Here is a 115343-nt window from a genome sequence, read left to right as displayed (position 1 = left end):
GGATAAGCGAACAACACTTCAATCACAACGACTCCGCCAATCAGGCTGCCAAGACTGACGCCAAATACCGTAATCACAGGCGGCAGACTGTGCCGAAACGCGTGAAGCATGAAGATCCGGCCTTCGGATACCCCTCTTGCCCGGGCAGAGCGGACGAACTCCTGACTTAGTGAATCTAGCAGGCTGGAACGCAAAAGACGCACATAAACGCTGGAGATGGCAAGTCCCAGTGTCAGAGATGGCAGAATAAGCGATGTGAATCCATCTCGACCCATGGTCGGCAGATTGCCAAAGCGTACGCCGAACATGTCAATCAGGATCAGACCCAGCCAGAAACTCGGCACCGCCGCACCCACAATGGAGAGCATCCGACTGCCCCGGTCAATCCAACTGCCACGATGGAGCGCCGACAGCGAGCCGAGCGGGATCGCTATGACGAGCATGACCAGTAGAGCGCCTATCGTCAGTTCAGCCGTAGCTGGCAGCGCACGCATCAGGGTCTGCATGACGGGCTGGCCTGTCGAATACGATACACCGAAATCGAGCCGAACAAAATCGAGCAACCAGTTGCCGAACTGGACAGGAAGCGAATCGTTGAAGCCCATCTCCTCACGTACAGCTTCGACCTGCTCCTGACTGACAGACAGTTCGTCCACGTTCAGGATCGTCAGCACCGGATCACCCGGAGCCAGACGAATGAACAGGAAACTCACAAACATGATGAACAACAGAAAAATAAATACCTCAAGGAACTTGCGAAGCAAAATGCGAAACATTACATCACATCCAGCTTATTGGTAATCATGTAATACTCACTGCGAGTGGTAACCCAGTTCTTGATCTTCTTGCCGTTATAGGCAACGATCGTACCCGGATGCAGCACGAATGAATTCAGCACGTTGTCATGCACGTAGTTGGCTGCCTTCTCGGCAAGCTCTGCGCGCTTTTCCGGTGCAACTGTGAGATTCAATTCGTCGATGATCTTGGTCAGTTCCGGATCTTCCGATCCGCTGAAGTTAAGAGCACCCTTGGGATGGTACGTTGCATTCAGGTAGTAACCGGCATCCCCACGAGGAGCGGTCAGATTACTGTACGTTGCAATATCCCAGTCGCGGTTGGATGCCATATAATCTTCCGGTGTGTCGATCTGGCGAATCTGCACGTCAATCCCGATCTTCTTCGCATCAGATTGGAACACTTGGGCAATCAGCGGCAAATCGGCACGAGACGAATACGTCAGCAGCGTCAGCTGCAACGGTTTACCGTCCTTGGTCATCACGCCGTTTTGCAGTGTATATCCCGCTTCCTGAAGATAATTCACTGCGGCGTCAGGCCCGGATTGCGTAGCCGTCTCTGCATAGGTTGGCGCGAATGGCAGCGATGGCAGGAACGGTCCGATGGCTGCTTCGCCGTAGCCGAGCAGGATCGTGTCCACGATGCCCTGACGATCAATCAGCGCGTCTAGCGCACGACGGACATTAAGGTCCTTCATACTCTCCCGCTGCATGTTCATCGTTAACTGATGCACGCGGAACGTCGATGTAGACTCAACCGTCATGCCGTCTATCGCTTTGAGCGATTCGAGGCTCTCGACTTCTGGGCGGTATACGATATCTACCTGTCCAGATTTGAGCGCTAGTGTGCGTGCATTGGCATCTTCATTGAATGAGAACGTGATGGAATCCAGAGGCGATGCTCCGTCCCAGTATTCATCATATCGATCCAATTCCAGCTTGCTGCCTGGGGTAAAAGAAGTCAGCTTGAACGGGCCCGTACCAATGGGCTTGTTCACAACGTCCGACTCACTCACGTCGATAATCGCCGTGTTGGGATTCACCAGCTCTGAAGCGAACTCCGGGAACGGCTGAGTTGTGGTGATCTCCAGCTTGTCGCCCTCGGCTTCAATCGTATCGATCTTCAGTGCGTTCTGGATCGCTACATTCTCTTCCAGTGCACGTTCAAGGGATGCCTTAACGGATTCACCCGTCATTGGCTTGCCGTTCTGGAAGGTCACATCATCTCGCAGATCGATCGTCCAGTGCTGTCCGTCCTCACTCTCCCAGCTCTCAGCGAGCCATGGAGCCACCGTCAGATTCTCCTCATCGAGACGCACCAAAGTCTCTGTAATGCCCGCACGCAGCGGCACGTAGCTGGAATCCACATGTGGATCTAGTGAACTGGTGGAGAAGTTATATAGGAAGTGAACATTTTTATTATCGGTGGATGGCTGCGCAGCGGGACTGGACTCAGATGATCCGCAGGCGCTCAACAGTCCAGCGCTCAAGGCCAAGGAGACCAGCGCTAGCAGTGGCGTCTTTTTATTCAAGGTAATGCCCCTCTCTCTTAATCGTAATCATTATGATCTAAACAATGAGTACTATCATATCGTAATGATTACGTTTTGACAAGAGTTATGTTGGTGGTGAAACGAGAAAAAATCCGACTCTCGGATGAGAGCGGATTCTTCATGTTTTTGGTTACATATGAGGGCTTTATTAGTGGGCCTTTCATTTGCATTCCGGGATTGTTTACAGGTGATACCATGCAAGATTTTCTCGAAGAGTTACAACCCAGTTTCGTAGTCTTCCAGCAGATGTGACCAGTAACCTTCGACATTCTCCATTGCTATCGGATCAATCTTCTCAAAATAACCACGAAGTCCTCCGGCATACTCATCTGAGGTATATGTACCTTCCAGTCTCATTTTAGTTGCCAGTTCACTTCTAATTAGATGAAACAAAAAGAAGGTTCCCAAATTCTTGTTGAGCATATATACGTTGGACTTATCCAATGAAGACGTTGCGAAAAACATATCGCTCCCTTGTTTTAGATAGAGACCATACGAGTCACGCATACCATAACTTGCGAAGTGACCAATCTGAATATATTCCTCTCCTTCAATAACTTTCACTTGGAAAGCATCAGATTCATAAAAGGAAAAATCATCATATTGTTCTGGAACTCCTATGTCGATTAAAAATAGAGCATTCTCTTCACTTATGCCCCAATCTTTTAGATTAGTAAAGTCATAATTAATTATTTCCGTGTCATAGTAGTCCTTTATATCAACGATATAAAAATTCATGCTCTCACTCCTCTAACCTTTTTAATGCTTGAGCTAGAGCTATACGACTTATCTAAGAAATCACTGGTGCGACCAGGCCTCCAGTCCCTCATCACTTATATCAATTGGTGCCTGTTTAGACATGTATTCGGCATTTGCTAGAGGAAAAGCATAACCACCTGTAATAATCTCACCATGCTTTCTTCTAATGGTTCCTCCTCTTTCAATTAAAAGAATCAAAGGTTCATACAAATCATGAAACTCCGAAGCAATTTCATTACCGGAATCAACTAATAACAGCCATTCCAAATATGCTTCACACGTCCCTTTTAAGAAACCATTTTTCAATCCCTTTAATTTAGGACATTTTTCAGTTATATCCAGATCAACGTCATATCCGAACGCACGAGAAGCGTTGAAGAAGGGATACGATGTTTTCAAATGGTATGTAGTGGTCAATAGTGCTGCTCTTCTAATATACTCCTGTAATAATGCCATGTTTGAGGGCTCATCTGTTCCACCGGAAGTACTCCAATTGATGCTGTTTATCCTTTCTATACCTTTATATAATTGATTCATTAATACCTCCCCCTATAGAGACAACTACTCAATTCTAATAAATTCCCACATCAAGCTATCACCCTCAGAACATATACAGAATTGTACTTTCACTAATAAATGCGCTAGGCAATATATCTAGTAAATTTTCAATTCTACCCGTCATATAATCTAACTCACTCCCGTTTAAATGTTCCTTTGCCCACTCACTTAATCGTTTTAACTCAACCACAGCAGCTTCTAATTGGTGAAAATATATTTTAGATCCATCCCGAATCAGGATTATTCCTAATTCATGTATTGCTACCTCCCAGTACTCATCATAAAATTCCTGAGTAGCAATATTCTCACTGAGTGTCAGCTCACTATTCCGGTCTTCCATATCACCGTTATATCTGTATAGACCTACGGACATTATTCCCCTCCTGATCGATTATTAACCTATTAGAGCTACGTACGAGGTAACGACTAAATAACGCAGTCCTCTAGCAACTGCGTTATCACATGAAAAATGGCTTCTTAAATCAACCCTGCCATATCCTTCTCAATAAAGTTTCCATCCAGTAAATCATAAGGCCAGTCATAGATATCAGGGTTCTCTCTACAATGCGAATTAATGACAAGTTGACCATCAAACCGCAGAAAGATCACACCAGTTTCACTATCTGTCAATGCAATATCCTCATCTAATTTGTCCTTTAGAGTATTAATCGCTTGGAATATGATTTGTAATCCCTCTTCGGGTGAGCGTGAGAAAACGGAAATATTGGTACAATAATTAATATTTATATTCAACTCTTCTCTCGTAAAACTCACTAACTCATCATCGTCTTGTGCGATAACTGAGAAGTTAGGATTGGCAATCCTGTAATAATCGTCCCTCGATTTCATATAAGTCTCCTGAGAAAAATCTTTTAGAGAACTCAATAATAAATCTGCTAATTGCTTCGTGTCTTCTTTATAAAATAGGAACAATGCTAAATCCATACTATTCCCTCCGGGAACCATATAAAAAATGTAGACGGAATCTAGGTTACAATTTTCAAATCATTTTCGGATCTTTATAGCACCAATCAGAGTCATAAGGCATTGAATATATCTTTTGTATGTCTTCCCAAGTGTAGACCCAATCGTAATCAGACACCCAAAAATAGTCGGATCTATTAAAAATCAGATATTCATAAACGAAACGAAGAATGACCTCTTCTGCTCCAAACACTTCTTCTATTGTACCCACTCGAATGAGTTCGTGATTAGGATCCAAATCAAGATCTTCATAGTCACTGAATATTACACTCTTATTTTCCTTTGCCTTCACATACATAATGAATTGATGATTATTCTCATCGCTATTGTAGGAATGAGCCAGTATGTTCAACGTTGTAGAAGAGAATTTTCCATTTTCAAGGTTTTTATGATTATCAAAAATAATCCGGTTGTCGGAGTTAAACGCTGCAATCATAGTGTCAGACAAAAACTTTTCTGGCGTATACTTTTCACGCTCCGTTAAGAAAAATGCAGTGGTTCCCATTAGTTATCCTCTTCTTTATTAGTTTAAGGACTCTAGAACTGCTATGAACGGAGGATGTCCCGTTTCTTGGTTTTGTAACAAACTTGGTTTACGAAATCTTAAACTCGTCTGCAGTTCAATTACAGGTGCTTCAGCCCTGACCTCTTTAAGCAAAACTTTTATCCAAAGGGGGCACAAGGGTACTCTACAACCCAACATCCTTATAACAGAATCAATATCGAACTCGCGTCCATCTAAATTATTCGAATTCAACATTCCCCGGTAAAGATATTCGTCTGTAGAATTTAAAGATTTACCCCGCTCCTCAATCGGAGTAATTATGAATTTACTGTTTTCACCCAGTACTTCGTTATGATAGGTGGATAATTCATCTACAGTTTTTAATAAGTATTCCTTAAAAGAATCTAAGTCCATATATTTGATCAACATGATCACTCCTTTAATTTCTTTATTATTACTGGTTTGGAGTCTACAACATAACCATCTTTGTCTGTTTCAAACTTATAAAGTTCAAGCCAAGAGCTCTTCACCTTTACACCTGCGTTCTTTAGCAAGTCAGCGTACATACTTGATTCTTCCGGAGAAGGACGGTAGTGCCCTGACTGATTAGTAATCTTTCTTACTTCTCCTTGACCATTAATCTTTAATTGCCCAGCAGCAAGGACTTCTTCCCGTCCTCCTAATGTATGATGTCGCTTCCCAATGATTAATTCTCCATTTTTATTGATAACGAAATCAACTTCAGTTCTACCATCAATTCCTTTTATTCTTCCACTTTCTAAATGATATGTGAGCACTTTGCCGTCATGTGGAAAGTCTTCATTTGGGAATTTATTACTAATAGTTGAACTAGAATTCACTTTTCCATGTGTAGCCCCTAAATTTTGTTCAGCCTTCTTTATATTATTTTGAATCTTAGATGTCAAACCAGATGACGACGTTTTAAATGGTCCTGAACGTCCCGGCATACTCCCACGAACCATCTGAATTGCCATGAAAATCTGACTAAACTTCAGAGACGCAACCATCATCTGAGCATATTTATCTGATACAGGCTCGCCCGTCGTAGGATGAATCCCCATCTCAAATGCCTTGATCTGTAACGCAAAAATATCTTCACCAGGCGGTTCAACGTTCACAGCTTGCATGCGATTAAAGTCCAGATTTCCCTGATCCCTCTGATAAGCCTGAAGAGAAGCCTGATCCGCAACACCATTCTCGTTGACAGGCATCCAGACCAATTTACCGAACATATTGATTTGCGCCATCCGATATCCCTTATCACCCGAACTTGAATCACCTGATGATTTGGTCATCATAGCTGCGGCACCGACAGCTCCAATTGCACCACCCAGACTTCCCTTCTGAGCATCTGCATCCTGGAAACGCGTGGCGATATCCTTCAATTCCTTGGATGTATTCACCATACTCTCCAGCGCTTTATCCAGTATAGGTCGTGACTGCTCGAACTCATAGTAAAATCGCTCCTGCGTCGCGCCCATCCACATCATCTGAACGAACATGATCTGTCTCATCAGATCACTTCGTATACTCTCCAACTGTTGTCTGGCCTGATCCACCTGATTCGATACGTGATGTAGTTGTTCAGGGGTAACTTTGATTGTACTCATAATGTTTCTCCGCTCACTCGAAATAGGATTATCCTATGTTAGCAGAAGTCTAATATGTAAACTATCCGGCTAACATCCTGATTTCACCATGGTAAAAACACAAGCTGTGCTCCTCATCGGTGCTATGGTCCTATATGCATATACCCACTTCAAGGCATATCCTACCAGTTTCAGTAAATACCTTTCCTACTTCATTTCCTCCAACATCACCCGATAACGTCCGATCTGTTCCCCTGCCGCCTCTTCCCGCAATGATTCCAACAATGTTGTGCACCTTATAACATACCGATCCAACCCAAGCTTGTCCGCTAACCTGATCGCCTGCAAAATGAACTCCACGGCCTCCTGTGGTCTTTCCCTTCCACTGTTCGTACAAAGCCCGCTGATAACAGTAATGATACATATAATCGTTGTTTGAAGAAGCCATTTCTGTGCCATCGCCCTGTATCTGATCCTCAAACATATGTAAAACCCAATCAATCTGCCATCTATGCCGCACTGCTGCTTCCGTAATGACTTTCAGACCCACCAACCATTCCTCCGGATGTTCAAGCAAAAAGTTCACAAACTCCTCCAGCAGTTCCATCTGCCCGGCTTCAATTTCAAGAGCATACCGATTCACCTGTGCCTTATGCCTGAACTCCTGCACCACCTGCATGCCTACCTCATCCAGATCCTCCGTTGATCCCAGTTCTGCATATTGATCGAGACATGCCCGCGCCTGATCTACCTGTCCCATCTTCTGGTGAGCCATACCCCGCATTAAGTGACTTAGCCCGTAATAATAGACCAAGGGCCGCTCGATGTGTATATGTGGTGCAGGCACTCCCTTTGACTGATACTCCTGCCTCTCTTCATGGATGGACTGCACGCATTGATACAGCATGTCCGCCCTCTCCATCACCTTGTTCCAATTTTCAAAAGCCACAGCCATGTCCAACATTTCAACAATGATGTCCGGTTTGAGTGATCTTAGGATAGATTTCCGCAAAGATATCCTCCTTAATTATCCATTTTTTTATAATTGTATAGATAAATCAAAAGAAGATCAATATAAATTGTACTTATAAGTACTTTTATTCAAGATAACACTTTGTACATATTAGTCTGTAAGGATACTATAACCTCTTCTAACCTTAAGTGGAGGTGATCAAATGAGTTTACCAGAGGACGTAGGAAATCGAATACGTGAGTTAAGGAAGGCAAAAGGCTGGACTCAGGAACAACTAGCTGAAGCAGCAGGTCTTCATTACAGCTATATTGGTGGAGTTGAACGGGGAGATCGTAACATTTCTTTGGAGACTCTTGAGAAAATAATGAATGGATTGCAGGTCACTGCTGAAGAAATCTTTAAATTCAAAGAAGACTCTGAGTACAAAAGAGCCTTGGATGAACATATAACTTTAATAAGCGGCAAAAATATAGATACAATCGTATCATTGACCAAAATTAGCAAAGAAGTTTTAAATGCTATCGAAAAATCACATAAGAATTCCGATTAAATATAGTTGTATCAACATCATTCTTTAATACCCAAAAAGAGTGGAGTACACCTCCACTCTTCTCTTATTCTCAGTTTCAAACAACTCCCCGCTCAAACACCCCAAATTCCACCCGGTTCCGCCCATTCTGCTTCGCCTGATACAGCGCCTTATCCACCGCAGCGAATAGCTGCGTCAAATACCCTTCTGGATTGTCCGGTACATGCTCCATTTCAAAGTCTTCAAAGGACAGAATCCCAATACTAATCGTAATGGATACCTGCATAATCTCGTGATCCACCATAATGCGGTTGGACTCCACTGCTGTTCTCACGCGCTCCGCGATCTGGTTCGCTAAATCATGCTCCGTGTGCGGAAGGTAGACCATGAACTCCTCCCCGCCATAACGCGTCAGAATATCGGTACTGCGTATGGATTGTTTGACCGCCTCTGCCGTGTGGACGAGCACTTCATCGCCGATGATATGTCCGTAGCGATCATTGATCGCTTTGAAGTAGTCGATATCGAGCAGCAGGAGTGAAAATGGTGTTTTATATTGAATATTGGTAATAACCTCATGATTCAGGTGTTGAGTCAGATAACGGCGGTTATAACAGTTGGTTAAACTGTCTGTCAGCGCGAGTTCCTCCAGTTTGCGATTGGCCTCGGATAACTCCTGACGTATCAAGTCTAGCGCCTGATTGCGCTCCTGAAGTGTTACGTTCTGGCGATTCATCTCTTTCACATAGAAGCGCTCCTGCGAGACATCCTGGAACGTAAGAATATGACCAATCGGCACAAGGGCCGAATCCACAATCGGAGACGATTGCAGGATATAGTGCCGAATGTTGTTGTCCCGCTCCACGATCACTTCAATATGAGAGAGGGTATTTTCTTTTTTCTTATAATGATTCACGAACTCTTGACAGCTGCCCACAACTTGAACAGACTCCAGAAATACCTCCATATCAAAAGAATCCCCCACATGTAGATCCATAAAGGATCGTGAGGCTTTGTTCGCTTCAACAATGACTTCATTCTCATCCAGTACGAGGATGCCATATGGAATCGTATTGATTACGTCCTCATGCGCGATGGAGACCAGATCAAACACATTGTATCTTTTGATTACATAGACGAAGAACAGGTCTGACAGAAAGATCCCCAGCGAAGTCATGCCAGGAATGATTGGCAACCAGCGGGCTAGAACCACATTCAGAATCGCATCAATGGTTGCAAAGACAGCCAAGACCAAGATGCCCCATAGGGTGATCCGTACCTGTTTTTTGATCATAGCAGACGTCTGCGATGAATACACCGCCCGGAACAGAACGACGAGGGAAGCCAAGAAATAGCTCACCAGAATAACCATCACAACCCAGAACCAAGGGCCGTAAGCCCGCTCGATGTACCCGCCCTCCAGGGGAATGACGAACTCGTTCCATGGATTTGCGACTACACCTATAGCCCCGATCACCGCAGGGACAAATAGCAGGAAGGTTCCTTTTGCACTCAACCGCTCCGCGTAACCGGTAATAAAGATCGTCAGTAGAAGCCACCCGCTCCCAAGCAGAGAGACCGCAACGAAAGACAACATGACATAGAACAACTGCAGACCAGAATCATCCGTGAGTGTACTGGCAAATTGACAGAAAGGCCAGAGCATCATTAACCCGTGAAACAAAAAGTACACCTTATGTAAGTTCGTAATTCTAACCGTAGCAAACACATATACACCTACACCGAACAATAGGACGAATAAAAAGAGATCATACCATACTAATGGGTTCACGAATCTTCTCCTTCTTAGATGCTACAATGACAACGTGATTGCTCATAATTCTATGGGATACCTATATAAAACTTCAATAAACACCTATACAATACCGCTACGTCAAACATTGGTTAATTTAACCATATCTTATCACACCACCATAAGGGTGAGTAGCCCATACACTGGAAGTCTGACCAACCTCTGATCGAAATCCTGATCTATTTTGCGTTTTTGTGAAGGAATCTGACTGTTCCACCAAAAAAACCGCCCATATCCAACGGAGCGGCCAGCCAGCAATTGGTTTGATTCAAATAACCCATATCATTCGCGGAGTTTATCTCTCCGGCAGTAGTACTTAACCTTCTGATCGGGGACATCTACTCTTCCCGTACTTTGGCTATGATTTGCTCATGACCAAGTCAACGTTCGCCTTCAACGACCTGCTTCTCAGCGATCAACAGCTCCAATTGTTGCTTATAACGTGTCTCGTTTCTGAGATATGCTTCATGACTCATCCCGACCAGATCAGATTCATATTTAGGGGAATAAAATGGTTCATTGTCCGAGAATAGGTCTGGATTCTCCTTCAGCAACTCCGTGATTACCTCTGACGTCTTAGCCGCATCGCACACTCTAACAACGGCATCACCGAGCTGTCCTTTACGCATTGCACCTTCGCGAACCAATACCTCGTCTACTTTCCAGAAATGCTCCGACCACGGCAACCCACTATGTCTGCGGGACGGTACTGAAATCTGGCTTCCATCCGGTAAAACCGAATAAAGCATCTCATGCTCGTCCGTCATTCTGCCTGGAATGTCCACCCACTCTTCGACGCCATGGATAAATGTGTTCCGCTTCAAGTCAACGCCCACTAACAAGATCGTCGCTTTCCGATCCAGCAGTTTCCCCCATGCTGAACCTCTCGCACACGGTGTATCGAAGAGATGATCGTCCTTCGTAAATGCCTCTGCATCCCTCCCCAGTGCCGCTACCGAGTGCGTAGGATGCCACGAACGAACCACGCCCGGACGTTTACGGAAAAGCTCAGGCAGAATCCCTACGCAGCATACAGAATTTTCCACGTGGAACATTGGGTTATCCGCATTGATGGTAGACCACGTATGAGTGGGAAGCACCAACAATCCGTCTTTCATATAATCGCTGCAGGCATCCAGCACCGTATCTGCTCCACCTTCAACCTCGCCCAAACTCTTCATTGAAGAGTGCATAAGCAACGTACCTTGGCGATCCAAACCGAGCTGCTCTAGTTGCTGCATCAAGCTTTCTTTTGTGTACATATCCTTTCCTTACCTCCTACATTTCTTATCTCTTTTCGATGGAAAAGCAAATTCTTGCTCAGCTTCACATCATGCTTCTCAGCATAACAAACAAAGGGCCGAGGGTTAACCCCCGGCCACAGAGAAAGATTTGTATAAGTTCAGGTAGTAGCTGCCAATCTACTTTTACTTAATAATAACGTACTCCAGATTCACCAGCTTCGCATATGTCACGATCTGATCTGTCGTCAGGTTCAAGGATACAACCGTATGGTGACCGCCACCATTTTCGATCCATGCTCTAACGCCATCCTGGAAGTTCGGCTTCACGCTCCACAATACACGTGCTACCGGCAGGTTAGGTGCTGGAACGGTAGGCTCGAATGCAGATACTTCATTGATCAGCAATTTGTAATGTGTACCGAAGTCTGCCATGGAAACCACGACACCTTCGCCTGCCTTGCCATCGAATACAAGACGCGCCGGATCTTCACGATCGCCAATGCCTAGTGGGGACACGATGATTCTTGGTTTCGTGCTAGCCAGTGTAGGGTCTACTTCAAGCATGTGCGATTGCAGGATTGCTTCTTGTCCAGCAGCCATCTCGTAGGTGTAATCTTCCATGAAGCCCGTGTTCTCGTTATGGGCCATGATTTTCAGCAAACGATCCAGTGCAGCTGTTTTCCAGTCACCCTCACCGGCAAATCCGTACCCTTGCGCCATCAGGCGTTGCACAGCCAGACCTGGAAGTTGTTTCATGCCATGCAGATCTTCGAAGTTTGTCGTGAAGGCACTATACCCACCTTCGTCCAGGAAACGTTTGATCGCAATCTCATAACTCGCTTGCACACGTACACTAGCTTCCCAAGCTTCCTTGCTGTTTGTGCCATAATCGAATTCATAGAGGTCTTTATACTGAGCAATCAGATCATCGATTTCCTGCTCCGTTACGGCGTTCACGTATTGCACGAGGTCGCCAATGCCGAAGTAATCAACCGTCCATCCGAATTGGATCTGTGCTTCCACTTTATCGCCTTCGGTCACGCCAACGTTGCGCATGTTATCTCCGAAGCGAGCGACTTTGAGGTTGAAGCCTTCGTTAAAGGCAACCGCTACGTCCATCCAGTCTGCAACCTGCTGTTGCACTTCCGGGCGCTCCCAGTAGCCAACAACGATTTTGTTTTGTTTTTTCAAACGAGCATTAATGAAGCCATATTCGCGGTCACCATGTGCCGCTTGGTTCAGGTTCATGAAGTCCATATCGATGGTTGCCCACGGAATGCTTTCGTTGAATTGAGTTGCCAAGTGCAGCAAAGGTTTTTGCAGCAATTTTGTACCACGAATCCACATTTTCGCCGGGGAGAAGGTATGCATCCATGTGATGACACCCGCTACTTCGTCGCGGTAGTTAACTTCCTTCATGATGCTCGTGATTTTATCTGCGGTTACCGCCAGATCCTGCAATACAAGCGGGTACGGCAGTACGCCGCTGGCATTAAGGGCATCCGTAATTTTCTGTGCGTTGGCTTTTACTTCGCCCAGCGCTTCTTCACCGTACAAGTGCTGTGAACCGACGACAAACCAGAACTCTTTTGCTGCTGTTGCTGACATATAATCATCCTCATTTCATTATTTTATAGTTGAACAATATGGGTTTACACCAGAACACTGCGAAGCCAGAATAATCTTCCGATCACTGTTATCCCCAGATTTTTTTGATTCCCTTTTCTAAAGGGAAAATCCGGGGATAAAGGTGAACGCTCCGCTTCTCCAGCTTTCTTCTGTCTTCTCCGTTATCGTGTAAAAGTTTTATACAACTTCGTTGGCAGTAGTAGCACAAGACCTATTCGATTGGATTGTGTCATCCGATCGATACATAACCAAATTACTTCTGTCCGTAATACGCGTCTTTTCCGTGTTTACGCAGATAGTGTTTATCCAGGATGCCTTGTGGCAGTTCCTTCGCGAAGTTATTCAATTGCCGCGCGTACAGATTCATTTTGCATACTTCCTCCAGCACGACACTGTTCACCACTGCTGACTTGGCATCTTTCCCCCATGTAAATGGTGCGTGACCATGAAGCAGTACTGCCGGAACCGCCATCACATCAATTCCACGCTGTTCGAACGTTTCAATAATGACACGTCCTGTCTCCGCTTCGTATCCGCGATCCACCTCGTCCTGGTTCAGGAAACGCGCGCAAGGCACCGCCCCATAGAACGTGTCCGCATGAGTGGTTCCCATTACAGGAACATCAAGCCCGGCTTGCGCCCAGATCGTCGCCCATGTGGAGTGTGTGTGCACGATGCCGCCAATCTCCGAGTAATGCTTATATAGTACGGCATGTGTTGCGGTGTCCGAGGAAGGTCTCATCTCACCCTCCACCACGTTACCGTCCAGATCAACCACAACCATGTCGCTTGCTTTCATCACATCGTAGCTAACGCCACTTGGTTTAATTACGAACAGACCACTTTCCCGATCAATTGCACTGACGTTACCCCATGTGAATTTCACAAGTCCGTGCTTGGGCAGTTCCAGATTCGCCTGGAATACCTCTTCTTTCAGTTGTTCTAACATGTTATTCCCTCCCGTTCTCTAATAGTGCGTGTTCAAAAAGTCGGTTTTCAGTACCGAGAAGATGGGATGAAGCTAGAAATGGAGTAGCGGAGCGTAGATAGAGCTACGTGAGCAACCGCAATGTTTCCAAAGGAAACATACTTCGTAAGCACCTACTTATTTCGGCTGAATTCCATATTCGACGTTGATGATGCCACTAGGCATCCTTCGTAATCAAAAGCGGTCTTTTTGAACAACCTCTAACAGATGATTTACAGCTGCATGCTCAATCGCAAGTCCACTCCGGTAGCGTTCGATAAATGCTTCAAACCCCTTCACATCCGATGCATCTGGCGCCACCTCGACTCCCTCAACATCGTTAAAGACTTTCTGCTCCAGGAACACATCCAGGCTCTCCTCTTGATCCTTGTTGATCATGTACGAAGCCAGAAGCGCCATGCCCCATGCGCCGCCTTCACCAGCGGTAGACATGACCGACACCGGTACATTCATCGCAGCAGCTACAATCCGTTGTCCGACGACAGGGGTCTTGAACAGACCACCGTGTGCCAAAATACTATCAATGGCTACATTCTCTTCCTCCGTCAGGATGTCCATCCCCAGCTTGAGTGCACCGAAGGCACTGAACAGATGTGTCCGCATGAAGTTTGCCAGATTGAAGTTGCTTTCCGGGGAGCGGACGAACAATGGACGGCCTTTCTCAAGTCCTGTAATGTTCTCGCCTGAGTAGTAACCGTAGCTGAGCAAGCCACCACCATCTGGGTCTGCCTCCAAAGCTTTGTTAAACAACACGCTGAACAACTTGCCGTTATCCACTTCATATCCCATCGCTTGAGAAAACTCACGGAACAGTCCCACCCATGCGTTGATATCACTGGAACAGTTGTTGGCATGCACCATCCCTACTGGGCTACCATCCGGTGTGGTGACCATATCGATCTCCGGATACACTTTGGATAGTTCCTTCTCCAGTACGATCATGGCAAATACCGAGGTGCCGACCGAGATGTTCCCCGTACGTTTTCTCACGCTATTCGTTGCTACCATACCCGTTCCGGCATCGCCCTCTGGCGGGCAGAGCGGAATGCCTGCTTGCAGATCTTGCGAAGGGTCGAGCAACTTGGCTCCCGCTTCTGTCAATGCACCTGCGTTCTCACCAGCGAGATATACTTTGGGAAGAAGACCCTCAACCTTCCACGGATAACCTTTGCTTGCGATCCGTTCATCGAACTGTTGGATCATGGATGGGTGGTAATTATGTGTAGACTCGTCAATTGGGAAAATGCCTGACGCATCGCCGATGCCAATCGCCTTATTGCCCGTCAGCAACCAGTGGATGTATCCAGCCAGAGTTGTCAGATGATTGATCTGAGGTACGTGTACCTCTTCGTTTAAGATAGCTTGGTACAAGTGGGCAATGCTCCAGCGTTCAGGAATATTAAATTGCAGAAGTTCCGTTAGCTCCCTTGCAGCTGCTCCCGTCGTCGCGTTACGCCAGGTGCGGAAAGGTACCAGTAGTTCCCCCGCGCTATCCAATGCCACATATCCGTGCATCATGGCCGAGAATCCGATCGAACCCACCGTTCGCAGCTTAATTCCGTATTTCTGTTCCACATCTTGCTTCATCTCACGATAAGCCGTTTGCAGACCTGTGATGATATCCTCCTGGTTGTACGTCCAAAATCCATCTTTCAGGAGGTTCTCCCATTCATAACTGCCTGATGCGATGGTCTCAAAACGCTCGTCAATCAACACCGCCTTAATCCGCGTTGATCCAAATTCAATTCCGAGCGAAGTAGCGCCATTAGTAATGGCTTCTTTCAAGTCCAATTGACTCATAATCACGTGTATCCCCTCTCCGATTGTGATTCCACATCCCTAAGGATGCATATATAAGGTGAAGCTTCTACTTATGCAGTAACTAATCATGAATTTTGTATAAAAGGTGGTTCGAAAATTCTGTGTTTTCAAAGAATGCGCTTTCCTTTTCTGACAGCCTTAGTATATTTTTTGTACGTACATTTGTCAATCATATATAATAGTTATACTTACAAAGGACACAAATAGTGCTCTATTGGGCTATCCAAAGGTCTCGTGCGGCTATAAAATGGATATGCTGTAAGGTACACCTCTCTGCAAAAAGGCCGGATATGTACGGTTTATTTCGAAAAACATGCTGTTTTATATGCATTCAAACTGAATCATGCTAAAATATGTACGTACAACTATTTGAACAACAAGGTTGATATAGATGAGTAACGATGAAAGAAGTGGACTACGTGAAGCCAAAATACCAGGTCATCATTGACGATATAAAGAGTCATATCCTCTCGGGGGCATATAGCATAGGCGAACAGATTCCAACCGAGTTGGCATTACAGGAAAGCTACAATGTAAGTCGCCAAACGGTGCGGAAAGCCATTTTGGAGTTATCAAACGAAGGATTTTTACGAAGCGAAAAGGGTTCAGGAACTTACGTTAGCAATCAGTATCGATCACGATCAGGCGGCAATACGTCAAAAAAAACCATTGGCGTGATTACAACATACATCTCGGATTACATCTTTCCTTCCATTATCCGCGGTATTGAGAGTCGTCTGAATGAGGACAACTACTCGTTACTGCTCGCCAGCACCAATAATGATGTGGCACAGGAGAAAAAAGCACTCGAAATGATGCTCTCCTACGGTGTGGATGGCCTGATCGTCGAACCGACCAAAAGTAATCTGTATAATCCCAATATTGCATACTACCTGTCATTCAAGGAGCAGGATGTACCGTTTACGATGATTAATGCCTTTTATGAGGAGCTGGAGGTTCCTTTCTTCTGCCTAGATGACGTGCAATCCAGTTATCTTGCCACACGTGAATTGATCGCCAAAGGCCATACCCAGATCGGCATTATTGCCAAAATGGATGATCTGCAGGGCAAGTACCGGATGAAAGGGTACATCAAGGCACTTGGTGAAGCCAAGTTACGGTTCCATCCTGATCAAGTGCTTTCCTTTGATACCGCATCGAAACCGGATTTATCCTCTAATGTAGCAACGTATCTGGATGAAAACAGGGATTCGCTCACCGCAATCGTCTGTTACAACGATGAAGTAGGACTTGAAGTCGTGCACGCCTGTAGGCAACTGGGTATCTCGATCCCGGATGAGTTATCCATCATTGGACAGGACAATTCATACATCGCCAAGAACGCCAACATCCGGCTTACCACGCTGACTCATCCCCAAGAACAAATGGGCCGTGATGCTGCCGATTGGGTAATCAAGAATCTGCAAGGCAAAAAGGATCTGCCAACGAAAACCTACTATCAGCCGGTGCTGGTTGAGGGAGAGACGGTGAAGGAGATCGAAGTGGAATAATATTGGTGCGGGAACGGTAAAGCGAGAAAGTTGTTACCGAGCGTTTCTGTCCAACATACTTAAAGAAGGCCGTCAGAATCATCTGCGGCCTTCTTTGTTCTTGTCCATTATCATGAAGGATTATCTTTTTCCGATATTATAAGCTGCTTTAGCAGAGACAGACACCACTTACTGCGCCTGATTCGCCTCTTCGCTTACCAAACTTACAACGACGCCTTTCTTCTCCAAGTTCTTTACTACCTGCTCAGCACGATCATTCAACGGATTGTTCGCCAAATATACCTCTTTCAGATGCGGGATGGTTTCGAGCACTGCAATATCCTCAATGAGGTTATCTTCTACATATAGATACTCCAAGGTCGGATGTTTTTTTAAAGGTGTCAGATCCTGAATTTTATTATCATTCATAATGAGCCATTCCAACTTTAATTTCCGAAGAGGACTTAGATCAGTCACCTGATTACCGCTGGCGAGCAGACTTCTCAGCTTACGAATATTCTTTAATGGAGCCAAGCTTTTGATTTTATTATCGTCCATAACCAGATTTTGCAGATTGGTCAGACCTGATAATGGCGAGATATCTGTAATCTGATTGCCCTCAACCGCTAAGAACGTCAATTTCTTTAACTTGTTGAGTGGTTTAATATTTTTTATATTTTGGCCAGGCAAGAATAAATCCGTCATATTAACGGCGTGTTCAAGACCTTGCAAGTTAGAAATCTTACTTTTCGTTTCCATAGCATATATGGATTTTAGTTTTTTTAAATCGCCAGCCTTTATTTCCTTCTTAGCCGATAGCTTCAACTCTGCTCGAATAACTTTGGCCAGGACCGGGTCCTTAATAAGCGACGACGCAGCCAATACACTCGTTGTTGGTAATAGAACAAAAACCATACATAAAATGATCAACTTCTTGATGAATGGATTACGCATATTGAATCTCCCTACATTATTTAATACTAGAAATATACCATGATCTGGAATGAAATAAATGAATAACATCTCTAGCTCTATTTAATATCCCCGCTCTCTCTCATCCTCTATTAAGAGGAGTCCATTTTAGCTAGAAAGCGAATCATCACGGAAGTTCCCTGACCTTTGGCGCTGTGATATTCGATCGTTCCCTGATACTTTTCCACGATATTGTAACAGATCATTAATCCAAGTCCTGTCCCATTGGTTTTCAACGAATAAAACGGAGTCCCCAGTGACTTCACCTCTTCCTCCGTCATTCCGCTTCCCTGATCCGTTATCCGTATCTCCACCCACTGCTTCACTCGCTTCGCTGTTACCTGGACGGTTTTACCCACATCCGAAGCTTCCAGCGCATTTTTGATCAGATTGATCAGTAACTGCTTGAACTCAATCGTATTAATAAGAATCAGACAATCCTCATCCACCTGCATATCCATATGTTTGTCCGATAACATCGCATAGGAGCTGAGCAGACCCGTCACACCTTCAAGAACCTCCTTAACATCCACCTTCTCTGGTTTCAGTTCTCTATTCGGTTTGGCTAGGGTCAGAAATTGAGAGGTCACCTGCTCGACGGTATTCAGTTCATCAATCATTAAAGCAAACTTATTCCTTACCGGCTGCTCAAAAGAGGTATCTTCTCGATACAACTGCAAGAAACCTCGCACAACTGTCACTGGATTGCGAATCTCATGGGCAACAGCAGCTGTTAGATGGGCGATCATTTTTAAACGTTCCGATTGCTGCAATTGTTCAAAATACAGTTGCTGCTTCCTCATGCGAGAGAAGGTTAGATGAAAAATAAGAAAAAGAATGACCTGACTTCCCATAATATTAATAAAATTGCCTACTACATCCGTATGTAAGTATGCGTACTCGTTCCCTTGGTTATATAGGAGATTGGAGCTGAACATTATGAGTATCAAGATGCCATTTAATATCAACGATAAATAGAATAGTTTCAGATCGTAGAACAGGATTGCGAGGGCTGGAAGGAGACAAATGAGAATATAAGTTGTCCAGGACTGGGGATATAAAATAGCAAGCGTGTAAAAGTATGCAAACCCCATCAGAATGATGCTCAATCTGAAGGTAAACGTCTCTACCTTGGGATACATCAATAAACACACGGCAAGAATGATTACGCATAGACAGTGCAAAATATAGCCTGCCGTAATCCCGTTCAATTCTGTCGTGGACAGGATTAATCCCGATAACATCAGAGCAATAATCGCTAGCATTGAAATATAATACGTTTTCCGATTCACCTGACTGTGCAATTCTTTCATGGATTCACCACTTTTAGATGGATTTAGACATAGGCATAATTTTCCTAATTTCTACAGTACCATTGTATCTTATTTGACGACCTGCATACTATGGCTCTGAGTAAAATATGAATGCATCCAAGTACAGCCTTACTTTAATTAATATCCCAGTCAAAAGAATACACCAAAAAGCCATACGGATCATGTCCGTACAGCTTCGGCAGTTCCTTCCTGGTCCACATCCCTGATTACGGTCTTATCCTGACCATATATCCAGAAAAGGATTTCATCTCATATGATCTCAAGTCAACGTAAGAACGATCTGATCCCCGGAACGGGTGATTTTGTAGATACCTTCCTGTATGTCGATGCCATAGTGCTTTTTCAACAAATACTTGGCGTTGAGATCCGTCTCGACGACCACCAGATAATCGTAGCCGCTCAGAAGGTTGTCCATATTGTCCTCATAGAACAACACGATCCCGTCCACATGTGGAGCATACAAGAAATACTTTCCTACATATTGCATGTAATAGTTCGTGACCTGCTGGTTCCTGTCTGAGGCGTAGAAGAGATATCTATTATTATCCTCCTGCCCACCTGGGTACCACCGATCACCGGTAACCGCATGAATCTTGTAAGGGAGCGTTGTATCGTAGGTTTTGGCAATCGAGACGATCCCGTTGTATTCCGATAAAAGGATGGTCGCCGCAACCGCCATACAGCCGATAATTCCTTTTTGATAATGACCTTTCGTCTTGACCGTCTTAAAAGCTTGATAATCTGGCACTTCACCGATCCGGTAGTGGAATGAACGCTCCAGATCAATCGTAGCGCACAACACCAATCCACCGGCGGGGATAGAAGTGGACAAGGGTGAAAAAGTGTATTTGTCCGATGGTTAAGAGGGAACTGGTAGCTTGATGTCGTTTTTAAACACGAAAAAGAACCACCCTTTACCGTACAAAGGTGGTTCGAGAATGATAGACCTACACTCCCTATCATTGTAATGATCTAATTAAGTCGATATGGAATATCGTATATGGTCGCAGCTCGCGATACGGTTGCTTCTATTCTGTCGCCTCCGCCAACCATGCTCGCATACCTATTTGCCATGAATCACAAGTCCATATTTATTGAAAATCCATGATTGGTTCAAGTCGTGCATTGCTTCATGGCTTATACGCACAGTGGGCTTCTGTTCCTTCATCGCATCGGCATCATGGGCTGAGAAGCGAAAGGGTTTTGTCATTTTTTTGATAGAGTCCCTAATTTCATCGAAAAACGCATAGGTCAACGGCATATGATCCCGGATATCCTCATATATATAGTATTTTCCTTTTTCGTCTTCCAAATTAACCTGAACGCCTTTCGGAAATGAGAGCATGATGCACGGCAGTTCATCCTCTGCCCATTGTCCGTGATATGGGAAAGAAACACCTTCATTTCTCACAAAAAATCCTGAACTTTCTTGATTGAATGCAACAGAAATGGAATATATAAAGAAGGGATGAACATCATTTCTCTGTTCTCCTGTCACATAATACTGATAGAACGTCTGATACGCCTCATACACTTGACTATAATCATGCTCTGTCTTGGCGGCATTGGTATGACGGAATTGCACCTGTCTCTGCTCGAAAATCTGTAATAGACCTTTCAACTCTTCAGGAGTTATGAAAAACTTCAGTTTATAGAATCCGCTGCTCTTTAATTTGTCCATTTCCTTTCCCCCACCGCCCTCTAAATGTATCTTATTTCCATTATAGTGATCACCTATCCTGAGTCTACCTCCTTTACACCTGAATTTTGCGAATGAAAGCACAAATTAGCCGTACGGATTATTATCCGTACGGCTAATTTTGACTTACTCTAGTAGTTCATACTCGGTATCGTTAAGGTTTAACTACAGAGAGAAGAGACTCATTTCCCTCAGAGATCACTGTTACATCTGTAGCAAACGTTACATCACGTACATGTAGCGTTTCTCCAAGTTCCATCGCACTAATATCAAATTCAATCGACGTTGGCAAGTGTCTCGGCAAGGCCTCCACTTCAATAGAAGCTAATTGAACTTGCACGACTCCGCCCTGTTTTGTGCCGATCGGTGTGCCGTTGAACTTGACGGGAATTTTAGTGCGCATGATCTCATTCGTTTGCACCTGTTGAAAATCCACATGAAGCAAATCCCGTGTAACTGGATCACGTTGGAGGTCTTCCAACAATACGGTCAATGCTCCTTTCTCTTTAAACTGCAATTCAATAAAACCAGATGCTCCTTGCTTCAACCATTTTTGAAATTCTATTGTTGGAATATGAATCATCTGATTGTCCGTATTTCTGCCAAAGACAACGCCTGGCAAACGCCCGGATTTACGTAGATCCCTAAGTCGAGAAGAATTTAATGGAATGCGGTTCTCCGCTTGAAAACTGGTAGTCATGCTATGTTCGCTCCTCTTTATTAAATGATATTTTCACATTTTTTATACTCATCCAATCATCCCCTGTTGGGGCTAAAGAGAGAAACATAGCATCACCACCTCCATAAAGGATCCAATTGAATTTAAAATACATTTAATGTAAGCTCCCATAATATACATGAAGGCATTCTACTCCGAAGAGTAGAATGCCTATGGGATGCCTCCACCCTATCATAGAAACACCCTTTTGTCGATCAACCTGAAGTAAATGACAGAACATCGTCTACCTCTTCTAGACGCCATATGGAAAAAGGAAAAAGGGCTCTTCCTTTACCAGGAAGAACCCCTTTTAATATAAGGTTTAAATAAGTTCTACATTATGACGCTTTTGCTGCAACTGTTTTTTCAATCAATACTTTGGCATCGTTAGTAGTAAGGCCTTGTTTTGGTTGAAGTGATTTTTGATCTGTTCCACCAAGAATACCTTTATTAATCAGTTTTGCCATAGGCTTCATTGCATAGGCAGACACGGATTTACCATCTTCGAAACTAGCAATAATCGTGGCTGTCTCTTTATCGGTAGCTTGACCTTTTACCAATTTAGCAAGAATTGTAGCAGCTTCCTCGCGTGTGATATCCCGATCAGGATAGAAGTTTCCACCATAGCCCTGGATGAATCCAGCATGCGTAGCTTCAGCAATCGCATCTGCATAGGTCGCATCAGCCGCTACATCCTTGAATGCAGGTGCTGTAGTTACTTCATTTAATTTCAACATATCCACCAGCGCACTTACAAATTCAGCACGAGAAATGACTTCTGTAGTCGCAGGTGTTTCTGTTGGCTCAGTAGATGCAGCCACGTTAGTGATACGTCCTTCATTCTTAGCTTCAATGTTACCGCCTTTAAATGTTTCGACAATGTAATCGTAGAATACATCCAGATCGATCGGACCTGCCAAGGATGATTTAGCATCCAGCAGCACTTTATAGTTGTCTCCGCCTGCAGCCATGAAGTTGTTAACTACAGCCGTATATGTTTTTGCAGGATCAATGGCTGTGCCGTCTTCCAGACTAAGACCCGTAATGCGCTCTGCAACAGGCTTGTTGAAATCTGCAGCATATTTCAAACCAGAGATTTGTAGTGTCTTGGTGTTTGGTGTACCGTCAGCATTGGTACCCCATTGCTGCTGCAACAAGGTTTTAACCTGTTCGCCAGTCAGCTCCAGTTTCACTAATGTATTACCGAATGGTTGGATTTTTGCAAGATCAGCAAAGGTTACATCGCCTTTTGGTAAATCCGCACGAATACCACCTGGATTCATAAATGCAAAGTCAGCAGCGCTTGCTTTATCCCCAAAGTCTGCTTGACGCATTGCATCTGCAATCAGGTTGCCTAGAGGCGCTTCATTATTGTAGGCATCTGTACGCAATACAGAACCATCCGTTGTACCCACTGGCTTCGTCAGTTCAGGATGCGTGTCCAATGATTTTTTGATAATTGCCAATGTTTCAGGGTCTTCTTTTACACCCTCTTGGAAAGTCGTTGTAACCGTAGCTGATTTTTCAGTTACATCCCCCGTTGCAGGATCAATTACCAGCTTGATATCTTCAAAAGCCGTACCATAAGAATACGCTTGAACGATCAGCTTTCCGTTCACTTCACCGTTAGCCAAGGCATGATTATCACCTGCAACGATCACGTCAACAGGGGAATCTGCTGGTAAAGCTTTTGCTAGATCAGCTGCTTCTCCAGTCGTTACGCCTTCTTTGGTGGTTGCTGGATCATGTGCCAACACGATGATTGTTTCTACACCTTGATCTTGCAATTCTTTTGCATATTTATTAACGGCTTCAACTTCTTCTTCTGGACTTAAGAAACGCACACCAGCTGTACCCGATGGGGATACTTTGGCAGGTGTTGATTTGGTCACTAGTCCGATGAATCCAATTTTGACTCCGCCTACTTCTTTGATGACATAGGGTTTAATCAGTGTTTTTCCGGTAGCGGTTTCAATGACGTTTGCATTAACGTAATCAAATTTTGCACCAGCATGTGTTACCTTACCTTCTTTTGGATCAAGGCCACCAAAGATCTGTGCCTTCAAAGCAGCAACACCTTGGTCAAATTCATGATTCCCCAGGGACCCTACATCAAATCCCATCATATTCATCCATTCCATGGTAGGCTCGTCGCGATCCATAGATGAGACCGGAGCAGATGCACCAACAGAATCTCCATTATGGAAGAGTAGGGAGTGTTCATATTTCGATTGAGCTTCTTTCAGGTAGGTTGCTAGAATTGGAGCTGATCCTGCCTTTTTATCACCAACGATCGATGTGGTATCTAACTGACCGTGAAAATCATTGATTCCAATCAAGTGTACTTCTACATCATTGCCTGCGGCAGAGACTGAACCTGCTGCCCCCAGTAGTTGTGTGAGTAATAGTGCAGTAGTAGCGATACGAATTGTGCTTTTGCCCAGAACTTTTTTCCAAGACATGAATTACAAAACCCCTCTCCAATTATCGATCCTGAGATATTTTACCATAGTTCAATTCAGAAAAGTCATAGAAAATATCAAATGGTTGTAAAAATATTTGGGAGATTGATAGAGAAGAGGTATGTTTACTACTGACTAAACTTAAAGACACCTCGCAGGGTGCCTTTATTACCTTCATATAACGGCTCATAAACTAGCTCAACACGTTCAACAACAAAAGTATCTTTCATCCAAGTTTACTTTCAACTCTATAGAGATTGAGATATTGCTCAGTTAACTACGATTCCTTTATGCTCTAACATGTTCATTAATAGAACGACGGCCTCTGCTCTGGTGGTTGGTGATTTAGGTATGAAATTGTTGTTTCCCATTCCTTCGACAAGGCCAAGTTCCTTCAACGCTGCCACAGAGGTTTTTGCCCATACAGGAATAGATTTTTCATCTAAAAAAAATGTTGTAGCATTGCCTGTTGTAGGTACCTTGAGCGCTTTCGCAACCATCATGGCCATCTCGACACGTGTGATATTGGCATTCGGCCGGAACGTGTCGTCTGGATAACCGCTAAGAATGCCCTCTTGCACTGCTTGCGAGACTGCCAATTTGGCCCATGATCCGATTTCAGTTTTATCTGAGAATACCAGATCTGCTCCTGCTTTTTGTGAATTCAACGCGCTCATCAGCATGACTGAGAACTCGGCACGTGTGACGTTCTTACCCGGATTGAACGTTCCATCCGGATAACCGGTAATTATCCCCTTGCTTAAAGCTTGTTGAATTCTTGCTTCAGCCCAATGTCCCGAGATATCGCTAAAGCCCGATTCCTTCGTCGGTTCAACTGGACTATTCAAGATGGGCTTTCCACTAGTTTGATCAACAACAAGGACAGCATACTTCGTGAAATGATTGACCTCGACTGTGATTTGATTTCCTTGAATAATACCTCCATCTACTTTCTCCCATATCTTGTTCGCTTCATCAAAATAAAAAACAGCTGCCGAATGATGACGCTCAAGACCTGTTGAATCAAATGTAAATGTCAGTTTTACCGGTATGAGGAAGTTCTCCGTAAAATTCTTCAGAAGTTCAAATACCGGGCTGGCCAAAATTTCTTTATGTGTTAGCAAAGGTTCCGTATTGGAAACTTTATCAATGGATAATGTCAGCTCGCGAGATGATGCCCCTGCTGGAATTGAGATTTCAATCTCTTTGCCCAGGCTAACCAACCCTGACTTACCAATCGGAACGGTTATTTTACCCGTTGTTGATTTAACTGTATTGTCTATCGGGGCGAGTGGTGCAGAAGGACTGCTCGGACTTGTTGTTTGTACCGGCTGTACAGTAAAAACAGAGTACGGATTCGACTCCGTTATTCCCTCTCCTGCGTTACCCGCACCATTGGACACTCCCGTATTCTGAAGAGTGATGACATTGACCGATTTGCTAACATTCGCTTGCGGGGTTAACGTTGCTGTCCATGTCACTCCCCCATCGGTTGAACGAACAGTAGTCAGTGTACCGCTTGCAATCGTTAGATCTGCGTTATCAAAACCTGACACTGCCTCAGAGAATGTGATTGTTACCAAGGATGTTTTGCCAAGAGTAAGCGTTCCATCAGCTACAACAATCGTTGCCGTTGGTCGGGAGGTATAGACCGCGTAATTATTCGAAGCAGTAGTTCCCGTGCCTCCGTTGCCTGCAATATCGCTAATACCCGAATTATCAAGCGTGATGACATTGGTTCCACCATCAATTCCTACAGTTGGTATCAATGTCGCAGTCCATGTAATCCCCTCATCAGATGTATGCAGAGCACTCAGTGTGCCGTTTGCAACGGTCAGGTCCTCATTGGTAAAACCAGTAATTGCTTCCGAAAACGTAAAGGTGACCTCTGATGTCTTGCCGGCAGTCAGGATCATATCGGCGACGTTAATGGTTGCTGTCGGTCTGACCGTATCAATGGCGAAGTTATTGGAATCCGTTGTACCTATACCTGTTATGCCGCCTTGATTCACTACACCCGTATTATGGAGTGTAATCTTGTTCGTTCCCGCAGTGATGCCGGCTGTAGGGGTCAATTTTGCTGTATACGTAATATTATCGTTCGTAGCCAGATTGGTAATGGTTCCATTCGTCATCTCAAGGTCTGCAAGCGTAAAACCGGTCACTGCTTCAGAGAAGGTGAAGGTCACATCAGACGTCTTGCCAATATTCAACGTTGTATTGGCTACGACAATCGTTGCCGTTGGCTGGGCGGTATAGATCTCATAGTTATTCGAAGGCGTTTTCCCCGTGCCCGTATTGCCCGCAAGATCACTAATGCCCGTATTATCAAGCGTGATAATATTGGTTGCATCGGTGATACCAAAAGCTGGCGTTAGTGTCGCGGTCCATGTTATACCTCCATTGGAGGAACTAAGGCCACTCACCGTACCATTCTCAACTATTAGGTCGTCAACGCTAAAGCCGGTCACTGCTTCGGAAAATGTGATGGTGATCAGTGATGTCTCCCCAGCGGTAAGGACCGTATCGGCTACGACAATGGTTGCTGTCGGTCTTAATGTATCAATAGTATAATTACTCGAAGTGGACGTGCCCACACCTACAATACCGCCTAGATTCATCACACCTTCGTTGTTCAGGGTTATGACGTTGGTTGCATCTGTAATATCTGGTTTAGGTGTGAGAGTTGCGGTCCACGTATAACCTCCATCCGAAGAGACCGGTGCAGTCAGTGTGCCGCTTTCCGGAACAGTTAAGTCTCCATTGTCCAACCCTTGTACCGGTTCCGAGAACGTAAAGAATACCTTTGCGGTGGTGCCAATTCCCAGCAGCGCATATTCCATCGAAATTGTTGATGTTGGAGCCGCAGCATACACCTTATCTGATGCTTTGAGACACAACAGTCCTGTCAATAGGGATACCACGAGAACAATAATTCCAATCTTCTTCCTTAAATACATATGCTCCTCCTCTTAGCGCTCTCTGGACTATTCAATAAAATCAATTCCCTCTTAAATACTTCAAATTTAATCTAATCAATCATTCGACATATCCCTCCGAATTCCTATACCCACAAATAAAAATAAATCATTTCCCAAGCAGAAACTACGAACCGTAAGTCGAGATCGAAACTAGTAGCATTATTCATTGATGTCTCCCTCTATTGAACAGATAGATTTTCATAGAAAATAATGTATTTTATCTTTTTAGTTGCTATAATGGAATAAAAAGTAATATATCTGAGCAATCACCTGCATAGTCCACTGAATAACAAGTTTCCACCGAGTTTTCAACCTCTCCACTCTAAGTAACACATCCATTTACATATAGTGCATTGAAGCAACTAATTTTGTCTATTAAAGGAGGTGAACCGGAGAGCATTGTATATCTGATTTCCCTTTAATTATCATTGGGGGATGTGTTGATTGCTCTTTCACCACTCCTGACCGAACACTGCGTCGCCATATGGAATTATCTGTGAGTGTTTATTGTATTAGGTATGAAGCCTCAACCATTCTAAGGAATATAGGAGTGTGTCCAATGAATCATTTATTTTTCCCCAAATCTTTTCGAGTTTTTTTGGCTTGCTTGTTGATTCTTGCATTTGCCGTACCAGCGACCGCTTCTGCTGGCTATCTTGGAGATAAGCTCACGATCGGCCAAAGTATGGCTAAGGGAGACTATCTCACTTCGCAAGATGGCAGATTTTCAGCCATATGGCAGAATGACGGGAATTTTGTCATCTATCAGAATGGTTCTTCTCTTTGGAGTAGCGGTACCAGTAACAGTGGGGCTCTTTCGTTCAAGTTTGAACCACAATACGGGAAACCCGTCATGTATAAATATGGAATGAAATATCAAGATGTGTACCAATATGGCTATCGCTATGGTTTCAACCCGGCTACAGGTAAATTCGAATATTACACCGGTTGGGGATGGGATAAAGTTTTGATGATTGATACTTCTGTACAGGTAGCTGCTTGGTCTCCCAATACCACCTCATGGATTCCAGGTCATCACGGGAGCAGCTTACCAGCTAACACAACGGGTGACACACTAGTCATGCAAAGTGATGGCAATTTAGTTCTGTATAACACAACGCTGACCAATAGCAATTATCCGAACAGTTGGATTCCTGTCTGGGCTTCGAATACGGGCGGCCGCTAAAAGAGAAAGAACTGAAACGGAATGAACTAAAGTACGATGGAGAGCTGCGTGATACGCGGCTCTTTTTTTGTTTTCCGAGGAAGTTGATGTTTTAATAACTTCCGATGAGTTAAGCTTATCCTTATATATTGAAAAATAAATGTGATAGACTACTAAAAAGGAGAATTGCCGATCATACTAATTAAACGCTACATAACTGAATGCAGGCAGATCTTACGATAAACGTAGGTTAGAAAGGAAACGCCATGAACATTTCCTTGAAGAAAATCATGAAATCACCCGTATTTCCCGGTGGAATCATAACCATTCTGATATTTTCTCTGGATTACTTTCAATTCGAACTTGTTGAAAAATTTCTACTGTTTGCAGCTTTCGTCATAGTGCCTCTTGTGATTTTACTTTTGAACCATGACGCAAAAAATAAACATCAACGAATGATTTATGCTGCTATGAAATGGCTTCAATTTCCCGTTGCGCTTCTTACTCTAGCTTCAATAATGAGTAGTACGATATGGGGGTTAGAAAGTACGACAATCCCAGGGATTCTGTCCCTTGGGTGGCTACTGTTCACACTGTTGCTTGGCATCTATGGCTTGGCAACTATTGTGATCTCTAAAGGAAAAGCAGCGGAAATAGCGATTGGTGCAGGGCTGTTTTATTTTTTTATCGGGGGCATTTGGTTTACCTTATATCAATATCAATTAGACCTCTTCCAGGCTAATCCGGCAACGCACGCGTTAAGCTCGCTCCACTTTCATTTCTCATCTGCTATCGTTCCCATTTTTATTGGTGCACTGGGACGCATCATGACGAAGAAAAGCTGGTATCCCTGGGTTGTTGCCATCGATATCATCGGACCCATATTGATTGCTATTGGTATGATTTTCTCCAAGCCGATTGAATACATTGGTGTCAGTTTATTCGCCTGCAATATTGTGGTTTACACCGCTTATCTCCTTGCTTACTTGAGGAAAAATGCTTTGAATATTAAGGCAGCCTTCTTCTTAGGCCTTTCTTGCCTAGCCTTTTACACGGTTGTTGTCATTTCCATCTTCTATCCGTTACTGAAAAATATGTATTCCTTAACCATACTCGACTTCATTCCCATTTACGGATCTCTGCATGCGTTTGGTTTTGTCTTATGTGGACTAATTGGTTGGGTGTTTATGGTAGACTTCATTAAGGGACAGGCCAACCAATCGGCTTCATATGAGTAGTTTAGTCAGGTTCGTGCTATAATAGTGATCACATAAATAACATTCATCATTCTGCCGAGATGGCGATGATTAAGGAGATTGAATTTTGACGAACAACCATGATATTGGAGCAGTGAACGAACTACCGGAGAACTTTGAAGAGCTCAAACGAGCGGCTAATCGGACTTCAAGCTGGAGAGACAGACTGAATGCGGTGAACGAATTGGGAAACTGGGATACAGCCCCTACCATTAAGTTGCTGCAGCATGTTTTGAAAAATGATCAAGTGTTTCAAGTGCGCGAAGCCGCATATTCCAAGCTGAAACAGTTGGATGAAGATGTACAAATGCCTGCCAAAAACAAAGGTGAGCTGTTTAAAGGGACTAACAAAATTTTGCTACGGATCAAAAAAAGCCTTCCTGAAGGTCACACATTTGAGGAATTTAAGGAAAAACTGCAAAAGACACGTCTGGATCTTTATGATACTTACGAGGGCGACAAAGATGCTGAGTTCGACTCGTGGCTCCATGGCATTTGGGAGACACTAGGTAGAAGATAGCCGCCGTTCACCGTATAATAGCTAAGTACGTACAAAGCCACTCCATCAATGGAGTGGCTTCTTTATTTCTTATTTTGATTATACCAGAGCAAGGTTATAGCCTACATTCCCTGTAGATGCGATGTAATGTGATATACGATTTATTCTGGGATATAAGGAAGATCCAGTGTCTTCGGAACGTTGATGACATGCTTTTCGGTATACGTTCGGATGCCTTCCGCGCCGTATTCACGGCCAATACCCGATTGTTTGAAGCCACCGAAAGGGAACCGAACATCGAGCCCCTGCACAGCAGCTGTATTGATCATGGTCGTTCCAGCTTCGAGTTGACGTGCAATGGAGATGGCATCCTCTTCTTTCCCCCACACAGAACTCGTCAATCCATATATACTTTCATTGTGTAGATGAATAACCTGCTCCTCATCGTCAAATGGCAGAATCGGAACCGTAGGACCAAACTGTTCCTCCACGACAATCGGATCATGAACATCGCAACCTAAAACAAGCGTAGGCTGTAGATAGTAACCTTGGTCAAACAGCTTCTGATCCAAAATTTGGCCGAGAGGGATGACCTTAGCCCCGCGCTTTTGCGCGTCTTCAACCAAACCAAGCACGACATTCTTCTGCTTCAGGTTATTCACCGGGCCTACCGTCGTATTTGAATCAAAGGGATCGCCAATTCGAATCCAGCGATTCGCCGCTTCTATATATTTTTCCACAAATTCATCATAAATCGAACGGTGCACATAGACACGTTTGGCGATCATACAGATCTGTCCTGTTGTTAAGAAATTAGAAATGACAATCCGGCGCATGGCTCGCTCATCATGTACATCAAAACTTTCCAAGAAGATAGCCGCATCATTGCCACCAAGCTCAAGCGTCATATCCTTAATCGTTTCCGAAGCCGCTTTAATAATATGCTTAGCTGTCGCGGTTCCACCTGTAAAAGCGATTTTAGTAACAAGAGGATTACTAGTCAATTCAACGCCTACATCCGCATCACCATGAACGACATTGATTACCCCAGCCGGGAACTCACTCGCGATAACCTCGGCCACCCTCGCTGCCGCCAGCGGCGCAAATGGACTGGGTTTCAGCACAATTGTGTTGCCCGCAAGTAGGGCAGGAGCGATCTTAATCGTAGACAAAGCAATGGGATAATTCCATGGACTAATCGCTGCTACTACACCAATGGGATCATAGGAAAGAATCGTTTTACCATTCTCATGCTCTTTGATCTCTTCCTGTAGAGCCGATGTAACTTCATTACAAGCAAACTCCATCCACATTAACGAAACATAAATTTCACCGTGTGCATCATACAGCGGCTTGCCATGCTCTCTGGACAGCAAATGCACAATTTCATTCTCAGAAGCTCTAATCTTCTCGATCGCCTTGCGCATCACCATAATGCGCTCATCAATGGAGGTCTTCTTCCATGTTTTAAAAGCTCCTGCCGCCGCTTCAATCGCTTCAACCGCTTGTTCTTTCGTAGTGACAGGGAAATAGCCTACGATCTCCGTTGGGTTGGCCGGATTCTCTTTTGCTAACTGCGAAAGGGATCTTACATTCTGACCATTAATGAACGCTTCAACGATAACTGTCTCTTGGTCTGCTTGGATTGTCATTCTAGATCCCCTCCGTTATTTAGATGCATTCATTCCAAACTTCTTCTGCAATTTCCTTCACATAACGAAGTTTACGCCATTGTTGTTCTTCCGTTAGAATGTTGCCTTCTTCTGTAGATGAAAAACCACATTGTGGGCTCAAACAAAGTTGCTCAAGTGGTACATAGGTTGCCGCCTCTGCAATCCGAGCTTTAATGTGTTCTTTATCCTCTAACTCTCCTGTTTTCGATGTGAGTAAACCAAGCACGATTTTCAAATCTTTTCGATTCACATACTTTAATGGTTCAAAACCACCAGAACGTTCATCATCAAATTCTAAGAATAATCCATCTACGTTTAAGCCTCCAAAAATAACTTCAGAAGCATACTCGTAACCACCCGTTGAGAAATAGTTCGATTTATAATTACCACGACAAATATGCATCGTCACAACTAAATCTGCCGGTTTATGAGCCAAAGTTTCGTTAATCATTCGCTGCATCGTTTTTAACTCTTCCGCCGGTTCCAGACCTTTAGCACGTAACTTATCGTGACCAGCTTCTGAGAATAGGTCTGCCCATGCTGTATCATCTAATTGCAGATATCTACATCCTGCATCATAGAAGGCTTGAATTGCTTTTTGATACGCCGCAATTGTATCCTGAAGGAATTGTTCTCGGTCCTTATAGATATTGGCGCCATTTTCCAATCGATATAGAAGCATGTTGGGACTTGGAATGGTCTGTTTCGCCACTGCGTCACCTGCATGTTTTTTCAAAAATTCAAAATCCTTAACAAAAGGATGACTCGAGAAATCCACTTTACCTACAACTCGAATCCCGCCCTTGCGAGTCTGCATGTTATGGAATTGAGGTCCATCAATTTCCTCATATAGTTCTACGCCATCCAGGCCGCCCAGAAAATCAAAATGCCACCAGCTTCTGCGGAATTCACCATCGGTAACGGCGAATACGCCATTTTCCTTCTGCTTTTCAATGATTCGAATAATCTCTTTATCTTCCACAGCTCTTAATTCTTCATATGTGATGTTGCCTGATTTATATTGTTCACGTGCCTGGCTTAAGTTTGCAGGGCGTAGAAAGCTACCTACATGATCATTACGAAATGGTATCATAGTTATTGCTCCTTCTAACTTTTTGGTTCACTGAGTATAGCATGATTGGAAATATAACATGTTATATGAAAAATGCATGACTGGTCATAGCTTTTAACAATAGCCAAAAGACTTTAATACGCAAAAATCCACAACCTTCTATGGTAGTGGATTTATAGGTTGGAGCGAAGTGCAGTGGTCATTCGTTTCACTTGAATCTTACTAGGAGGCTGTAACATGACGACAGAGCGCAACCAACGAGGATGGAACAAACTAATGGAAGTAGGCGGAGGCGGAAAGCAGTCTTAGGCATATTTAAATAAGTCAACAAAGCTTATGATTGAGACAAAATTCCTTTAACAAACAATGAGACACTGTGCTTGTAGAACTCTTCCTCGGTGACGAGTTGGAACTGATATTGCTGGTGAATCAGCTCGCTCATCTGAAATCCGTAACACATCGAGAGAAAAGACATAGCGGTAAGACGCTCATCCTGTCTAGCTATAACTTTTTTCTTCTGCAGGCGTTCAAAATATTCAACCAGCAAGGAGTGCAGCTTCACTGGCGGATCGGCCAGCACTCTGTCCAATTCGGGAAGCATTCCTTTGTCACGGATGCCAATCAAAATGATGTCCGCATTTTTATGGAAAAACAAACGGTACTGCTGGCTTACATTCAGTAGATCGACTTCCGGATTATCGGTCGCGTCCTCTTTTAACAGCTTCTCAAATTGCGGGATATCTGCATGCCTTTCAACGATGGCTTCCAATATGCCTTGCTTGCTTCCAAATTGCCGAAAAATCGTAGATTCATTGACTTTAGCTTCCGTTGCAATGGCTTTGGTGCTTACTCCCCGATAGCCCTTCTTTTTGATGAGCCGCGTCGCGGCTTCAATGATTCTGTCTGAAGTATTCATTGTATTTCTCCTTTTGCATATGTTAAGCCTATTCTACTACAAGTTTTGCATATGCAGCAGGGTCGGGGTTAGTCTTTCAAAGACGTTGATTTAAGGAAAATCGCTTCTTTTTTCCCAGCGGCTTGGTTCCGTAATCTTGACATGTTCAGGCACAAATTGCGTCAGCGTTCCTAATTTATCGAATGTAATCTGGATTCGGTCAGAGGGCAACAACCATTGTTCGGTCTCGATTGCGCAGCAATCTGGTATCGTCCCCATACCTATAATCGTGCCCGGGAGCGGCGTGAAAACTTTGAGAACCTCCTCCATCACTTTCCCAGGGTGTGCAGAATACTCGGAAGTGCTTCCCTTCCAGTGCAGTCTCTCTCCGATGCGTACATCCACATCTAGTGCCAGCGGGTTGTCGATTTCATCCGGCGTAACCAGAAATGGTCCTATTCCTTTGCTGCGATCAAAATCTTTGCAGCGCGTTGGTCCGGTCAATGCCTGGAAATCCGGCCACTGCACATCACGGACAGTACTGTCGTTAAAAATAACATAACCTGCGATGCAATTCCCCTTCCCTGTAACAAAGGCCAGTTCCGGCTCGATATCCAGGTATGAAGAGTATGATGGCCAATGAATGGTATCGCCATCGCCAATTAAAGCATTATGGTTACACTTGTAATAACTGAAATTCACTTTATTCGGATCTTGCTGGAATTTTTCGGCGATTTTTTGTTTAAGCTCTTCTCTCTCCGGCCCTGTATATTCTCTTTGCAGCAGATTTACGCCAGCATTTCTTAGATGTCTTGGCGTCAGCCCGAAATCGATAAGCGCAGCCGGATTCGGAACCGGCGGCAGCAGTTTTACCGCTGCAATCGGACAGATTTCATTTTCATTGAATTGATGCGACTGTTCGACAGCATATTGCATCAATTCCTTAGCGGCAGCATAACTTGCCGGTAAATAATGAAGATAGCTGTCCATACTTTCAAGACTGTCAGAGAATGTTCCCTGCTTTTTCATGATTGCAACAAAAGAAACGACAAAGTTCTCGTTAATTACGACCCCAAACAAAGGTACCTGGGATGTCTTGGTTTGAAAGGTTACTAGCTTCATGTTGCATTGCCTCCATCCATGTAGTGTGATGTTGTTCTGTTACGATCATAAATCATAGAGTAAATGCATGCAAGCACTCGCTTGCATTTATGTTTTCCATTCTCTATACTACAGACATAGTCAGTATGCCTTATCCCAAAAACATATACCTAAAGGAGAATTTTCATGAAGTATGGACGTATTGTCCAAAAACCTCGCGTTAAATTTTTTGAAGTCGCAGATGGCGTCTTTGCCGGTATTTCGCCGTATCGCGGCATCAGTTGGGCCAATGCCGGGTTCATCAACAAGGGTGAAGGGCTGGTGTACGACACGTTTTTCGATTTGTTCCATGCGCGGGAAATGCGGGAGGCTTTTAAGGAAGTAAGCAACGGCGGCTCTCCCGCATATGTGGTGAACTCGCACTATAACAGCGACCATGCCTGGGGAAACAAAGTGTTTGAAGATGCTTGCATTATTATGCACAAGGAAGCATCCAGAGAGCGTCTCACCGAAAATATCACCTGGATGGACAACGTCATCAGAAGAGGAAAGGATTCTAAGGAATCGACTTCGGGAGAGCGGTTTTTTGCAGCGGAATTTGAAGGATTCAACCTGGAAGGCGTAGAATGGGTACACCCGAATATTGAGATAAAGGACGATATTAGCATCCGTCTAGACGATACGGAAGTCTTGATTTACAACGTAGCTCCGGCCCACTCCGACAGTGACTTGCTGCTGTGGATGCCAAAAGAAAAAGTGCTGTTCGCCGGCGATGTCGTGTTTAACGGTTGTACGGCATACAGCGAAGAGGGAACCCTCAATTGGGTTAAGGTGCTTGATCGCATTATTGATGAAATTAAACCCGAAATCGTTGTTCCAGGACATGGCGCCATCTGCGGCCTGGACTTCGTGAAGGAGCAGAGGGAATACCTCCTGAACCTTATCAGCGAGTTCAACAAGCATTACAATGACGAAATTGATTCCTTGTCCCTGACCAAGCAAATTGATATTTCCCGCTTCCTTCATTGGATTCAGCCAGAACGCTTGTATGTTACAGTGGATATCCTATTGAAAAGCAAACGAGGGTTATCACCCCTTCCAACTTGGAACGAGGTGCCTGCTAAGCTGGAAGACATGAAAGCTTTCTTGGCCGGAAAATATGGCAATCAGATCAAGCCATGGGACCCTATGAGCGTTTGGCAAGAATAGCAATTCGAAGCTAGCGTACGAAAAACGAAAAACGGCCCTGTCGCAAACGATGAACTGTGACCCGTAAGATGGACACTTTGAAAAAAGTGCCCTCTCACGGGTCTTTTGTGTTTTAATCAGATTATAAACGTTTATGGGGATGTAGATTATGGGGAAAATCAGACGGTTTTTTACGGAGAAAGAGATCAAGGTACTGGAGTCGAATCCATCCATTCTTCGCGTTTCAGAGAAGAATATCACGTACGCCCCTGCCTTTAAGATTGCGGCTGTACAGGCCAATCAGGCGGGACATACACCCATGGAAATCTTCGTACAGGCAGGCTTTAACGTTGAACTGATCGGACTGGAGACGCCAAAAAGATGTTTGGAGCGTTGGAGGAAAACATATGCTTCTTCAGGTGAAGCTGGGCTGCTGGAAGAGCGTAGGGGGAAGGGAAGCTCAGGGAGACCGGTTAGTCGTGAACTATCGGCTCAGGAAAAGCTTCGTCTTGCTGAGGCACGTATCAAGCTTTTGGAAGCCGAGAATGAACTCTTAAAAAAGCTAGAAGCGCTCGAAAGGCACAAAGACAACAATGAATTACTAGCGTCTTCCGAGCGCTTTCAGCTCATCAATCAGGTCGTTCGTAAACACGGACTGAGACGCGTGACTCGCTATCTTTGTAAGCTTGCTGAGGTCATTACAAGCGGGTATTATCGCTGGTGTGCGGCGGAAGAACACCGCCAGCTTCGAGAGGCTGCCGATGAACGAGACTTTTTACTTCTGAAGTCGCACTTTGATGCACTTAGAGGGAAAGCTGGCGCATTGGTCATCAAAATGAGGTTAGAACGGCTTCATGGAATCATTATGAATCACAAGAAAATTCGCCGTTTGATGCGGAAATTCAGACTCGTTGCTGCGATCCGTCAAATGAATCCTTATCGTAAAATGGCTAAAGCGACGCAAGAGCACCGCACCTGCCCGAACCTCCTGAAGCGTCGATTTGACCAGGGAGAGCCTGAAATGGTATTGCTAACCGACATTACTTATATGCATTATGGAAATGGACAACGGGCTTATTTGTCCTGTGTAAAAGATGGTGCAACAAAAGAAATCTTAGCCCACTACTTGTCCTCTTCGTTGGAGTTGTCTCTTGTTCAACGAACACTGAAGCGACTGCTTGACCATTTAGATGGGGAAGTACATCCGGAGACGATCTTTCACTCTGATCAGGGTTTCCATTACACACATCCTGAAGTTCGCTCCATGATTGCTAAAGCTGGGTTCAAACAATCGATGTCACGAAAAGGAAACTGTTGGGATAATGCTTCAATGGAGACGTTTTTCGGGCATATGAAGGATGAATTAGAGTTCAAGGATTGCTCATCCCTACAAGAACTGAGAGTTCGTGTCAATGAGTACATCACGTATTACAATACCGAACGGTTCCAATGGACATTAAAAAAGATGACTCCTGATGAATACAGAAGTCATCTCATTGTTGCTTAATGAATAGGGACCCTTTTTAAAAGGATCCACAAATAGGGTCACAGTTCACGATGCGAACAGCGGCCGTTTTTTTTCAATTGTTCCACGAAAATAGAATCGGCGCTTAGAACCGATTATGAAGATAAAATGGATATGGCTGATTGATTCCTTGGTTTACGCAATCAAATGCTTTTATTCCCAATTTTTCGCTGTCACTTATGGTATGGCTCATTCCAGGTTTCAGTTCTGGATTACTCCCTGTGAGCTATTTGCTCCTGAGCGAGACGGATCAATTCCCTAACCATGGAACCACCAATTTTGCCGCCGACTTGGCCTGCTGATTCCGTTGTCAGTTGACCATTATTTCCTGGGTACAGAGGTACACCAAGCTCTTTCGCCACTTCGTATTTTACATCGTCTGGTTGATTCGGATTTACGGTATATCCTTCGCGCTTCATTACATCTGCTTTGAACGCTTGCATTCCCTGTTCGACCCCTGGCACCGCATATTTTCTCCTTCTTCTTGCCATCATACAGCACTCCCCTCGATGTTATTCCCTAACTTGCCCGGTAGCACAAAATTTTATCCCTATTCCTCTTCGGTGCGAGTTCACTCTGAATGTCGGAAGCGTTCGCAAATACGAGCATCAAATTCAACAAAAGCTAATCGAGAACAGTTAATTAGATAAGGAGTCTTTCCACCAAATTTCGCCCGATTTTATGAGTTGAATCATCATCACCTCTTAATCTCTCGATCAAAGAACTTTTGAGAAGCTGTTTTTGCTCTCAATTTAGCAAGGTTCTCCCCATGAAATCCCTTCACAATTAACCAGACTGCCAAGCTCATCTCATAAACGCCCACAGGAAGGGCCATCAATCCTTTTACCGCCGAATAGGGTCCAATGATCCCAAACATTTGCAGCAAACCAGCTAAAAATACCATAACCGCTGTAATCATTCCGAAAATCGCTAACGGTTTAGGCACATAGCCTGTTCGATAAAGCAAATAACTATACAGACTCGTATTTATGCCCAACATGAGATTTGGACCCAACATAGCCGTCCAGCGGTAAATCGACTGCAGCAACAGCCCTATGGGTTCAAAATTGGTTTTACTTGCTAAGTTGGTTGTATCATAATGTGAACTAAGTTGTAACAAACCCAAAATACTTACGAGACCAATCGCAATAAAAACAGCTTCCATAAACCGGAAACAAAGATACCCTAGTGCAAGATGCTCATTCCAATGCCGAACGTAGGGAAAGAGCATGACTGCTGTACCAACAGCCGTTACCATAAGTAAGAGATCATTTAATACACCGATTAAGACCTTTGTTTCCGATCCATTTGCCACGGCCATCTGCCATTGTTCTGACAGAACCGGCCCATACAAAACAACTGCTATGATTGACGTCACTGCAGCAAGGATATAAAAAATCCCCAGTATCCTTGCATTTCTTCGGTCTCGCGTCATCTATTTTTCCTCCTAAGACAATAAATTTATTTGCTGATGGACGTATGGTATACTTGCCACAAAACTTGATATAAGGAGTAATTATGGACCATAACGAAGTCATTGAACGTGCTTTGATCCATATCGAGGACCATTTACAACAGTCCTTAACCGTAGAATCCGTCGCCAATACCTTCAACATGTCTAAATACTATTTTCATCGGCTGTTTTCCGCTATGATGAGCTGTTCGTTAAACCAATACATTCTATCCAGAAGATTGAATGCATCTTTAACCTTTATTCAAAACAAAAACAGCTCTCTAACCGATATTGCCTATCAGCTCAACTTCGGTACACAAGCCTCATTCACTCGTGCTTTCAAACGACAATACGGCGTAGCTCCAAGTTCTTTAAAAACAGGACTTACAACCATCTCTCCTGTCACCATACCTACAGTGGTGAAGAGACCTTTTAAAAACATTAACGGTGATATCGTCACGGATTTCACACTGACCGAATTCAAGGAGACCCGAATCAGTGGGATCGCTTTTGAAGTGGATTTAGCCAATGATGATTACAAGGAGAAGATTCGCGCACATTCAGAAATGCTGTTGAGTCATATTGATGAAACCATAAATGGTCCCTGTTATGTCATTTATTCAAACTGTCAACCCGATTCAACTCGGTTTAAGGTACTGTTTGGGATCCCAAGCAGCATTGAAATTGATAAACCTTATTTTTTCACGGTTGATGTGCCACAGATTTTCTGTGCAAGGTTCAACTATTATGGTGAAATACTTGACATGGGGGATGTACTAGAAAGCGACTATGCCAGATTTCTAAAGATTTCCAAGCAGGAAACGGCAGAAACCGATATTGAACTCATTCAAGCTTTTGATGACGTCCACCATCTGGATTCGACCTATCATATCTATGCGCCTATCAAAAAACTCCCTACCGATTCTGATTTGTAAGATCGCGGCTCGCTTGTCATTCTGCCTGCTCCTTTCTTTGCTCGAATTTGATCATTCCTTCTCTGCAAATAAAATAACATAACCGGTTTCACTCGACTTTCCACATCTTGCTGTAATTAGGAACGAAAAAAAGCATCTCTCTCGAGATGCTCCCTGTTTTGGCTCTTGGATCTGTTGCCTTCGGCTTTTGCCGTTGTGTTCATTGGATTACGGCTGTGAGCATGGATTGATATCAAATGAAATTGCCGAAGTTTATAAGAATATATTTCATTGTTGCTCGGATGTTTTGATAAGGAGCCTTTGCAGCCGTTTGCCATATTTTCGACCGTCACTTATGGTACGGCTCACCGTATCATTTGTAGGGCGAAATGAAGGACACCCTGAGTGGGTGCCCTTCAAAGTATGGACAGGGGTTTGAGTCAACGAACCGTGGCTGTGCAAAACCACAATTCGCCGGAGTCTGATGATTCGAGTCTTCGGTGAAATGGCTTAGATCCTGAGCCAAATTACCCCCTAACCCTGCCGCTTGCTGCCAAGTCTGTTTTGGGGTTATAGCTTAAAAAAACATCGTCTTCGATAGGCATCAATAATATAATGGTAATCGGGAAAGGGTGATTATTTTGGGGATGACCGGGAACGCTGGAAAGTTTGCAGATGTGGTCAAGCACTTCTTCTTGCTCGAAGTGCTCGATATGAAAATCTCAATGGACCCAAACACTGTTTTTTATGATGCATTCGGTGGAAACTACTGGACAGAAATAACAAAAGCATGGCAAGAAAGTAGCAATTCCTTTTCTACTGCCCGAGACTTTATTGATAAAGCAAATGGAACAAATATGGTAAACTCGGTTTATTACCAATTAGTATCTAAAATACCAATTGGACATTATCGGAAAGATCGACTGGATTATTATTGGGGATCAACTAAATTTGCCTACGAATTATCAAAATTAAGAAATGTGAATACCAAATTAATATACAACAGTCTTGAACCTGATGAAGTAAACAGCGCTCAAGTCCTAGCAATCCCTGATGGAGCAAAAATAGACTATCGGGTCAATGATAGTTTCGATGTTGAAGATGAATATGTAATTGAAATGCAAAATTCTAATTCGGGACTGCTGTTCTTTGATCCATTTTTCGGAGGTAAAAGAAATCAAAAAGAAGAAAATTATCGAGCTTGTGCTGAAATGTTAATTAAATTAAAAGATTCTTTAAATCAATATACCAATTGGTCATTTATAATTTGGTATCCTATTCGTAACAAAAAGGAAAATCTTAAGATCCAAACACATCACGACTACGCCAGAAGAAATATGAATGCTGATATATATATTCTTTGCGATACCAAGTACGGAGGTCATTCGGAAAGAGATATCAATGGAGTAGCTATGCTCGTAGTGAACCCACCAATAGGATTAACAAAGCGTATAACAGATGTGGAATATGAGGAATTAAGTAGAATTTATAAAATGAATAAATCCAAACCGGAATTTGTTGTTTTTTAAGACCACCAGCACCCTATTTGAAACAGTCCCTATCATATCGAACCCCTGTCCAGCGTTAACTGTTGTGGTTTTGCTTGGACAAGGTTCAAATAACTAAACCGTGGTTAAACAACTCTGATTTACTTATTTAACGTAATATATATAGAGCTATCACCCTCCATCGGCTCTAACGCTACTATTATTCGATCGAAGAAATCGTCAAAACAGATATTCTTCCCTATATACTTCAAAATGTCTTCATATAGCTTTTTATCACGTATTTCATTGAAAACATTGGCGAAAAGACCCAATGCATTTGGATATTTCAATATAAACAAGATCACTTTTGTACTATTATCAATTTTGTACTTTTTCCTAACCTTTTTACTAGCTAGGTAAGTATCGATTTTCCCAATAACTCTATCTAAATTTATGATTGTATTTTCAATTTCTGATATTGTTATATCCTTAGGACCACCACTTTTTGTAGGAGGATTGGAAATACCAAATAGCAAATGATCTTTATTAAATTTTTCTGGAATATCCTCCAATACTATTTGGCAATAATCATTCTCAAAAACTTTTGGAAGTTCTATATTATCAAGGTTTGTGTTGCTTATCTCCCAAACTAACTTCTCTCTTATCTCTCTTTTATATATACCAGAATCCATCTGCTTTTTGAGGCTTATATTTACTAAAAGTGCAATACAGGTATCTATAACCTCCGATAACTCCTCTGTTAATAACCTCATATATTTATCATGTGCCACACTATTTGTTTCTTCAAACTCAACATGGATAGATTTAACTTCAATTTCAAGAATATCTCTATCATCATCCTCCTTGATAAATTTCAAATCAAGATGAGATCCCTGACCACGAAACTCTTGGTCAGGGCATGAACAATGATTATATGAGCCTCCAAAGACATCCTCTATTAGGTATGTATATTGACAATGTGGTCGATTCCGAAGCCAGGGAAGCGCCGTATGCCACGCCAACAGTGTCCGAAAGGTGGAAGCAGAACAAGCGGTAACTGATCGTATCAGGCAAGCCGTAGTCAATCCAGAGATTCTGCAAAGAGTTGTTCGAAACGTCAATGAAAAACGTTCTGGACGAATCAAACCACTCCGAGACGAGTTAACTGCAGTACAGACACGTATCACCAGTCTGGAGGATAAGAAACGCAAGTACCTCGAATTATATGAAATAGACGATATTGACCGTAATATGTTTTCTGAGCGCCTGAGCGTACTAAACAAGGATTTGGATATCGAGCTTACCCGTAAGTCAAAGCTGGCACTAGACCTTCGAGACGATCAGGCTGATCCTGTATCCTATGAGCTCGTGTATTCCCTAGTGAGAAACTTCGATGCTGTGCTACGTAATTCCCCGTTTCAGCAGCGCAAGACACTAATTCATTTGATTGTAAAGAAGATTACGCTGGACGACAGGAAACGAGTCGGTAACATCGAACTTGTCTTCAATGATGAAACTGAACAACACTTTTTAAGTGTAGCCCCTTCCGCTGATATGGCAGAAGGGGCTTTTTCTGTGTGCGGTAAAGTATTAAAACTTCAGAACAAAATCAATATCATGATTTGATGTATGTATTCCTAAAAGAAGTTTGACTGTTGCTGATCTATAACTTCGGTCTACAATACTTGTCAGTCGATTCAACTTCCAAATAATCTAGGAAAGACATCGTATGAAGCATCCTCTAAGTGGAAGTAGCCACTGGGTAAGCGTAAAGGGTAACCTAAACTAAGTGCCCACCCTTAAACTCTTCATTTGTTTTCCCATATGAAGGGAAAGAAAAGATGGGAAAAGCGAATGATTGAGCGTAAGCGGAAAACCCTCGCTCTTTGCAGAAGCTCCCATCTGGATTTACACAACGGGAAGCTAGATTGAAAAATGGAGCCGTATATGCGGAGACATGTACGTACGGTTCGGGGAGGAGTATTTGGAAACCTGTCATAGTGATATGACAAGACGCTGGATACTTACTCTACTTCAATGCCATGTACTTTTATTGGTTGGGGGGTATAGCTCCTGTAGTGGTGCAGGAAAGGGAGATTTCAATGTTCTTTTCAATTTTAAGAAATCCAGTAAAAAAACACCTCTAAAACATTGTTTTAGAGGTATGACTTATATACTGATTTTTATTTTACTTTAAAAAGGAGAAGAATTGGATATTCTTACGGCAACATCCCCTGTAAATTTTCTTCCATCAGATGTTGTTACAGATATTGTATGATCACCGGCAGGAACACCTGCTGCATTCCATGTGTTACTTGAATTAGCAGCTAAAGTATGACTTTTACTGTTACCATGCTCTTGAATAGTAACAGTTACTGATGTCGCTGTAGTATTTTTAACAGAGAATCTATAATAACTCCATGCTGCTGGTTGATTCCAAGTTCTTTCATATGTACCGTTGCTCATTGAAACTCCTGAATCACTAATAACTAAATTGTTTATTCTTGTTTGAATTTTTTGAAATTCATCAATATAACTACCATTAGAAGTAATTGTTTCAGTAGAAACAGTAATAGGAGTAGAAGGATCGCTAGCAAAAACACTACTTGCACCTATACTTAATGCTGCTCCTAAAAGTAATACAGATAATGCCTTTTTATGTTTCATAAATTGTACCTCCTAGTTTTTTTTCTAAACTATACCGAATTATTCTCGGAAAATAGAATAGTAGTACCTAAGTATTATACTACATATATTAACAAAATAAAACATTTTTATAAGAGAATAATAAAAATACCTACGATATCCGGACATATGTACAAAAATATAGTAGGTTTGTGAATAAGTCTGGCTTCCATATCTCCAAATTCAGCCAAATTTGACTGTGACAGCTGATTAGCGTTCCGTGGAACAATGAAAAAAACCGTGTTTTGGCTAACAAGCCAAACATGGTTTTTCTTCGATATACTTCATTTTTCGGGGGTCATCAAATGATATGTTCTTTTATGACTGGCACAGTGAAAAATAATAAGCTGAAAAATGAGTATTGGGGACAAGTGGCTGCTTAGAATTTTTCGCCCTATTTATGGTACGGTTCCCCCCGATTTATCTTCACAGCGCGATAAATCTGCTCCACCAGCACCAGCCGCATAAGCTGATGCGGCAGGGTCATGCGCCCGAAGCTCAAGCGCTGCTTCGCGCGGCGCAACACCTCATCGGAGAGCCCGTGGCTGCCTCCGATGACAAACACGACATGGCTCGTCCCATACGTGCCGAGCTTGTCGATCTCCAATGCCAGCTCCTCAGAACTCCAGAGCTGGCCATCCAATGCGAGCGCGACAACATGCGCCTCGCTCTTCACATGCGCGAGGATTCGTTCGCCCTCGCGCTCCTTTACCGCCCGAACCTCGGCTTCGCTCAGGGTGTCGGGCGCCTTTTCGTCTGCGACCTCGATCATCTGAAACTTGATGTACGGGGCGAGCCGCTTGGCATATTCCTGAATGCCCAGCGTCAGATATTTTTCCTTCAATTTGCCTACGCCAATAATCTGAATAAACATGAAAAATCATTCCTCCTAAATTGTCTTGCTTGCGCAATATTCTATAAGTAAGATGCTTCATCGCATCGTTCATTCCAACGGTATTATATCTATCCTACACATTTCTCCAAATTCTAACGAACCCCACACACCTTATTCAGCCCCATTTCGGCTCCTTTAAAATCTAACGAATCCAAAACACGCTATTTCGCACCAAACGAGCACTCTCCACCACTTTCAAGGCCATTTCATCAATATAACGTGTCTACGATTCGTTAGATTTCAACCAGACGTTAATTGCCACGAATAAGGTACGTCAGGTTCGTTAGCGGCGCTACTCGACCGATTCACAACCATGTCCCTACCCAGATCGCTGTTACCCGACACCACGTTCCCCCATGCCCGAGCTTCCATTTCTATTACCTACACACACCTTGCACATTTGCTGCAACCTGCCTCACTCCCAACTCGGAACTCGGCACCTACCTACCTTAATCTTCTCCTACTCTTCCCTAATCCACCTTCAGCCCCTACACCCCTCACCCAACGCTGCCTACCAGCACCACACCAATTCCCCCACAAACACAAAAAGAGCGCTCATCACGCTCTCCTTGGCTTCTTGCTGTGATGTTCATACCGGATGGAAAGTCAGCCCGAAGCGCCACCTTAAGTCACGCCTTCAGCCGTCTAAATCCTACAGTACGCTAAACGACGAGGAATTCCGCGTGCTGTTCGCACTCGGCGCACTTCGCAGGCGGGTCCCAATCGGCAAATTCCGTCTCCTTCAGATCAACGATATCTGGAGCGTCCTCATACTCATCGACAAACATGTCGATGGCAATGTCCACGTGTTCTTTGCATACAACGTACATCCGTTAAGCATCCTTTCTGTAACCAGCTATGTTCCCGATTCACAACCGCGTATCCTACTACAGGATAGCCACTTCTCAGTTCTATCACACCTGCCACCGAAAAGAAACCCCCATTCCTAATTTATCGTGCCCAACATCCCCCAAACCCCTCCGTACGCCGTAAAAGAACACAAAAAGCATCCTTCTCGATACCTCCACGGTACCACGAAAAGAATGCTCCTGTAACAGCAACAATCACTCAACATAGCGAATGAATCCTGCGCCTACGCCTGAATAGCGAAAACAGAGTTACGTATTCCCCTATTCTGTTCCAATCCATTCTAAGAATAGCCTCTACCCATACTCTTTTACTTCAATCCCGACTGTGCCTTCGTCAACAGCTTGCCACCTTGAAAAGCAATAACCGCATTGGCACCATTGCCGGCTGTGCCTTTATAGTTGTAGACCACCATATTCTCCGCTTCACTCAGCGCTTCACCTTCACCGCCGAGGATCTCGATGACATCTTCCACAGACATGCCAACCTCAAGCTTCTCATACTGGGCAAACGTAATCAGCACCCCATCGCCTTTCCCGGCCGATCCGTTGTTTCCTGATGCTACAGGTGTTTGACCACTAACCTCGCCTACCGCAATCACATTTGTGCTTAGCTCATTCAACTTGATTTCAAGTGCTGCGATCTTTTGCTCCTGCTCAACGCTCTTGGCTCCCTGCTCCACCAATTTCTTCTCAAGCCCGGCAATCTTTTCTTGCAGAGCACTTGTATCCACCGACGCTCCTGTCGTAGCAACCTCAGATCCACAGGCAGATAGCACAAACAGGGACAGCGCCAAGCTCGTTCCACCTAGTATCTTTTTCTTCAATCGTCTCATTATAAATACCCCTTCCATTCTGAAATAAAAATGTGATCGACAAACAGATGTTATTTGCATCAGCGACCGTCCGAACATATTGACAACAGTTTACCACAGCCCATGTCTTATGTATCTGCTCCTTTGGCTCCGGGTCTAACTGATCATAGAAACATAAAAATGGTTAATCTACTCATTTACTGTCGAATGAATACGTCCACCCATAGCATAATACTGAACCAACAACTAAAAAAGAGTGGTCAGTTGATCTGATCACTCTTTTAGCTTTCCCTATTTCAATCCATGCAAAAGTATAGGCTTCCTTGATCTTCCCTTTACTCCGGCTTATCCGTCAGCTTCACCGATACTTTCTCAACTTTGCCATCTCGATAGAAGGTCACTTCAATCGTATCCCCTATCTTCTTCTGATCGTACAGATATTTCCTCAGATCCAGCGTGGAGGTAATTTTTTGCCCGTCAAATTCCGTAATGACATCATTCAGCTTCATGCCCGCATCAGATGCGGGACCCGATGCCTCCAGTACAACCACACCGCTATCCACGTGAGATGGCAGCTTCAGATCCTTGCGCTGCTCGTCATCCAGTGGTGCATATGGGTTGCTCAGATCGACCGTATATACGCCCAGGTATGGACGAGATACTTTGCCGTTCAAAAGCAGGGAATCTACCGTTTTCATCACTTCGTTCATCGGAATGGCAAAGCCGAGACCTTCAACGCCCGTATCCGAGATTTTCATCGTGTTGATGCCGACCACTTTGCCGTTCAGATCAACCAATGCACCGCCGCTATTGCCTTCGTTAATCGCCGCATCCGTCTGAATCACGTTTTGCTCCCAGTCGTACACTCCGTCCTGATTAATCGATACAGGCAGAATACGATCTGTGTAACTGACAATACCGGAGGTCAGCGTGCCACCCAGACCGAGCGGGTTTCCGATCGCCAGCACCGTTTGACCGCGCTGAAGTTTGCTGGAATCACCGATCTCCGCCACTGCACCCAACCCTTTATCTTCTGCGGATAATACAGCAATGTCGCTCACACGGTCCTTACCGACCAGCTTCGCTTTATGTGTCTCCCCATCCACAGTCACGATCTCCAGATCACTCGCACCCTCCACGACGTGGTGGTTGGTCATAATGTAGGCCTTGCCATCTTCCTTCTTGAAAATGACCCCTGAGCCAAGCGCGGAATCTTCCATCGACAGGCTGCTGCCTGTTTTATGGTTCACGATGCTCACCACGGAAGGGCGTACCTTCGCGGCTGCCTGAATAATCCGATCGTATGGATCAGCTGCCTGCGCTGTCTGTGCACCGCCTCCACCACCATTACCTGTAGCATTAGCTAGCGGTAACGATGAGGGCTGTGTGATGAAGCTAAACAGCATGACGGTCACGATGGAGCTGATCACCGAGCTAATCACAGCTACTTTCACTGTGGAGCTGATTCCCGTACGCGATCTGCGCGGATTGCTCCAGCGGTCACGTCCACGTGCTCTGCCTCCAGGGCGGATGATCTGAAGTTTGCCTTTCTGTTCAGCTTCGGCGCGTCTTGATACTTTGGTTGAATAAAAATCGTCTCCAAACAATCCCATCGTGATCCTCTCCCCTTCGTTGTCACGCATCAAGACCCTGACTGCCGCCTAAGTTGTCGCATGGATCAACATTGGTGTCCTTACGTTCCCCCACTCCAGCCACAGCCGAGCTTTCGATCGCTGTTACTCACAAATTTTTTTATCCCTTTTTACAAGGTGAAATTTGTTCATAGCGTATGCTTCCGAAGTAGCTTTCTTTCAGAAAGCTTTCAGGCGAACACTACGCTTCTCCAGCCTCGTTCTGTGTCTTCCGTTACGTGCGTTACCGTAAATAACCTCTCGCTTTCTCCTGCTTTTTTTGCATTTTTATAAAATGGTCTAGCATATCGCCGCACCCCGACATCAAATCTAGATACAGCGTCTATGTACAACAGAACAGACACGCCATTCTGTCAGTGACTCTATCAATCATGCTCTCGCATTCTATGACATGCCATTTCACACGCAAAACAGCCAAAATCACAATGCTCCTCATATACTAAACACATCAAATCTCAAAAAGTTGCATATTTACGTAAATTATCGCACATTTCCGCTATAACGCGCTTAACAATAAAGGTCCATAGTATCTATCACCACAAAATCCGGTCCGCTAAGCGCCATTTTGGTAAATGTGAAGAACTTTTTCATCCTTGTATAGTCACAGGTTCAGCATACACGCCTCGTCTCACAAATTATAGCGGCAAAAAGAGGAATGTTTTCCATCAAGCCTGACTACAATAATAGTAAAAGACAATTCGAAGCTTCATAGAGGAGGATATATACATGGATCGCACACGTACACTCACAGCCATGGACGAAGTTCACATGGCGGCCAAGCTGGCCGATCTCAAGGATGAACACTATCGCAATACCCTTGCACTGAGTACCATCATCGAACTGCTTATTGATAAAGGCATCCTAACCCGCGAGGAAGTCGAGCGCAAAGCCGCCGAACTGGACAGCTTTATGGCTCACCCACCCTATCCCATGGTGTAGGACGGTCGTAATACGTATCACAGAGTTTGAACTCATGATCTCGATAAAAGCATCCCCGGCTCTCCATCGCGTCGCGCACCGACATTTTCGCCAAGTCCATCATATTATGGTCTCGGCTAAGATGTGCCAGATACGTGCGCTTGATGCGTCCGTTCATCAGTTCACTAAGCGCTGCCCCTGCTGCTTCGTTCGACAAATGCCCAATATCGCTCAGAATCCGGCGCTTGGTGTTCCATGGATAACGCCCCATACGCAGCAATTCGACATCATGATTCGCTTCCAGCACCAGCACGTCGGAATCAGAGATCGCATCGCGAACCTTGTCGCTCATGTATCCCAGATCGGTTGCAACAGACAGCTTCTCACTGCCGTCATCGAACGTATACCCTACTGGCTCAGCCGCATCATGCGAGATCCCGAAGGATTCCACGCGCAGTGACCCAAAATCATGCTTTTCACCCGTCTCAAAAATCCTCCGGTTTTCCTCTGGAATCGCCCCAACCGACTTCTCCAGCGCCGCCCACGTATTCAGATTCGCGTAGATTGGTAAATTATATTTCCGAGACATCGCGCCTAGTCCTTTAATGTGATCGGAATGTTCATGTGTAACCAGAATCCCGTCCAGTTCTGCCCCAGAAATCTCCCTTTCCTGAAACAGTGCATCCAATCGCTTCGCACTAAGACCCGCATCAATCATGAGAGAGGTCCCCCCATGCTGTATGACCGTAGCATTACCTGTCGAACCGCTGGATAACACGGTAAAATATATCCCCATAACGCATTACTCCCCTGGTTTGTCTGTCTTGGGACTGAATACATCCCCACTGATGCCCTGCACGTACAACACTTCGCCACTTTCCAGCACGAACCGCCATGCCGGCATCGCTACCTGTATATCTGAATTGAACAACTGGCCGTAATAGCCCAGCTGAATATCTTTGACAATCGCATCATTTGGCAAAAAGTTCTCGATCAGCGTTCCCAGCGCCTTCGACGCCGGAAGTACCTGCTGATCGCTCTCCTCTGCGGTTGTAATCCGCACCGGAGTCTGACGATAACCCTTTATTTTCTGGTCGCTGTAGAACAACTCCAGACTCACATTGAAGAGCGGCCATTTGCCATCCACCAGTGGGTGAAGCACAAAAGCCCCATCCTCGGCCATCAGCTGATCCAGCCGGTATGTCCCGATCTGTGGAATCTCACGCTGTAATGCATCTTCCAGCTCACTCTGCGAGAAAATCAACTTGCTATCTACAGGCTGCTCCAGCTCCATATCAACACCTGCCTTGTCCTCTTCAATGAACTCATAGGACAACTTCGGCAACTTCGGCGTTTCATTCGGAATCGGAGCCAGCACCTGAATGCCCTTCTCTTCCATCGCCTGCTGTGTATTGTCTGCCAGTGAGGTGAAGTCCAGATTGGCTCCGGCCGTCTCCCGCGCATCCATCCAGATCTGGTAACCCAGCACCAGATTGAGCAGCAGAAAGGCATAGATCAACACATTTTTCGCCCGTCCCCAATCCATAACATTCACCCCCGTCCATTCGATAAAAGCAACTAATATCACACTGGCCCACTCCGCGGTCAGAACAACCTTCCGATCGCTGTTATCCCCAGATTTCCTGATTCCCTTTTCCTAAGGGAGAAATCCGGCGATAAAGGCGAACGCTTCGCTTCTCCAGCTTTTTTCTGCCCTCTCCGTTATCGTGTGACCTTACACCTCGCTCGGATATCGAATGACTCCATTACCCTACAACCCATCAAGAAACAGTGGTTTCCTCCCCGTTTCCAAAGCGGATCACCCATACCGGGATCAGTTTCAGTCCATCCTCAATTGTAGAAGGACGATACGCTGGATATACATCCACGACCTGGCGATTCTCACCGGCTACTTTCTGAATAAGAGCCTTCAGCTTGTCTCCGCCAGGCAATTTGACCGATTTTTTGGTCTCTGCACCTTCGTTCAGGTATTCCAGCGATCGTTCATAACTGGATACCGTCTCCTGCTGCATCTCCATGCTGATCGTGCCGAAGCGGAACTGCATGGAATCCATAATCGGATAGCTACCGTAATACTGCTGGAATTCAAGCCGTGTTTTGCTGTCCGCGGTCCCCAGCATCATGCGCGACCGGCCTTTCCAGCCACCATGCTGATTCACAAAATCAACCGCAGACAACGCATCCTTCGCAGGATCAATCTGTCCCGCAGGCGGTGCCGCCGGATCGGTGTAACTGATCCAGCGCTGTTCCTGTTTTACCTGTAGACTACGTTTACTGTCTGTGTAAATCTCAGACCCGTCTTTTTCCCGGATGTTCCGGGTCATGCTTGGATCGAAGAACAGACTGCGCTGCATCTGCTCAACAGTGAACTGACCTGTTGGCACATCCGCCTCAATTGTCTCCAGAGCTTCCGCCGGGATATAATAACCGCCATCCATCAAGGTATATGGCGTCCAGTTCGTACCGAAGTCAACATGCTGCTGTACGTCTTGTACTGTCAGGTCAGCCTGCGTTGCTTCGTATACCACATCTCCCTTGGCGCTGAAGAACAGCGCATGGGCTTTCGTTTCATTTTTAGCCGTATAGATCGAGATTCGGTTAATGGTCTCCCCTTGGAATAAGGAATCCGTCCCGAGTCTCATTACACGCTGCAACAATGCTACGGGAATCCCTTCTTTGAACGATAGCTCAAACCCAGGGTTCTCCTTGCGAATCTGATCCCAATTCACCGATTGCACGCTACGGCGCTGAAAATCATCGAACGCCCGCCCCTGCAACCTTGAATAGATCAACTGATAGAACGTATTGCCAGGGTAAAACACCGTATGTTTATCCTGGCCCAGATGAATAATCATCTGATCGGGGAAGATCAATTCTTCAATATTGCGTTCCTGACCCATATTTTCCGTCTTCACATAGTTCGTCTCTGACGTCACAATGGAATCCCCGCCTCCGGGCAAACGGTAGATTAGAAAATAACTCTGAACCAGACTGGCTACAACAAGGGCAGCAAGCACCATGGATTTAATCCGTTCCTTCACGGTGCTCACCCCCTTCCTCACGCATCGGCAGTGTGAACGTTACTGTCGTTCCCACGTCTACTTCAGATTCCAGAGAGATGCTGCCATCATGCGCCTTCACAATTTCCCGGGCAATGGACAGTCCTAGCCCTGTGCCTCCCATACTGCGTGAACGAGCCTTGTCCACCCGATAAAACCGCTCAAAAATGCGATCCAGATCACGCTGTGGAATACCCATTCCGGTATCCGATACCGAGATGGCAAGTGTGTGTTCATCACTGCGTCTAGCCGCAATCGTAATGGTGCCGCCTTCCAATGTATATTTCAGCGCATTGGACACGACATTATCCAGGACCTGATCAATCTGGTCGCGATCCAGTGGGACAGCTGGAATATCATTCTCCACAGATAGTACAGGTTGAATATCCTTCTGATGCATTTGGAACGAAAAGCGATCTGTCACTTCCTCCAGCATTTCCAGAATGTCAGTTGGTTGTTTCCGCAGCAAAGCCTCTTTGGAATCCAGCCGCGACAGGTGCAGCAGGTCCGTAACCAGTCGTATCATTCGCTCCGTCTCGTTCTGAATAACACCAACAAAACGACCGGCAAGCTGCGGGTCTTCCAGTGCACCATCATCCAACGCTTCCGCGTAACTCTTGATCGTAGTCAGTGGTGTACGCAGTTCATGGGATACATTAGCCACGAATTCACGCCGGGATGCCTCAAGCTCTTCCTGCTCGGTAACGTCCTGAAGTACGGCAATAGTTCCCGTGATCCCCCGTTCACGCCGATGAACTGGTGTAAACGTCATCCGAATAACCACAGGCTCTTCTTGTCCTGCGGGTGCAATCTGCAGCAACGTTGAACCTGTGAAACCACTCGCAAGAGCTTCCGCATCCTCCGGATCAATACCGAGTAATATGGCAAAATGTCTTCCTTCAATATCCGCAGGATGCATACCCAATATGCTGCTGGCACGACGGTTTACGAGAATGACTTTCCCGTACTCATCTGTAGCTACTACACCATCACTCATATTGGTCAGAATGGAGGTCAACTTCTCCTTCTCCTCTTCATTCTGCGAGAGTGCATCCCGAAGCCTGCTAGTCATATAGTTAAAAGCCCGACTGAGCTGACCAATCTCATCCGTGCCGAATACAGGTGTCTGCTGATCAAAGTTACCTTCTGCGACCGCTGTCGCTCTCCGAGTGACTTCTTTAATCGGCTGCGTGATCGTATGGGACAGGATCACGCCAAGCACCGCCGTTAACACCAGGGCAATCAGGATACCGGAGATAAAGATTTTGTTGATTCCCTCCATCGTGGAATACAGCTCGTTCATGGATGCTGCGATGTAAACCGCACCAATGATTTTGCCGCCAGACAGCACAGGCTTGGCAACGACTTTTTTGCGAACATTATCCTCATCCACGATATATTCCTCATTGTCCCGAATGCCTTGCAACGCACGGCTAACAACGGTCTGGGTGTTTTTGCGCCCCACATAGTCTGAATGTGAACTTAGCGAGGTCGTCAGTACCTTTCCACTGGCATCCAGCACCTGAATCTCGGCACCGTTAATGTTGAACAGGTTGTTCACCAGCACACGCAGATTTTCCGTTTTGTCCTCGCCAGCCTCTGCTTCTCCGCCCGCCATCGTCTCCCCTACGAGAACCGACAGCATCTCCGCACGGGCCTGCAAGTCTTCCGTAAAGTTGCTTGTTAGCGAGTTCTTCATTGCGCTCACAAAATAAACGCCGATCAATTGCATCGCAATCAGAATCAGCAGTACATAGATAATAATCAATTTCGCCTGAATCGTTCGAAAGAACGAGAATCGCGCGAATCGGCCCATTATATCCCCACGCTTTTGGCACTGCGCACGAGATAACCGAGCCCGCGGCGTGTCAGAATCGTTTCCGGTTTGCTCGGATTCTCCTCAATCTTCTCACGCAGGCGACGGATCGTGACATCGACGGTACGTACATCGCCGAAATATTCATATCCCCATACCGCTTGCAGCAGATGTTCCCTTGTCATAACCTTTCCGGAGTGCTTCGCCATATAATAGAGAAGTTCGTACTCACGGTGGGTTAGATCGAGCGGTTCCCCGCCTTTGTAAGCCGTATACATATCCATATCAAACGCCAGATCGAATAGCCGCATGACCTGCTTTTCCTCATCTTCCGGCGCTTCTGCCGTAATCGCGAGCTTTTGCCGTCTGCGCATCTGTGCCTTCACCCGTGCAAGCAACTCACGCGTACTGAACGGCTTGGTCACGTAATCATCCGCACCCAATTCCAACCCGAGTACCTTATCGATCTCGCCATCCTTGGCGGTAAGCATAATGATCGGCATCTCCAGATGAGCGCGCACCTCACGACATACATCCATACCGTCCTTGCCCGGCAGCATCAGATCCAGCAGCATCAGATCCGGTTTTTCGGATAACGCCAGTTCAACCGCACGAATGCCATCAAATGCACAGATGACCTCGTACCCCTCTTTTTCCAAATTAAACTTCAGAATGTCTGCGATGGGCTGTTCATCGTCCACCACCAAAATCTTCCCCTGCATCGGCTGAATTCACCCCTATATCCTGCTTAATCCGCATTAGCGTCTATATCTATCTTCTATGTTCAGCTTGTACCAAAGCTTGGTTGATTGATTCCTCTAGCTTGTTGTTTATATTCTCTAGTTTAACATACCTGAAGCACCGTCACATCCCGATCCGAGGCTTGAAAGGTCTTTCATTTGAAAATTTTTTACAGCAGCAAAAAACAAGGCCAGCATCATTGCCAACCTTGCTCTCCTTAAGCTCTATATTAGTTCAGATACGTTAATGGATTTTCTACCGTTCCATTCTTAATAATCTCAAAATGCAGATGTGTTCCGGTCGAACGACCCGTGTTACCCATAACGCCAATACTCTCGCCTTTTTCAACCACTTGTCCAACCTTAACGCCAATGCTGTTCAGATGTCCATACAGTGTTTCGTATCCGTTACGGTGGTTAATAATGATGACATTACCATAACCGCTTTTCTGTCCAGCAAAAGTAATTACACCCTCGTCAGACGCTTTCACATCGCGGTTACCTACCAGATCGACACCTTTGTGCTGGCGACCCCAACGTTGGCCAAAGCTGCTGCTCATCGTTGCATTGGATACCGGCCAAGCAAATTCACCTGTGCCCTCACCAACAACTTTTGTTCCGCTAAGGACCACTTCAGTTACAGCTGCTTTAATCACTTCCTGACCAAGCCACTCTTCCTGAACAACTTCACCATTTTCTTTGGTTATACGGTACTGCATGCTTTTCAACCCACTTTGTCCTGGGCGCACAACTTTTGTGATACCTGCTTTCAACTCAGCACTTTTGCGTACTTCCACTTGCGGTTTAATCTCAATCTGTTCAACAACCTGCTCAACTGATTTAACGGTTACCGCTGGTTTCGGAACGGTCAAGGTCAGTTCGTCTCCGATTTGAAGCGACGTTTCCTTGATGCCCGGGTTATGCTGGTGAATCTCGCTTTGTGTAATTTCATACTTGGCAGCAATCGAAGAGATTGTATCTCCTTCATGAACCACATAAGTTACAGGCGCGTCTTTACCAACGGTTAATGCTTTAACCGCCTCGGACGCATCCCATATTTTGTTTGGATCAGCCTTCACCACATCCGTCGCTACATCTTCCTTGATGCCTACCGACTTCAGGGTTGTACTTGGTCCCTCGTCTTTCTTCGAGGAATTAGCCGATACCGACTTCGTCTTCAGCGAACTTCGCACAGTCGATGCCGATATGTATTTGCTCTGCACTTGTTCAAGGATTGCATCAGCTGTTGCCTGATCTTTCACAATACCAATGACTTCACCGTCTACCTTGAGCTCCACACCTTTGGCGTAGGCTGTCAGCATGTCACCCAGTTTGTCCAGCGTCTCGTCACTGTTCACTTCGGGTTTGTACGCTCTTGCCGTTTCGGTTGTGATGCCATCCGTGTTCAGCACCATCTCTGCATCCGGATATTTATTTTGATATTCCTCGGTTTTGTCTGTAAATAGTTGTTGTAATTGTGCTTCATCTGCAATGGTACCAATCTCGCTACCTTTAACCATTACTTTATAATACGGCACGGTGTTTGCAGTAACATATTGTTTGCCTGCGAACCCGAGCGATGCTGCGATGAATACACCACAAGCTGCTGTAATGATCCATTTGCGCGAGGCTAGAACGCGCTTCTTATTCACACTGAAGGTGGACATGCTCATGTTGTTTTTGTCTTCGGCCGTCCGGTGTTCCCCGGATTGTTCGTGTACCCGGTCTTTACCCGGTTGGCGTATGCCTCTGAAACCTTTCATGATTCTCTCCTTTTCAGCACTTCTCAGTTCGCATTTCTGTCAAGACATCACCCATCGTGTCTGTCCCATGCTCGTTGATAATTGTATTGGGTGTCCGCAAAATCAGGACTTTAACTGCGCTCGTAAAAGTGTCAAAATTTTAACCTTTTATCACACCCGTATACTTTAACACAGGTTTTACACTCATTTCAACTCTACACGTCACACCGCAAAGCCACGCCCCGCTTGGTTTCCCTGTATTATCCATAAGATCGTACGGCTGATCCATCACCCATTATGCCTCAACATCCGCTGTACTATGTACTTTCACTCACAATTTAAGACTAGGTTCTAAGACCCAGTGAAATATGCTTTATTTTTCATAAAAATACAAATAAAATCCCTCACCAGATCAACTCTGATAAGGGATAAGGTAAACAACCTGTTTGTGGGTTCTCGTAAACTGGATTTCATCTCATGACAATTTATAATTTAACATTAATGTCTCTATTCTTTGACTGCAAGAATTACAAATCGCTTCTGCTGCACTTCCCAAAATCCATATTGCTCCATCTCCATACGAATCTCCATTAATTGCTCACGGAAATGTTGTTCCTTAAAATCAGGTACTTGCCACGGGATGGTCTTCAGATAATAGACCAGTGCTCCTATATCATAGAAACGCTGCGCGGGGGCTGCTTCATGTTGCTCTATAATACGGAATCCAGACTGTTCCAGCTGAAAAACAGCACGATTCAGCTCCCATCCGGCGTAATCCGCTGGCATAGGAATGCCGAGTCGATCATTGATCTCCCTGCAATCTGACCAACCTACCTGTTGAGTTAGAAATAGCCCGCCTACCGATAGAATCCGCCTCACTTCCAGCTCATCATACGACTCATGCCGATTAAGAATCAGATCGAATTCCCCGTCTTCGAAAGGAAGTTGCGAATCATCAGTCACGGGAAGCACCTTCACACCTAACGGTTGTAAACGTTCCTCTGCAATCGGTATATTCGGGAGATAGCCCTCGGTCGCACATGTGTATGGAGGAAGTGGTAGGAGTCTGGACAGCATTTCTCCTCCGCCAGTACCCATATCGAGCATTCGTTCTGTCTGACTCAACAATCTGCGGGCGATCGTTCCATAAGACCAAGGCAACATTCCGCTCTGGAGTCGCTCGCTTCCTGTTACATAGCTAAAATCCCAGCCACTAAACGGCCGTTCTGCCTCTTGCACTCCTTGCTCATATCGCTCAATCGTCGCCTCTTTAAACTTTTCTACTGACATTTCTGAATGAGTATGATAAAAGTTCATGTTCAATAAAACCTCCAATTAGTGTATTCATAAACACAAGTCCATCTTATCTCTTGAATGCACATATGAACGGAGGTCCACGAATTCGATTGGAGGTTTCTGTAATGTTGCAAAACCGTTTTTATATGTCGTACTCTTTACCTTTATATTTCATAACATCTTCCCTCCTACATACGCTAATAAAATTAACGTAAGCACTCATTGCTCCACAACTAGAATGCTTGAATATCTAATTCTATATCTATATAATTTCCAGTATTTATTTAAATAGATTATATTCAATCACCATCGACAAGTCCATTACAATATGAATTAGGCGATGCCCAAATAGAGCACGCCTGCTTACCTTCCAATCTTATTCTGCTTGCAGTACTTCCATCAGGTTGTCATACTCTTCACTGGTCAGGTACTTCGAGATCACCTGTTCAATCTCACGCAGTTCCTGTTCCGTTAGGCCACCTTCCATGGCGCCTGAGATCTGCTGCATTTCTTTCTGCGGCAGCTTATTCATGAGCAAGCTGAAGATTTTTTCTTTCTCCTCTGCGGGTAGCTTGTCCTTCGCTCCTGTGATGTCATCCGGTGATACAACGATAGCATCATTACCTGAGGAAGCACCGCCGCTAGTCGATCCGGTTCCGTTCCCCGAAGCTGGACCACTCCCCTGGGCTGTTCCCGACTCATTACCCGTGCCTGTATCCGTCCCATTGCCTGTACTTGCGCCTGAGTTTGATCCTACGGTCGTATCTGTACCTGAACCTTCACCTGCGCCCTCGCTTGAGCCGCTCCCCTGGGACGCATCGTTGCCTGCATCTACGCCAGATTTACCGCTCTCCGTCCCATTCCCCATAACTGAAACAGCATCTTCCGGAACCTGCTCTTCGTCCGCTCCTGTCGGCTGATCTGTTGTCCCATTTCCCGATTTATTCCCTTCGCTGGTTTTACCGCCCAAGGCACCCTGGAACATGGCGGTTAACCCCATGGGTTGACCTTCCCACTGAATATTGAAACTCGCGAGTAGCGACTTCGCATATGACTGTACAATTAATCCGGTCGTGAGCAGTGTCAGTGAACTGACCAGCAACACGGTTAGCACGATTTTGACAAACCACACAAGCAACTTCATTCCGTTCTCTCCCTCCGATTATCCCACCCGTCTAGCATGCGCATGTCGGGATCTGTGACTCTACTGTTAACCAGTATTGACGGAAATCTCGGGATTATATCCGATATATATACAAAAAACCTCCAGTCATCGCTATAAAAGCAACAACTGGAGGCTTAACATGCCTAAGTCGGCAGTCTATCCTATTTTATAATTCAAGAAACAATCTCTCTATTTCTTCGATTACTCGTAGATTGGAAGAACTTGATTTGTTTGCTCACGGTTACGACCAACGGAGAAGATGGCAATTGGAATGCCTGTCAGTTCGGAAACACGTTTTACATAATTCTGTGTGTTCACTGGCAGGTCTTCGAGTTTCTTCGCTCCGGTGATATCTTCGCTCCAGCCTGGCATCTCTTCGTATACCGCTTCACATTCTGCCAGCATTTTGAGGCTTGCCGGATAGTGTGTGATGACCTCGCCACGGAATTTGTATCCTGTGCAGATTTTTACGGTTTCCAGACCTGTCATTACGTCCAGAGAGTTCAGGGATAAACCTGTAATTCCGCTGACACGACGTGCGTGGCGAACAACAACACTATCGAACCAACCCACACGACGTGGACGTCCAGTTACCGTACCGTACTCATGTCCAGTCTCACGGATTTGGTCGCCGATTGCATCATGCAATTCCGTAGGGAATGGGCCATCTCCTACACGGGTTGTGTAAGCTTTCGCTACTCCAATGACTTGCTGAATACGAGCCGGGCCTACGCCAGAACCGATACATACGCCGCCTGCGGACGGATTGGATGATGTAACAAATGGATAAGTTCCTTGATCGAGGTCCAACATCACGCCTTGTGCGCCTTCAAACAATACTTTCTTGTCCTCATCAATATATTCGTTCAGAACAACGGATGTATCACGTACGTAAGGACGCAGAATTTCAGCATATCCGAGGTAATCTTGCAGAATCTCTTCAACATCAACAGGCTGGCCGCCGTAGACTTGCTCGATGACTCGGTTCTTTTCTTTGACCAGATGACGCAGTTTCAGTTCGAAATCTTCAGCATCCATCAGGTCAACCATCCGAATACCAATACGAGCTGATTTGTCCATGTAACATGGGCCAATTCCTTTGCCAGTCGTACCAATTTTGTTCGGACCTTTGCTCTCTTCTTCGAGTGCATCCAATACCATGTGATATGGCAGGATGATATGTGCGCGCTCACTGATGGACAGGTTCTTGGTTGTAAAATCATTGTCATGAATATAGTTAATTTCTTCGATGAGTGCCTTCGGGTTGATAACCATTCCGTTACCAATAACACACGCTTTATCCGTGTAGAAAATCCCTGATGGAATCATCGTCAGTTTATATTTTTTGTTATCAATCAGAATTGTATGACCCGCATTGTTACCACCTTGATAACGAGCCACCACATCAGCGCTCTCCGCCAAATAATCCGTGATTTTACCTTTTCCTTCGTCTCCCCATTGCGTTCCCACTACAACTACCGTTGACATAGTTAACATTCCTCCGTGGGTGCCTTGCGCACCTTTGTATTGGTCTGTCCGTCCTCTATCCCGGCAGGCATGTTACGCAATAAACCGACTGAGAAGCGTGCTAACGGACAGTAAAAATGTCCTTCCGTTACATTCAAGGGAAGGTTTGCGCTGCTTTAACGCAGCAGTATTAGTGTACCAGTACCCTTTTTCAAAGTCAAATCAAATGGCGAACAATTAGATATAGTACAACCGTAATGTTCGGGATTTACCCATAATTTCGACACAAAAAACCGGAGACCTCAGTCCAATCTTGCTTGACTGCTATCACCGGTTCAAGGATATCTATTTTAATGTGAATCTATATCTGGTATTTATAACACATGAATGAGTTCAGTTGCTCTAATAGTTGATCTTCGGGACAGACGAGTTTGCTTCCTGATCGGAGCCGTCAGCACCTGCCCGTTACATCGCGAAGGCGTCATTGTGCGCCCTCTCGTAGTTGACGAATTTATTAAAGTTTTTCAGGAAGACCAGTTCTACTGTACCTACCGGACCGTTACGCTGTTTCGCGATAATGATCTCAATAATATTTTTCTTTTCGGTATCCTGATTATAGTAGTCATCCCGGTAGAGGAACGCTACGATGTCGGCATCTTGCTCAATCGAACCCGATTCCCGCAAGTCACTCATCATCGGACGTTTATCCTGACGCTGCTCTACACCCCGGCTCAGCTGAGACAAGGCGATAACTGGAACTTCCAGTTCCCGGCCAATCTGCTTCAGTGTACGTGAGATCTCGGATACCTCTTGTTGACGGTTCTCCCCGGCTTTACCGCGTCCACTAATCAATTGAAGGTAGTCAATCAGGATCATACCCAGACCTTTCTCCTTCTTCAGACGACGGCATTTGGCACGAATATCGGCTACCGTGATACCAGGTGTGTCATCGATATAGATATTAGCTTCGTTGAGAGCTGCGATACCCATCGTCAGCTTCTGCCAATCTTCATCCCCTTTGAATTCCCCTGTACGAAGAACTCCCGCGTCCAGGTTGGCTTCCGCACAGATCATCCGTTGTACGAGCTGTGCAGCCGACATCTCCAGACTGAAGATGGCTACCGTTTCTTGCGCCCGGATGCCTACATTTTGAGCAATATTCAAGGCGAAGGCAGTCTTACCTACGGATGGACGCGCCGCTACAATGATCAAGTCACTGCGCTGGAAGCCGGCAGTCATCTTGTCCAAATCGATGAAGCCGGAAGGGATGCCGGTTGTCGTTCCCCGGTTCTGATGCAGTGTTTCGACTTTATCGAATACTTCCATTAATACGTCCTGAATGGCTATAAAGCCACTACTGGAGCGACGATTGGAAATCTCCAGAATACGACGTTCAGCTTCTCCAAGCATGGCTGCAACATCTTCGCCGCCTGTATATCCTTCGCTTACGATCTGTGTTGCCGTACGAATCAGACGACGCAGCATTGATTTCTCTTCAATAATCTGAGCGTAATAGTCTACGTTCGCAGCTGTAGGTACACCATGAGCCAGCTTAGCCAGATAACTAACGCCGCCGATGTCCTCCAGCTCACCTTTATCCTTCAGAAGCGAGGTCAGTGTAACGAGGTCAATCGGTTGATTTCCCTCGCCAAGTTGGATCATCGCTTCAAAGATTAATTGATGGGGCTTATCATAGAAATCCTCGGTTTGCACCCGTTCCATCGCTGTAATTAGGGCTTCACCCTGCAACAGGATTGCACCCAGCACGGCCTGTTCGGCTTCCAGGTTCTGCGGGGGAATCCGGTCGAATAACATTTCGCCGCCCATCTTACTCTTCCGTTACCTGTACCTTCAAGGTTGCCTTCACTTCAGGGTGAACCTTGACAGTTACTTGTGTTACGCCGAGTGTACGAATAGGCTCGTCCAGCTCAATTTTGCGTTTGTCTACTTTCAGACCTTTTTTAGACAAAGCTTCTGTAATCTGTTTGCTGGTAATAGCGCCGAACAGACGACCACCTTCGCCGGATTTGGCTTTCAGTTCAGTCACTTCTGCTTCCAGCTTCTTCGCGAGTGCTTCCGCTTCTGCTTTCTCTTCCTGTTTAATTCTTTCTTCAGCCGCCTTCTGGTTGTCCAGTGTCTTCATGTTGCCATCCGTTGCCGGACGTGCAATTCCCCGTGGCAGTAGGAAGTTCTGTGCGTAGCCCTCAGATACTTCCTTCACTTGCCCTTTCTTGCCTTGACCCTTCATATCTTTTATAAAAATGACTTTCATTCGAACAGCCCCTCTTCCTTTTCGATTTCAGCCAGTACGTTCGTCAGCCGTTTTTCTGCCTCTCCAAGCGTTCCTTCAAGCTGCACGGCAGCATTCGTCAAATGTCCGCCACCGCCCAACCGTTCCATGACAACTTGAACATTCATGCGCCCCAGCGATCTCGCGCTGATGCCAATCAGTCCATCCGGACGCTCACTAATCACAAATGAAGCAACCACGTCAGTCATGTTCAGCAATGTGTCCGCTACTTGGGCGATCATCATCTGTGAAATCTTGCTACCAGGGTCCGTAACCGCCAGTGCAATGTTCCCGTATACCATTTTAGCATGCTTTATGATTTCTGCCTTAGCAATATATTCTGACAGATCCTCTTTCATCAACCGTTGGACCATAATGGTATCCGCACCACTACGTCGCAGGAAGCCTGCGGCCTCGAACGTTCTGGAACCAGTGTGCAATGCAAAATGCTTCGTATCCATTGTAATTCCGGCAAGCAAAGCCGTAGCTTCAAGCGGAGTGAATTGTACCTTGTCATGAATGTATTGCAAGAGCTCCGTTACCAGTTCCGCAGCCGAAGATGCGTAAGGCTCCAGATAGATCAACACAGCATCATTAATGAACTCCTCACCCCGACGATGGTGATCCACAACGACAACACGGGTTGCAGACTGCACCAGTTTCGGCTCCATGGTCATAGAGGCTTTGTGTGTATCCACTACAACCAGCAGCGTGTGCTCTGTCATCATCTGAGTTGCTTGTTCCGGTGATACAAATGCTTTGGACAACTTCTCGTCCTTGTTCACCTGCTCCATCATCCGTTCGATCGCTGGATTAATTCCATCCAGAACAATGCGTGCTTCCACATTGTACAGACTCGCTGCTTTCCATACCCCGATAGATGCACCGATTGCGTCCATATCCGGGATTTTGTGCCCCATGATGAGCACTCGATCGCTCTCCTGCATGAGGTCACGCAGCGCGTGCGCAATAACTCGTGCTCTGACCCGTGTCCGTTTCTCCACGGCGTTGGACTTGCCCCCGTAGAAAGACAGGCGTTGTCCAGACTTTACAGCAGCTTGATCGCCGCCGCGTCCAAGAGCCATGTCCAGACTGGACTGTGCCAATTCTCCCATCTCGCTGATGCTGTCCGAACCAAACGCGAGTCCTACACTGAGTGTCATTGGCACTTTGAGGTCAGCGGTCATCTCCCGAACTTCATCCAAAATGACAAATCGGCTCTGCTCCAGTTCTTGCAATGACTTATGATTCAGCATCAACAGATAACGATCCGAAGACAGCCGGCGCAGGTACACTTCATATTGCTTGGCCCATGATGTAATCTCACTGGTCACACGGGCAATCAGTGCGGTACGCTGCTGGTCGTCCATGCCTTGGGCAGCCTCGTCCAGATTATCCAGAACGAGAATACCCAAAGCAAGGCGTTCATTTTCATATTTATCACGAAGAATGGCTAGCTCCGTAATCTCGTATACATATACATACCGCTCCTGCGGGTTATGAATAACTCCATAATGCCGATCATCCAACTGGAATTCGTCATGGAACTCCCTGGATGAATGTTCCTTCGTCCCATCCTTCTTCTCTTTAGGCTGAGGAAGTTTGGGAAACAAATTAAGCAGCGGATTACCCACCATTGTCTTCTCCTGGAACATCTCCGCAACGAAGCGATTATGCCACTCTACCGTACGATCTTCGCTGTACAGCACAATTCCGAATGGAAGCATGCTGACCGCTTCCCCCTCCATCCGTTTGATCCGGATAGACAGGCCATTAATGTAGTCGTTAAGCTCACGGCGGAACGCGAGCTCCGCCTTAATCATGACGATTCCCAGCGCCGAAGCCAGTATCAGACTAATCAAACCAAGCGTCCAGTTATAAATGGTAACGAACATAACGAGCAACAGCAGCAGTATGAACGCCCATACGGTATAGTAGCCGTGCCAGCGTTTCTTCAGAAATTTAGGCAAGACTCATCACCCTATCGTTTTGATTTCGATATTGCCTCACGAAGCGGGAACGCCAGATCGATAATTCCGATAATCCGAAGCGGACCAATGAAGAAAACCGCAGCCGCCAGAAAATATGGTATAACCGGATTCCATTTCTTTGTATGTGAGAGAAAGAAGAAGAAGCCGATCGCTTGAATCATGAAGCCCAGATTGATTAACGGCGACAGATTCATGGCAATCATCGTCCAGTATGTTCCATCGCTTTGTCTCGAGATCACTTCGATCAACAGTGCAAGGAAATAATACCAGATCAACGCACGCGGCATACGCCACTCTCTTGCTGGTGGAAGCTTCGATACCACCACACCCATCACGTTCAAAATCGGACGCGCAATGGCGTGTGTAATGAAGGCCATTACCATCGATGTGACAACGAGAGCAAACGGAATCATAAGCTGTGTTTGTTTGGCGACATCCTCGGTCATCTCTGGTGTCCATGCAAACCCGTTGATCATTTGATTAGATGTATTGGTTAACGGTTCAATGGTCAATTTGACCACATCTTCAATATAACTGGACAGGTCGAATTGGAAAATGACACTGCCGACCAAGAGCAACAACAAGTATTCTGCCAACATCATGCCACTTCCCGCCATCAGTGCAAACAGCGCCGATTTGCGTGTTTTATACGCGTGACCCATAACGATCGCGGGCAGGGTAAAGATGAGCAATAGTAACAGATAGATGGGATGGAATACGATCAAAATAACAGCTACAGGCACGAGATGCCATATAAATGATTTTAAAGATAATGAAGCATACAAAATAACTCCCGGTATCATCATAAAAAATATGGCAAGTACCGATAAAGGAGTTAACAGCGAAAGCAGCAAGAGCAGATAAACTGCGCTCCAAACAGCTGATTTAAAGCTAAATTTCAACAAATTCACCTCTTACGCATATGATCTTCTAGCGCGGAAATATCCTGGTACCAGTCTTCAAGCTGGTGACCTTCCTGTTTATGCTTTCTCAACTTCTCAACTAGCAGTGCATCCAGATCCTTGAAAGGAATACCGAGCCTGCGGCCCAATATGTAACTACTCATAATCAAACTGGCAAGACTGTCCCCGATTCGAGTTGTACTGCCTTCCCATAACGCCTTGAATAATCGGGATACCTGATCAAGCACTTCGGTTTTCAGCCATTCAATCACTTTAGCGCGTTTGGCTACATCCAGTTCTTTAGGCATATTGGCGAAAGTCACTCTCCCCCGAAAAAGCTTTATTCTCGATTATAGCATAAAAAGAGGGCCCGCAAAATTACCCCAAAAAGCGGAGAAGTTCTCCGAAACTGATGTCAGGTACTTATGCGGAGTCCTCCGTACATCCTATCGACCTATATATTTGTCAAAAGCTTCGAATGCGCCCTTGGTTCAGCACTTCTTAAGTTTAACATGATACCGGACGGCTGTGATTATCCCTCACGACACAATAATGTTTAAATTCGGTACAGCCTTACTTAGCCTTGATCGATTCTTTGGCTACAATGCCCTCGCAGTACTCAATAATCTGACTCCGTCTGACAATACCAATGAACCGATCCATGTCATCGACCACAGGAACAAAGTTCTGAACTTTAGCCAGATTAATCAGGTCCTCCATGTTGGCGTTAATGGATACAGGTTTAATATCCAAGCGAAGGGGAACATCCTTGAGCAAGAACTTTGAAGCGTTTTCAAATGAAATCTTTCCCTCGGCATTCTTCATATACCACAGTAAGTCGCCTTCAGTAACCGTACCAATATATTTGCCCTCTTTATTCAAAATGGGTACCGCCGTAAAACGATGATATTCCATCCGTTCCAACGTTTGCCGCAGCGTAGAATCCGACGTCACACACGTAACCTCTTGTTTGGGTAGCAAAAAAAATGCGATGTTCATACCCTTGTGTATCCTCCTTGTGAATTTCTTCGTTCAACTTATCTCGCTCAACTTATATTATACGGATTAGAACGCAGGATGTTCCAAAAGGATCATAGTTCTCGCTACAGAGAAAAAAAACAGCAGCCCGCGAATAAACGTACTGCTGATTGTGGTCTACTACACATCATCGGTATGGAATTGGTTATTCAATCTTTTGCCGGTCAGGAATCATTACTTCACCGGCTGGAGTTGATTGATCCATCCAGTTGTTAATCAGCTCTTTGGCATATTGGACATCTTTCTCGTCAGCCTGGCCATAATAGATACCATCCTTTTTCATCCCCTCACCAAGAATGGTGAAGCTTGAAATCTGCGGTTTCTCCTGAGTAAGCACCTGTTTAGCCAGATCAATAATAAAAGAAGCTCGCATATCCGTCTGGAAGCTGTCTCCCATAATCTGAATCAATTCCGGAATTTTAGCGATTTGATTCAAATTGAGCATCTCATTCGCCATCGCGTTCAGGAAAATCTGCTGCCGCTTGGTACGATTAAAATCACTATCCTCACGGTATCTTACATAATACAATGCTTCCTGCCCGTCATAGATCGGCTTACCGCCTTCAATCGTGAATTGCACATGATCCGGGTTTTTGTTCACAATGTCCTCATCAATGGGCAGTTTTACACCACCAAGCGCATCAACCACTTTTTTGATTCCGTCGAAGTTGATCGTTGCATAGTAACCTACATCAGCATCAAGAAATTTCTCCACCGTATTGATGGACATATTCTCCCCACCGAAAGCATAGGCATGCGCCAGCTTATCATAATCATCTACGCCGTCCTTGTTTGCATCCCGTCCCACAATCTGCACATACGTATCACGTGGAATGGATACCAGCAGCACACGGGATTCCTTCGGACGTACTACAGCATAGATAACGGTGTCCGAACGTCCACGCGTCTTCTCATAGGCACGTTTATCCGAACCCAGCAGTAACACGGAGAAAGGTTCCTTACGGTATACCGTTGGATCAGGCGTATTGTTGCCTTCTTGCGGTACATAAGAGCGGGATAGCTGATCTTCTACCGAACCGGCGAGAAACAGATCAAATGCCGCTACAGCCAGCTGCTGACGGAACAAATATCCTCCGATTAACAAAACAACAAGTGAAACGAGCGTTATATATAGGCCTTTTCTTCTTTTCTTCTTCTTATCTTTAGTTCTGCTTTTCATCCATTGATTCCTTCTTCACTATGAAAATGATACTGCCTGGCTATATAAGTTTCATCTAATATTTACACAAATAACGGAGAGGTCAGAGAAAACCTGAAGAAGCGTAGCTAAAAGCTTTCTGAAAGAAAGCTACATCGAAAGCATACGCCTCGCCTTTATCACCGGATTTTAACCTTTGGAAAGGAAATCAAAAAATCTGGGGATAACAGCGATCGGAAGGTTACTCTGAACTCGCAGTGATGCAGTGTAACGATTCGTTGAACTTATATAATACCAATTAAACGTCTGGGATGCCTTGTGACTCGGTGTCCTCTGAAGTTTTCTCTCTCTGGAATCAAGACACCGCTTACGCTCGTTCTATTGTAATCATTGCGGGAGGAAGAAAAGTTACAATCCGGTTAAATTGAAAAGAACAGCGACTCCTTTTTAGTTTCAAAAAGTACACTGTTCTCTTCATTTTCATACATGATGTTATCCGTTCGTGGATACACTTTCCACATGATGCCTCTTCTCTTTATGACGCAGACGTCCCGTTATAAGTGCAGCCACCAGCGTAAGCACGCTGAATATAACCGCAGACCAGAAAAGTCCATTGTAACCCTCACCTGTCGTTTGATGCAGTGCCTGAAGTAACACATCACGGATACCTTCATCAGGGATCTGGGACAGGCCCTCAGTCAGACCGGAGACATCACTCCCCGATGCCCCGCCTGAGGCATATTGTTGCAGCATTTCAGGCGACACCTGAATTCCTTTATTAGCAAATCCTGCTTGAATGTTGGACCCCAGATTAGTGAAAGAACGTGCCAGGAATCCGGCAAAAATGGTAGGTGCAATAGCCATCGCCATCTGGCGGAATAACGAGCTGGTCGCTACCGCGATGCCTTTGTTGTTCTCCCCCGCCTGTTCTGTGACGAGTACGTTAACTGGCGCACCAAGCATCATGCCAAAACCGATACCTACGAGCGTACTCGCGATGACAAATTGCCAGATATGCTCCACCCACAGCGGGAACAGCAGGAATCCAATGGCAGATAAGAGCCCCGCAACCGATAACGTCCAGATTGGCCCTTTGCGGTCAACGAGGTAGCCACCTCCACCCGCCCCAATGCCGGATGCCAGCGCGAGCGGAGTAAACCAGTACCCGGAAGCCGTATTGGATACGCCGAGATACTGTTCAACGAAACCGGGAATAAAGATCACCGAGGCCAGAATGGCTCCCGAGAAAAAGGCAATCAACAATGTCCAGCGAAAGGACGCAATGCCCAGAAGTTGTGTCGATACAACAGGTTCACGTTCGGATCCTTCCAGTCTTTTTTCCATGAAATAAAAGAGCACCAGAATGATTACACCTGCCAAGAAAAAGCCGTAGAACATCGGTGATCCCAGGCTTTGAATCATGTTCACACCGTCCAGATTGCTGAAGCTATACATTAAACTGAGTACACCCAACGTCAGGACAGCAATACCGCTCCAGTCCACTGCTGCACGATTAAGCTCCTGCTCTTCATGAATATATCGAATACCTGCAATGAATAGCAAGATGGCGATAGGTACGTTGATCAGGAATAACCAGTGCCAGTTGCCCGTAATGTCCAGTATAAAAGCACCGATATTCGGCCCCAAAATGGCCGCAACACCATTCATACCCCCTAGCAGACCCAAGGCTGTACCTTGACGCTCCGCCGGGGACTTGCTTAGCACGTAGGAGCTGGCAATGATAAATATCCCCCCACCGCCCAAAGCTTGAATAACACGAGCGATCAGGAAGAAGGTAAACGATGTGCTTAGCGCAACCAGCAGGGACCCGATTCCAAACAACGCCACTTCTATCAAAAACAGTTTTTTGCGACCATAACGGTCAGACAGTTTGCCTGCAATCGGAACACTTACCGCAAGTCCAAGCGTGTAGAGCGTAATCGTCCATGCTCCCCACGTTGGCGACACACCAAATGATGCATTTAAGGTGGTCAGTGAAGAGGTGATGATTCCGTTATCCAGCGCAGCCATAAATACCCCTATGGCAAACAGGACTAGCGGCCATTTCATTTGTTTTTGCATCACATGTTACCTCCCGGTCAGATCTTAAATTCAGTATCGTACAGTTGGTTTGGTACATATATATTAAACCGAATTAAATAATAATGACTCACTGGTCATTTTAAAACAAAAGAAATCCATATGTCAATTTAATAATAAGGTTACATGGTTCATTTTACCTCTGCTCCTATAAAAAAAAGCTGCCCACAGGTTTGATAAAACCTGCGGGACAGCCCTCATGTCTAACGTATTATGGCTGCATCAGATGACGATTCAGGAATTTCTCAATCGCACGGTACAGATCAAGCTGATTCTCCACGTTCGCAAAGCCATGACCTTCATTAGTCTTTAACATATAGGGTACATCGACTCCACGTTTGCGTAATGCTTCAACAATCTGGTCTGACTCGGCTTGTTTGACACGTGGATCATTAGCGCCCTGAACCACGAATAATGGAGCCTTCATCTGATCGATGTGGAAGAGCGGTGAAATCGCCGTTAACAGTTCCTTGTCTTTCACGGGGTCTCCTACACGTTCATAGAACATACTACGCTCTGACTCCCAATAAGGTGGAAGTGAGTCTAGAAGGGTGAAGATGTTGGAAGGTCCCACATAGCTGATGCCAGCAGCATAGACATCCGGTGTGAAAGCCAGTCCTGCCAGAGCGGCATATCCACCGTAAGATCCTCCATATATGGCTACACGTTTTGGATCAACCGTCCCCTCTTCAACCAGCCAGTTTACACCGTCTGTGAGGTCGTTCTGCATCGCTTTGCCCCACTCTTTATTGCCTGCATCCAGGAATTCCTTGCCGTATCCCGTGGAACCACGGAAATTGACCTGAAGTACCGCATAACCACGGCTTGCAAGGAATTGAATCTCAGGATTGAAGCCCCATGAATCACGTGCCCAAGGACCACCATGTGGAACAACCACCAATGGCAGGTTAGAAGTCTCAGCCCCTTGAGGCAGTGTTAGATAACCATGAAGGGTCAGACCATCACGTGACTTGTACGTAATAGGCTTCATATCCGCCATTTGACTCTCATCAATCCAAGGTGCGGCATCAGCCAGTTTATCGAGTTTGCCTGTTTTGGAATCGTAGTAATAATACGTCCCCATCGCTTTGTCACTATACGCTACGAACAATACTTGGCCTTCCTCACTTATGCTACTGATACTAACTTCCTTGCCTGGCACTTTCGCTTTGATATCCTGCATTAGCGTTTTGAACTCTTGATCAAAGAATTCATAGTTCACTTTATCAGTCTCATATACAGCAGCAAGAATGGTCCCTTTTTCTTTGGAAGGTACGAAGTTGCTTACATCCACATCTTTATTTTCATAGATGGTTTTGGTTACCTTTTTGCTGCTTGGGCTGTACTCAACAATCGCCGTTTTGTCTCGCTCCAAGTTGGATATCGCATAGATATTTTTGTTATCATACGTGAACATGACTGGAGCAAAAGTCTCTCCAAGCTTCGTTGTCAGAAGCGGCTCAAATTCTTTGTCCTCTGATTCACGATACAGTAACGAAGACACATTGCCATCACTGGACACGGCAACACGAATTTTACCTTCGTGATCCGTCAGCCAGCCCGTAATGTTACCCGGGTTCTCTGCAGCAAGTACAGCCTCCCCAGTCTTGATGTTAATCCGATACACATCGAAAATGCGCGGATCACGCTTGTTCATGCCTACCAAAATTTCATTAGGAATATTCTCAAGCGGATCTACCAGGATGGCTCTTGTGTTAGGATATGGCGTCAGATCCTTGCTGTTTTTACCATCGATATCCGTGACATATATATGGTAATTCTCATCGCCTGCCTTATCTTGTACATAGAGCAGCTTTTCATTGGTTGCCCAAGCAAATCCTGCAATATTACGTTCTGTTTCGCTTGTAATGCGTACAGGCTTATCCTGACCGTTTGCAGTAACTACGATATTCATGCGGTTGTTCCATGGCTCCAGGTAAGCAAGATGTTTACCGTCCGGTGACATCTGGAACCCTGCTTGAGCAGGCTGTTTGAAGAAGTCCTCCAGAGGTGTCAGACCATCCGATTTCACATCAAGTCCAAGCGCCAGATACAGTGCATCAGCGAATTCTCCATGGGTGACTGACTGTTTGGCATTGAATGCGCTACCTTCGATAATAAAATGCTGTTTAACACGCGCAGCGTCATTTGCATGCACAGCTGGAATCTGATCGGCATCACTATAAACTACCTGAATTCCGTTATCTTTCAGTTCGAATGCACGTGTAAACAACGATGCCATCTGTGCACGTGTAAGTGGAGCATCGGGGGCATAACCTTTGGCCTTCCCTTGAATGAATCCGCCTTGCTTTAATGCGTAGATTGCAGGCGCAGCTTCATTCTCCGGCAAAACATCTGCAAAACCTGTAAGTGTTGTAGGGGTATCCAGTTTAAGTACACGTTGCAGAATGATTGCTGCCTCCGCGCGGGTGATTGGAGTCGTTAATTGGGTCATGCCATCTGTCGTACCATCTATGTATCCCAGTTGCTGTAGTGTTTGTGTTGCCTTGGAAGCAATGGCCTCCGAGACAGAGGCTGTAGGTATAACGGCTTCGGCAGCCTGTACAGCTGGTTGAATCAGTGCGATGGACATGGCCATCGTAAGCGTGAGAGCGTATACCTTTTTACTTATTGCGTTCAAACAATCTCCCCCTTTAAAGTGAATTACATAATAATATGGAATTATACGTAAGTCATTTTACCATGATTAACCATAAGTTAACAGCGAGATGGGTTTTCTTGAAGATGCTCATGTCAGATCTTATTTTGAGCCCGAAAATCCATAGTTGAACAACTTCCGCGTCTCCACAAAGCGCCCTTCACGAGTATCCGTCCCAAATACAACTGAAATCAGTCTTTTGCCATCACGTTCAGCTGTCCCCACAAAATGATATCCGGAATCTTCATCATAACCGGTCTTTAATCCGTCATTTCCATCGTAAGCATACGGCCCACCAATGGAGGACAACATCCAGTTCGTGTTGCTCATATACATCCCTTTTTGATGCATCGATACTTGCATTTGACTGGAGATTCTTAAAATCTCGGGATGGTTATTCAGCAGATATCGCGCAAGTTTGCATGCATCTATAGCCGTCATTAAGGTTTGCCCTTGTATTTCCATCGGACGGTTAGGACCAAGCAGCTTTTCACTGAGGCCCGTTGAATTCGTGAATTGTGTATTTTCAGACAGCCCGATCTGAGAAGCTTTCTGATTCATCTGCTGCACAAACTTCTGCTCTGAACCACTGATATGTTCAGCCAGAGCGACAGTTGCATCATTGGCTGAATAGACAGCTACGATCTCGAATAATTCCTGAACGGTGAATTGCTCTCCCTGTTTCAGGGTCAGTTGACTGCCCCCCACGGAGCTGGCATACAGACTCACATTCACAAGATCATTCCAGCCAATATCACCATTGATCACGGCCTCCATCACTAGCAGTTCTGTCATCAACTTACTGACGCCTGCCGGCGCAATTTCTTCTGAGCCGTTAAAATCCATTAAGATCTGTTCAGAGTTCATATCCATTAACACCGCAGATTCAGCTTTAATTCCCGGTTTGCCTACCAGCATGTCCGGTTTCACACCCAAATATATAATGAGCAGCAGAGCCAGCAGCATACCTGCCCGTTTCCACCATTTTTTCATAAGATGATCACCTCTTACCTATATAGACGAAGTGAAGAGGCATTTTGTCTGCACTTTTTTGAAAAAAAGTTAAATTTTTTTTATTTTTTGGTTACAAAAAAAACATGAACCCCATACACCCATGCCAGAGTGTACAGAATCCATGTTTTTAAAGACACTTTAGTTCAATTCCCAGGAGAATTCTTCATCATAATCTAGCAACCGGCTTCTTAAAGGACCCCAATCCTTACAGTTGCTAATTGAAAAAAGTATTACTCAGCTACAACTGCTTTGTCTGCATTAACTTGCAGGTCGCTCAGGTAAACGCCTGTTCCATCACCAATCGCATAGTTCATTACACGTTTGTTAACTGGTGCTACAACTGCGCGATACAGTGTAGGGAATACAGGAACTTCATCTACCATGTATTGCTGCCATTGATTGTAGATCTCTTTACGCTTGTCTACATCGAATGCTTCAGCAGAGATACCTTGTGCCAGCAATTTGTCATTCTCTTCGCTGGAGAATCTGGAGAAGTTGTAGAGTGCATCACGACCGTACAGGCCAGATGGATCTACGTCAATACCAACACCCCATGCTGCTTGATACACATCAATGTTCGGATCATCTTTACCTGTGTTACCTACACGGTCATAGAAGCTGTTGAATTCAACCATTTCCAGGTTTACTTTCAAACCAATAGCTGCCCATGATTGAACATAATAACGTGCCAATGGCTCAGCTGTGTCGCCACCAGTCATAGATACAAAGTTGATTTCGAGTGGTGTTCCATCCGGATTCGTACGGAATTCACCATCCAGTTTGTAACCAGCTTCATCAAGCAAAGCTTTCGCTGCTTCTGGATCATACGTTACACCCGGATTGTTGGAATCATGGAATTCTGGGTGAGACGGTGGAATCAGGGTTGTTGCATTCCAACGCAGACCATTATAGAAACGTTTACCAACTTGATCGTTATCTACAGCCATCCACATTGCTTTACGCAAGTTTTTGTCGCCCATTTTTGCTTCAGCATTGCTTTTAACTTTTCCATTCTCTTCATCCCACGTACCCAGTTTGAAACCGATGTACGTATAAGCACGATCGATTGCGCCCAGGAATTCTACGTTGGACAGGTTAGCATTATCTTTGTATTGGTCTGTCGGGAATGCATCCACGAGATCTACCCCGCCAGATTTCAGTTCTTGAACAACCGTTGTCGGGTTGATAACTTTCAGAGTTACACTATCCAGTTTTGGAGCTCCACGCCAGTAGTCATCGTTTTTAACAAAAGTTACAGACTCACCTGGAGTGATAACATCCACTTTAAATGGACCAAAACCCATTGGTTTTTCACGTACTTCTTTGGAAGAAGACATTTTTGCTACATCCATATCTCCGAAGATATGTTTAGCCAGTGGATACGTCCATACGCCACCTGTCAGCAGGGACGGAGTAGATTCTTTATACGTAATGCTGATTTGTTTGTCGCTCAGCACTTTAATACCAGAGATTGTTTTTGCTTTTCCAGCATGATACTCGTCCATACCTACTACACTAGTGAAGTTGGAGTCGTAACGTGGACCATCATACGCTTTGTTACCGATAACTTCATAAGCAAATTGCAGATCTTCAGCCGTTACCGGCTTGCCATCATGCCAGTTTACGTTGTCACGAATGGTCAGTGTGAACGTTTTGCCATCTTCGGAAGTCTCATATGTTGCAGCACCATCATTGGTGTACACATAGTCTTTATCCCAAGTTAGCAAGCCTTCATCGAACCATTGAAGAACCTGTGCATCCGGGTTACCGGAATAGAAATTGTAGTTCAGTGTACCTTCAAAAGCAGTATCCGATACAAGTCCGAATGTAATCGATCCACCCTCGATCGCAGTACCTTCATTCGTTTTGACATTGTTGAAGTCTTCAATGGAGTAAACGCCCTCTTCATTAGCAGGTTTTTCCTCTGTTTTTCCCTCTTCTGTGTTGGTAGCAGGAGCTGGAGTAGCTGCTTCTTTCTCAGAGCACGCTGCGAGCACCAATACAAAGACCAGCATCATCGTGAAAAATAGTCCCCGTGAAAATAATCCCTTTTTCATGAACCTTTCCTCCCTTTTTTTAACCTCTTCTTTGTCTTGCATCAGTCGCACGCTTTAGGGCTTGACCGACATTATTTATACTCAACATCAATACCAGGATCAGCACCGATGCGGGTAGCCATATCCACCATCTGGATTCCAGGGTTTGCGGATTACGTGCATAACTTACGAGTGTTCCAAGACTGGGTGTGCTTTCGGGAAAACCAAATCCCAGGAAAGACAGCCCGGATTCGAGGCCAATGTTGGCAGCGAGATTCAATGTCATCGTTACGATGATAATGGAGCTCAGATTCGGAAGAACCTGTGAGAGCATAATCTTCAGATGAGAAGAGCCCAATGTTTTTGAAGCTTTTACATAGTCCAGTTCCCGTTCCTGTAATGCTTTGGAGCGAATCAATCTGGCAATACCCATCCATAGGAAGGCAGTCATGATTAGAGAGAACGAGATGATATTGTATTTCGGTACTGCCGTAACAAACGCGATAACAATCATCAACATCGGAAGGATCATGAAGAAGTCAACAACACGCATAAACAGGTTGTCTATCATTCCACCGAAATAACCGGATAAAAGGCCAATTAAGATACCTATGAAACCAGTCATTAACGTTACTATAATTCCAATGGTCAGCGAGTTACGTGTACCGATGACCAGTTGGCCAAATACATCACGACCTCCATAGTCCGTTCCAAGCCAATATTGAGCGGATGGTGGTTCATATAAGGCAAACAGATCCACGCGTACGATATCATCCTGATTCAGAATTAGAGACGTGCCATATACCAGCAACATGACCAAGCCCAAGAAAATGAGCGAGATTAGTGCCACCTTATCTCTGACAAGCTCCCTCCATAAAATACTCAAACTGGAGGGGCTTTTATCAACCTTTTGTGAAGTTACAACTACCTCGTTGGCCTTGCTCATCTTGTTTTCACCCCGAAATCTTCAAGTTCTTACTTGATCCGTATACGTGGATCTACAATTCCTAGAATTATGTCAGACAGCAATGCCCCGAGAATGGAAGCTACGCCATATAACAATACAAGTGCAGTTACAACGCTGAAGTCACGCAATGAGATGGAACTCAGGAACAACTGCCCCATACCTGGATAACTGAATATACTTTCGATAAATACCGTACCACCGATAAGCCCCGTAATCTCATATCCGAAAAATGCGGCGATAGGTAATAGCGAGTTTCTCAAAATATGTCTGTTATAGATCCGGGATTCTGAAGCGCCTTTGGCTCTCGCAGTAATAACGAATTCCTTATGCTTGATATCAATGATTTCACTACGCAAATATTGAACGGTAGATACCGTTGTAATCAGTGCCATGGATAATGCCGGCAATAATAGATGATAGAACTTACTCATCACGTAGCTGAATGTGCCTGGTGTAAGTCCTGGCGCAACGCTTCCCCCCGTCGGGAACCAGCCGAAATGGAATCCGAAGATCCATACCATCACCAGTGCAAAGATGAACAATGGTGCGGCGAAGCCCAGGTAGGTGTATCCAGTGATCAACCGATCAGACCAGGTATCGTTGTAACGACCACTGATAATACCCAGTGGAATAGCGATCAGATAAGTCAGTACAAGTGTCGCCAGTGCGAGCCAGAATGTGTTTGCTACACGTTGACCGATCAGGTCCGTAACCGGCATTTTAAAACGGAAAGATTGTCCAAAATCACCTTGGATGGCGTTTTTGATCCAGTCCCAATATTGCACGTACCATGGATTATTCAATCCCAGTCTCTCTCGCTGGGCTTCCAATGCTTTGGGATCAACGCTTGGATCAAGCAATCCGGTTAGCGCGTCACCCGGCATGGCCTTAGCCATCAGAAAGACCAAAAGACTTAGTAAAAAGATCTGAGGGATCATTATGATAATTCTGCGTACTATCGTTTTCCACATATGGCCTTCAACCTTTCTGAGGTAGAGCTACTCGGTGAGTATCGGAAATGGATTGGAGCGAGTATGCAAGCCCTTCCTCATCAAAGAAATTTCGGTATGAATGTTCATACTCGGACTTGACCTGTTGACGGAAGGCTACCATTTCCTCTCGTTTGGTTGGGTCCATATCCGGAATGGCTGCAATAAGACGTTTGGTATAGATGTGTTGCGGATTCTCAAAAATATCATTCGTTGTGCCCTGTTCCACATATCGACCTTTATACATAATTCCTATCTCGTCACACATATGGCGGATGATGCCCAGATCATGACTGATGAACAGATACGTCAGATTTAATTCTTTTTGAATCTCCTGCATGAAGTTAAGTACCTGAGCCTGGACTGATACATCCAGTGCAGATACAGGTTCATCAGCGATAATTAGCTTCGGCTTCAGTGCAATAGCTCGTGCAATGCCGATCCGTTGTCGCTGCCCACCTGAGAATTCATGTGGATATTTGTAGATTGATTCCGGACTCAAGCCAACCTTTTCAAGTAATTCTCTTACTTGTCTTTTCTCCTCGGTAGCTGTGAGACGCTCATAGTTACGAAACGGCTCAGCGATGATATCGATAACCCGCTTCTTTGGATTCAGTGATGAATATGGATCTTGAAAAATCATTTGTACATCCCGCTGGAGCTGCCTGTTTTTACGTCGCTCCGTAGCCAGATTTTTACCGTCAAACAGAATCTTTCCGTCAGTGACATGGTTTAGCCCAATAATGGCTCTGCCTGTTGTTGTCTTACCTGAACCTGATTCGCCAACCAGACCATAAGTCTGTCCTTGTTCAATGGAGAAGCTCACATCATCAACAGCCTTTACACTGCCAATTTCCCGTTTAAGCAATCCACCGCGAATCGGAAAGTGTATCTTGAGCCCTTCTACTTCGAGTAATGCCATTATGTTCTTCCTCCTCAGCTTTGGTCAGGGAAATGAAAGTGCTGGTAACAGGTACACCGTACAAAGTGACCTGGTGCAATTTCATGCATCTGTGGGTTCTCTTCATGAGCCGATTCACTAATCCATGGAATTCGGGCTTTGAATCTGCACCCTTTGCGAGGAAGATTTTTGAGTGATGGTACGATGCCTTGGATGACATGCAATTTGGATCTTTCTTCAGACAGGGTGGGAATAGAGTTCAACAATGAGCGGGTATATGGATGCTTCGCATCGTTCATCAATGTGAAGATATCTGCGATTTCAACAATTTCGCCTGCATACATTACGGCAACGCGATCAGCCATCTCAGCCACAACACCCAAATCATGTGTAATCAGAATAATGCCTGCGTTAATTTCATTCTTCAGATCACGGATCAGCTCCAGTATCTGTAGTTGAATCGTAACGTCAAGCGCCGTCGTTGGTTCATCGGCTATGAGTAGTTCCGGTTTGTTGGCAATCGCAATGGCGATGACAATTCTCTGTCTCATACCACCAGATAATTCGTGGGGATACTGCTTGTATATTTGTTCGGGACGTGGAATCCCTACCTGATTCAATAAGTGAATAACCTTTTCTCTCTTCTCTCTGGAAGACAGCTTAGACTGATGAAGTGTAAGGATCTCTTCAATCTGTTCACCAATAATCATTAGAGGATTTAACGCAGACAATGGATCCTGAAAAATCATACCCATTTCTTTGCCGCGTAGCTTGTTCAACTTGCTTGGGGAGATGTTGGCAATATCTTGTCCTTTATAGAGAATCTGGCCTTCGATTTTTGCTTTGTTATGCAAACCCATAAGAGAGAAGGCAAAAGCACTTTTACCTGACCCGGATTCACCTACAATCGCCAACACTTCATTTTTCTTCACCTTAAGGTTAACGTGATCCACTGCTGCATAATAGTCATCTTCAATTCTGAATGATGTTGTTAGATTTCTGACTTCCAATAGCTCTGTATTCAAATCAATCACCCTAACCCCATAATTTCCGTAGATTGTATTCGTGTGTAGAGGAATGCATCCACTGTATATTTCCAAGTTCTTGAAGATAACGAACAATAGCTTATACAAAATACCAAATCATTAGGAGAAACAAGTTTAAGAGACTTATATTTAGACCATTGGTCAATTAATGTTGATAATTCCTAGCGGAATTATACAGCAAAATAATTAATGTAATCATACGTGTAATTTTAGCTAACGTCAATGCTTATTTTGAGATTTTTGGTATAAATGTTTTTTATACTACAGATTTGGATATTAGTAATATTATAAAGGCATATAGCAAGGGTTTTGGGAGGTATTATCATGTTTTTAGCTGTGAGGTACACATAGGCAATTGGTCAATTTAACATATACATAACATAGTAGTTACATGAGTTGTATGTGTATCTTTTGATCTGAGTAGATATTCTTAAATTAGCGTGAGGTAAATGTTACATTTGAATATGTTGATTATATCTCGAACAGTAGTTAAAATTTATCCAATTGGAGCTACCATGCTTATATTTGAAATAATATGTGCGATCAAAGTAAAAAATCTAGTTATTATAGTATAGTTTTATTTATTTGCTAATGTAAAGACCAAATTGTCATCTTTTATCATTTATTTTACAAAAGAAAGAAAAAAGCCCTGCAAAATGCAGAGCTTATCTAATAATTATTCATTTAATTGTATATATAATATCATTTTACTGCGTTTCGGGAGGTCTTTTACCACGTTTTAACTCATTGATATTCAAGCCAAAATCCATCTGTAAATGGGGATAGTCCGGAAAGTTAGCCCAGTCTCCACCCCAAGTGAAACCTAACTCTTTGGCGAGATCTACAACTTCCATCCAGTCTGCCTTGCCATTCCCGTTATCATCACGTTCCATATCCCACACCACATTCCCCTCAGGCGTCCTCAGTGCAAAATCAATCGCTAATCCATAGTTATGATATGACTCACCACCACGCGCATTCGTAACGATATTGCCCGCACTTGAGCGTCCTTGGTTAAATAGTGCGTCTTGCTCCTCGGAACTTCGGTAACCGTGGGTGATAATAATCTCTATTCCACGTCTCGCTGCCTTACGTACCAATAATTTCTCATTCTCTGCTACCACAGGATGCAGGCCGGTGATCGGTAGAGCTTCTTGGATCGTTGTCCCCGGCCACATGTTACCTATATCACCTTTTTGCTGTAACCATACATATATAATGGAAAGTAAAAGAGTAGCTATAATCCAAGTTTTCAGACTTCTCTTTTTTCTCTGTTTGCCTTTACGTTTTGATGTATTCATATCCACTCCTGGTGATTATTCTGAAATAAAGCTATTCTGCCTTTTCAGTAGATTAGACTCTATTATAATCCATTTGAGCCTTGAATGCTCCTATCACCACAGTATTGGAATCTCTGATTAGCTAGAGTGTACATGTTATTTCATTCTATACATACAAAAAAAGCAGCCGGCTATAAGCCGACTGCTTCGTATGCAAGCTGAGTAAAAACTACTCAGTTGTGTATGGCAATAATGCGATTTGACGGGAGCGTTTGATTGCAATCGTCAGCATGCGTTGATATTTAGCGCTAGTACCTGTTACACGGCGTGGCAAAATTTTTCCACGTTCGCTGATAAATTTACGAAGCAAGTCCGTATCTTTATAATCGATGTGAGTAATTTTGTTAGCTGTGAAGAAGCACACTTTACGACGTTTATTACGGCCGCCACGACGTGCCGGTCTTTTATCGTTGTCTCCGCCTTCTCTTTGCTTGAAGCCCATGCTTTTCAGTCCTTTCCTATCATGTAACCCATATCTCCGAAGAGTATCAGCTCATGTTAAAATGGCAAATCATCATCCGATATATCAATCGGTTTTCCGTCATCGGAAAAAGGATCCTGATTGTTGCTACGCGAATTATTGTTATTGTTCGCGCGTCCGCCGCCTCCATAAGAAGGCTCTTCACGCATTGGTTGCCCACCGCCGCCACCGCTATTATCACGGTTAGCTGACTCCAAGAAACGGACATTATCGGCAATAACTTCGGTTACGTATACACGTTTTCCTTCGTTATTCTCGTAGTTCCGTACTTGAATGCGTCCTTCGACTGCAGCCAGGCGTCCTTTGCGCAAATAGTTTGCACAGGTCTCGGCAAGCTGTCTCCAGGTTACGACCGGAATGAAATCGGCTTCCTTTTCTCCCCCTTGGCTTGTAAACGGTCTGTCCACTGCCAAAGTAAATTGCGTAACTGCTACTCCTGCTGGAGTGTAACGCAACTCAGGATCCCGGGTTAACCGTCCGATCAGAATGACACGGTTCAACAATGTAATCCCCTCCTTCAGAGCGTATTGGTGCGTTAATCACGAGTTGTCTTAAGCAGACTTAACGTCGTTGGTAATGAGATAACGAATTACTTCGTCAGAAATCTTCATGAGACGCTCAAGTTCAGTTACAACTGCTGGTTCAGCAGTGAAATGTACCAGAACATAAAAACCATCACGGAATTTCTTGATCTCATACGCAAGACGGCGTTTACCCATAACGTCGTGAGCTGTAACTTCACCACCGCCGTTGGAGATGATGCCTTGGAATTTATCGACTGTAGCTTGAACAACTTCTTGCTCAATGTCAGGACGAATAATGTACATCACTTCATATTTGCGCATAATTTTCACCTCCTTATGGACTCTGGCCCTCAATCCAGGTTGAGAGCAAGGAACGAGCACAAACTCGAACTATATTAATATAACAAATACCGAGTCAAAGTGCAAGCAAACGTTCCCTGTACATATTGGCACATGATCAGCCCGGCTATGGAGCACACTACAGAAGCAACAAAGTAACATAATCTGCAGAGGAGGTTTTATCATGGGTGAAAAAACCGAGTTTGAACCAGGAGATAAAGCACCAAACGATGGAGAGTACACGGAAGTCGGGGAAAAAAGCTTTGTTACGGAGATTCAGAACCCGAAGCGGGTAACGCTGCAAAAAGGTGAAGCTTTTCCCGAAACAAGCAATCATAATCGCAAGTGGAAGAAGTTGACCAAAGCCCGCGTCCATTGACCGCAATACTTTTTTTACAATCCATGTATACAAAACGGAATAAAGCACATAATACAATTAGGCGGTGCACGAGAGAGGTGTGGTTCCGTTGGACAACGAAGCCGATCATTCGCTGTTGGAGATTCATCACGTAATTTAAGAAGCAAGTGGTTATGTGTTGTAACGCCCTTCGTCTGAAGCACGCGTATTGCTACGTGCAGTACACCAAGTTTCTGATTGTTACGACCGATTGTTTCTTAACAAACAAATGCACCGCCGGATAAAGAGCCCTTCGGGGCTCTTTATTTTTCGTTTTAGTCCTGAATGATGCATCGGATATTCATACGCTTCAATATATTCGTATTGGATATAACGTTATACAAAAAAAGACTTTCCTAATGGAAAGTCTTCTTATCGATCTTTTTATTAAACTCAATGTGCATTGAGTAAATTACAATTGAAGTGGCGGAAAGGGTGGGATTCGAACCCACGCACGCTGTGACACGCCTAACTGATTTCGAGTCAGCCCCCTTGGGCCTCTTGGGTACCTTTCCGCAGCAATATTGATTATAGCATGATCATTTACAGAACGCAATACTCCTACGGAGCCTGCATGTAAACGTTATTACACGTACTATTTACCGAATAATCACGAAATCATAATTCAGTAGAATCCTCGGCTGAACGCAATACTTTCTTCATGTTTTTCTCGAATTTTGCTCTTGGAATCAACACGCTATGTTTGCATCCGACACACTTGATCCGAATATCCATACCCATTCGAATGATCTCCATTTCATTACTGCCACAGGGATGCTGCTTCTTCATCTGCACAATATCCCCAAGTTGGAAAGTTTTACGCTCCACCTGTGCCATCCCCCTCATCTTTCTCCAAAGCTACGGCCTGTTCCAATGCTGCTTGATGACTCATCTCATGATACTCCAGCGTTTTTTTCACATCGCCCTGAATCTGACGTTCCACAGAAGCACGAGAGTTAGGCATACATTCAGCCACAATTCGCACCACATATTCTGATGTAGACATCGACTGTATACCGAGCACATCCGGCACCTTCACAATATTTAGGTCACGCTCTTCAATCCCGACCAATGACTTCTTCACCAAATGTACAGACTCATCAAGGCTCAAATCCGCCTTCATTGGAATATCCACTACAGCTAACGAATTCGACATGGAGTAGTTCGTTACACTTGCAATCGCCCCGTTCGGGATAATGTGTACCTCACCTTGCCAGCTGACCAGTTTGGTTGTTCTGAGTCCGATCACTTCAACCGTTCCCTTGTAGGTTCCCGTCTGAATAACATCCCCTACAGCGAATTGGTCCTCTAATATAATGAAGAAACCCGTAATAACATCCTTGACCAGCCCCTGTGCACCAAAACCAATCGCAAGCCCAAGCACACCAGCACTCGCGAGGAGCGGCCCAACCTGGATGTTGATCTCAGATAACAGTAGCAGAATCATAATGAAATTACATGTTATGGAGGTCGCATTTTTCAACAGTTCCCCCACGGTTACGAATCTGCGCGGATTCACGCGAATCTTGCCTTCCTGCTTGCGTTCCATGGAACGATCTATAATGCGATATACCACCTTAATGACAATACGGGTGATGATAAAAATAATAATGATCCGGATTGAGCTGAACATAATGTTAAGCCACATATCGGGATCTGCAATTTTGTTCCAGACTTTATCTGTCCAACGAAGGGCTTCACCGACGGCCGCTACCGCACCGCCGCCATCATTCCCTTGAGCAAACTGAAATGGCAACATCCATCATGCCTCCTCTACATCGGTATGTTATCATAGCTGTCTTCTGTTTTGAAATAGAGGCCTCGGATCTCTACGAACTCGTTACGAATGATCTTTTGCACTCGCTCCAGATCCTCTTTTGGAAACTGGATACATAGCGCACACCCTGCTGTAATTTCTTTTGGCGTAGGGAACAAGTCGATTTCTATTTCAGCAAACTCCAGCAGCATTTCAGCACGCAGTGCCTGCTGGGTTGAATCAAATGCAATCAGCATCCAATCGTTAATCCATTCGTCCATGTCCGGCTCCTTTCGCCATACGTTTAACCTTTGAGAAAAAGCTTGTCCTCGTGAAGTATAAAACGCTCTACCTTTCCATATACTGTTACTACTATTCCAAGGGAAAGGATAGATCCTATGAATCCTACTTCGCGTTCCTTTTCATCACAAGACATGACCAGTTTGAAAATCCCCCATACCGATCCAGGCATTCACTCCGCCATTACCCATCGGTTAATGTTCCATCTCTATAAAGCCCATTCTCTGCAAAATGTAGTGATCGTCTGCATCGGCACTGATCGCTCAACAGGCGACTGCCTTGGTCCTCTGGTCGGATCAGCCCTTTCCAAGTGGGACAGCCCTTTATTCCATCTCTATGGTACCTTGGATGAACCAGTCCATGCCATGAACCTGCAGGATACACTTCACAATATACAGAAAACACACCATAACCCTTATGTGATTGGCATTGATGCCTGTCTAGGACAATCATCCAGTGTAGGATGCATTCAAGTCGTCAATGGCCCCCTCAAACCGGGTGCGGGAGTAAATAAAGAATTACCGCCGGTCGGCGATATCCATCTGACAGGTATCGTTAACGTCGGCGGCTTTATGGAATACTTTGTTCTACAGAACACGCGGCTCAGTCTCGTTATGCGCATGTCCGAGATTATATCCAGCAGTCTGTACTCGGCCATCCGGGAATGGCATACACGTTCTACTCTGCTTGCTGTGCCAGAGTAATAGCTTCCTTTTCCTCTGGGGACAGAGTATACGCGGACTCTCCCCCTTTAAGAGGTTTTGCATATACATAAGAACCGTCACGGTTATATATCCCCGTAAGAATCATGCCATCCTGGCTGTCGTTAATCATAGCCATGGAGAAGCTCAGATCACTGCCATGCTCTCCATAGGCATTGTATCTTTTCACGCCAACTTTGCCTTGAATGCGGGTCAACTTTTGCATGACAACTTGCAGCTGATTCGTTTGCAGTTTGTGTTCATCCTCAATGCTGTCCATCTGAATTTTCAGATTAATCAGCAATGATTCCAGGTCCTCTACTCCACTGCCAGCCATCATGGCTTCATATTTACGTTTAAACTTTCGTAACTTTGCCCCTTGAGCAATACTCACAATCAGCAAAATCACCGTAAGTAATGCCATTCCGCCAATAATCCATAACAGCTGTTCCAGAATCAGCTCGTTTATTTCAGCCATGTAAGTGCAACTACCCCTCTATATTTTTGATCAGATTAACGTCTGTCTGTAATATTATCATTTATTATTAATCAACCCGAACTCCATAAGCTTAATCAAGACTACTGTACCAAATGAGTCCGTCATTTCAACTATAATCTAATCTGCCCCCGTCAATTTCAACACTGCCTTAACGAGTGCGTCCACATGTTCTCGAGTTGAATTATATCCCACACTTGCCCTTACTGCTCCGGTAGCGGTTGTACCAGCAGATTCATGTGCAAGCGGTGTGCAATGAAAGCCGGAGCGAACCGCAATCCCATAATTCCGATCTAATCGGAAGGCGAGTTGTGCTGAATCATACCCATCCACAGTAAAAGATACCAATCCAGTACGTGGCTGTCCAATCTCTGAACCAAGCATGCGAATACCCTTAACAGATGACAAGCCCTCCATCATAAGCTGGGTTAGTTCCCACTCATGTTGGTAGATGAACGCTGGTGTCAGATCAAGTACATACTTCACACCCGCATTCAGCCCGGCGATCCCGACTGTATTCGGCGTCCCGGCCTCATACCGATCAGGACGCACCTTGGGTTGTTCTAGGGCTTCTGACTGACTTCCTGTTCCCCCATGAAGTAAAGGCTCTATCTCGAGCTCAGGAGCAATGTACAAGCCCCCTGTACCCTGAGGACCAAGCAGTCCCTTATGCCCTGGAAAAGCCAACATATCAATGCCCAATTGTTGTACATTCACAGGCATAACCCCCGCACTCTGAGCCGCATCTACCAACAAGATGGCCCGATGTTTACGACACAGAAGCGAAATTTCTCCGATAGGAAGAATACTGCCAAGGAGATTGGAACTATGTGTACATACCACCAATCTCGTATTGGATCGAAACATACGTTCCATTTGCATCAGATCAATGGCTCCTGCAGCATTAACAGGTACATAATCAATCTCCACATTTCGTAATCTGCGCATATACTCCAGTGGGCGTCTAACTGAATTATGTTCAGCCATAGTGGCAATCACATGGTCGCCTTCCTTTAGCGAACCTTGAATAGCCAGATTCAAGGCTTCTGTCGTATTTGATCCGAAGGCAATATCATTCGCATTTTTGATACCAAAAATATCAGATATGGATTTTCTCGCCTCGAACAGTACACGACTTGCCTGAACAGCCATTCGGTGGCTTCCTCTGCCAGGATTAGCCCCTGCAATCTCCATTGCATTCAGCATCGCATCACCGACAGCAGGTGGTTTGGGCCAAGATGTTGCTGCATGATCCAGATAGATAATTCCCTCCACCTCACAACCACCTCTGTCCCTTAAAATTAATAATTCGCCTACACGTACTACGCATATGACTCTATAAACAAAGAATGACATATCGTTTCTCCATGGTACAGAGGCGATATGTCATGACATGAGTAAGCCCCGCATGTTGTTAATGAATCTTAGACCCGACTGTTATTGTAACAATTCCAATAGCCGTTCCAGATCCTGTTGACTGTAGTAGTTGAGCTCAATTTTACCTTTATCTTTATTGTGCTTGATTTTCACTGTTGTTTTGAAACGTTCACGCAGAGATTCTTCCAACGTATCAATAAATGGATCTTTCTTTTTCAATTTCGACTTGGCTTTAGCCTCACCTGTTTTGGAACGATCCAGTTGTTGAACAGCTTCCTCCAACTCACGTACACTCCATTGCTGATCAATGGTTTGTTTGGCAAGCTGCTTCACTACAACCTCATCTTTAACACCCACGATAGCACGTGCATGTCCCATGGATAATGTTCCACGTGAAACATGGTCTTTTACTTCTTCAGGCAATGATAACAGACGCAAGAAGTTAGCAATGTGAGAACGTGATTTACCTACTTTTACGGACAACTCTTCCTGAGTTAACGCGAATTGATCCATTAACCCCTGATAAGCAACTGCAACTTCCATGGCATTCAGATTCTCCCGTTGCAGGTTTTCAATCAACGCAATCTCCATTACCTGCTGATCACTGAAGTTACGGACTACAGCTGGTACGGTGGCATTACCACAATACTGTGAAGCTCTGAACCGTCGTTCACCGGCAATAATCTCATAACCTCGTAACACAGGACGAACAATAATGGGTTGTATGACACCATGCTGACGAATGGACTCAGCCAGTTCATGTATTGCGCCCTCATCAAATACTTTACGTGGTTGATAGGGGTTAGCCCGCAGTTGACTAATCGGGATTTCTACGACTTTATCATCGTCATTAATTGAAAGCGAAGGAATGAGGGCATCAAGACCTTTTCCAAGCCGCTTACTCATAAGAAATCACTTCCTTTGCGAGCTCTAAATACACTTCCGCCCCTCTTGAACGAGGGTCATACGTGATAATGGATTGACCATGAGATGGTGCTTCACTAAGCCGTACGTTACGCGGAATAATCGTTTGATATACTTTTTGTTGAAAATACTTTTTCACTTCTTCAATAACCTGTATCCCCAGATTGGTCCGTGCATCAAACATCGTCAGCAATACCCCTTCAATCTGCAGGGATGTATTCAGATGTTTTTGAACCAGACGAACCGTATTAAGCAATTGGCTTAATCCTTCAAGTGCATAATACTCACACTGAATCGGAATGATCACCGAGTCGGAAGCGGTTAACGAATTGATCGTCAACATACCAAGGGATGGTGGGCAATCGATCAGTATGTAATCATAGTTTTTTTTCACCATGGCGAGTGATTTTTTCAGGCGAACTTCCCGTGATATCGTGGACACCAATTCAATCTCGGCTCCGGCAAGCTGAATCGTTGCAGGTATGATATGAAGGCCTTCAATCTGAGTCTCCACAATCGCTTCTTGAGGAGGAACCTCATTAATGATGACATCATATATACAATTAGCCACATCTGCTTTATTGATTCCGACTCCGCTGGTTGTATTCCCCTGAGGGTCAATATCGACAAGCAATACTCTTTTCCCGAGTGAAGCCAGTCCTGCACCCAAGTTAACAGATGTCGTCGTTTTCCCCACACCGCCCTTTTGATTTGCTACGGCCATAATCTTAGACAATTACTTCACCTCAAATAAAATAGGAGTCTTTTCTTGTAGGTTGTGAGATATTGTTAACAAAAAGCAGGTGGCTATCGTCCACACAAACAACAACTACCGTTCCATCACTATACCGACCTTTAAAAATGTCAGACCTGTCTTGCTTTATAGACATAAAAAGCGGCCCATTGCCGCCATAAGCTTCAATTATTTACGTTTTGGAATATGGATAACGATCTCATAATGATCCTCATGGTCTGCTTCTTTTGTTTTGATGTCCAGACCAGAGCCAGTTACCATATCAATGGATTGGCGAATCGTATTCAGTGCAAGTCTAACGTCTTTGGTAAAGGAAACACGTTTGGATTTTTTGATCTTGGAAGATTCCTTGTAGAAGGCAACACGTGCCTCTGTCTGTTTCACGTTCAATTCTTTCTCGATAATCTCACCAAGCAACTTCATCTGCAGTTCTTCCGTATCGAGAGAAAGTAATGCTCTTGCATGGCGTTCAGAAATTTTGCGTTCCATCAATGCAGCCTTAATGCCATCCGGGAGCTGTAACAACCGAATTTTGTTGGCGATGGTTGACTGGCTTTTGCCCAGTCGTTGTGCAAGGCTTTCCTGTGTCAGTTGATGCAAGTCGATCAGCTTCTGATAAGCGACGGCTTCTTCAATTGAAGTCAATCCTTCACGCTGCAGGTTCTCAATCAGTGCAATGGATGCGGCCTGAGAATCGTTGAATTCACGTACAATAGCCGGAATCGTATCCAAACCCAGTTTTCGAACTGCACGCCAGCGACGTTCCCCGGCAATAATCTCATATGATCCATTTCGCACGCGAACGACAATAGGCTGAATTACGCCATGTGTTTTGATCGTCTGCAACAACTCATCAATTTTATCATCATCAAAAATAGTACGGGGTTGATATGGGCTGCTCACAATTTCATTAACCGGAATCTGTTTGATCTCATCTCCGTTATTGCGCTCCGCCAAACCAAACAACTTCGAAAATTGTTCTTTCATTCCGCAGATTACCACCTAGTTTCGTAATAGCTCCCGCAGTCATTGCAGGTGCTTCTTATTCAATAAGCGACCCTTCACATGCATCGTTCTTGGAATAAGTTTTGCCTTTCATAACGCTTTCTGTCATGCAACATCGAACGCATATCCATCTATCTATACATATAATCTATGATCGCTGTGACCCAGGATCGGATACTTCTATTCTATCATCTTTTCTATCATAATCCTATGCTTACCTATTCTTTAAACTCTGCTAATTTTCCTGCTTTTTCTTTGTGAATATTGGAAATATGACGACTTGTACACATTCATTTAATGATATTGTTTATGAGCTACTGTGCATGGAATTTAACAATACAGGTTCTTTAAGAAATATGTACAACGGATTATCTGTAATGTTTACTGAGCCCTCCCTTTCAAAAAGCAAAAAAAAGAAGATGTTTCACGTGAAACATCCTCTTTATCCTGTCTACAATCTATTTAGTTATGGCTGATTACAAAGCCATCACACAACTATACCAGTGGCGTCTTCATTGGAGTGCCTGGTTTGCGTGGATACTTATATGGTGTCTTATCAAATTTCTGAATCAGGATGATATGACGCTCTGATTCTTCAACCGGTAGCTGGAATGGATGAACGGCCTTAACCCGTCCTTTCAGCTGATTAAAACTGAACTCCGCCTCTTTCATTTCCTCACGCGGGTCTCCGCCCTTCATGGCAGCGAATATTCCACTTTTGCGAACAAAAGGTAGACAGAATTCATTCAGCACCGCCAGCTTGGCTACCGCACGTGCCGTAACGAGATCGTAGCTGTCACGATACCCTTCTTTGCGTCCAATCTCTTCAGCACGTCCATGGACCAACTCCACGTCTGTCAGGCCAAGGATATCTACCACATGCTGTAGGAAGCCAATCCGTTTATTCAATGAATCAATGATCGTAAGCTTAATGTGCGGGAAACAGATTTTCAGTGGCAATCCAGGAAAACCTGCTCCAGAACCAATGTCAGCCAGCTTATTCACTTTGGTCATGTCTGTATAAAAGGCCAGCGATACCGAATCATAGAAATGCTTGGTATACACTTGCTCCCGATCCGTTATGCCCGTCAGATTCATCTTTTCATTCCAGGATACCAGTTCCTGATAATACAGTTCGAATTGCTCCAACTGGAGTTCGCCCAGCTCTAATCCATGTTTCTTTAAGCGCCGCTGCAGTTGCTGTTGAATATCGTCCATTATTGTCCCCTTGCTGCGGTTACACGGTTATAATGCTCCAGGTAGACCAGCAGAATGGAGATGTCGGCAGGAGTAACTCCAGCAATACGTGAAGCCTGACCAATCGAGATTGGACGAATCGTAGCGAGCTTCTGCTTGGCTTCCATAGCAAGACCATGAATCTCATCATATGCGATGGTGTCCGGAATTTTCTTTTTCTCCATCTTTTGCAAACGTTCCACGTGGATCAATTGTTTCTCAATATAACCCGCATATTTAATTTGTATTTCGACTTGTTCTTTCATATCTGCTGTCAGTTCTACCTCAGATGGTGAGATCTGTTCAATCAGTTCATACCCTAGCTCCGGGCGACGCAGCAAGGTAAGCAACGTACTGCCATCCTGAATAGGTGTAGATCCGTACTCTTCCAGCTTCGCGTTCACTTCAACCGGGCGAGCTTTAGCCACTTTCAGACGCGCGACTTCCTGCTCCACTTTCGCCTTTTTATCCAGGAATTTCGCATAACGATCTTCAGAGATCAGGCCAATGTCATGTCCGATTTCCGTCAAGCGCATATCTGCATTATCATGACGAAGCAACAGACGATATTCAGCACGTGAAGTCAACAGACGATACGGTTCATTAGTACCCTTTGTTACCAGATCATCAATCAGCACGCCAATATAACCTTGGGAGCGATCAAGCACAATCGGCTCTTTATCTTGTACTTTGCGTGCTGCATTAATGCCAGCCATAACGCCTTGTCCCGCCGCTTCTTCATAACCGGAAGTACCATTAATCTGACCTGCTGTGAACAGACCTGGCAGACGTTTGGTTTCAAGTGATGGCCACAATTGTGTAGGTACCATCGCATCGTATTCAATCGCATAACCGTTACGCATCATTTCCACTTTTTCCATACCTGGAATGGAGCGCAGAACCGCAAGTTGAACATCTTCTGGCAGACTTGTAGATAGTCCCTGCACATAATACTCGGATGTATTTTTGCCTTCAGGCTCCAGGAAAATCTGATGTTTAGGTTTGTCGCTAAACCGAACAATTTTATCTTCAATGGATGGACAATAACGCGGTCCAGTTCCTTCAATTACACCCGAAAACATCGGTGCACGATGCAGATTATCATTAATAATCTGATGTGTTTCGACGGATGTATACGTCAACCAACAAGGCAGCTGCTCATTATCGGAAGATTCTGTTTCATAGGAAAAGAACTTCGGCTCATCATCACCAGGCTGAATTTCGGTTTTGCTAAAATCAATCGTATCCTTATGCACACGTGGTGGTGTACCTGTTTTGAAACGAACCAGATCAAAGCCTAGTTCACGCAGATGCTCTGACAATTTAAGAGATGGTTGTTGATTGTTCGGTCCACTCTCATACATCAGCTCACCCATGATCACTTTGCCGCGCAAGTATGTGCCTGTCGTCAGAACGACTGCTTTGGCCCGATACTCTGTTCCAGTCTGAGTCACAACACCTACACATTTTCCGTCTTCAACGATCAGGCGATCAACCATGCCTTGACGCATCGTCAGATTACGTTCATTCTCCATCGTTTCCTTCATTTTGTGCTGGTAGGAGAATTTATCTGCCTGAGCACGAAGCGCGTGAACAGCAGGCCCTTTACCTGTGTTAAGCATTCGCATCTGAATAAAGGTTTTATCGATATTCCGTCCCATTTCTCCACCAAGAGCATCAATCTCACGCACGACATGTCCTTTCGCCGGTCCCCCAATGGATGGGTTACAAGGCATAAAGGCCACCATATCCAGATTGATCGTAATCATTAGTGTTTTGGACCCCATACGAGCTGCGGCCAGTGCGGATTCCACACCAGCATGCCCTGCACCAACGACGATTACATCATAACTGCCGCCATCAAAAGCCATTCCCGTTTACCTCCTTATTCCGCTGCATTTGGTGTAACTCACACAGACGGATCATGTTCTACAATAATGAAACTACTTCTAACCGTTCATCGGAACTTGCATTCCTATCTATATGAAACCAACACGTAATGGCAACAACATCATTCCATCCTTTGACAACGGGCAGAAATTGTACCTCTCCATCATACACCACGATTCAAGTTCATTCGCAGTATATTATTTTTACTTTCCTAGACAGAACTGGGAGAAAATCTGATCAATTAGTGCATCATGTGCTGTATCTCCAACAATCTCGCCCAAATGCTCCCACGCCAAACGAACATCAATCTGAATCATATCAATTGGAACAAACTGCTCTGCTGCTTCATAGGCATCAACCAGGGACTGCTTCGCTTTCTTGAGCAACGCAATATGACGCACATTACTGACATAGGTCAGGTCTGCGGACTCCAGTTTACCACTGAAAAATAGCGTAGAGATGGCATCTTCCAGTCGATCCACACCCAGATCATCTTTCACTGACATCGGTACAAGCCGTTCTTCCGGAATGTAACGAAGCAGCACGTCACGTTCTACCTGTGGCGTTAAGTCCATTTTATTCATAATGATTATCGATTGTCTACCGCGGATTTGTTCCAATAATTCAATCTCATCCGGATGAAGTGGTTCCGCAGCATTCACAACCATTAAGATCAGATCGGCTTCACTTACCGCAGAACGAGAACGTTCTACCCCGATCTTCTCTACAACGTCCATCGTTTCCCGAATTCCTGCCGTATCAAGCAACTTCAGCGGGATATTATTAATCGTAATAAACTCCTCGATTACATCACGAGTTGTTCCTGGAATGTCCGTGACAATAGCTCGATTATCTTGCGCAAGTGTATTCATCAATGAGGATTTACCTACGTTAGGTCGTCCAACGATCGCTGTCGTGATGCCTTCTCGCAGGATCTTTCCTTGTTCTGCTGTAGTCAGCAATTTATCAATTTCAGTCATAACCTGACTGGACTTTTCTTTAATAAAATCAGACGTTAACGATTCCACATCATGCTCTGGATAATCGATATTCACTTCAATATGAGCCAATGTTTCCACCAGAGTATATCGTAGATCACGCAGTTTGGAGGACAGTTTACCTTCAACCTGTTTCAATGCAACCGAGAAAGCCCGGTCCGATTTGGAACGAATAAGATCCATGACGCCTTCAGCCTGAGACAGGTCAATCCGCCCATTCAAGAAAGCACGCTTCGTGAACTCACCGGGTTCAGCCAGACGAATATCAAGCTGCAACAGCAGGTCCATGACCCGTTTTACCGATACCACACCACCGTGCGCACTGATCTCCACGACATCTTCTGTTGTGAACGACCGAGGTGCGCGCATGACTGTGACCAGCACTTCCTCGATCTTCTCGCCGCTCGCCGGATCTATAATATGACCATAATGAACCGTATGGGATGCTGCCTGAGTTAAAGGGGTTTTGCTGCGGAAAATTTTTTCCGTCTCCGACACTGCTTCCGGGCCGCTGACCCGGATCACGGCGATACCCGCCTCTCCGACAGCCGTTGATATCGCTGTGATCGTATCACTGATCATGGTTATCTCTCCTTGCTCTATTTTAAAATTGCCGTCCCTCAGGGAACGCCATATCCATTTTCAAATCTATTAATGATATAACATATGACATGTCACTTATCGTATTAAGTTCACTCTTTGCTTGTTTCTACACCCTTACCAAATTGCTTCTGTACGAAAAAAGCAATGGCTTCTGCACCGGGCAGGAAGCCATTGCGTCTTCAATTTCGTGTTATTTCGTCGTAATAACCACACGCCGATTAGGCTCTTCACCCTTACTTAACGTCTTAATCTGCGGGTGGCTTTGCAGTTTTGCATGAATGACTTTTCGTTCGAGCGGAGGCATTGGCTCCAGTACAACTTCCTTGCCGGTACGGATGGCTTGTCCGGCCAAACGTTCAGCCAGATCTTCCAGCGTCTTCCGCCGACGTTGACGGAAATTCTCCGCGTCGAGCACAATTCGAACGAAGCTTTCCGAGTATCGGTTCGCTACAATGTTCGTTAGATACTGAAGCGCATCCAGCGTCTGTCCACGCCTGCCAATAATCATGCCCAGATCTTCGCCGGCAATATTGAAGATATGTCCATCCCGCTGTTTTTTGATATGCACTTCAACATCCAGTCCCATACCTGCTGCGACCTCTTTCAAGAAAGCAGCCGCTTCTTCATAGGGATTTTTAGCTGCGATATCCTCAAGTAATGCATCTACTTCAGGTTTGTATGCAGCTGGCTTGATCGGCTGTGGAACAACTTCCGGTACAGGCAGTAATTTCACTTCAACTTTGGCCGCCCTCACCCCGATCAAACCCAGGAATCCTTTTGACGGCTGCTCTAACACTTGTATCTCGACCTTGTCCCGACTTACGCCAAGCTCGGTCAATCCTTGGTTTACAGCATCTTCAACGGTTTTTCCTGACGTAATGACTTTGGTCATTTCGATTTTTTGGCCCCTTTCGACCCTTTTCCAGAGACGGTCGCTTTGCCACCGTTTTTGCGTTTAGCTCCATTTTTGGAAGAGCTATTCTGCTTCACGTTGACCTCAGCCACGATTTTATCATTATTCCGGTAAAGGAAATAGTTTTGCACGATCGTGTAGATGTTACTGTAGAACCAGTACAACGGCAGAGCCGATGGGAACTGGTAGGACATCACGAAGATCAGGATTGGGTAAACCCATAACATGAACTGCATTGGTCCCACTTGCTGTGCAGGGTTCATACGCATCATCATCCATGTTTGAACGAATGTTGTGATCGCAGCCAGCACTGGCAAAATAAACAGGTGATCCGGTTCTCCGAGCTGGAGCCACAAGAAATCATGGGTTCTCAGACTGGAGTTTCCATAAATAGAGTTATAAAGTGCGATGTAAATCGGCATCTGAATGATAAGCGGCAGACAACCGGCCATCGGATTAACTTTGTTCTCCTGAAACAACTTCATTGTTTCTTGCTGAACTTTCTCAGGTGTATCTTTAAACTTCGCTTGAATCTCCTTCAATTGCGGCTGAATTGCCTGCATGGCTTTGGAGCTACGGACCTGTTTCATTGTTAATGGTAAAATCAATGTCCGTACAATAAGCACCATCACGAGGACAGCCAGTCCATATTCACCGTTAAACCAGTTGGCGAATGTATCGAGCGCTAGTGAAAACCAATATACAACATTACTTTGCCAGAATGAGCCACTGTTCTTCAGATCTTCCGTAGTAACCCCGGCTCCTTGTGGAGTACATCCGGCGAGTACGGTGACCATTGCAATGACTGCAATGAGGAGAATCCACTTCCCCTTTGATGTCTTCAATCGCGACACTTCATAACCCCTCTCTTAACCATTCCATTCCACCGTAAATCATACCATAATTAGGAGGACAAATAAACCGAAGCTTAGCGCTTACTTGACTTCAAAAGTGAGCCCTTGCGCATCGCATGGAGCAGGCTTTTTTCCATTTCCTTATAGGGCATGTCCAATGCACCTTTTCTGACGATAAAAATCAGATCCATCTGCGTAACGATCTCATGTTCATGATGACGAACAATTTCCTTAATCATGCGTCTCATCCGGTTGCGTACGACAGCGTTTCCGATTTTCTTACTGCAGGATACACCGACCCGGAATTGCTCCGTATCTTTACGGCGGCAGCCATACACCACGAATTGATGATTGGCAAACGATTTTCCATACCGGTATACGCGGCTAAAGTCCGCCCGGTTTCGTAGACGCAGTCTTTTATACACGGCGCTTCTCCTTGCTGTTCTCCATCATTGTTATTGACGGAGGCCTCATTACTGATTTAGTATAGGCTTTCTTGAATGACGGTAAACCGTCTTGGCAACAACTTCATTTGTACTAATGTTGATCGGCTAATTGAACCGCATAATCATTCATCCGGGATAATTGCTACTCGGCCAAATGAAACGAAACAACATTCATCCTTATATAAAGGTAAGTTTTCGTAAAATGGAAAACTCACTCCACATACATCGTGTGTGTTCAGCACTTTTTCGCAGACCTTTCAGACCTGATCTGTACCAGCATCCAGTCTGAATTGAGCTCATTAAGAAAAAAAAGACCACCTCGGTGGTCTTCAATGCATTAAGCACTCAGGTTTTTACGGCCTTTAAGGCGACGTGCGGCCAAAATTTTACGGCCGTTGCTCGTGCTCATTCTTTTCCGGAAACCATGAACTTTTTTACGTTTGCTAACGTTCGGTTTGAATGTAGGTCTCAATGTATTGCACCTCCTCACAAGGAAATACTTATGTGATGAATCACTTTCATCTTCACAGAAAACACCTTTATATATTTAACCATGTCCACCTGCAAAAGTCAACTGCAAGACGCACAGCTTCTCCCTCTTTTATATATCCTCTCCAGCTCACCCAAAGTAATGACCACAGTCCGTTCACTTGAATCCCATTACCAAGCCACGAAGAGAGTCCTGAAAGTTATCCCCAGACCTTGATCAGCTCACCATATTTCAGCATTTATAGTTATCCACACCCTTCAATACCCACTATCTCCTTTATTCCATTCTGTTTGAAGTTATTCACATGTGGATAATGATTATAGGCTATTGATATTGTCGAATTCCAATAATGTTGTATCCGCTTCAATTATGGTTTACAAGCTTTTGAGAAAGGTGTAGGATAAAAATCACATCTTGTATACAAGTATATGGATGGAGCTGATTACTTACCTGCCTTTAGTAGTCCTTTGAAAAAAACATTAGCCGTTAGCTTGTAGCTGCAAACTATGGATTGAACTGAAATGTCCAGTCCGCAAAATAGTTATGTTATGATCAGTAATGAACTGATTATTATTAATAGGAGCGTTAGCCATATGCTATTTCCTTCTTCCTGGCTTCAAGGGGCTTCCCGTGGTGAAGCCATTGCCTGCGAATTAAGGTTACGGATCATCAGTGGTACCCTTCGACCTGGAGAGATTTTGTCGGAAAATCGAATTGCGGCTGATTTTGACAGCAGTCGTTCACCTGTTCGTGAAGCGTTACGAACATTGTCCAATGAAGGCCTTATTCGGCTTGAACGGATGGGTGTCGTTGTCATTGGACTACGAATCAAGGATGTCGAAGAATTGTATGATGTCCGTTTCCTGATTGAAAGTTTTGTGCAGCAGCGACTCGCAGGTGATGTTCCAGCGTCATTAATCACCCAGTTGCGTAACGTAATCGACAAAATGCAACTCGCTGGACGACATCAGGACGCTGTCGAATTCGCCTACCAGGACCTCGTTTTCCACGAAACGATTATTGAAGCCGCCCAGCATTCCCGTATTTCACATCTATGGAAGAGTATTCGATACGTTGTGATGACCGTTATGCTGCTCACGACGCGCAGAGTATTTGTTCAAGGCGAGCAGAAAGTAAGCGCTGTAATTGAGAAACACCGTTTGCTCGTTGAAGCACTAGAATCCGGTGACAAAATGCTCATCCAGGCTGGAGTCCGCACGTACTTCCAGGATTCCGGTAAAACCCTGCACGAAAGCTTTGATTCCTAAAAGGAGCAAGGCGTTTGCAATCATATCCACTGTGAGTGATTGCGGCTTAACTTGTCGACAAGTATACAGAATGCGATTTTGTTTCACTTTGGGCATGATAAAACTAGATTTCTCGCCAATACCTTTTTTCAAGTGACGGCACGAATTCAATTGTTGAAGATAATTTCACTTGTAAGCGTTCTATATCAGAAATAAAGGAGAACATAACATCATGAGCACTCTTTTTGGACTATCCCACAATGCAACATTATTGGTTTGGACGTTAATTGCGATCGTTTTTCTGATCGTCTTGATCTCCAAGTATAAATGGAATCCCTTCATCACCCTGCTGTTGTCCGCATTAATGCTCGGTTTGCTTACAGGTATGAAACCTGCCGATGTGATCTCTTCCATTACCGGTGGACTTGGCGGCACACTTGGAACCATTGCGATTGTTATTGCTCTCGGTACGATACTTGGTAAGATGATGGCCGAATCGGGCGGTGCCGAGCGCATTGCCACGACATTGGTCGATCGGTTCGGTGTGAAACGTGTGCACTGGGCCATGATGATTGTTGGTTTTATCGTTGGTATTCCCGTTTTCTTCGAAGTCGGCGTAATTTTAATGATTCCGATCATTTTCACCGTTGCACGTAAAACCAACATGTCTCTGCTGCAGATTGGTATTCCCATTTTGGCCGGTCTGTCGACTGTACACGGTTTGGTTCCCCCCCACCCAGCGCCAATGATAGCGATTGAAGCCTTTAGCGCGGATCTGGGTAAAACCATTCTGTACTCCCTTATTGTTGGTATCCCTACAGCAATTATTGCAGGGCCTTTGTTTGGTAAATTTATTGGCAAAAGAGTACACACCGAACCGCCAGCTGAACTGGCTGAGCAATTCGCAACCAAAACAAACAGCAACATGCCCGGGTTTGGTATTACCCTGTTTACCATATTGCTGCCGGTTATTTTGATGCTGATTGGTTCCATAGCCAGCATCATTGACCCTAACGCCACGAGCGGCCTCACTGTTTTCAGTGAATTTATCGGTCATGAGATCATTGCTCTGCTCATTTCAGTTGTATTTGCCCTCTTTTCACTCGGCTTTGCACGTGGATTTACGAAACACGATATCTCTCGCTTCACCAGTGAATGTCTGGCGCCTACGGCGACCATCATTCTTATCATTGGTGGAGGCGGTGCCTTCAAACAGGTATTGATTAACAGTGGTGTAGGTAACGCCATTGCTGAAGTGGCCACCCATGCCAACATTAATGTAATCTTCTTCGCCTGGCTTGTCGCTGCACTTATTCGTGTAGCTACCGGTTCAGCAACCGTAGCCATGACAACAGCAGCTGGCATCGTCGCTCCAGTGCTTGCACTCACCCCAGGGGCCAATATTGAGCTGGTTGTACTTGCTACAGGTGCAGGGTCACTCATCTTGTCCCATGTGAATGATGCGGGATTCTGGATGATCAAAGAATTCTTTAATATGAGCGTTGCCCAAACATTGAAAACGTGGACCGTTATGGAAACACTATTATCCGTGGTTGGACTGATCTTTATTTTGCTCCTGAGTACAGTGGTATAAATGGAGTATCTATAGTAGAAAGAAATTTAAATCTCATCGCTTTCTGGAGAAAGAAGGATTATATATATGAACAACTATATGATTGGGATCGATATTGGTACAACCAGTACCAAATCCGTGTTATTTACCGAGCAAGGCTCCGTCATCAGTACCTCAACGCAGGAATACCCTTTGTATACCCCTGCACCCGATGTTGCCGAACAGGACCCTGAAGAGATTGTACAAGCGGCCCTGCGCTCTGTCCGTGGAGTCATGGATCAGAGCGGTGTAGCTGCCGAGCAGATCCTGTTTGTATCCTGCAGCTCAGCTATGCATAGTGTCATTGCCATGGGACAGGATAACACACCCTTAACCCGTTGCATCACCTGGGCGGATAATCGAAGTGCAGCATGGTCTGCCCAGCTGCAAGAGAATGGATTGGGACATCGCATCTACCTGCGCACAGGTACACCTATTCATCCGATGTCACCTCTAACCAAACTAATGTGGCTGCGCCACGATGAACCCGAACTTTTCGAGCGCACAGCCAAATTTATTTCTATTAAAGAATATCTATTCTTCCGTCTATTCGGACAATATGTCGTCGACCATTCCATCGCTTCCTGCACAGGCTTGCTCAATCTGGAACAACTGGATTGGGATGCGGAAGCCCTTGAGATTGCAGGCATTACACCAGACCATCTCTCGAAGCTCGTGCCCACAACACATATATTAGAAGGAATGAATCACGAATCGGCTGAAAAAATGGCTCTCTCCCCCTCCACGCCCTTTGTAATTGGCGCAAGTGACGGGGTTTTATCCAATCTCGGCGTTAACGCCATTGAACCTGGTGTTGTCGCAGCAACCATCGGAACCAGCGGTGCCATTCGTACAGTCGTGGACCGTCCAGTTACCGACCCCAAAGGTCGAACGTTCTGTTACGCCCTTACAGAGAATCTTTGGGTTATTGGTGGGCCTGTGAATAACGGTGGCATGCTGTTTCGCTGGGTGCGGGATGAATTCGCCGCGTCTGAAGTGGAGACAGCGAAGCGACTTGGCATCAATTCCTATGATGTGCTGACCAAAATTGCCGAGCGTGTCCGGCCAGGATCGGAAGGACTTCTGTTTCATCCGTACCTCTCGGGCGAACGTGCCCCATTGTGGAATCCGGATGCCCGTGGTTCCTTTTTTGGCTTAACACTCCATCATCAGAAAGAGCATATGATCCGTGCTGTCCTGGAAGGGGTTATTTTCAACCTATACACAGTACTGCTCGCCATGGAAGAACAGATTGGGCAGCCTACCTCCATTCAAGCCACCGGTGGGTTTGCACGCTCTCCGCTCTGGCGCCAGATGATGTCTGATATCTTCAATCAGGAAGTCGTTGTGCCCGAAAGTTTCGAAAGTTCCTGTCTGGGTGCTGTCGTACTTGGTTTGTACGCTACAGGACGGATCGATTCGCTTCATGCCGTTTCTTCCATGGTGGGTACAACGCATCGACACACCCCTGTCAAAGAGAATGCTGCCATCTACCGAGAGCTGCTGCCCATCTTCATTCGGATCTCTCGCAAACTGGAAGAGGAATACGCAGATATCGCTGAATTCCAGCGTAAGATGTCCCTTCCCCGTCTCTAAGTCATTCCTCCATAGTTCCATAGATCGACTCTTCACAATAAAAGAGGTTGTCCGCCAAAACCAGTAATCGGTTTTGGCGGACAACCTCTTTTGCTATACACGTATAATCTATCCTTCGGAATCATATGATACATTCATAGCATTCTATCTCCATATTTGAGCATCCACCTACCTCTTCATTCCGGATAACTCACATTCCAGATGTCTCAAAATGAAGTCCTCTTGGTCCATAATTCTTCTACATCGCCGATTACAGAATTACCATCTTTTCAACAAATACACCACTACTCCTGTTCAATGAATTGCATGAGTTTACCGCCCTCTTCGTCACTACCCTGACATTGAATTCGTAGCTTTCACCATCGCCCCATTGCCAAGAAAAAAACGAGGTTGAGAGGTAACCCTTTTTCTAATCTCGATCATGCTCCATTTTCACTTCACGGTTATCCACAGACAGGTTATTCACAAACGAAGAATACTTTTACACACAATTTGGCATCATTTGACGGATAACCTGTGTATAAAACATTTTTGGTTTTTGGGTCTTTCTGTCGAAAATTAAACAGTTTATAAACAATATATTGTGTTGTGACTAAAAATTATACACAAGTTATTGAATTTGTGGATAAAATCACGCGATACGTTGAAATGCGGGGTTTCTTTTGCTATGATTGTATTACTTTTGGATGTGAATATGTGATCTGACCCATAATATTATCAACAGCCTGTGGATAAAGTTGTGAACAATTTTCCGTTGTTCATACTTTTTTTGTTTTCGACCTGCGGGGGTTTGGGGATAAATTCAACAATATATCTCGTATTTCGACACTGCATCATGGCTTAAGCCACACTTGGAACATGTAAAAGGAGTGACAGTCTGTGGACAGCCATACTTCTGATTTATGGCAGCAAATTTTATCAATCATACAAAACAAACTCAGCAAACCCAGTTTTGATACCTGGTTTAAAGCAACCAAGGCTACTAAACTGAATGACCGCTCCATCGTCATTTCCGCACCAACTACGTTTGCCGTCGAATGGCTGGAGAGCCGTTACACCAAATTGGTTGGATCGACGGTATACGAACTGCTTGGCAAACAAGTCGATGTGAAATTTGTCATTGAAGAGAACAAGCCTGCTGAACCGGACCCGCAACTGCCGGCACCAACGCCTACAGTTGTACAGGAAGAAGCGGTACTCAGCATGCTGAATCCGAAATATACGTTCGATACATTTGTCATCGGGCCGGGCAACCGTTTTGCCCATGCCGCATCGCTGGCGGTCGCTGAAGCGCCCGCCAAAGCTTATAACCCTCTCTTTCTGTATGGAGGGGTAGGTCTCGGTAAAACTCACTTGATGCATGCGATCGGACATTACGTTCTGGAGCATGATCCGGGCAGCAAAGTCGTTTATTTGTCGTCTGAGAAATTCACGAACGAATTCATTAACTCGATCCGTGACAACCGCGGGGAAAGCTTCCGTAACAAATACCGGAGCGTCGACATTTTGCTCATTGATGATATTCAGTTCTTGGCGGGAAAAGAATCAACACAAGAGGAATTTTTCCATACGTTTAATGCGCTGCATGAGGAACGGAAGCAGATCATCATCTCCAGCGACAGACCACCAAAGGAAATTCCGACACTGGAAGAACGACTTCGTTCTCGATTTGAATGGGGGTTAATTACGGATATCCAGCCTCCAGATTTGGAGACAAGGATCGCAATCTTGCGGAAAAAGGCACGTGCGGAAAACTTGGATATTCCGAATGAAGCGATGATGTACATTGCCAACCAGATTGACACCAACATCCGTGAACTGGAAGGCGCCCTGATTCGGGTCGTTGCTTATTCTTCACTGACTAATCAAGATGTAACCACTCATCTGGCAGCTGAAGCACTGAAGGATATTATTCCTTCCAGTCGTCCCAAAATGATCACTATTCATGACATCCAACAAAAGGTCGGCGAGTACTATAGCCTTAAGCTTGAAGATTTCAAAGCACGGAAACGGACCAAGGCAGTTGCTTTCCCAAGACAGATTGCCATGTATCTCTCTCGTGAACTGACAGACTTTTCTCTGCCCAAAATCGGGGAAGCATTCGGAGGACGAGATCACACCACTGTCATACATGCTCACGAAAAAATCTCCCAAGCGATTAAAAACGATCAGGATCTCTATAAAGTTATCAACAACTTAACCGAAAAAATTAAGAATCCAACCTGAACAAGTCCCAAGCCTATGCACAACGTATACACATGTGGATAGGCTTGGGTGTACGGGTTTATACCCACTTATCCACATATTCAGTGCCCCTATTACTATTATTACTAAAAAGATCTTAAAGATATCATCTCCAAAATAGCCATTTCGGAGCTTAGCCTTCGGCCTTTGAAAAACACCTTTCAACACCCCAACACCCAAAAAATCAGCTAGGAGTGAAACCATGAAAATCAGCATAATGAAAAACTACTTAAACGATTCCATACAGCAAGTATCCAAAGCGATCTCGAGCCGTACAACGATTCCGATTCTGAGCGGTATCAAATTCGACGTGAATCATCAAGGTGTAACGTTGACAGCAAGCGACACCGATATATCCATTCAATCCTTCATCCCGCTTGAAGATGGAGATAAAAGCGTAGTTCAGGTAGATCAACCGGGAAGTGTAGTTCTGCCAGCCAAGTTTTTCGTGGAGATCATCAAGAAGCTGCCATCCCAAGAAGTGCACATGGAAGTCAAAGAAAACTTCAACACCTTTATCTCCGCAGGTGCTACCGAGATTCAACTGGTAGGTCTTGATCCGGAAGAATTCCCGGTACTGCCAAGCATTGAAGAAAACCAAACGGTCTCCATTCCAGGAGATTTACTGAAAAATATGATCAAACAAACCGTCTTCTCCATTTCCACACATGAGACAACTCCAATCCTGACAGGTGTACTCTGGAGTTTGGGTGACAACGAATTGAAATTTGTGGCAACAGACCGCCACCGTCTTGCTACTCGTTCAGCAATGCTGGATAATGCAGAAGGTATCCGCTTCAACAACGTGGTCATTTCCGGTAAAACGCTGAACGAGCTCAGCAAAATTGTTCCGGATCAAAATACGCTTGTGGATATCGTTGTTGCAGACAATCAGGTTCTCTTCAAAATCGATCGTGTATTGTTCTACTCCCGTATTCTGGACGGAACATATCCCGATACTTCTAGAATTATTCCAACGTCATACAAAACAGAACTTGTTTTGGATACAAAAAAATTAAGTGAATCCATCGACCGGGCTTATTTGCTGTCGCGTGAAGAGAAAACAAACATCGTGCGTATGCAAACGATGGATTCAGGATCCGTTGAAATTTCTTCAAGCTCTTCCGAGCTAGGTAAAGTAAGAGAAGAAATCGAACCTGCCGAGTTTACGGGAGATCCGTTAAAAATCTCGTTCAACTCCAAATACATGCTGGATGTGCTGAAAGTCGTTGAAAGTGAGCAGCTGATGATCGCTTTTACAGGAGTCATGAGTCCAATCATCTTGAAACCGCTGGATGACAGTCATAGCCTTTATGTGATATTGCCATACCGGACGACCAACTAACGAAAGGAAGATCACAGTGAAACAAGTTACAATTCGAACGGAATATATTAAGCTTGATCAATTTTTGAAACTGGCTGATTGCATCCCAACTGGAGGTATGGCCAAAGCTCTGCTTCAAGAAGGACTTGTACGTGTGAATAAAGAGCCTGAGGAACGCCGGGGACGTAAGTTATACCCTGGGGATATCGTTGAAGTGGACGGAGAAGGCACATTCGAAGTTGCTGCAGAATAAGAAGACCAGTTCGATCCTGCTGCCTCCTGACGGACGGGATAAAAGGGAGGTTACCGCGTGTTTGTGAACAGCATTGATCTGCAGAATTTCCGCAATTATGAACATCTGAGACTGGACTCTTTTGGTCCCGTAAACTTGTTGATCGGGCAAAATGCCCAAGGCAAGACCAATCTTGCAGAGGCGATTTTTGTACTTGCACTCACCAAGAGCCACCGCACATCCCGAGACAAGGAGCTGATTCGTTTCGGTGAGGAACGTGCCAGACTTGCAGCAGAGGTCGACAAAAAGTACGGATCGGTCAAGCTTGAGCTATCTTTGTCGCAACAAGGCAAAAAAGCAAAGATTAACGGCCTGGAGCAGCGCAAGTTAAGTGATTTTGTCGGAGCGCTCAATGTCGTGATGTTTGCTCCGGAGGATCTGGAGATTGTAAAAGGCACACCGGGGGTCCGCCGCCGGTTTCTTGACATGGAGATCGGACAGGTTGCACCAGGTTACCTGTATCACCTGCAGCAATACCAAAAAGTGCTCGTCCAACGAAACAATTTGCTTAAGCAGCTTTGGGGACAAGGGGCATCAGCCCAGACCATGCTTGAGGTATGGAACGAACAACTGGTCGAGCATGGTGTTAAGATCGTCAAAAAAAGGAAACAATTCATAAAGAAACTGCAAAAGTGGGCAGAAACGATTCATCAGGGGATCACCGGAGGCGGAGAAGTCTTGCGGCTGGCCTACCTTCCGTCCTTCAGCGAAGCCGCTGAGGAAGATGAAGCTGTCTTAATGGACCAATTTATGATAAAATTATCACAAATGAAAGAGCAGGAGATTCGCCGAGGCACAACCCTTAGTGGGCCGCATCGGGATGACCTGTCCTTTTTCATTAACGATCGGGAAGTACAAACATATGGCTCCCAGGGGCAGCAGCGCACAACGGCGTTGTCCCTTAAACTTGCGGAAATCGAACTTATTCACGAAGAAATCGGAGAATATCCGGTCCTGCTGCTGGATGATGTTCTGTCAGAGCTGGACCCTTTTCGCCAGACGCAGCTGATCGAAACGTTCCAGAGCAAGGTGCAAACCTTTATTACAGCTACGGGCATCGAGAGCCTGAACGTTGACAAGCTCAAAGATGCCAGTATTTATCACGTTCATGCCGGACAGGTTGAACGCTAAGGAGTGAGGGCTTATGTACATTCATCTGGGCGGTGAGAAGATCATCCGTTCTTCCGAATTGGTCGCTATTTTTGATATATCGATTGAAAAATCCTCAAAGATCTCCAAGCAGTATGTCACACATGCCGAGCAGGAAAAAACAGTGGAACACATCGGTGAGGAGGAAGCCAAGTCCATTGTGGTGACCAAAAACATTGTGTACTACTCGCCGATCTCCTCAGCCACGCTGAAGAAGCGGGCTCACATTTTTCCTGATCTCTAGTGTAATTGGCATAAGGGTGTGTCTTTTGCTGCTTGTCTTTATGTGGACAACTGGCTGAAATGAAGGACGTTGCCTATTTCAGCAAACATTAATTAGTTAACGCATATTTACGATATTGAATCTATAGAAGTAGGTGAAAGGCATGTCTATGAATCAACCGTCATATGATGCGAATGAAATTCAGGTCCTTGAAGGATTGGAAGCCGTACGGAAGCGTCCGGGGATGTATATCGGTTCCACCAGTTCCAAGGGCCTGCATCATCTGGTCTGGGAAGTAGTGGACAACAGTATCGACGAAGCTCTCGCGGGTTACTGTGACCACATTGAGGTCAGTATCCATGAAGACAATAGCGTGACAGTAGTCGATAACGGTCGGGGTATTCCTGTCGGCGAACATGCCAAAATGAAACGTCCTGCACTTGAGGTCGTTATGACTGTCCTCCATGCAGGAGGAAAATTTGGCGGCGGTGGATATAAAGTATCCGGTGGTTTGCATGGTGTCGGTGTATCCGTTGTGAATGCTCTCTCTGAAAAAGTGGTTGTAACTGTTAAACGTGAGGGACATATTTACCAACAGGAATATCGCCGTGGAGCTCCACAGTATGACCTGAAAGTAATCGGTACAACGGAAGAAACGGGAACAACGGTTAGGTTCCATCCAGACCCTGAAATTTTCACGGAAACGAGAGTTTATGAATATGACATCTTGCTTGCCCGTATTCGTGAGCTGGCGTTCCTGAACAAGGGGATTGGTCTGACACTGACGGATGAGCGTACAGGTGCAACCAACTCGTTCCTGTACGAGGGCGGCATTATCGAATACGTCTCCTTCCTCAACCAGAAGCGTGAAGTACTGCATGAAAATCCAATTTACGTCGAAGGTTCCAGAGACAACATTCAGGTGGAAGTTGCGCTGCAATACAATGACAACTACACCGAGAATATCTATTCCTTCGCCAACAATATCAATACGCATGAGGGCGGTACGCATGAATCAGGTTTCAAGAGTGCCCTTACACGGATTATCAATGACTACGCTCGTAAAGCGGGGGTAATCAAGGATAGCACGGGTAACCTTTCCGGGGACGACGTGCGTGAAGGCTTGACCGCTATTATTTCGGTCAAGATTCCGGAACCGCAATTTGAGGGACAGACAAAGACCAAGCTGGGTAACAGCGAAGTTCGTGGGATTGTCGAATCCTTGTTTGCCGAGAAACTGCAGGAGTTCCTGGAAGAGAATCCTTCCGTATCCCGTCGCATTTTGGAAAAAGGACTGCAAGCAGCACGCGCGCGTGAAGCGGCCCGTAAAGCCCGGGAACTGACACGTCGTAAAGGTGCACTCGAAGTAAGCTCACTTCCAGGTAAACTGGCAGACTGTTCATCCAAGGATGCTTCAATCAGCGAATTGTACATCGTCGAAGGTGACTCTGCCGGCGGATCAGCGAAGCAAGGCCGTGATCGTCATTTCCAAGCGATTTTGCCACTGCGTGGTAAGATTCTGAACGTGGAAAAAGCTCGTCTCGACCGGATCTTGGGTAATGCGGAGATTAGGGCAATTATCACGGCGATGGGTACAGGTATTGGTGATGACTTCGATATTGCCAAAGCCCGCTATCACAAAATCATTTTGATGACCGATGCCGACGTCGATGGTGCTCATATCCGAACACTGTTGCTGACATTCCTGTATCGGTACATGCGTAAAATCATTGAGGCAGGTTATGTATATATTGCACAACCGCCATTGTTCAAGATTGAGCGTAACAAAGTGATTCGTTATGCCGGTTCCGAGAAAGAGCGCGATGAAATTATTGCAACGCTCGGCGAAAATGCGAAATTCAACGTTCAGCGTTACAAAGGTCTTGGCGAGATGAATGCCGGACAATTGTGGGAAACGACGATGGATCCGGAGAGCCGGACCATGATGCAAGTATCGATCAATGATGCCATACTTGCTGATACCATGTTCGACACCCTGATGGGAGATAACGTTGAACCGCGTCGTGACTTTATCCAGGAAAATGCGAAATACGTGAAAAACCTCGACATTTAACGATATTCGAAGAGGCGCCTGTGAGGGCGCCTTTTTATATTATTGGAATCACGGAATAGGAAGCAGTAGACTTCCGTATCCCGTTGTTAGCGACGTACACGTTTTTTGGCAGAAGAGGCCTGTGCTTTGGGGGATGGACGAGAACTCTTACTCTTTTTGGAGGGCAAACGACCGTACGCAATTGCATAGCGTTTGATCTTCCGGTACGTCCCCTTGTCCGGTAGTAAACCAAAAGCATAAATGCCCGGCAGTGTGTTAACTTCAAGAATCCAGGGACGTCCTTCTTCGTCTAGTGCAATATCAATACCAATCTCTTTGAGTCTTGGAAATGATGTTTGCAATTGCACAGCAGTATGGATACCTAAGCGGTACAGCTCATTGCGAAGTTTTTTAAAGCCATCCTGGTGAAGATGGGGGAGTACGAGTTCTTCAAACGTGGCCAATCGCCCACCACCATGAATGTTGGTGATAATTTTGCCCGGTGCAGCAACACGTCCCAGAATACCTGTTGTTTCCCAGTTGTGTTGCAGATTTTTCTGAGTCAACACACGCAAGTCAAAAGGCAAATCTTCATGCTTCATCAGCGAGATTCCCTGTTGAATGATATACTCACGATCCTGAATGCGATCATTCAGTGCTCGTTCGAGTTCATCTAGGGAATGAAATGATCTCTCCTCTGTACCGTATTGGAGTTGATATGTTGTTGTGAGCTCGGTAGCTCTGGAGGTAATACCACTTGCTTCGTGTTCATCAGGTGGGTTTAGATCATTGGATTCTTCCGGAACCTCTGCTTCTGTGGTGGGATCTTCGGAATTAACGACAGGTACGTATAAACGGGTTGTTTTCACCCGCATGACTCCATTACCGTAAGTACCACGGTCTGGTTTGATATAGTTGGACTCAAATAATTCAGTCATTCGTTCCAGAGTTTGACGGCTATATTTTCGGGTGACTGGGATATATTCATTCACCATGCGACTGCGTTGCAACACAGTTGTTTTGGCCCATTTGCTGGAGACACGTTGGATACCCAAGATCCATCAGTCCTTTCATGTTTTGCTCAGTTCTAAAGAGGGAAAGACACGGAGAAATCAAAGGACAAGAGACGATTTCAGTGGTATAATAGAGAAATATGGCGTTTTGTGCGATGAGCTGCACAATTTGCAGTTTGATCGTAGGACGGGAATGGCTTTAGCCTCGGTGAGCACAGTACATATGCCGTTTTTCTAGCATTGTATGTGCAATTGAGGAGGAAGGCAGGGCGTATCCCCAGACACGCAGAAGTTCCCGGAAGAAAGGCTATTGCCCAGCGGACGTTTAATTGTGTAACTTTTGTGAAAGTAATATAATAAAGAGTAGCGTTCTTGCGCGGTTTTAGCCTTGTTAGGCTTTTCACATATAATCAATTTTCTTGCATGACGGAATGGAACGTTTGTTGAAGGACAAGAAGGAGGTCCAGCATGGCGGAAGAAATGAACTCTCAGATTACAGATCGGGATATAGGCGTTGAGATGCGTGAATCGTTTATGGATTATGCGATGAGCATCATTGTTAGCCGTGCCTTACCTGACGTACGTGATGGATTGAAGCCGGTTCACCGGCGTATTCTGTACGCAATGTCAGAGCTCGGCATGACACCCGATAAACCACATAAAAAATCAGCCAGAATCGTCGGCGAAGTTATCGGTAAGTATCACCCACACGGTGACTCTGCTGTTTACGAGACGATGGTACGGATGGCACAGGATTTCTCCCTGCGCTATATGCATGTAGATGGACATGGTAACTTTGGATCGGTCGATGGCGATATGGCAGCAGCCATGCGTTATACCGAAGCTCGTTTGTCCAAGATTGCTATGGAAATGCTTAGAGATATCAACAAGGATACGATTGATTTCCAGCCGAACTATGACGGTGAAGAACATGAACCAATCGTTTTGCCTGCTCGTTTTCCTAACTTGCTTGTCAATGGGGTCGGCGGGATCGCGGTAGGTATGGCCACCAATATTCCTCCTCATAATCTGGGCGAGGTCATTGATGGTGTACAGGCCATGATTCAAAATCCGGACATTACATCCATGGAACTCATGGATTATATTCAAGGACCAGACTTCCCTACATCTGGCTACATTTTGGGACGCTCAGGCATTCGCCAGGCGTATCAGACCGGACGTGGTTCAGTAACGATGCGGGCCAAAACCAACATCGAAGAGAATAACAACAAGGCGCGAATTATCGTTACGGAACTGCCTTATCAGGTGAACAAGGCGAGACTCGTTGAGAAAATCGCCGAGTTAGTACGTGATAAAAAGATTGATGGCATTACTGACCTTCGTGATGAGTCTGACCGTAATGGTATGCGGGTTGTAATTGAGCTACGCAGAGACGTGAATCCGGGGGTTGTCCTGAACAACCTATACAAACATACATCGATGCAATCCACTTTCGGGATTAACATGCTTGCGATTGTGAATAAAGAACCTAAAATTCTGAACCTGCGTGAAGTGTTGTATCACTACCTGCAGCATCAGATTGAGGTTATTCGCAGACGTACGCAGTTTGAACTGAAGAAGGCTGAAGCTCGCGCACACATTCTAGAAGGCTTACGCATTGCGTTGGATCATATCGACGAGATAATTACATTGATTCGTTCATCCAGTAATGCAGATGCAGCCAGAGAAGGTTTGATTGAGCGTTTTTCACTCAGTCATGATCAGGCTCAAGCTATTCTCGATATGCGTTTGCAACGCCTCACAGGTCTGGAACGCGAACGTATTGAAAATGAATATAACGAACTGATGGTCAAAATCAGAGAGTATCGCGAAATTCTGGCCAATGAGCATCTGGTGCTTGAGATTATCAGTACAGAGCTGCAAGAGATCCGCGACCGCTTTAGCGATGATCGTCGTACAGAGATCACTGTAGGTGAAGAGAGTATTCTGGATGAGGACCTGATTCCACGTGAAGAGGTTATCATTACGATTACCCATACAGGCTACGTGAAACGTCTGCCGGTATCCACATACCGCAGCCAGAAACGTGGTGGACGTGGGGTCGTGGGTATGGATACGAAAGATACCGACTTTGTTGAGCATCTGTTCGTGACCAACTCTCACAATTACCTCATGTTCTTCACTGACAAAGGTAAAGTGTATCGTCTCAAAGCTTACGAGATTCCAGAGCTTGGACGTACCGCACGGGGAACACCGATCATCAACCTGATCCAGATTGAGCAGGGTGAATCGGTTAATGCCGTGATTCCGGTTCAGGAATTTGAAAGTGACAGATACTTGTTCTTTGCTACCCGTCAAGGGGTTGTGAAGAAAACGCCACTTGAGGATTACACCAATATCCGCAAAGGCGGCTTGATCGGTATTTCCTTGCGTGATGATGACATTCTGATCGATGTTAAGCTGACCGATGGACAGCAAGAGATCATTATGGGTACAGCTCACGGAATGTCTATTCGATTCTCCGAAGGTAACGTACGTTCCATGGGACGTAGTGCAACCGGGGTTAAAGGTATCACATTGGATGAACAGGATGCCGTTATTGGCATGGATGTAGTCGATCAAGAGCTTGATGTTCTGATCGTTACAGCTAAAGGTTACGGTAAACGTACACCTGTCAGTGACTATCGAATGCAGACTCGTGGCGGTAAAGGGATCAAAACCATCAATGTCACAGAGAAGAACGGCGCTGTAGTCAGCCTCAAAATGGTTAAAACCGAAGAGGATTTGATGATTATCACGTCTAGCGGTACGTTGATCCGGATGAGCATGGAAGGCATATCCACTATGGGTCGATACACGCAGGGTGTGAAGCTGATTCATATTCGTGACGAGGATTCAGTAGCTACAGTCAGCCGAATTGACAAAAATGAAGAAGAACCAGACGATGAGTCACTTGAAGGCATGGAAGGCGGGGAAACTCAAGCTCCGGCAGTAAGCCTTGAAGAAGGAACCGTTTCTGAGGCGGAAGCTGATGCTGAAGTTGAGGGCGACGATTCCGGTTCGGAAGCATAAAATAGAATTTTATAAAGATTGATCTCTTTGAGATTGGAAGAAGATTGCGAGGGCTCCCACGGGGAGCCCTTTTGTTTGTATAAAGGAATCTCTTCTTTTATTCTTCCGAATCTGGGATGTACAGCCTGATTCCTGAGTAATATAATGGGAAATATCATGAAAAACCGGGACTATGGTCTTGTTTGTATTAACATAGAAGAACGATGAGTGAGGGGAATACACATGGGATTAATCACCCTGTCAGAAGTCAAACCAGGACTCAAACTTGGGAGTGATGTGCAAACACTTCGCGGCAACGTTCTGCTTCAGAAGGGAAAAGTCATTTTACCCAAGGATATGGAAGTGCTCAAAGCCTTTATGATTCAACAGGTAGATATTGAACAAGAAAGAACGGTGTCGAGTAGTACAGGAACCAAAGGTGCATCTGTGTCCGCAGGAAGTTCTGCCAATGACAACAATGGTGAACGGGCAGGGAAGACAGGGAACTTCACCACAGCTCCTGTAGTAACGTCTTTGCAGGATGAGTATGAGAAGATGGTCGGACTAACCAAAAATGCTTTCCTGTCCTCTCTGGCGGCTGAATTACCGGTCTATGAGTTACGTACACAGTTGGAGGCAGTGTTTGCACATCTCAAACAATATAATGTGCTTACCTTCAGTCCACGAGTAATGCAAGAACATGATTATGTATATCACCATGCCGTACTGAGTGCGATCACATCCTATCAACTGGCTCAATGGATCGATCTCCCCTCCAAGGATTGGATGCAAGTGGCTTTTGCAGGCTTGTTCCATGATATTGGTAACAACAAGGTAGATCCGCAGATACTCCATAAACCATCCACGTTGACGGCTACAGAGCAGGAAGAGATTCGTCAGCATACGAAGTATGGCTATCAGATCCTTAAACAGGCAAAGGCCATTAATGAGGGAGCAAGACTTGCAGCTTTGCAGCATCATGAAAAAGTGGATGGATCAGGCTACCCGTTGCAGCTTAGTGGGACGCAAATTCATATTTATGCCAAGATTGTAGCTATCGCTGATATTTTCCACGCCATGACGCTGGAGAAGATCTACCGCAAGGCACAATCACCATACCTAGTCCTAGAACAGATCCAAAGTGAGGCATTTGGGAAACTGGACCCTGCAATCGTAAGTGTATTTGTTCAACGGTCGACCCAGATCCATAATGGCATCCGAGTGAAACTCAGCAATAACCAAATTGGAGAGATCGTATTCTCTGATCGAGATCATCCTACACGGCCTATGGTGTCAGTAGAAGGAACCATCATTAACCTAATGCAGCAAAGGCAGCTTCACATTCAAGAGGTTATCGGTTAACTATAGATATTAGAGCAACTTGAGGAGAGGGTCTTTCTTTTTATAGAGAGGCCTTTTCGTTTGAGATATAAAAGGAATGTAGATATACCAGAAAAGATTATAGATAGATGTTTTTTTTACTCAAAAAAGACTTGCAATCAAAATCTGTACATGGTATATTCTAAGTCCGGCCAAGAAAACACAGTTTACACGGTGCGGCAAGCAAATCAATTAAGCTTCGAAAGAAACTTAAAAAAGTGCTTGCAAAGTTGGTTCGGATGTGATAAGATATAAAAGTTGCTGAAGAGAACGACATTCGGTAGCGAAACAAGTTTGATCTTTGAAAACTGAACAACGAGTGAGTAAAACATTCTGCTTGCAGAATGAATGTGAAAGTTTGAAACAAGCCTTGGCTTGAATCGACTGGAGCACAAATGAGATTTTTAATCTCGTCAGATTCAAAATGAGCTTATCGCTCTTTTCAATACTTTATTGGAGAGTTTGATCCTGGCTCAGGACGAACGCTGGCGGCATGCCTAA

At 45.0% G+C, this 115343-nt stretch carries 102 protein-coding genes, 1 tRNA gene and 1 pseudogene (1 of these 104 running past the window's edge); 25 read left to right on the top strand and 79 right to left on the bottom strand.

The window, feature by feature from the left end; genetic code table 11:
* From nikB to AB4111_RS19460, 10 genes are all read right to left on the bottom strand, one after another.
* Positions 1-776: the 5' portion of a nickel ABC transporter permease gene (gene nikB / locus AB4111_RS19505; RefSeq protein WP_442032856.1), read on the bottom strand. It extends 172 nt beyond the left edge of the window; 776 of the gene's 948 nt are visible here — the first part of the coding sequence; it begins with the start codon at positions 774-776; its stop codon lies off the left edge, out of view.
* A complete protein-coding gene (gene nikA, locus AB4111_RS19500; protein WP_442032855.1) occupies positions 776-2326 on the bottom strand; it encodes a nickel ABC transporter substrate-binding protein in 1551 nt (516 codons plus the stop codon). The genes nikB and nikA overlap by 1 nt, the downstream gene beginning before the upstream one ends.
* Before the next feature lie 237 nt (positions 2327-2563).
* Positions 2564-3085, bottom strand: a complete 522-nt coding sequence (locus AB4111_RS19495) for a hypothetical protein (RefSeq protein WP_442032854.1) — start codon at positions 3083-3085, stop codon at positions 2564-2566.
* 60 nt (positions 3086-3145) lie between these two features.
* Positions 3146-3643, bottom strand: a complete 498-nt coding sequence (locus AB4111_RS19490; RefSeq protein WP_442032853.1) for a hypothetical protein — start codon at positions 3641-3643, stop codon at positions 3146-3148.
* 64 nt (positions 3644-3707) lie between these two features.
* Complete coding sequence (locus AB4111_RS19485; RefSeq protein ID WP_442032852.1) at positions 3708-4037, bottom strand: hypothetical protein; 330 nt, start codon at positions 4035-4037, stop codon at positions 3708-3710.
* 104 nt (positions 4038-4141) lie between these two features.
* Positions 4142-4609 carry a hypothetical protein gene (locus AB4111_RS19480; RefSeq protein ID WP_442032851.1) on the bottom strand — a complete coding sequence of 156 codons (468 nt, stop codon included), beginning with the start codon at positions 4607-4609 and terminating at the stop codon, positions 4142-4144.
* A 55-nt stretch (positions 4610-4664) separates the two neighbouring features.
* A complete protein-coding gene (locus tag AB4111_RS19475; protein WP_442032850.1) occupies positions 4665-5153 on the bottom strand; it encodes a hypothetical protein in 489 nt (162 codons plus the stop codon).
* Between the two features lie 18 nt (positions 5154-5171).
* The gene (locus AB4111_RS19470) at positions 5172-5582 is read right to left on the bottom strand and encodes a hypothetical protein (RefSeq protein WP_442032849.1); all 411 of its coding nucleotides are present in this window, start codon (positions 5580-5582) and stop codon (positions 5172-5174) included.
* A 2-nt stretch (positions 5583-5584) separates the two neighbouring features.
* Positions 5585-6784, bottom strand: coding sequence for a WXG100 family type VII secretion target (locus AB4111_RS19465; protein WP_442032848.1), 1200 nt, complete (start codon positions 6782-6784; stop codon positions 5585-5587).
* A gap of 130 nt (positions 6785-6914) precedes the next feature.
* The gene (locus tag AB4111_RS19460) at positions 6915-7775 is read right to left on the bottom strand and encodes a DNA-binding protein (protein ID WP_442032847.1); all 861 of its coding nucleotides are present in this window, start codon (positions 7773-7775) and stop codon (positions 6915-6917) included.
* A 163-nt stretch (positions 7776-7938) separates the two neighbouring features.
* Here AB4111_RS19460 and AB4111_RS19455 point away from each other — a divergent pair, with 163 nt between their 5' ends.
* A complete protein-coding gene (locus AB4111_RS19455; RefSeq protein ID WP_442032846.1) occupies positions 7939-8286 on the top strand; it encodes a helix-turn-helix domain-containing protein in 348 nt (115 codons plus the stop codon).
* 76 nt (positions 8287-8362) lie between these two features.
* On the opposite strand, the gene AB4111_RS19450 is transcribed toward AB4111_RS19455, so the two are convergent.
* The 5 genes from AB4111_RS19450 to AB4111_RS19430 all read right to left on the bottom strand — a co-directional run bounded on the left by AB4111_RS19450 (position 8363) and on the right by AB4111_RS19430 (position 15739).
* Complete coding sequence (locus tag AB4111_RS19450) at positions 8363-10057, bottom strand: diguanylate cyclase (RefSeq protein WP_442032845.1); 1695 nt, start codon at positions 10055-10057, stop codon at positions 8363-8365.
* Positions 10058-10458: 401 nt separating this feature from the next.
* A complete protein-coding gene (locus AB4111_RS19445) occupies positions 10459-11340 on the bottom strand; it encodes an AAC(3) family N-acetyltransferase (RefSeq protein WP_442032844.1) in 882 nt (293 codons plus the stop codon).
* A gap of 165 nt (positions 11341-11505) precedes the next feature.
* A complete protein-coding gene (araA, locus tag AB4111_RS19440; RefSeq protein ID WP_347385700.1) occupies positions 11506-12930 on the bottom strand; it encodes an L-arabinose isomerase in 1425 nt (474 codons plus the stop codon).
* Between the two features lie 274 nt (positions 12931-13204).
* Positions 13205-13900: an L-ribulose-5-phosphate 4-epimerase gene (locus AB4111_RS19435; RefSeq protein ID WP_047840995.1), complete on the bottom strand. Its 696-nt coding sequence runs from the start codon at positions 13898-13900 to the stop codon at positions 13205-13207.
* Between the two features lie 213 nt (positions 13901-14113).
* A complete protein-coding gene (locus tag AB4111_RS19430) occupies positions 14114-15739 on the bottom strand; it encodes a xylulokinase (protein WP_442032843.1) in 1626 nt (541 codons plus the stop codon).
* A 440-nt stretch (positions 15740-16179) separates the two neighbouring features.
* Here AB4111_RS19430 and AB4111_RS19425 point away from each other — a divergent pair, with 440 nt between their 5' ends.
* A complete protein-coding gene (locus AB4111_RS19425) occupies positions 16180-17271 on the top strand; it encodes a GntR family transcriptional regulator (protein WP_442033279.1) in 1092 nt (363 codons plus the stop codon).
* Between the two features lie 168 nt (positions 17272-17439).
* On the opposite strand, the gene AB4111_RS19420 is transcribed toward AB4111_RS19425, so the two are convergent.
* The 7 genes from AB4111_RS19420 to AB4111_RS19390 all read right to left on the bottom strand — a co-directional run bounded on the left by AB4111_RS19420 (position 17440) and on the right by AB4111_RS19390 (position 27395).
* Positions 17440-18204 carry a leucine-rich repeat domain-containing protein gene (locus tag AB4111_RS19420; protein WP_442032842.1) on the bottom strand — a complete coding sequence of 255 codons (765 nt, stop codon included), beginning with the start codon at positions 18202-18204 and terminating at the stop codon, positions 17440-17442.
* A gap of 110 nt (positions 18205-18314) precedes the next feature.
* Positions 18315-19535: an ATP-binding protein gene (locus tag AB4111_RS19415; protein ID WP_442032841.1), complete on the bottom strand. Its 1221-nt coding sequence runs from the start codon at positions 19533-19535 to the stop codon at positions 18315-18317.
* A 280-nt stretch (positions 19536-19815) separates the two neighbouring features.
* The gene (locus AB4111_RS19410; RefSeq protein WP_442032840.1) at positions 19816-20355 is read right to left on the bottom strand and encodes a hypothetical protein; all 540 of its coding nucleotides are present in this window, start codon (positions 20353-20355) and stop codon (positions 19816-19818) included.
* Between the two features lie 264 nt (positions 20356-20619).
* Positions 20620-21237: a hypothetical protein gene (locus AB4111_RS19405; protein WP_442032839.1), complete on the bottom strand. Its 618-nt coding sequence runs from the start codon at positions 21235-21237 to the stop codon at positions 20620-20622.
* Positions 21238-21409: 172 nt separating this feature from the next.
* Positions 21410-21955, bottom strand: coding sequence for a 50S ribosomal protein L25 (locus tag AB4111_RS19400; protein WP_442032838.1), 546 nt, complete (start codon positions 21953-21955; stop codon positions 21410-21412).
* A 356-nt stretch (positions 21956-22311) separates the two neighbouring features.
* Entirely contained in the window at positions 22312-24435 is a 2124-nt protein-coding gene (locus AB4111_RS19395) for a 5'-nucleotidase C-terminal domain-containing protein (RefSeq protein ID WP_442032837.1), read from the bottom strand.
* 269 nt (positions 24436-24704) lie between these two features.
* Positions 24705-27395, bottom strand: coding sequence for an Ig-like domain-containing protein (locus AB4111_RS19390; protein WP_442032836.1), 2691 nt, complete (start codon positions 27393-27395; stop codon positions 24705-24707).
* 580 nt (positions 27396-27975) lie between these two features.
* On the opposite strand from AB4111_RS19390, the gene AB4111_RS19385 reads away from it, so the two are divergent.
* From AB4111_RS19385 to AB4111_RS19375, 3 genes are all read left to right on the top strand, one after another.
* The gene (locus tag AB4111_RS19385) at positions 27976-28602 is read left to right on the top strand and encodes a hypothetical protein (RefSeq protein ID WP_091012238.1); all 627 of its coding nucleotides are present in this window, start codon (positions 27976-27978) and stop codon (positions 28600-28602) included.
* A gap of 245 nt (positions 28603-28847) precedes the next feature.
* Positions 28848-29819, top strand: coding sequence for a YndJ family transporter (locus tag AB4111_RS19380; RefSeq protein ID WP_442032835.1), 972 nt, complete (start codon positions 28848-28850; stop codon positions 29817-29819).
* A gap of 85 nt (positions 29820-29904) precedes the next feature.
* Entirely contained in the window at positions 29905-30357 is a 453-nt protein-coding gene (locus AB4111_RS19375; protein WP_442032834.1) for a HEAT repeat domain-containing protein, read from the top strand.
* A 140-nt stretch (positions 30358-30497) separates the two neighbouring features.
* Here the strand turns inward: AB4111_RS19375 and AB4111_RS19370 are convergent, their stop codons facing one another.
* From AB4111_RS19370 to AB4111_RS19355, 4 genes are all read right to left on the bottom strand, one after another.
* Positions 30498-31988 carry an aldehyde dehydrogenase family protein gene (locus AB4111_RS19370; RefSeq protein ID WP_442032833.1) on the bottom strand — a complete coding sequence of 497 codons (1491 nt, stop codon included), beginning with the start codon at positions 31986-31988 and terminating at the stop codon, positions 30498-30500.
* A 19-nt stretch (positions 31989-32007) separates the two neighbouring features.
* Positions 32008-33102, bottom strand: coding sequence for a 5-methyltetrahydropteroyltriglutamate--homocysteine S-methyltransferase (locus AB4111_RS19365; protein ID WP_442032832.1), 1095 nt, complete (start codon positions 33100-33102; stop codon positions 32008-32010).
* Positions 33103-33415: 313 nt separating this feature from the next.
* Complete coding sequence (locus tag AB4111_RS19360; RefSeq protein WP_192136346.1) at positions 33416-33997, bottom strand: TetR/AcrR family transcriptional regulator; 582 nt, start codon at positions 33995-33997, stop codon at positions 33416-33418.
* Positions 33998-34087: 90 nt separating this feature from the next.
* Positions 34088-35098 carry a fumarylacetoacetate hydrolase family protein gene (locus AB4111_RS19355; RefSeq protein WP_442032831.1) on the bottom strand — a complete coding sequence of 337 codons (1011 nt, stop codon included), beginning with the start codon at positions 35096-35098 and terminating at the stop codon, positions 34088-34090.
* A 165-nt stretch (positions 35099-35263) separates the two neighbouring features.
* On the opposite strand from AB4111_RS19355, the gene AB4111_RS19350 reads away from it, so the two are divergent.
* Both AB4111_RS19350 and AB4111_RS19345 read left to right on the top strand, forming a co-directional pair.
* Complete coding sequence (locus tag AB4111_RS19350; protein ID WP_442032830.1) at positions 35264-36286, top strand: MBL fold metallo-hydrolase; 1023 nt, start codon at positions 35264-35266, stop codon at positions 36284-36286.
* Between the two features lie 148 nt (positions 36287-36434).
* Positions 36435-37772 carry an IS3 family transposase gene (locus tag AB4111_RS19345; RefSeq protein WP_442032829.1) on the top strand — a complete coding sequence of 446 codons (1338 nt, stop codon included), beginning with the start codon at positions 36435-36437 and terminating at the stop codon, positions 37770-37772.
* 230 nt (positions 37773-38002) lie between these two features.
* Here the strand turns inward: AB4111_RS19345 and AB4111_RS19340 are convergent, their stop codons facing one another.
* On the bottom strand, positions 38003-38284 hold the full coding sequence (locus tag AB4111_RS19340) for an alpha/beta-type small acid-soluble spore protein (RefSeq protein WP_442032828.1): 282 nt from the start codon (positions 38282-38284) through the stop codon (positions 38003-38005).
* Between the two features lie 203 nt (positions 38285-38487).
* Positions 38488-39225 carry a DUF4386 domain-containing protein gene (locus AB4111_RS19335; RefSeq protein ID WP_442032827.1) on the bottom strand — a complete coding sequence of 246 codons (738 nt, stop codon included), beginning with the start codon at positions 39223-39225 and terminating at the stop codon, positions 38488-38490.
* An 83-nt stretch (positions 39226-39308) separates the two neighbouring features.
* On the opposite strand from AB4111_RS19335, the gene AB4111_RS19330 reads away from it, so the two are divergent.
* Positions 39309-40178, top strand: coding sequence for a helix-turn-helix transcriptional regulator (locus AB4111_RS19330; RefSeq protein WP_442032826.1), 870 nt, complete (start codon positions 39309-39311; stop codon positions 40176-40178).
* A gap of 626 nt (positions 40179-40804) precedes the next feature.
* On the top strand, positions 40805-41686 hold the full coding sequence (gene rlmJ / locus AB4111_RS19325) for a 23S rRNA (adenine(2030)-N(6))-methyltransferase RlmJ (RefSeq protein ID WP_442033278.1): 882 nt from the start codon (positions 40805-40807) through the stop codon (positions 41684-41686).
* Between the two features lie 119 nt (positions 41687-41805).
* Here rlmJ and AB4111_RS19320 read toward each other — a convergent pair whose 3' ends face one another.
* Entirely contained in the window at positions 41806-42522 is a 717-nt protein-coding gene (locus tag AB4111_RS19320; protein WP_442032825.1) for a hypothetical protein, read from the bottom strand.
* A 157-nt stretch (positions 42523-42679) separates the two neighbouring features.
* Between AB4111_RS19320 and AB4111_RS19315 the strand changes: the two genes are divergently transcribed.
* Both AB4111_RS19315 and AB4111_RS19310 read left to right on the top strand, forming a co-directional pair.
* On the top strand, positions 42680-43270 hold the full coding sequence (locus AB4111_RS19315) for a hypothetical protein (RefSeq protein WP_442032824.1): 591 nt from the start codon (positions 42680-42682) through the stop codon (positions 43268-43270).
* A gap of 198 nt (positions 43271-43468) precedes the next feature.
* Positions 43469-43576: pseudogene (locus AB4111_RS19310) on the top strand (HNH endonuclease); the annotation flags it as partial.
* A gap of 261 nt (positions 43577-43837) precedes the next feature.
* Here AB4111_RS19310 and AB4111_RS19305 read toward each other — a convergent pair.
* The 5 genes from AB4111_RS19305 to AB4111_RS19285 form a co-directional block, all read right to left on the bottom strand.
* Complete coding sequence (locus AB4111_RS19305) at positions 43838-44311, bottom strand: hypothetical protein (RefSeq protein ID WP_442032823.1); 474 nt, start codon at positions 44309-44311, stop codon at positions 43838-43840.
* 412 nt (positions 44312-44723) lie between these two features.
* Positions 44724-45203 carry a 23S rRNA (pseudouridine(1915)-N(3))-methyltransferase RlmH gene (gene rlmH, locus AB4111_RS19300; RefSeq protein ID WP_017691463.1) on the bottom strand — a complete coding sequence of 160 codons (480 nt, stop codon included), beginning with the start codon at positions 45201-45203 and terminating at the stop codon, positions 44724-44726.
* Positions 45204-45886: 683 nt separating this feature from the next.
* Positions 45887-46054, bottom strand: coding sequence for a CxxH/CxxC protein (locus AB4111_RS19295; RefSeq protein ID WP_017691462.1), 168 nt, complete (start codon positions 46052-46054; stop codon positions 45887-45889).
* Positions 46055-46401: 347 nt separating this feature from the next.
* Positions 46402-46926, bottom strand: coding sequence for a hypothetical protein (locus AB4111_RS19290; protein WP_442032822.1), 525 nt, complete (start codon positions 46924-46926; stop codon positions 46402-46404).
* Between the two features lie 314 nt (positions 46927-47240).
* Complete coding sequence (locus AB4111_RS19285; protein ID WP_442032821.1) at positions 47241-48518, bottom strand: S1C family serine protease; 1278 nt, start codon at positions 48516-48518, stop codon at positions 47241-47243.
* Positions 48519-49283: 765 nt separating this feature from the next.
* Between AB4111_RS19285 and AB4111_RS19280 the strand changes: the two genes are divergently transcribed.
* Positions 49284-49496, top strand: coding sequence for a hypothetical protein (locus AB4111_RS19280; RefSeq protein WP_062836546.1), 213 nt, complete (start codon positions 49284-49286; stop codon positions 49494-49496).
* On the opposite strand, the gene AB4111_RS19275 is transcribed toward AB4111_RS19280, so the two are convergent.
* The 28 genes from AB4111_RS19275 to rpsF all read right to left on the bottom strand — a co-directional run bounded on the left by AB4111_RS19275 (position 49465) and on the right by rpsF (position 82539).
* Positions 49465-50271, bottom strand: coding sequence for an MBL fold metallo-hydrolase (locus tag AB4111_RS19275; RefSeq protein WP_339258117.1), 807 nt, complete (start codon positions 50269-50271; stop codon positions 49465-49467). The genes AB4111_RS19280 and AB4111_RS19275 overlap by 32 nt on opposite strands.
* Positions 50272-50277: 6 nt before the next feature.
* Positions 50278-51021, bottom strand: coding sequence for a two-component system regulatory protein YycI (gene yycI, locus AB4111_RS19270; RefSeq protein WP_253442245.1), 744 nt, complete (start codon positions 51019-51021; stop codon positions 50278-50280).
* A 235-nt stretch (positions 51022-51256) separates the two neighbouring features.
* Positions 51257-52537 (bottom strand): YycH family regulatory protein, encoded by a 1281-nt coding sequence (locus AB4111_RS19265; protein WP_442032820.1) that lies wholly within the window; start codon positions 52535-52537, stop codon positions 51257-51259.
* Positions 52521-54371, bottom strand: coding sequence for a cell wall metabolism sensor histidine kinase WalK (walK, locus tag AB4111_RS19260; RefSeq protein WP_442032819.1), 1851 nt, complete (start codon positions 54369-54371; stop codon positions 52521-52523). The genes AB4111_RS19265 and walK overlap by 17 nt, the downstream gene beginning before the upstream one ends.
* Positions 54371-55093, bottom strand: coding sequence for a response regulator YycF (yycF, locus tag AB4111_RS19255; protein WP_074092884.1), 723 nt, complete (start codon positions 55091-55093; stop codon positions 54371-54373). Before yycF ends, walK begins: the two co-directional genes overlap by 1 nt.
* Before the next feature lie 248 nt (positions 55094-55341).
* Positions 55342-56874 carry a peptidoglycan DD-metalloendopeptidase family protein gene (locus AB4111_RS19250; protein ID WP_442032818.1) on the bottom strand — a complete coding sequence of 511 codons (1533 nt, stop codon included), beginning with the start codon at positions 56872-56874 and terminating at the stop codon, positions 55342-55344.
* Between the two features lie 486 nt (positions 56875-57360).
* The gene (locus tag AB4111_RS19245) at positions 57361-58143 is read right to left on the bottom strand and encodes a class I SAM-dependent methyltransferase (RefSeq protein WP_442033277.1); all 783 of its coding nucleotides are present in this window, start codon (positions 58141-58143) and stop codon (positions 57361-57363) included.
* 382 nt (positions 58144-58525) lie between these two features.
* Entirely contained in the window at positions 58526-59293 is a 768-nt protein-coding gene (locus tag AB4111_RS19240) for a hypothetical protein (protein ID WP_442032817.1), read from the bottom strand.
* Positions 59294-59515: 222 nt separating this feature from the next.
* Entirely contained in the window at positions 59516-60802 is a 1287-nt protein-coding gene (locus tag AB4111_RS19235) for an adenylosuccinate synthase (protein ID WP_091012210.1), read from the bottom strand.
* 444 nt (positions 60803-61246) lie between these two features.
* Positions 61247-62608: a replicative DNA helicase gene (gene dnaB, locus AB4111_RS19230; protein ID WP_253442260.1), complete on the bottom strand. Its 1362-nt coding sequence runs from the start codon at positions 62606-62608 to the stop codon at positions 61247-61249.
* A gap of 1 nt (position 62609) precedes the next feature.
* The gene (rplI, locus tag AB4111_RS19225) at positions 62610-63053 is read right to left on the bottom strand and encodes a 50S ribosomal protein L9 (RefSeq protein ID WP_442032816.1); all 444 of its coding nucleotides are present in this window, start codon (positions 63051-63053) and stop codon (positions 62610-62612) included.
* Positions 63050-65041, bottom strand: coding sequence for a DHH family phosphoesterase (locus AB4111_RS19220; RefSeq protein ID WP_253442262.1), 1992 nt, complete (start codon positions 65039-65041; stop codon positions 63050-63052). The genes rplI and AB4111_RS19220 overlap by 4 nt, the downstream gene beginning before the upstream one ends.
* 11 nt (positions 65042-65052) lie before the next feature.
* Entirely contained in the window at positions 65053-65973 is a 921-nt protein-coding gene (locus AB4111_RS19215; protein ID WP_442032815.1) for a DUF2232 domain-containing protein, read from the bottom strand.
* Positions 65970-66272, bottom strand: a complete 303-nt coding sequence (locus AB4111_RS19210; protein WP_253442948.1) for a MazG-like family protein — start codon at positions 66270-66272, stop codon at positions 65970-65972. Before AB4111_RS19210 ends, AB4111_RS19215 begins: the two co-directional genes overlap by 4 nt.
* A gap of 265 nt (positions 66273-66537) precedes the next feature.
* Positions 66538-66963, bottom strand: a complete 426-nt coding sequence (locus AB4111_RS19205) for a CBS domain-containing protein (RefSeq protein ID WP_017691444.1) — start codon at positions 66961-66963, stop codon at positions 66538-66540.
* A 184-nt stretch (positions 66964-67147) separates the two neighbouring features.
* Positions 67148-68182, bottom strand: coding sequence for an LCP family protein (locus tag AB4111_RS19200; RefSeq protein ID WP_091035261.1), 1035 nt, complete (start codon positions 68180-68182; stop codon positions 67148-67150).
* 471 nt (positions 68183-68653) lie between these two features.
* Complete coding sequence (locus AB4111_RS19195) at positions 68654-70243, bottom strand: MFS transporter (RefSeq protein ID WP_442032814.1); 1590 nt, start codon at positions 70241-70243, stop codon at positions 68654-68656.
* A 229-nt stretch (positions 70244-70472) separates the two neighbouring features.
* Positions 70473-72902 (bottom strand): S9 family peptidase, encoded by a 2430-nt coding sequence (locus AB4111_RS19190; RefSeq protein WP_442032813.1) that lies wholly within the window; start codon positions 72900-72902, stop codon positions 70473-70475.
* Between the two features lie 120 nt (positions 72903-73022).
* A complete protein-coding gene (locus AB4111_RS19185; RefSeq protein WP_253442270.1) occupies positions 73023-73913 on the bottom strand; it encodes a D-alanyl-D-alanine carboxypeptidase family protein in 891 nt (296 codons plus the stop codon).
* 251 nt (positions 73914-74164) lie between these two features.
* Positions 74165-75991 carry an oligopeptide ABC transporter substrate-binding protein gene (locus AB4111_RS19180; RefSeq protein WP_442032812.1) on the bottom strand — a complete coding sequence of 609 codons (1827 nt, stop codon included), beginning with the start codon at positions 75989-75991 and terminating at the stop codon, positions 74165-74167.
* A gap of 19 nt (positions 75992-76010) precedes the next feature.
* On the bottom strand, positions 76011-76916 hold the full coding sequence (locus AB4111_RS19175; RefSeq protein ID WP_253442274.1) for an ABC transporter permease: 906 nt from the start codon (positions 76914-76916) through the stop codon (positions 76011-76013).
* Between the two features lie 29 nt (positions 76917-76945).
* On the bottom strand, positions 76946-77908 hold the full coding sequence (gene opp4B / locus AB4111_RS19170) for an oligopeptide ABC transporter permease (RefSeq protein WP_036611942.1): 963 nt from the start codon (positions 77906-77908) through the stop codon (positions 76946-76948).
* 7 nt (positions 77909-77915) lie between these two features.
* Positions 77916-78848: an ABC transporter ATP-binding protein gene (locus tag AB4111_RS19165; RefSeq protein ID WP_442032811.1), complete on the bottom strand. Its 933-nt coding sequence runs from the start codon at positions 78846-78848 to the stop codon at positions 77916-77918.
* Positions 78849-78862: 14 nt separating this feature from the next.
* The gene (locus tag AB4111_RS19160) at positions 78863-79852 is read right to left on the bottom strand and encodes an ABC transporter ATP-binding protein (RefSeq protein ID WP_124118694.1); all 990 of its coding nucleotides are present in this window, start codon (positions 79850-79852) and stop codon (positions 78863-78865) included.
* A 728-nt stretch (positions 79853-80580) separates the two neighbouring features.
* Positions 80581-81174 (bottom strand): M15 family metallopeptidase, encoded by a 594-nt coding sequence (locus AB4111_RS19155; protein ID WP_442032810.1) that lies wholly within the window; start codon positions 81172-81174, stop codon positions 80581-80583.
* A gap of 208 nt (positions 81175-81382) precedes the next feature.
* Positions 81383-81655 (bottom strand): 30S ribosomal protein S18, encoded by a 273-nt coding sequence (gene rpsR, locus AB4111_RS19150; RefSeq protein ID WP_017691433.1) that lies wholly within the window; start codon positions 81653-81655, stop codon positions 81383-81385.
* A gap of 56 nt (positions 81656-81711) precedes the next feature.
* A complete protein-coding gene (ssb, locus tag AB4111_RS19145) occupies positions 81712-82197 on the bottom strand; it encodes a single-stranded DNA-binding protein (RefSeq protein ID WP_017691432.1) in 486 nt (161 codons plus the stop codon).
* A 48-nt stretch (positions 82198-82245) separates the two neighbouring features.
* On the bottom strand, positions 82246-82539 hold the full coding sequence (gene rpsF / locus AB4111_RS19140; RefSeq protein ID WP_036611944.1) for a 30S ribosomal protein S6: 294 nt from the start codon (positions 82537-82539) through the stop codon (positions 82246-82248).
* A 202-nt stretch (positions 82540-82741) separates the two neighbouring features.
* On the opposite strand from rpsF, the gene AB4111_RS19135 reads away from it, so the two are divergent.
* Positions 82742-82936, top strand: a complete 195-nt coding sequence (locus AB4111_RS19135) for a YjzC family protein (protein WP_036671877.1) — start codon at positions 82742-82744, stop codon at positions 82934-82936.
* A 442-nt stretch (positions 82937-83378) separates the two neighbouring features.
* Here the strand turns inward: AB4111_RS19135 and AB4111_RS19130 are convergent.
* The 4 genes from AB4111_RS19130 to AB4111_RS19115 form a co-directional block, all read right to left on the bottom strand.
* Positions 83379-83469 (bottom strand) — tRNA-Ser (locus AB4111_RS19130).
* 103 nt (positions 83470-83572) lie between these two features.
* Complete coding sequence (locus tag AB4111_RS19125) at positions 83573-83782, bottom strand: DUF951 domain-containing protein (RefSeq protein ID WP_253442280.1); 210 nt, start codon at positions 83780-83782, stop codon at positions 83573-83575.
* The gene (locus tag AB4111_RS19120) at positions 83772-84713 is read right to left on the bottom strand and encodes a mechanosensitive ion channel family protein (protein ID WP_442032809.1); all 942 of its coding nucleotides are present in this window, start codon (positions 84711-84713) and stop codon (positions 83772-83774) included. The genes AB4111_RS19125 and AB4111_RS19120 overlap by 11 nt, the downstream gene beginning before the upstream one ends.
* A gap of 14 nt (positions 84714-84727) precedes the next feature.
* Entirely contained in the window at positions 84728-84991 is a 264-nt protein-coding gene (locus AB4111_RS19115; protein ID WP_017691427.1) for a DUF3343 domain-containing protein, read from the bottom strand.
* Between the two features lie 117 nt (positions 84992-85108).
* Between AB4111_RS19115 and yyaC the strand changes: the two genes are divergently transcribed.
* Positions 85109-85714 carry a spore protease YyaC gene (yyaC, locus tag AB4111_RS19110; protein ID WP_036611957.1) on the top strand — a complete coding sequence of 202 codons (606 nt, stop codon included), beginning with the start codon at positions 85109-85111 and terminating at the stop codon, positions 85712-85714.
* Here yyaC and AB4111_RS19105 read toward each other — a convergent pair.
* The 12 genes from AB4111_RS19105 to rpmH all read right to left on the bottom strand — a co-directional run bounded on the left by AB4111_RS19105 (position 85689) and on the right by rpmH (position 97679).
* Complete coding sequence (locus AB4111_RS19105) at positions 85689-86189, bottom strand: DUF4446 family protein (protein WP_253442284.1); 501 nt, start codon at positions 86187-86189, stop codon at positions 85689-85691. The genes yyaC and AB4111_RS19105 overlap by 26 nt on opposite strands.
* 138 nt (positions 86190-86327) lie before the next feature.
* Positions 86328-87482 carry an aminotransferase class V-fold PLP-dependent enzyme gene (locus tag AB4111_RS19100; protein WP_442032808.1) on the bottom strand — a complete coding sequence of 385 codons (1155 nt, stop codon included), beginning with the start codon at positions 87480-87482 and terminating at the stop codon, positions 86328-86330.
* A 162-nt stretch (positions 87483-87644) separates the two neighbouring features.
* Positions 87645-88490, bottom strand: coding sequence for a ParB/RepB/Spo0J family partition protein (locus AB4111_RS19095; protein ID WP_017691423.1), 846 nt, complete (start codon positions 88488-88490; stop codon positions 87645-87647).
* Entirely contained in the window at positions 88483-89244 is a 762-nt protein-coding gene (locus AB4111_RS19090; protein WP_024629525.1) for a ParA family protein, read from the bottom strand. Before AB4111_RS19090 ends, AB4111_RS19095 begins: the two co-directional genes overlap by 8 nt.
* Before the next feature lie 186 nt (positions 89245-89430).
* On the bottom strand, positions 89431-90249 hold the full coding sequence (gene noc / locus AB4111_RS19085; RefSeq protein ID WP_433749262.1) for a nucleoid occlusion protein: 819 nt from the start codon (positions 90247-90249) through the stop codon (positions 89431-89433).
* A 513-nt stretch (positions 90250-90762) separates the two neighbouring features.
* A complete protein-coding gene (rsmG, locus tag AB4111_RS19080) occupies positions 90763-91485 on the bottom strand; it encodes a 16S rRNA (guanine(527)-N(7))-methyltransferase RsmG (protein WP_062836523.1) in 723 nt (240 codons plus the stop codon).
* Positions 91485-93374: a tRNA uridine-5-carboxymethylaminomethyl(34) synthesis enzyme MnmG gene (gene mnmG / locus AB4111_RS19075; protein ID WP_442032807.1), complete on the bottom strand. Its 1890-nt coding sequence runs from the start codon at positions 93372-93374 to the stop codon at positions 91485-91487. The genes rsmG and mnmG overlap by 1 nt, the downstream gene beginning before the upstream one ends.
* A 222-nt stretch (positions 93375-93596) precedes the next feature.
* Positions 93597-94973: a tRNA uridine-5-carboxymethylaminomethyl(34) synthesis GTPase MnmE gene (gene mnmE / locus AB4111_RS19070; RefSeq protein ID WP_340015136.1), complete on the bottom strand. Its 1377-nt coding sequence runs from the start codon at positions 94971-94973 to the stop codon at positions 93597-93599.
* A 211-nt stretch (positions 94974-95184) separates the two neighbouring features.
* A complete protein-coding gene (jag, locus tag AB4111_RS19065; RefSeq protein WP_442032806.1) occupies positions 95185-95886 on the bottom strand; it encodes an RNA-binding cell elongation regulator Jag/EloR in 702 nt (233 codons plus the stop codon).
* Positions 95883-96761, bottom strand: a complete 879-nt coding sequence (locus AB4111_RS19060; protein WP_442032805.1) for a YidC/Oxa1 family membrane protein insertase — start codon at positions 96759-96761, stop codon at positions 95883-95885. Before AB4111_RS19060 ends, jag begins: the two co-directional genes overlap by 4 nt.
* A 74-nt stretch (positions 96762-96835) precedes the next feature.
* Entirely contained in the window at positions 96836-97186 is a 351-nt protein-coding gene (rnpA, locus tag AB4111_RS19055) for a ribonuclease P protein component (RefSeq protein ID WP_036611981.1), read from the bottom strand.
* Between the two features lie 358 nt (positions 97187-97544).
* Complete coding sequence (gene rpmH / locus AB4111_RS19050; protein ID WP_017691413.1) at positions 97545-97679, bottom strand: 50S ribosomal protein L34; 135 nt, start codon at positions 97677-97679, stop codon at positions 97545-97547.
* A gap of 611 nt (positions 97680-98290) precedes the next feature.
* Here rpmH and AB4111_RS19045 point away from each other — a divergent pair.
* The 9 genes from AB4111_RS19045 (at position 98291) to gyrB (ending at position 109458) form a co-directional block, all read left to right on the top strand.
* On the top strand, positions 98291-98965 hold the full coding sequence (locus tag AB4111_RS19045) for a GntR family transcriptional regulator (protein ID WP_339238903.1): 675 nt from the start codon (positions 98291-98293) through the stop codon (positions 98963-98965).
* Positions 98966-99176: 211 nt separating this feature from the next.
* Positions 99177-100538 carry a GntT/GntP/DsdX family permease gene (locus AB4111_RS19040; RefSeq protein WP_442032804.1) on the top strand — a complete coding sequence of 454 codons (1362 nt, stop codon included), beginning with the start codon at positions 99177-99179 and terminating at the stop codon, positions 100536-100538.
* Between the two features lie 66 nt (positions 100539-100604).
* Positions 100605-102152 carry a gluconokinase gene (gene gntK / locus AB4111_RS19035; protein WP_442032803.1) on the top strand — a complete coding sequence of 516 codons (1548 nt, stop codon included), beginning with the start codon at positions 100605-100607 and terminating at the stop codon, positions 102150-102152.
* Between the two features lie 879 nt (positions 102153-103031).
* Entirely contained in the window at positions 103032-104378 is a 1347-nt protein-coding gene (gene dnaA, locus AB4111_RS19030) for a chromosomal replication initiator protein DnaA (RefSeq protein WP_036611990.1), read from the top strand.
* 220 nt (positions 104379-104598) lie between these two features.
* Positions 104599-105741 carry a DNA polymerase III subunit beta gene (gene dnaN / locus AB4111_RS19025; RefSeq protein WP_017691408.1) on the top strand — a complete coding sequence of 381 codons (1143 nt, stop codon included), beginning with the start codon at positions 104599-104601 and terminating at the stop codon, positions 105739-105741.
* Between the two features lie 16 nt (positions 105742-105757).
* Complete coding sequence (gene yaaA / locus AB4111_RS19020; RefSeq protein WP_307415480.1) at positions 105758-105973, top strand: S4 domain-containing protein YaaA; 216 nt, start codon at positions 105758-105760, stop codon at positions 105971-105973.
* Between the two features lie 57 nt (positions 105974-106030).
* Complete coding sequence (gene recF, locus AB4111_RS19015) at positions 106031-107143, top strand: DNA replication/repair protein RecF (RefSeq protein ID WP_076216624.1); 1113 nt, start codon at positions 106031-106033, stop codon at positions 107141-107143.
* A gap of 13 nt (positions 107144-107156) precedes the next feature.
* On the top strand, positions 107157-107405 hold the full coding sequence (remB, locus tag AB4111_RS19010; protein WP_017691405.1) for an extracellular matrix regulator RemB: 249 nt from the start codon (positions 107157-107159) through the stop codon (positions 107403-107405).
* 142 nt (positions 107406-107547) lie between these two features.
* A complete protein-coding gene (gyrB, locus tag AB4111_RS19005; protein WP_442032802.1) occupies positions 107548-109458 on the top strand; it encodes a DNA topoisomerase (ATP-hydrolyzing) subunit B in 1911 nt (636 codons plus the stop codon).
* 86 nt (positions 109459-109544) lie between these two features.
* Here gyrB and AB4111_RS19000 read toward each other — a convergent pair whose 3' ends face one another.
* Positions 109545-110492: a YheC/YheD family protein gene (locus AB4111_RS19000; protein ID WP_442032801.1), complete on the bottom strand. Its 948-nt coding sequence runs from the start codon at positions 110490-110492 to the stop codon at positions 109545-109547.
* A 426-nt stretch (positions 110493-110918) separates the two neighbouring features.
* On the opposite strand from AB4111_RS19000, the gene gyrA reads away from it, so the two are divergent.
* Complete coding sequence (gyrA, locus tag AB4111_RS18995) at positions 110919-113483, top strand: DNA gyrase subunit A (RefSeq protein ID WP_442032800.1); 2565 nt, start codon at positions 110919-110921, stop codon at positions 113481-113483.
* Between the two features lie 222 nt (positions 113484-113705).
* Positions 113706-114824, top strand: a complete 1119-nt coding sequence (locus tag AB4111_RS18990; RefSeq protein ID WP_442032799.1) for an HD-GYP domain-containing protein — start codon at positions 113706-113708, stop codon at positions 114822-114824.
* The last annotated feature ends 519 nt before the right edge of the window (positions 114825-115343 follow it).

Origin of the sequence: Paenibacillus sp. 2KB_22, from assembly GCF_052115745.1 — a bacterium.
GTDB lineage: Bacteria > Bacillota > Bacilli > Paenibacillales > Paenibacillaceae > Paenibacillus.
The sequence above is the reverse complement of the archived record's forward strand: the minus strand, read 5'-3'. Positions and strand labels throughout refer to the sequence as shown.

Bases quoted from the DNA above. Each gene is read 5' to 3' on its own strand.
- AB4111_RS19495 (WP_442032854.1), bottom strand. From the start codon at position 3,085: ATGAATTTTTATATCGTTGATATAAAGGACTACTATGACACGGAAATA.
- AB4111_RS19490 (WP_442032853.1), bottom strand. From the start codon at position 3,643: ATGAATCAATTATATAAAGGTATAGAAAGGATAAACAGCATCAATTGG.
- AB4111_RS19485 (WP_442032852.1), bottom strand. From the start codon at position 4,037: ATGTCCGTAGGTCTATACAGATATAACGGTGATATGGAAGACCGGAAT.
- AB4111_RS19480 (WP_442032851.1), bottom strand. From the start codon at position 4,609: ATGGATTTAGCATTGTTCCTATTTTATAAAGAAGACACGAAGCAATTA.
- AB4111_RS19475 (WP_442032850.1), bottom strand. From the start codon at position 5,153: ATGGGAACCACTGCATTTTTCTTAACGGAGCGTGAAAAGTATACGCCA.
- AB4111_RS19470 (WP_442032849.1), bottom strand. From the start codon at position 5,582: ATGTTGATCAAATATATGGACTTAGATTCTTTTAAGGAATACTTATTA.
- AB4111_RS19465 (WP_442032848.1), bottom strand. From the start codon at position 6,784: ATGAGTACAATCAAAGTTACCCCTGAACAACTACATCACGTATCGAAT.
- AB4111_RS19455 (WP_442032846.1), top strand. From the start codon at position 7,939: ATGAGTTTACCAGAGGACGTAGGAAATCGAATACGTGAGTTAAGGAAG.
- AB4111_RS19445 (WP_442032844.1), bottom strand. From the start codon at position 11,340: ATGTACACAAAAGAAAGCTTGATGCAGCAACTAGAGCAGCTCGGTTTG.
- araA (WP_347385700.1), bottom strand. From the start codon at position 12,930: ATGTCAGCAACAGCAGCAAAAGAGTTCTGGTTTGTCGTCGGTTCACAG.
- AB4111_RS19435 (WP_047840995.1), bottom strand. From the start codon at position 13,900: ATGTTAGAACAACTGAAAGAAGAGGTATTCCAGGCGAATCTGGAACTG.
- AB4111_RS19430 (WP_442032843.1), bottom strand. From the start codon at position 15,739: ATGAGTCAATTGGACTTGAAAGAAGCCATTACTAATGGCGCTACTTCG.
- AB4111_RS19420 (WP_442032842.1), bottom strand. From the start codon at position 18,204: ATGCGTAATCCATTCATCAAGAAGTTGATCATTTTATGTATGGTTTTT.
- AB4111_RS19415 (WP_442032841.1), bottom strand. From the start codon at position 19,535: ATGAAAGAATTGCACAGTCAGGTGAATCGGAAAACGTATTATATTTCA.
- AB4111_RS19405 (WP_442032839.1), bottom strand. From the start codon at position 21,237: ATGGACAAATTAAAGAGCAGCGGATTCTATAAACTGAAGTTTTTCATA.
- AB4111_RS19400 (WP_442032838.1), bottom strand. From the start codon at position 21,955: ATGACTACCAGTTTTCAAGCGGAGAACCGCATTCCATTAAATTCTTCT.
- AB4111_RS19395 (WP_442032837.1), bottom strand. From the start codon at position 24,435: ATGTCTTGGAAAAAAGTTCTGGGCAAAAGCACAATTCGTATCGCTACT.
- AB4111_RS19390 (WP_442032836.1), bottom strand. From the start codon at position 27,395: ATGTATTTAAGGAAGAAGATTGGAATTATTGTTCTCGTGGTATCCCTA.
- AB4111_RS19385 (WP_091012238.1), top strand. From the start codon at position 27,976: ATGAATCATTTATTTTTCCCCAAATCTTTTCGAGTTTTTTTGGCTTGC.
- AB4111_RS19380 (WP_442032835.1), top strand. From the start codon at position 28,848: ATGAACATTTCCTTGAAGAAAATCATGAAATCACCCGTATTTCCCGGT.
- AB4111_RS19370 (WP_442032833.1), bottom strand. From the start codon at position 31,988: ATGACAATCCAAGCAGACCAAGAGACAGTTATCGTTGAAGCGTTCATT.
- AB4111_RS19365 (WP_442032832.1), bottom strand. From the start codon at position 33,102: ATGATACCATTTCGTAATGATCATGTAGGTAGCTTTCTACGCCCTGCA.
- AB4111_RS19360 (WP_192136346.1), bottom strand. From the start codon at position 33,997: ATGAATACTTCAGACAGAATCATTGAAGCCGCGACGCGGCTCATCAAA.
- AB4111_RS19355 (WP_442032831.1), bottom strand. From the start codon at position 35,098: ATGAAGCTAGTAACCTTTCAAACCAAGACATCCCAGGTACCTTTGTTT.
- AB4111_RS19350 (WP_442032830.1), top strand. From the start codon at position 35,264: ATGAAGTATGGACGTATTGTCCAAAAACCTCGCGTTAAATTTTTTGAA.
- AB4111_RS19345 (WP_442032829.1), top strand. From the start codon at position 36,435: ATGGGGAAAATCAGACGGTTTTTTACGGAGAAAGAGATCAAGGTACTG.
- AB4111_RS19340 (WP_442032828.1), bottom strand. From the start codon at position 38,284: ATGATGGCAAGAAGAAGGAGAAAATATGCGGTGCCAGGGGTCGAACAG.
- AB4111_RS19335 (WP_442032827.1), bottom strand. From the start codon at position 39,225: ATGACGCGAGACCGAAGAAATGCAAGGATACTGGGGATTTTTTATATC.
- AB4111_RS19330 (WP_442032826.1), top strand. From the start codon at position 39,309: ATGGACCATAACGAAGTCATTGAACGTGCTTTGATCCATATCGAGGAC.
- rlmJ (WP_442033278.1), top strand. From the start codon at position 40,805: ATGACCGGGAACGCTGGAAAGTTTGCAGATGTGGTCAAGCACTTCTTC.
- AB4111_RS19305 (WP_442032823.1), bottom strand. From the start codon at position 44,311: ATGAAACATAAAAAGGCATTATCTGTATTACTTTTAGGAGCAGCATTA.
- rlmH (WP_017691463.1), bottom strand. From the start codon at position 45,203: ATGTTTATTCAGATTATTGGCGTAGGCAAATTGAAGGAAAAATATCTG.
- AB4111_RS19295 (WP_017691462.1), bottom strand. From the start codon at position 46,054: ATGTACGTTGTATGCAAAGAACACGTGGACATTGCCATCGACATGTTT.
- AB4111_RS19290 (WP_442032822.1), bottom strand. From the start codon at position 46,926: ATGAGACGATTGAAGAAAAAGATACTAGGTGGAACGAGCTTGGCGCTG.
- AB4111_RS19285 (WP_442032821.1), bottom strand. From the start codon at position 48,518: ATGGGATTGTTTGGAGACGATTTTTATTCAACCAAAGTATCAAGACGC.
- AB4111_RS19280 (WP_062836546.1), top strand. From the start codon at position 49,284: ATGGATCGCACACGTACACTCACAGCCATGGACGAAGTTCACATGGCG.
- AB4111_RS19275 (WP_339258117.1), bottom strand. From the start codon at position 50,271: ATGGGGATATATTTTACCGTGTTATCCAGCGGTTCGACAGGTAATGCT.
- yycI (WP_253442245.1), bottom strand. From the start codon at position 51,021: ATGGATTGGGGACGGGCGAAAAATGTGTTGATCTATGCCTTTCTGCTG.
- walK (WP_442032819.1), bottom strand. From the start codon at position 54,371: ATGGGCCGATTCGCGCGATTCTCGTTCTTTCGAACGATTCAGGCGAAA.
- yycF (WP_074092884.1), bottom strand. From the start codon at position 55,093: ATGCAGGGGAAGATTTTGGTGGTGGACGATGAACAGCCCATCGCAGAC.
- AB4111_RS19250 (WP_442032818.1), bottom strand. From the start codon at position 56,874: ATGAAAGGTTTCAGAGGCATACGCCAACCGGGTAAAGACCGGGTACAC.
- AB4111_RS19245 (WP_442033277.1), bottom strand. From the start codon at position 58,143: ATGTCAGTAGAAAAGTTTAAAGAGGCGACGATTGAGCGATATGAGCAA.
- AB4111_RS19240 (WP_442032817.1), bottom strand. From the start codon at position 59,293: ATGAAGTTGCTTGTGTGGTTTGTCAAAATCGTGCTAACCGTGTTGCTG.
- AB4111_RS19235 (WP_091012210.1), bottom strand. From the start codon at position 60,802: ATGTCAACGGTAGTTGTAGTGGGAACGCAATGGGGAGACGAAGGAAAA.
- dnaB (WP_253442260.1), bottom strand. From the start codon at position 62,608: ATGGGCGGCGAAATGTTATTCGACCGGATTCCCCCGCAGAACCTGGAA.
- rplI (WP_442032816.1), bottom strand. From the start codon at position 63,053: ATGAAAGTCATTTTTATAAAAGATATGAAGGGTCAAGGCAAGAAAGGG.
- AB4111_RS19210 (WP_253442948.1), bottom strand. From the start codon at position 66,272: ATGCCTAAAGAACTGGATGTAGCCAAACGCGCTAAAGTGATTGAATGG.
- AB4111_RS19205 (WP_017691444.1), bottom strand. From the start codon at position 66,963: ATGAACATCGCATTTTTTTTGCTACCCAAACAAGAGGTTACGTGTGTG.
- AB4111_RS19200 (WP_091035261.1), bottom strand. From the start codon at position 68,182: ATGAAAAGCAGAACTAAAGATAAGAAGAAGAAAAGAAGAAAAGGCCTA.
- AB4111_RS19195 (WP_442032814.1), bottom strand. From the start codon at position 70,243: ATGCAAAAACAAATGAAATGGCCGCTAGTCCTGTTTGCCATAGGGGTA.
- AB4111_RS19185 (WP_253442270.1), bottom strand. From the start codon at position 73,913: ATGAAAAAATGGTGGAAACGGGCAGGTATGCTGCTGGCTCTGCTGCTC.
- AB4111_RS19180 (WP_442032812.1), bottom strand. From the start codon at position 75,991: ATGAAAAAGGGATTATTTTCACGGGGACTATTTTTCACGATGATGCTG.
- AB4111_RS19175 (WP_253442274.1), bottom strand. From the start codon at position 76,916: ATGAGCAAGGCCAACGAGGTAGTTGTAACTTCACAAAAGGTTGATAAA.
- opp4B (WP_036611942.1), bottom strand. From the start codon at position 77,908: ATGTGGAAAACGATAGTACGCAGAATTATCATAATGATCCCTCAGATC.
- AB4111_RS19165 (WP_442032811.1), bottom strand. From the start codon at position 78,848: ATGGCATTACTCGAAGTAGAAGGGCTCAAGATACACTTTCCGATTCGC.
- AB4111_RS19155 (WP_442032810.1), bottom strand. From the start codon at position 81,174: ATGAATACATCAAAACGTAAAGGCAAACAGAGAAAAAAGAGAAGTCTG.
- rpsR (WP_017691433.1), bottom strand. From the start codon at position 81,655: ATGGGCTTCAAGCAAAGAGAAGGCGGAGACAACGATAAAAGACCGGCA.
- rpsF (WP_036611944.1), bottom strand. From the start codon at position 82,539: ATGCGCAAATATGAAGTGATGTACATTATTCGTCCTGACATTGAGCAA.
- AB4111_RS19135 (WP_036671877.1), top strand. From the start codon at position 82,742: ATGGGTGAAAAAACCGAGTTTGAACCAGGAGATAAAGCACCAAACGAT.
- AB4111_RS19120 (WP_442032809.1), bottom strand. From the start codon at position 84,713: ATGTTGCCATTTCAGTTTGCTCAAGGGAATGATGGCGGCGGTGCGGTA.
- AB4111_RS19115 (WP_017691427.1), bottom strand. From the start codon at position 84,991: ATGGACGAATGGATTAACGATTGGATGCTGATTGCATTTGATTCAACC.
- yyaC (WP_036611957.1), top strand. From the start codon at position 85,109: ATGAATCCTACTTCGCGTTCCTTTTCATCACAAGACATGACCAGTTTG.
- AB4111_RS19105 (WP_253442284.1), bottom strand. From the start codon at position 86,189: ATGGCTGAAATAAACGAGCTGATTCTGGAACAGCTGTTATGGATTATT.
- AB4111_RS19095 (WP_017691423.1), bottom strand. From the start codon at position 88,490: ATGAGTAAGCGGCTTGGAAAAGGTCTTGATGCCCTCATTCCTTCGCTT.
- noc (WP_433749262.1), bottom strand. From the start codon at position 90,249: ATGAAAGAACAATTTTCGAAGTTGTTTGGTTTGGCGGAGCGCAATAAC.
- rsmG (WP_062836523.1), bottom strand. From the start codon at position 91,485: ATGGACGATATTCAACAGCAACTGCAGCGGCGCTTAAAGAAACATGGA.
- mnmG (WP_442032807.1), bottom strand. From the start codon at position 93,374: ATGGCTTTTGATGGCGGCAGTTATGATGTAATCGTCGTTGGTGCAGGG.
- mnmE (WP_340015136.1), bottom strand. From the start codon at position 94,973: ATGATCAGTGATACGATCACAGCGATATCAACGGCTGTCGGAGAGGCG.
- jag (WP_442032806.1), bottom strand. From the start codon at position 95,886: ATGACCAAAGTCATTACGTCAGGAAAAACCGTTGAAGATGCTGTAAAC.
- AB4111_RS19045 (WP_339238903.1), top strand. From the start codon at position 98,291: ATGCTATTTCCTTCTTCCTGGCTTCAAGGGGCTTCCCGTGGTGAAGCC.
- AB4111_RS19040 (WP_442032804.1), top strand. From the start codon at position 99,177: ATGAGCACTCTTTTTGGACTATCCCACAATGCAACATTATTGGTTTGG.
- gntK (WP_442032803.1), top strand. From the start codon at position 100,605: ATGAACAACTATATGATTGGGATCGATATTGGTACAACCAGTACCAAA.
- dnaN (WP_017691408.1), top strand. From the start codon at position 104,599: ATGAAAATCAGCATAATGAAAAACTACTTAAACGATTCCATACAGCAA.
- remB (WP_017691405.1), top strand. From the start codon at position 107,157: ATGTACATTCATCTGGGCGGTGAGAAGATCATCCGTTCTTCCGAATTG.
- gyrB (WP_442032802.1), top strand. From the start codon at position 107,548: ATGTCTATGAATCAACCGTCATATGATGCGAATGAAATTCAGGTCCTT.
- gyrA (WP_442032800.1), top strand. From the start codon at position 110,919: ATGGCGGAAGAAATGAACTCTCAGATTACAGATCGGGATATAGGCGTT.
- AB4111_RS18990 (WP_442032799.1), top strand. From the start codon at position 113,706: ATGGGATTAATCACCCTGTCAGAAGTCAAACCAGGACTCAAACTTGGG.